A 115,343-nucleotide genomic window follows, 5' to 3' on the forward strand; every position below is an offset into this window, starting at 1 on the left:
TCCAATTTTATATCCCATATGTGTTAGTCTTTCATCTGCATTATCTTGACGTAACAACATTCTATATTCAGCTCTTGAAGTAAACATTCTATAAGGTTCTTCTGTTCCTTTTATAGTTAAATCATCTATTAAAACACCTATATAAGCTTCATTTCTTTTAAGAAAAAAAGGATTTTTTTTATTAATTTTTAGATGAGCGTTAATTCCTGCAATTAGTCCTTGAGCAGCCGCTTCTTCATATCCTGTTGTTCCATTAATTTGTCCAGCAAAAAATAGATTATGAATCAATTTACTTTCTAAAGTAAGTTTTAATTGAGTAGGAGGAAAATAATCATATTCAATAGCATATCCAGGTCTTAACATTTTTACTTTTTCAAATCCAGGAATTTTTTTTATAGCTTGATGTTGTACCTTTTCTGGTAAAGAAGTGGAAAAACCATTTAGATAGACTTCTACAGTTTTCCATCCTTCTGGTTCAACAAAAATTTGATGTTCTTTTTTATCAGAAAATCTATAAATTTTCTCTTCAATAGAAGGACAATATCTAGGACTTACGCCTTTAATATTTCCTGTAAAAATTGGAGATTCATTAAAATTATTACTAATAAAACTATGTATTTCTTGATTTGTATAAGTAATATGACATTCACGTTGTTTTTTTAATTTTTTTGTTTTATAATAAAAAGAGAATTTTTTTGGATTTATATCTCCTTTCTGAGATTCCATTTTTTTGTAATTTAAAGAACGTCCATCTACTCTTGGAGAAGTTCCTGTTTTCATTCTTCCATATTTTAATCCAAAATTTTTAATTAATTGTTCCGTGATTCCTTTAACTTTTGGTTCAGATATTCTTCCTCCATCAATTCTTTTTTTTCCAATAAAAATTTTCCCATTTAAAAATGTCCCATTTGTTAGTATTACTGATTTTCCCTTAATTTTTGTACCTAAAGAAGTAATTATTCCTTCAATTTTATTTTTTTTTATCACCAAAGATGTAACTGTTTCTTGATATAGATCTAACTTTGTATTTTTTTCTAAAAAAAATCTCCAATTATCTGAAAATAATTTTCTATCACATTGTGCTCTAGGACTCCACATAGCAGGACCTTTTGATTTATTTAACATTCTAAATTGTATCATACTATAATCTGTAATTATTCCTGAATAACCACCTAAAGCATCTATTTCTCTAATTATTTGTCCTTTGGCTATTCCTCCTATAGCTGGATTACATGACATTTGACCTATTGTTTGTAAATTGGTTGTAATCAGCAAAGTTTTTGATCCCATATTAGATGCTGCAGAAGCTGCTTCTGCTCCAGCATGTCCTCCTCCAACAACAATAACATCATATGTATTTAAAAACATGACTTTTTTTTCAAAATTGAAATAAATTTAAATAAAACTCTTCTTTTTTTTTCATCAATTTTCTATTGATTTTATCTTGATCGTCATATCCTAAAAAGTGTAATATAGCATGGATCATTACTCGTTTTAATTCTACCTGAAAAAGTTGATTCCATCGTTTGGAGTTAGAGAATATTCTATCTATACTGATAAATATATCTCCTGAAATAGAAGAATAAGTTTTTGTAAAATTATTGTTTTTTTTTTTCTTATTGTGTATCATAGAATGATTAAAAGAAATGACATCTGTATAATAATCTTTATTAAGATATTTTTTGTTCATATTTAAAATAAAATTGTCATCACAAAAAATATAATTAATATTTCCAGCATATTTTCCTTCATTTTTTAATATCATGCAAATTTTTTTACTAAAAAAAGATTCATTTTTAATAGAAAAATTAGAAACCTCATAAAAGAAATTAATCATAATGAAATAAAATAATAATGATCATTATAATGAATGATTTTGTATTTTTTATGAAAAAAATAAATAATTTTATTTTCAATGAAAAAAATAATCAAAAAAATTCCAAATACTTTGACTTTATTCAATTTATTTTTTGGATGTATTTCGCTCACTTTTTTACAATCAAAACATTTTGAATGTTCCGCTTTTTTCACTATGCTTTCATTAATTGTTGATTTATTAGATGGATTTTTTTCTAGATTTCTAAATATAGAAAATGAATTTGGAAAAGAATTAGATTCTTTAGCCGATATGGTTTCTTTTGGAATTGTTCCATCTATGATAGTTTTTTTTCTATTAAAAAATGAAAAAATACCGTTTATCGAATGGAGTGCTTTTTTTATTTCCATATTTTCTGCATGGCGTTTAGCTCAATTCAATATTTTTTTTTCTAAAAAAAATGAAAAAAAAAGAAATTATTATGGATTATCCACTCCAATTAATACCTTATTTTTTTCATCTTTATCTATGATAAAGGATCACATTCTATTATCTCCTATTATAATACTTATGATGGTTTTTCTATCTTGTTATTTTTTAATATCTAAAATTCCTATGTTTTCTTTCTACTTTGATGGATTTTCTTGGAAAAAAAATAAAATACGTTATTTATTTTTATTGATGAGTATATTTCTTTTATTAACTTTACACATGTTTTCTTTACCATGCATTATCATTTTTTATATTATAACTTCAATTTCAATTTATTATAATAAGTTGAATAGAAAAAATTCACACTAAATGAAACTCCAACTTCATCGTCCTATTTGTTTTTTTGACATAGAAGCTACAGGAATCAACATTGGAAAAGATAGAATTATTGAAATATCTATATTAAAAATATTTCCAAATGGAGAGAAGGAAGATAAAACTTGGTTGATTTATCCTGGAATTCCGATACCTCCACAATCAACAGCTATTCACGGAATTAAAGATGAGGATGTTTCAGGAAAATCCCCATTTAAAGATGTAGCTATACATATTTTTAATATGATTGAAAATTCGGATTTAGCAGGATATAATTCTAATAGATTCGACATTCCAATTTTAGCTGAAGAAATGCTTCGTGCAGGAATATCTTTTGATATAAAAAAACATAAGACAATAGATGTTCAAGTAATTTTTCACAAAATGGAACCTAGAACTCTTTCTGCTGCTTATAAATATTTTTGTAAAAAAAATTTAATGAAAGCTCATAGTTCCAAAGCAGATACATATGCTACATATGAAATTCTACTAGCACAATTAGAAAAATATGAAGACTTAAAAAAAGACGTCAAAAGTTTAAATCAGTTTTCAAAACAAAAAAATATAGCAGATCTTGCAGGGTTTATAAAAATAGATGAAGAAGGAAATGAAATATTTAACTTCGGAAAATATAAAGGAGAAAAAGTTTGCGAAATCTTTGATAAAGATCCTAATTATTATGGATGGATGCAAAATTCTGATTTTCCTCTATATACTAAAAAAATATTAACGAATGTTAAACTAAAGAAATTTAATAATAAATAATTCTTTTAATTCTTTTGAATAAGATCTTCTAATTTTTTTTCTACAAAAAGGGTCAAATTTTTTCCTTTTAATAAGTTTTTTGATAAAAAAGTTAAATTTAAAGCTTCTTGAAGAAGATTGTTTCTTTTTTCTTCAAATGGAGTATCTAATATTTTTTTTATTATAACATGATTTGTATTGACAACCAATTCATAAAATTTTTCTTTATTATTTTTTTTAATATCACTTTTTACAAAAAAATTCATTTCTTTCATTCTACGTAAAAATTCCGGTATAATAATTAAAAAAGGAGAATCTTTTTTGGATAAATTTTCCAATTTAATAGTAGAAAATCTATATTCATTTAATTCATTTTTTAAATAAGTATTTATCATTTTTTTCAAATTTTCTTTCTCTCTGTAAGAAAGTTCTGAATCAGATTTCTCTTCTTTCTCTTCTTGAGGGATTAATTTATTAATATGATCTGAATCTATACGAACAAAAGAAATATCTTTATGGAAAAATTCTAGTTTTTGTATCAAATGAACTGTGAGAGGACTGTCTAAAATTAAAACTTCATAAGATTTATTTTCTGCATCTTTAATGTAACTATATTGTTTTTCTATATCAGAAGTATAAAGAAAAATTATTTTTCCTTCTTTATTTTTTTGAAAATCTTTAATTTTTTCCTTAAATTCATCAAGTGTAAAATAAATATTTTTTATAGTAGAATATAAAAAGAATTTATTGGCTCTTTCAAAGAAATTTTCCGCACTAATCATTCCATATTCTACAAAAATTTTGATATATTTCCATTTTTTTTGAAAATTTTCTCTATCTGTTTTAAACATAGAATCAAGTTTATCAGATACTTTTCTAGTTATATATTTTGAAATATTTTTTACAGATGTATCTGATTGTAAATGAGAACGTGATACATTAAGAGGAATATCTGGAGAATCGATAACTCCTCTTAATAAACTTAAAAAATCTGGAACAATTCTCTCTAAGTTATCTGTAATATAAACTTGATTTTGATACAAGTGAATTTTATCTCTTTGAAAATCAATTTTATTATCTATTTCTGGAAAATATAAAATTCCCGTCAAACGAAATGGATGATCTATATTTAAATGAATCCAAAATAAAGGATCTTCCATTTGTTTTGGATATAATTCATGATAAAAATTTAAATAATCTTTTTCCTTTAAATGAAAAGGATTTTTTCTCCAAGCAGGATCAACATTATTGATAATAATTTCTTTTTCTTTTTCTGAAGAGAAAGAAATCATTACAGGCATAAATTTACAATATTTATGAAGTAATTCTAAAATACGATCGTGTTCTAAAAATTCTTTGCTTTCCTCATTAATAAATAAAATAATTTCTGTTCCTCTGTTTCTTCTTTCTGTTTCCTTCATAGAAAATTTTGGAGATCCTTCGCAAGACCAAAAGACAGAAGGAGAATCTTTCTTGTAAGATTGAGTTAATATTATCACTTTTTCTGAGACCATAAAAGAAGAATAAAATCCTAATCCAAAATGACCAATAATAGAAGAAGACAGATTTTTTTTATCTTCGTATTTTTTTATAAATTCTTCAGCACCAGAAAAAGCAATTTGATTAATATATTTTTCTACTTCTTCTTTTGTCATTCCTATTCCATTATCAATAATATGAATAGTTTTCTTTTTCTTATCTATTTTGATGATTATCTTAAAATCATTTCCAAAATCTTCATCTATTTCTCCTGATTTTGCTATAGTTTTTAATTTTAAAATAGCATCAGTTGCATTGGAAACGAGTTCTCTTAAAAAAATTTCTTGATCCGAGTAAAGAAATCTTTTAATAATAGGAAAAATATTGTCAGAAGTAACGCTAATTTGATCATTTTTCATATTCAGAATAAAAAAAAATGTGAATAATAAAATAAAACAAAGATTATACCATTTTTAATGGATAAGACATTCTGTCAGTTTCAAATCAAACTTTTTTTTGGAAAAAAAGAGTCTACAAATTTTTTTCCATCAAATTCTTTTAAATCTTGTATTTTTTCCCCTATTCCAATATACTTAATTGGTATTTTAAATTGATCCATTATTCCTATAACCACTCCTCCTTTAGCTGTTCCTTCTAATTTTGTTAGAATTAGAGAAGAAACTTTTACAAAAGTAGTGAATTTCTTAACTTGTTCAAAAGCATTTTGTCCCGTGGAACTATCTAAAACAAGTATAATTTCATGAGGAGATTCAGGGATAATCTTTTTCATTACTCTGCTTATTTTAGAAAGTTCTTCCATAAGATTTATGCGATTTTGCAATCTTCCAGCTGTATCAATTAATACAACATCTATGTTTTTAGATATCGCAGATTTCAAAGTATCGTATGCAACAGATGCTGGATCTGCATGTATATGTTGTTTTATTAATGGAACATTAGCTCTATTTGCCCATATTTCAAGTTGGGTTACAGCAGCAGCACGAAATGTATCTGAAGCTCCTATCATCACATTAAATTTTTTATTTTTTAAAAAAAATGCTAATTTTCCAATTGTCGTTGTTTTTCCTACACCATTGACTCCAACCATCATAATAACATATGGTTTTTTTTCATATTTTATTTTTTTTTCTAAACATTCATTTTGAATATCTACAAAAAGAACTTCTATTTCCTCTTTAAGAAGTTTATATAGACCTTGAATAGGAATATCTTCATATTTTTCTTTTTTAATCTTTTTTTCAAGACTATTGATAATTTTTATAGTTGTTTTTGTTCCTATATCTGAAGATAATAATATATCTTCTATATGATCAATAAAATTGATATCTAATTTAGATTTTCTAAAAAAAAGATTTTTTATTTTAGAAAAGAAAGATTCTCTAGTTTTATTTAATTCAGGATCAAATGTTTTTTCTTTTTCTTTTTTTAAAAACATAAAAATTATTAATAATAATGATTTAAAATAATAAATTAGTCATTTTTTTCTAAAAAATCTTTAACTTCACTATCAATTAACATTTTCTCCTCAAAAATATAAGATCCAGATTTTTTTTTAGATTTTATAATTTTAATGGCTAGAGTCATTTTTTTTGATATTTTTTTTTTGTTTTCTATAATAATCTTTTTAGGACTATTTTTATTACTATTACTACTAGTAGAAGTAGGCATAAAACTAATTTTATTTTATTTCTTTATGAAGAGTATATCTTTTTAAGATGGGATTATATTTTTTTAATTCGATTCTATCAGGTGTATTTTTTTTATTTTTTGTAGTTATATATCTGGAACACCCAGGTTTTCCACTTTTTTTTTGTTCAGTACATTCCAATATGACTTGGATTCTATTTCCTTTTTTTCCCATTATGTTCTAATTTTTTTTATTTTCTTCTTTAATTTAAATTTAAAACGTTTTAATGCATTTTCAATTCCAATTTTATTAATTAGTTTAATAGCGGAAGCACAAATTTTTAAGGTAATCCATTTCTTTTCTTCTATTAAAAAAAAACGTTTTTTACACAAATTAATATGAAAACGACGTTTTTTTTTGTTGTTTGCATGAGAAACTTTATTTCCCACCATAGCCTTTTTCCCCGTTAATTCACAAACTTTTGACATAATTATTTTTTTTTTATAAATTGTTTTTTTACATTCTTACACAAGAAAGAATCTAAGATAGAAAAAATCTTTTTTTTCAATTTAACGAAAAAGTTAAAACCGTTATTATTTTATTTCATATTATTTTATTAATAATAAAATGTCAGGACATAGCAAATGGTCAAATATACAGCATAGAAAATCTAATCAGGATTTTAGAAGATCTAAAAAGTTTTCTAAAATCATTAAAGAAATTTCTACTGCCGTTAAAGAAACAGGAAAAAATAAAACTTCATTTCGTTTAAGAAATGCAATACTCAATGCAAAGTCAGTTAATATTCCTAAACAAACTATAGAAAGAGCAATACAAAAAGCTTTACACAATAATAAGAAAAATAATAATTATAAAAATATAAATTTAGAAGGAAAAGTTCACGGAATCAGTTTGATTATAGAGTGTACAACAGATAATAGTATTAGAACAATTTCCAATATAAGAACTTTCTTTAATAAAAGAAGAGGAAGATTATGTAATAATGGAGAGCTTATTCATTTATTTAATAGAATAGGAATTTTTTCTATAAAAAAAAATGATATTATCAATTTTTCTATGGAAGATTTTGAACTTATGTTAATAGATTTTGGGGCTAAAGATATTGTAAAAGAAAAAAACATAATATTTGTTTCCACAAATTTTGAATATTTTGGTTTTATGAAAAATAATTTAGAAAAATTGAAAATATTTCATAATTATGAAATTAAACGGATTGCTACACATAGCAAAACTATTTCAGGGAAAAATGAAAAAAAAATATTAAATTTAATTGAAGAACTTAAAAAAAATGAAGATGTAAAAAATATTTACTCTAATTTACTAATTAGAAATAAAAAGATAAATCAAAACCAATGAAAGCAAAACGTCCTATCGCGTTTTTATTAAAAAAAATGAGGAAAGTCCGGACACCATAGAGCAGTACAATGGGTAACCCCCATCCACCGAAAGGTGAGGAATAGTGCAACAGAAAGAAAGTACAGTTTAGCTGTAGTGAAATCATGTAAACTCTGTACGGTGAAATGCCATGTACACCGGAAAACTGGCTCGGTTGATTACCGGGGGGTAGGCAGATAGAGATTGTGGGTAACCTATATCCTAGATAAATGATAGGAATAAAAACAGAATCCGGCTTATAGTTTTGCTTTTTTTTTATGTAGATATGTTGTGTAGATTTGGAGAGATGGCCGAGAGGCTTAAGGCGCACGTCTGGAAAGCGTGTTCACAAAAGAAAGTGTCAAGGGTTCGAATCCCTTTCTCTCCGCTAACTAATCCTAGTTAAGAATAGTTTTCTATATCTCTTAATTTTTTTTCAATCAAATTTTTCCTTACTCCAATCACTTTATCTATATCCTGAGAGGCTGCTTGTAATTTATCTTGTGCTTGAGAAAGCAATAATCCAAATTTTGTAAATTCTTTTTTTACAATTTCTAAAACTTTCCATACTTCAGAAGTTCTTTTTTGAATAGCTAAAGTGCGAAATCCTATCTGTAAACTATTTAACATAGCTGCTAATGTAGAGGGACCTGTAATGACTATTTTATATTTTCTTTGTATTTCTTCTAATAAACTTGAATTTTTTACAATTTCTGCGTATATCCCTTCAAATGGTAAAAAAAGGATGGCAAAATCAGTAGTATGTGGAGGATCTATATATTTATCTTTAATTTCTCTAGACATTTTTTTAAGAACGGATTCCATATTTTTTTTAGCTGTTTCTATATTTTTTTTCTCCCCTTTATTATAAGCATCTTGTATTTTTTCATAAGTTTCTTTCGGAAATTTAACATCAATTGGCAACCATATAACATTTCCATCTCCAAGTCCTGGAAGTTTAATTGCAAATTCCACTACACAATTTGTACTAGATTTTGTAATCACATTACATGCATATTGATCTGGAGAAAGAATTTGTTGCAACAACATTGAAAGTTGCATTTCGCTAAAACTACCACATATTTTTACGTGATTCAAAGTTTTTTTTAGAGAACTAACATCTTGTGCTAAGTTTTTCATTTTTACTAATCCTTCCTGTAAAGAAAATAATTGGGTTCCAATAATTTCAAATGATTTTCCTAAATGTAAATTCAAAGATTTTTGTAATTTTTCATTTACAATATCTTTGATTTCTTCTAATTTTTTTTCTGTTATTTCAATAAATTTTTCTTGTTTTTTATGAAAAAAATTCAAATTATTTATTTGATTTTCAATAATAAAAGAATTTTTTTTCTCTATAAATTCTTGAAAATCTCTTATATATTGTATGAGTTCTTTTTTTACTTCTTTTAAAGAATTTAGAAATTCTATTCTATCATATTGATATGCTTTTTGTATTTCATTTTTATGATTCCTTAATTCTTCTCTTAAAAAAAATTCTAATTTTTTAAAAAAATAAAAAGATATGAAAAAGAAAATAAAAGTACATAAACATAAAAAACACAAAGTATAATAATACAACATATTTGTCTAATTACTTTTTTATTCTCTATATAGAATTAAATCAAGTAAATAAAAATCATAAGAATGAGGAGAGATAACGAAAATTAGTTTTTTTTTTACATAACTATTTTCATGAACAAAAATAGCGGGAATAGGACTCGAACCTATGACCTTCGGGTTATGAGCCCGACGAGCTACCAACTGCTCCATCCCGCGATTTGGAATAATATAATATTTTTCATCAAAAAAATCAAATATTCAATATAAAAATTTATCTATTCTATTATCCTATCCTATCCATTCATGGATATTAAAAATTCTTCATTATTTTGAGTTCTAGCTATACGTGATCTTAGAAATTCCATAGCTTCTACTGGATTCATATCGGAAAGATGCTTTCTTAAAATCCACATTCTTTGTAATGTATTATGATCTAATAGTAAATCATCTTTTCTAGTACTGGAAGAAACAAGATCAATAGCAGGATAAATTCGTTTATTAGAAATTCTTCTATCTAATTGAAGTTCTTTATTTCCTGTTCCCTTAAATTCTTCAAAAATAACTTCATCCATTTTTGATCCTGTATCAATCATTGCTGTCGCAATAATTGATAAGGAACCCCCGTTTTCTATATTTCTAGCTGCTCCGAAAAATCTTTTGGGTCTATGCAAGGCATTTGCATCTACACCTCCTGATAACACTTTTCCAGATGTAGGAGCTACAGTATTATATGCTCTTGCTAAACGAGTTATAGAATCTAATAAAATAACAACATCGTGAGAACATTCTACCATTCTTTTAGCTTTTTGTAATACTATATTAGCGACTTTTACATGTCTATCTGCTGGTTCATCAAAAGTAGAAGCAATCACTTCTCCTTTAACATTCCTTTGCATATCAGTTACTTCTTCTGGACGTTCATCAATAAGTAATATAATCAAATATACTTCTGGATGATTTGCCGCAATAGCGTTAGCTATTTCTTTCAGCAAAGTCGTTTTTCCTGTTTTTGGAGGAGCAACAATCATTCCTCTTTGTCCTTTCCCTATAGGAGTGAAAAGATCCACTATTCTTGTGGAAAGAGTCGCATTTTTTTCAGCTAATTTAAATTTTTCATTAGGAAAAAGAGGAGTCAAATGTTCAAAAGAATCTCTTTCTCTTACAAAAAAAGGAGGTCTTCCATTAATTTCAAGAATTTTTATTAAAGGAAAATATTTTTCTCCATCTTTGGGAGGACGAACTTCTCCTCTTATTGTATCTCCTGTCTTCATTCCAAATAATCTAATTTGAGATTGAGATACGTATATATCATCAGGAGATGATAAATAATTAAAATCAGAAGATCTCAAGAAACCATAATTTTCTGGCATAATCTCTAGAACCCCTTCACTAATAATAATTCCTTCAAATTCATATTCAGGAGTACGATATTTATTTATATTTTTTTTCGTTAAAGTACTACTACTTTCTCTTTCTGTTCCAGAAAAAGAATTTTTTTGAAAGTGTTGATTTTCTTTCTGGTATTGGTATTTTTTGACAGTTTCTTCTTGAGTTTTTGTTTTGGAAGAACTTTTAAAACGTTCTTGAGAAGTTAATTTTTTTTTTTCATTTCCATTTTTTAATAATGTCTTGGATTCAATATTTTTTTTGCCTTTAAATCCTTTTTTAAAAAGATTTTCTGACGAAGTTGTTGTTGTTTTTTTTTTATTAAAAATAGAAATAATTTTTTCTAGGAGTTCGTTTTTTCGCAATTGGGTACATTTTTTTAATCCTGAAGAACGAGCAATCTCCTGTAATTCAAAAAGTTTTTTACTTTTTAATTCAGTAATATCAAACATAAAGTAAAGTAATTGGGTTTTTTGTGTATTATAGCCATTTTTTTTTACTTCCTAAAATTTTTTGGCTGAATTTGATTTCATTTATTGAAATGCATTACATCCTTTTTCTTTTTTCTCTTTTTTTTCTGATTTTGTTTTTTTTGTGAATAATAAAGCAGTTCAACAAATGCAATTATACATATTAATTTTAACTTCGAAAATTTTTAATTAAAATTATATTATTATTCCATGTTATATCATTAACTCCAAACTATTGATTTATTTTACGTTACGATAGAATCAAGAATAAGACTTATTTGTTTTCATATAAATTGTGCTGAAAGAATTTTCATATACAAAAAAAATCTTTTTTATATATTTGATTATGTATTTTTTCCTATGATTTTTCAAATATGAAAGATATTAATAAGGAAAAATTTGAAATAAAAAAAATGAAAAAAACTTCATTGATTAAAAAGTTTGAAGTTTTTGAAAAAGAATTTCATGAAATTTCAAATTCTATTATAGAAACAAACATATATAATAATCATAATCAATATAAAACATTATTAAAGAAGTATAAGAGACTAGAAAAAATAGTTCATATTTATGATGAATACAAAAAAAAATTAAGTTCTCTTCAAGAAGCAAATTCTCTTTTGAAAACAGACTCTGATCCTGAAATGAAGGAAATAGCTTTTTTGGAAAAAAAAAAAATTTTAGAAGATTTATCCTTTATTGAAAAAAAATCCCATCATCTTTTTTTTTCTAATAAAAAAGAAAAAAAAACAGAAGATTATAGAAACGCAATTATGGAATTACGATCCGGAACAGGAGGAAATGAAGCATGTCTTTTTGTAGAAGATGTATTACGAATGTACGTTCTTTATTTTAAACAAGTAGGTTGGAAATATGAAATCATACATGCTCAAAAAGGAGGTTCTAATAAAGGATACAAAGAAATCATTTTAGATGTAAGAAATAATAGTAGGAGTACTTCTCCTACTGTAAACAATGAAAAAAAAGAAGTTTATGGAAATCTAAAATTTGAATCTGGAGTCCATAGAGTACAAAGAATTCCAGAAACAGAATCTCAAGGAAGAGTTCATACATCTGCTATTACAGTAGCAGTTTTACCTGAAGTAGAAGATATAGATGTCAATATCAATTTGTCCGATATAAAAAAAGAAACATTTCGATCAAGTGGAGCTGGTGGTCAGCATGTTAATAAAACAGAATCTGCTGTAAGACTAACTCATATTCCAAGTAAAATAACAGTAGAATGTCAAGAAGGACGTTCACAACACAAAAATTTTGAAAAAGCAATGAATGTTTTACGATCACGTATTTATCAAAATGAAAAGGAGAAAAGATTAAAAGAACGATCCATAAAAAGAAAATGTTTGATTTCTACAGGAGACCGTTCTGTGAAAATACGTACTTATAATTATCCTAAAAGTAGAGTAACAGATCATAGAATTCATAAATCAATTTATGATCTTATAGGATTTATGAACGGAAATATTCAAAAAATGATTGATCTTTTGAAATCATTCGAAAATAAATCTTAAAAAATTTATTTTATTTGAATTTGGAATCTAAATGAAATGTATTTAATAAATTTGTATGATATTTTCCTTTCAAAAAATCATCATTTTGCATAAGCTGTTTATGAAAAGGAATCGTTGTACAAATTCCTTCTATAATAAATTCATCTAATGAACGACGCATTTTTCCAATAGTTTCTTTTCTATTTTTTGCTGTAGTAATAACTTTTGCAATCATGGAATCATAATAAGGTGGGACCTGGTATCCAGCATAAATATGCGTATCCACACGAACTCCTTTTCCTCCTGGTAAATGCATTTGAGTTATTTCTCCAGGCATAGGACGAAAATTATTATAAGGTTCTTCGGCATTAATTCTACATTCTATTGAATGCATTTTTGGATAACAATTTTTTTTTACAGAAAGTTTTCTTCCACAAGCTAAAAAAATTTGTTCTTGGACAAGATCCAATCCGATTACTTCTTCCGTAATAGGATGTTCTACTTGAATTCTAGGATTCATCTCCATAAAATAAAAATTTTTATTCTTATCCATTAAAAATTCTATCGTCCCTACTCCTTCATAATGAATAAATTCAGCTGCTTTTACTGCGACTTCTCCCATTTTTTTTCTTAAAGATGGAGTTAAAAATGGAGAAGGAGATTCTTCCACAAGTTTTTGATTTCTTCTTTGAATAGAACAATCTCTTTCTGATAAATGACACACTTTTCCATATTGATCTCCAACTATTTGAATTTCTATATGTCTTGGATTCAAAATTAATTTCTCTATATACAGATCCTTTTTTCCAAAACATGCTAAAGCTTCTTTTTTAGCTTCTTCCCAGGATTTTTTTAAATAATTTTTATCTAAAACAGATCGTATTCCTTTTCCTCCACCTCCAGAAACAGCTTTAATTATAATAGGATATCCTATTCTTTCTGCAATATTTTCTATTTCCTTATAAGAAGATTCAACAAAACAACCAGATCCAGGTAAGCAAGAAATTCCAGCTTTTTTCATGGTATTCTTAGCTGAAATTTTATTTCCTATTTGAATCATATGATTTGGAAGTGGTCCTATAAACTTCATTCCATGTTTTTTGCACATAGATGAGAAATATGGATTCTCAGATAAGAAACCATATCCAGGGTGAATAGCATCTGCATTCGTTATTTCAGCTGCGGATATTAAATTTGGAACATTTAAATACGATTGAGATGGAGAAGGTGGACCTATGCATACTGCTTCATCCGCAAAATAAACATGAAGACTATTTTTATCTGCTGTAGAATAAACTGCTACTGTTTTTATTCCCATTTCTTTAGCAGTTCGTATAATACGTAAAGCTATTTCTCCCCTGTTAGCAATTAATATTTTTTTAAACATAACACCAATTGTTTCATTGTTTATTAATTTTATGTTTAGATATTAGATAGGGGCCAATAAAAATAAAGGTTGATCATAATCAACTGGAGAAGCGTTTTCAACAAGAATTTTAACAATTTTTCCATCCACTTCAGATTCAATATCATTGAATAATTTCATTGCTTCTATAACACAAACTTTTGTTCCTTTTTTTATTTTATCTCCTACCTGAACAAAAGACTCTTGATCTGGATGAGGCTTACGATAAAATGTTCCAATCATAGGGGATTTAATTGTTAAATACTCGCTTTCTTTTTCTTTATGATTTAATTCCTTTTTATTTTTTTTTTGATTATAAAATCTGTCATAAAAATCACAAGATTTATTTTTCTCATTTTTCGATGAGTCATTAAATTTTTTTTTCTTTTTTTTGAAAATTTTATTTTTTACATAAATTTTAGTATTTTCTATTTGTATTTCTATTTCATGAATATCAGATTTTGAAATAAATTCAATCAGAAATTGAATATCTTTTAAGTCCATAAACAATGATAATGATATGATTTATTTTTTTAATAGAATTTTTCCTCTATAACAAAGTTCATTTTTATTATTCCAATAAGCATAATGATATAAATGTTTTTGATTGGTTAAAGAACATTTCATTAACGAAGGTTCTTTTATTTTCAAATGAGTCCTTCTTTTATTTCTTCTGGATTTAGATTGTCTTCTTTTAGGATGTGCCATGTGGTTATTTTTTTATTAACTAATAAAGTAAATCAAATTCCAAAAATAATTTTTTTATCTTTATTTTATTTTTTTTGTCGATTTCATATTGATATGAGTCATCAGTTAACTCAACGGAACAAAAATTATTCTAAGTGGTATAACGAAATTATCATTAAATCTGGTTTAGCAGAATTTTCTGGAATTCGTGGGTTTATGATTATTAAACCATATGGAATTTCTATATGGGAAATCATAAAAAAAAAATTGGATCAAATGTTTAAAAAAACGGGTCATCAAAATGTTTATTTTCCTTTATTAATTCCTAAATCTTTTTTTTCAAAAGAAAAACAACATATTAAAAGTTTTTCCAAAGAATGTGCAATAGTGACGCATTATAAATTGAAAAAAGAAAAAAATGAAAAAGAATTGATAATTGATCCACAATCGAAATTACAAGAGGAACTAATTATACGACCTACTTCTGAAAGTATCATATGGAAAACTTATAAACGTTGGATTCAGTCTTATAGAGATCTTCCTATTCTTTTAAATCAATGGGGAAATGCTATTAGATGGGAAATGAGAACTCGTCTTTTTTTAAGAACTTCTGAATTTTTATGGCAAGAAGGACATACGGCTCATTCTACTAAAAAAGAAGCTATAGAAGAAACAAAAAAAATATTAAATATTTATACGAATTTTTCTGAAAATTTTATGGCCGTTCCTGTATTACAGGGAATTAAACCTTATATGGATAAATTTTCTGGATCTGAAACTACATATTGTATTGAAGCTCTTATGCAAGATGGAAAAGCTTTGCAAATAGGAACTTCTCATTTTCTTGGACAAAATTTTTCGAAAGCTTTCGATGTAAAATTCACTAATTTCAATGGAAAAAAAGAATATGTGTGGGCTACATCTTGGGGAATTTCCACAAGATTGATAGGAGGATTAATTATGTCTCATTCGGACGATAATGGATTAATTCTTCCTCCAAAAATAGCTCCCATTCAAACTGTTATAATTCCTATATATAAAAATAAAAGAGAATTAAATCAAATTAACGAAATTACAGAAAAAATAAGAAATGTACTTGAAAAAAAAGGAATCAGTGTTAAATATGATGACAGAGATATTTTTACTCCTGGTTGGAAATTTAATGAATACGAAATGAAAGGAATTCCTATAAGAATTAGTATTGGATCATATGAAATAAAACAAGAAAAAGCAGAAGTTTTTAGAAGAGATACATACGAAAAAATGTATGTTTCTTGGAATTGTTTAAAAAACTTTATTCCAGAACTCCTTGAGAAAATACAAAAAAATCTTTATGAAAAAGCTTTACAAAGAACAAAAAAATATACAATAATGTTAGATAACTATAATGATTTTAAAAAAAGAATAAATGATACGGGAGGTTTTATTCTTGCTCATTGGGATGGAACAATAAATACAGGAAAAAAAATTCAAGAAGAAACAGAAGCAACTATACGTTGTATTCCAATTTATAATAAAAAAAACGATGTAAAAAAAATAGGAAAATGTATCTATTCTGGAAAAACTTCTAATCAACGTGTGATTTTTGCAAAATCTTACTAATAACTAAACTTAAAAAAATTTTAAATTACGTTTAGTTTTCCTTTGAATTCTTCTATGGAAGAATAGTTTTTTTCTTTTAAAATGGAAATGAATTCGTTTTTCAATCTGTCAAATACTCTAATTCCTTCTTTAAAAAATTGTGTTCCTACTTGAACAGCAGAAGCTCCACACAATATATGTTCAAAAATATCTTTTCCATAACAAATCCCTCCGCATCCAATTATAGAAATATCTTTTCTAAGAGAAACGTAAAACTTACGAATATTAGCTAATGAAAATGGTTTTATAACACGTCCTCCTATTCCTCCAAATCCTTTCTTTGGATGAAGAACTGTTGTTTCTTTATTTGTATCAACAAAAAGACCATTGGGTAAACTATTAATGCAAGTGACAAAACAAATAGGAAATTGATTTAAAATCAAAGCCATTTTTTCAAAATGGAAATCTTCAAAATAAGGAGGTAATTTGACTCCTAAAGGTTTATTATAAAATTTAAATATATTTTTTAGAAAATCATAAATTTTCTCAAAATCGTATCCCAATGATACTTGATTTTTTTTTTCAACAAGATTTGGACAAGATAAATTTAATTCAATTGCATTAATATTTGGAGAAATATTTGCTTTACTGATAAGTTGATAATTTTCTTCTATAGAAAGTCCTGATATAGACAAGAAAAAAGGTTTTTTAGGTTTTTTTCTATCTAAAAAGTTTAAGTAAAAATCTATGCCAAGATTTGGTAACCCCATAGAATTAATACTTCCTATATTCCATTCAAAATATCTTGGTTCCAAATTTCCTTTTCTTGGAACCATTGTACAGCTTTTTGTTACTACTGCTCCAGAAGAACTCATTAAAATTTCAGAAAGTTCTTTTTCCGTACAACAAAGAACTCCTGACGCATTCATGATACATGATGAAAGTTTAATTCCGTTTATGCTAGAAGAAATATCTATTTTTTTCATTCTTAAATAGAAATTGTTAATAAATATACAAATTTTAAAAGGATAAAATTTTTAACTTTACATTTACATTCTTAGGTAGGTTTTTTTATGATTTTATGGAAGAAAAAGAACAATTTTTTTTTAAAATTTACAATTTAGGAATTATTAAGTTTGGTTCCTTTACTTTAAAAAGTGGAATGACTTCTCCTATTTATATAGATTTTCGTCCAATTGCTTCTAGACCAGACTTATTAAAGAAATTATCTGATTTACTTCTTAATGAAATTCCATCTCATACATTTGAACTAATTTGTGGAGTTCCATATGCCGCTTTACCTATAGCTACGACTTTGTCGTTAAGATCAAATATTCCTTTGATTATTAAAAGAAAAGAAAATAAAGGTTATGGGACAAAACGAATGATAGAAGGCATTTATAAAAAAGGACAAAATTGTCTTCTTATAGAAGACGTAATTACTAGTGGAGACAGTTTGTTAAAAACTATTATAGATATTGAAAAAGAAGGATTGATCATAAAAAATATTCTATCTATTCTTGATCGTGAACAAGGTGGGATAGAAAATATAAAAAAAAGAGGATATAACATACGAACTCTATTTTGTATAGGAGAAGTTTTAAAAATGCTAGAAAAAAAACATCTTTTAAAAAAAAAAGAAATCCATATCATTCAATTTTTTTTTCAAAAAAAAAATTCAAAAGAATTACAAGAAAAACGTCTTTCTTATGAAAAAAAGAAAGAAAAAATATCTCATCCCATAGGAAAAAAACTTATTGATATAACATTAAAAAAAAAAACGAACTTAATCGTTTCAGCAGATTTAATCTATGCTGAATCCATTTTAAAATTGGTGAATTCTATTGGAGATTTAATTTGTGGATTAAAACTTCATGTAGATATTATTAATGATTTTTCTCTTTCATTTATAACATTTCTTAAAGATATTTCTATAAAAAAGAAATTTTTCTTATTTGAAGATAGAAAATTATGTGATGTTGGTCCTACAAATTTTCTTCAACTACATCATGGTATACATAAAATTTCTTCATGGGCGGACATTATTACTGTCCATGTTATTGCGGGAAGTGAAAGCATACAAAATTTGAATATTCCTTCTAATATGGGATTAATTACTGTATCTGAAATGTCTTCTTATGGGAAATTATCAGATGATAATTATATCAGAAAAGCATTAAATATTTCTTTGAAAAATCCAAAAGTAATTGGAACAGTAGCGCAAAGAAAAGTAGATGATAGATTATTATTGTTTACTCCTGGAATACATTTTTCTGAATCAAAAAATGATAAAGGAAATATATACGTTCATCCTATTCAAGCTTTTGAAAAAAATAAAAGCGATTTTATCATAGTTGGAAAAGCAATCTATCAATCAAAAAACCCAAAAATAATAGCAGAAAAATATAGAAATGCAGGATGGAAAGCCTATGAAAAAGGACTTTAAAAAAAATACAATGGTTCTGTAAAAGAAAGTCCATATTAAAAAATATAAATCTTTAGAAAAAAAAAATTAATGATACTGATCATATTTTTGTTTAATTTGTAGTGTAATAGAATAGTTTGAATATGGAATGGATAAATTCATTAATCAGTTGTTTTATGATTCTTTTTAGCATTATCGATATATTAGGAAATGCTCCTATAATTATGGGATTTAAATCCAAAGGAAATATCATAGATACTAAAAAAGTAATAGTGACTTCTCTTGTAATTTTTTTATCTTTTCTATTTTTAGGACAACCTATGCTAAAAATTATTGGAGTTGATATAAACTCTTTTTCTGTCGCAGGATCTATAGTATTATTTTTAATAGGTTTAGAAATGATTTTGGGAATAGACATTCATAAAGTAACAGAAAATGCACAAACTTCCATTGTTCCAATAGCCTTTCCATTGATAGCTGGACCAGGATCTTTAACAACTTTAATCTCATTAAGAACAACTTATGATGTTTATATCATTCTTCTATCTCTTCTTCTCAACATGATCGTTGTTTATTTTGTAATAGATAGATGTGATTTCATAGCCAAAAAAATAGGAAATAACGGTTTAGATGTGTTAAAAAAAATATTTGGAATTGTTTTATTGGCATTTGCCGTAAAAATTTTTGGAGCCAATGCAGGTCAATTATTTCAACAAGGACTCTAAGAATCTAAAAAGTTTAGGTTGTTTTTTCATTTCATAATAGAAAATATTTTTTTTATAGACTGATTTATCTCTTTAAATTTTGGTAAATGAATTCCTATATAAATAAAAATAATCTGATAAATTGTATCACTACATTTTATTTTTTTTTCTAAAGTCAATTTGTTCAAAAAAAATGAAGCTCTTAATAAACGTTTTATTCTATTTCTATGAACGGCTTTCTGAAACTTTTTTTTTTACTAAAGTTCCAATTAAATTTATTGTTTTTATTTTTTTTAAACTCTTTTCTTTTTCAGATATCAGGACAAAAACAAGAACAGGAAATACTGAAAAAGATCTTCCGTATCTTATTATTGCATAATGTAAATTTTTTTTCTTTTTCATTGTTAATTGAACAATAAGTTTTTTTCAATCATAATTTCTAATAAATTCTTCTAATTTAGATACCATTTTCATAGGACCACAAATAAATGGAGTTCTTTGATGCAAATTCATGGGTTGAATATCTAAAATACGTTTTTTTCCATCAGACGCTTTTCCACCAGCTTGTTCTGTTAAAAATGCCATAGGATTACATTCGTAAAGTAACCTCAATTTTCCACAAGGAAAATAAACTGTTTTAGGATAAATGTATATGCCGCCTTGTATCATATTTCTATGAAAATCTCCTACTAAAGATCCAATATATCGTGCTGTATAAGGACGATTTTCTTTTTTTTCTTGACAGTACTTTATAAAATTTTTAATTCCATCAGGAAATATAGCATAATTTCCTTCGTTGATAGAATAAATTTTTTCCCCTTTAGGAAAATGAAGATTAGGATGAGATAAATAAAAAGTTCCCAAAGAAGGATCCAAAGTAAATCCATGAACTCCATTTCCTGTAGTAAATACTAAAATTGTAGAAGATCCATAAATAATATATCCTGCAAGGATTTGTTTATTTCCTTTCTGCAAAAAATCTTCTATTGTTAAATCCATTTGAATAGAAGTATTTCTTCTTATATAAACTGAAAATATTGTTCCTATAGGAATATTCACATCTATATTAGAAGATCCATCAAGTGGATCTATTAAAACAATATATTTGTTTTGAAATAGATTCTCTTTTTCTTTTTCTATAATTATAAAATCTTTACTTTCTTCTGACGCAATTCCGCAAACTACATTTCTGCTTTTGAATGATTCTATAAAAGCTTTATGTGCAAATTGATCCAATTTTTGTTGTGTTTCTCCTTGTATATTAGTAAAACCAGAACTTCCTATAATTTCTTCTGTTAATCCTGCTTTATTCACTTCCTTATTAATAGCTTTAGCAGCCAACTTAATAGAACTAAATAATCGTAATAAAGCCTCTGTAGAATAGAAAAATTTCTCTCTATTTTCTATAATAAATTCTCCTAATGTATACATAATGATGTCAAAAAATAATAATACAAATTTGATGAAATCATATTTAATCAAGATTTTTTTCTTCTAAAAAGATAGAAATATTCTGATTAAGTCAAATCACTTTTTTTTTAAAACATTAAAAAAAAAGTTATAAATTTTTCTTTTTTGAAAAAAGAAAGAAAATTTTTTTTGTGTAATCAAAAAAAACTAAATCAATCATACATGATGTATTTTATTAGTAATTTTATTATCATCTTGTAAGATGAAAATCATACAAATATTATTAATATTATTATGGAGATCATGGTTTTTTATAATAAATATTTTTTTAATTCCTCTATGGGCTGGTGCATCTATTCCATTTCTTTTTAAAGAAAAATATTATCCAATAGCATATTGGTTTCATCAAATGTGGGCTAGAAGTAATCTCTTTCTCATGGGATTCTGGTATGTATTAGAAAAAGATGAAGAAGTATTAGATAAAAATAAACAATACGTAATTATTAGCAATCATACTTCTATTATGGATATAATGTTGATTTACTCTTTAATGAGAAAACATCCTTTAGTTTTTGTAGGAAAAGCAGAATTAGCCAAACTTCCTTTTTTTGGATTTGTTTATAAAAAAAGTAACATCTTAATAGATAGAAATAGTTTATCCAGTTGTATTAAAGTATTTAAAAAAATACAGGAAAAGGTAGATTCTGGAAAAAGTGTTTGTATTTTTCCAGAAGGCGGTGTTCCAAAACCATCTATTTTTCTAGGTCGTTTTAAGAGTGGAGCATTTTTCATTGCTATAAAAAAGAAAATATCTATTATTCCATTTACTATAGCTGATATAAAAACAAAATTCCCTAGTTTTTCCTTTACGAAAGGATCCCCAGGAAAAATAAGAGTTAAACAACATTTTTCTATTTCAACAAAAAACTTATCTTTAAAAGATAGAAATCTTTTAAGAGAAAAATGTTTTAATTTAATAAAAAATCAATTAAAAAAATTTGAACGTGAAAAAATGAATAAATAAATGATTTCTTATAAAAAAACAATTCATATTTATACTGATGGATCTTCTAAAGGAAACCCTGGTCCTGGAGGATATGCCATTTTTATAGAAATAGTTGGAACTCCTTATAAAAAAATAATTTCTGAAGGATTTAGATATACTACGAACAATAGAATGGAACTATTAGCAGTAATAGTTGGATTAGAAAAAATTACAAAAAAAAAACAAAACATAATTGTATTTACAGACTCTAAATATATAGTCAATCCCATTCAAAATAATTGGATTTCCAAATGGAAAAAAAATAATTTTTACAAAAAAAAAAATGTAGATTTATGGATTAGATTTTTAGAAATATTTGACAAACATTTTATTATATTTCAATGGATAAAATCTCACAAAAATCATTATTTTAATGATTTTTGTGACAGGTTATCTGGAAAGGCTTCCAAAAATAAAAACCTAAAAATAGATTATGTTTATGAAAAAGAACAACAAAATCTCAAAAAGAGTTAGTAGTATTTAGTATTAGTAGTAGTAGTATGTTCTTTGTCTAATGACTTCATAAATAATAATAGACATGGCATGACTAACATTTAGAGAATCTATAGAACCGAACATAGGAATAGTTATAATTTTGTGAGCTTCTTTTAACCAAAAATCAGATACTCCTTTATTTTCTGAACCTAAAACAATTGCCAATTGTGAAGAAAATCTATTTTCATATAATTTAATAGATTTTTTTTTATGAAATCCTGCAACAATAACTTCTACTTTTCTTTTTTTTAACCAAGAGAGAATTGATTTTGGTTTTTCTATAAAAATTCTTGTTGTAAAAATACTTCCTAAACTAGATCTAATGACATTTGCATTAAAAATGTATGTTTTTATATTACATAATATAATAAAATGAACTCCTGCAGCATCTGCGATTCTTAAGATCGCTCCTAAATTTCCAGGTTTTTCTATTCCATCTAATATAAGAATAAATGGATTTTCAGGAATTTTTATTGTATTATTTAGTTTTTTTTCAATAGAATTATTTCTGAATAAAGCAACAATTCCACCTGTATTTTTTCTATATACTAATTTTTGAAATATTTTTTTACTAATAGAAATAACAACATCTTTAAACGATTTTATCATTTCATATTGATGAAATATTTTTTTATATATGAATATCCTGACAGGAAGATATTTTCCTTTTACAGCCATTTCAAATTCTTTGACTCCTTCCACAAGAAACATTTCCATAGAATTTTTTTTATAAACTTTTATTAAATTCTTAATTGTTATATTTCGTAAACTATATATTTTTTTCATTTTTAATGAAAATATTTGATGTGATGAATTATAAGAAAATTTATAAAAATGATAGAGATTGTATGAACACAGCTATTGAATGGTCTCAATTGTCTTATTGTAAAAAAAAAAAAGTAGGAGCTGTTATAGTTAAAAATCATAGAATTATATCTAATGGATATAACAGAACTCCAAACGGATTTGATGATAATATATGCGAAGATAAAAATGGAGAAACAAAATGGTATGTTTTACATGCAGAAGCAGATGCTATATTAAAAATGGCATCATCTTCAAAGTCTTGCAAAGAGGCTTCGTTATATATAACACATGCTCCATGTAAAGAATGTAGTAAATTAATTCATCAATCTAAAATTAAAAGAGTTGTATATTTACATAGTAAATGTTCCCCAATAAGAAATGATGTATTAAATTTTTTTGAAAAATCTAAAATAGTTATAGAACAATTTTCTTTTTAAGCAAAAATATCTTTTCATTCTATATGAATAAAAAAAAATCCAGATGGCGAAATAGGTATACGCGCTGAACTCAAAATTCAGTGATTTTATATCATGCGGGTTCGAATCCCGCTCTGGGTATGTATTTAAAATAAAAAATATCTTTGAGAAAGTGGCAAAATATCTGACGGATTAGAGAAGATTTTTTCTCCATTTATAGAAACACTATAGTTTTTTGGATCCACTTTTAAACATGGAGTTTCTCCATTTAATATCATATCTTTTTTAGATAAAGAACGACATCCTTTTATGATTTTAATTTTCTTTTTTATTTCATTTTTTTCAGCAAATCCATTATGAATAGAATTCATAGAAACAAAAATACTACTCAATTTAGGATCAAAAAAACCAAACATTTTACGATACATAAATGGTTGAGGTGTCGGAATTGTAGCATTGGGATCCCCTACTCCTGCACATACAATCATCCCACTTTTTATTACTAATTCTGGTTTGACTCCAAAAAAAGAGGGTTTCCATAACACTAAATCCGCCATTTTTCCATGTTGAATAGAGCCAACATATTCTGAAATCCCATGAGTAATAGCTGGATTGATTGTATATTTAGAAATATATCTTTTAACTCTAAAATTATCGTGATGATAATGATCTTTGTTCAAAGAACCTCTTTGTTTTTTCATTTTATCAGCTGTTTGCCAAGTTCTTTTAACAACTTCTCCAATCCTTCCCATCGCTTGAGAATCTGAACTCGTCATACTAATAGCTCCTATATCATGTAAAACTCCTTCTGCACTAATAGTTTCAGATCTGATACGTGATTTAGCAAAAGCAATATCTTCTGGAAGGTTAGAATCTAAATGATGACATATCATTAACATATCTAAATGTTCATCGATAGTGTTACAAGTATAAGGTAAAGTGGGACTTGTTGAAGATGGTAATACATTTGAAAAGGAAATTACTTTCAGCAAGTCAGGAGTATGCCCTCCACCTGCTCCTTCTGTATGGTAAGTGTGAATTGTACGTTCTTTAAATACTTTTAAAGTATCTTCTATATATCCTGATTCATTCAACGAATCAGTATGAATGTTCACTTGAATGTCGTATTTTTCTGATACGTTTAAACACTTATCTATAACATATGGAGTGCTTCCCCAATCTTCGTGAATTTTTAAGCCACCTGCACCAGCTTCTATTTGTTCAATTAATGCTTCAGTATGAGAACTATTTCCACTGGCAAGAAAAATAAAATTTATAGGAATATGATCTGTACTTTTTAACATTTTTTTAAGATTCCATACACCTGAAGTACAATTAGTTGCTATTGTTCCTGTTGCTGGTCCTGATCCTCCTCCAATGATAGTAGTTGTTCCATTTTCTAATGCCACTTCAAACAATTGAGGACATATATAATGAACATGACTATCTACAGTTCCAGTTGTAACAATCATATTTTCTGAAGAAATGACCTCAGTTCCAGCTCCAATATACATATTGGGTGTAACTCCATCCATAAAATATGGATTTCCCGCCTTTCCAATTCCAACAATGATTCCATTTTTTATTCCAATATCTGCTTTCACAATTCCCCAATAATCAATAATTATTGCGTTAGTTAATACCAAATCTAATCCTCCTTTTTTACTTGTTGCAAATGGATATTGTCCCATTCCATCACGGATCACTTTTCCACCTCCAAAAACACATTCATCTCCATAAATAGTATAATCTTTTTCAATTTCAATCCACAAAGATGTATCTCCTAAACGTATTTTATCCCCTTTTGTAGGACCATACATTTTTGCATAAGATTCTCTATCGATTCTTTTCATATCATATTTTCTTTTCCTGAAAATCCATAAATTTTTTGACTTCCTCCTATCTTTACTAAGGTGACTTCTTTTGTTTCTCCTGGTTCAAAACGAACAGATCTTCCTGAAGGAATATCTAATCTATATCCTTTAGTTCCACTCCTATCAAAATGAAGTGCAATATTGGTTTCATAAAAATGAAAATGAGATCCAATTTGTATAGGACGACTTCCAGAATTGAAAACCACTCTTTCTATACGAGATCTTCCAGGAGACAAAACAATATCTTCTTGAATCAAATCATATTCTCCTGGAATTATATTAGAATTTTTATTTGTTTTAATAGGATTATGGATAGTTACTAGTTTTGTTCCATCAGGAAAAGTTGCTTCTACTTGAACATTATTAAGCAATTCATAAACTCCATCCATCACTTGATCTTCCTTTAAAATATCTCTTGCTTCATTCATAAGCTCTTTAACTGTTTTTCCATCACGTGCTCCTTCCATAACATAATGCGTGATTAAAGCTACAGATTCAGGATAGTTTAATTTTAATCCTCTTTTTAGACGTTTTTTTGCTAACTCTCCAGCCATATGCAGAAGAATTTTTTCCTTTTCATAAAAAGTTAAGTGCATAATATTTCTTAATAGATTATTTATTATATATTGAATGAAATTTATATTGTACACCATACTCTCTGAAATATAAAAGTCAGTATAATCTCATTCCTATTAAATGAAATAAATTTCAATATTGTAATAAATACATTTAAAGTTATGAAATATTGCAATAAATATTTTAATTTTTTTTCAAAAAAAAATTTGAAATTCATATCTATTATCATAATAGAATCATTATTATGATGTTTTTATCGTGTTATAGTATTATAATAAATTTTTTCAGAATATGACTATTATTTATGCGTTGTGAGGTTATCCAATTCTTTTTTCAAAAGATTACAATAAAAAAATTCATTATACTACATAAAATATTGAATACAAAAAGTGGGCCTCACACTCCTCACTCTTAATAGAAGTATAAGGGGATAAGGAGAAAAGATAAATGTTTATTCATAACAAGGATATAAATATTTTTTTGATGCAAAAAAAAACTAAAAAAATCAAAAAAAAACTAAAAAACTTTATCTTAAAATCAAATACACAAATACATTTTAAATAAAAAATTCTTCTGTAGAAATAGACAGATAAATAATCTAATAGAAAAATACTTTTTTTATAAGAAATAAAATATATTGTTCATTATATAATAAAAAACATAATAAAAAGAATTATTCCTCTATAAATTATCATTATTTTTGTCATCGTCTATCTTTAATGTTGGGAAAATTTTTTGAATAATTTTAATCATTGAAAAATGCAAGTGCAAGTTTTAAAATTTGGAGGAAGTTCCGTAGCTCATTCTAATGCCATAAAACGTATTTGTTCTTTATTAGAAAAAAAACCAAAAGGAAAATATGCAATTGTTGTATCTGCATTAGGGAATATTACCGATCAATTAATACAATGTGGTCAATTAGCTTCTGAAAGAAGAAATATTTACAAAAATATTTTAGAAAAAATAGAAATTCGTCATCTTAATCTCATAAGAGAATTATTTCCAATAACTGATCAAAGTCATTTAATCAGTTGGATTAAAAAAAATATTAATGATTTAGAAAGTTTATGTGATGGTATTTTTCAAGTAGAGGAACTTTCCAAACGTTCTTTAGATAAAATAATGAGCTTTGGAGAACTTAGTTCTTCTTTTCTTATTTCAGAAAAATTAAAACAATCTGGATTAGATGCTATTTGTAAAGACAGTAGAGAATTAATTATAACAGATTCTCAATTTGGATGTGCTCAAGTCGATTTTATTACTAGCAATCATCATATTATTCAATTTTTTAGTGAAAAAACATCAGAATATATTGTTTTACCGGGATTCATAGGCTCTACTTTAGAAAATGAAACAACTACTCTTGGAAGAGGGGGATCTGATTATACTGCATCCATTTTAGCTGCTGCAATATCTGCTAGTTTACTTGAAATATGGACAGATGTAAGTGGAATGATGACAGCTAACCCAAAAATAGTCAATCAAGCTTTTCCTATAAAAGAGATTTCTTATGAGGAAGCAATGGAATTATCACATTTTGGAGCAAAAGTTATTTATCCACCAACAATACAACCTGCGATGAAGAAACACATTCCCATACAAATTAAAAATACTTTTTCTCCTTCAGATCCTGGAACTTTGATTTATATCAGAAAGGAAAAAAACATCAGTCAACCTGTTACAGGTATTTCTGGAATTCAGAATTTAGCTTTATTAACTCTTGAAGGAAGTGGAATGGTAGGAGTTCCGGGTTATTCCAAACGTTTATTTGAAGCTTTATCACGTGAAAAAATAAATGTCATTTTCATCACACAAAGTTCTTCAGAACATTCAATTACTACAGGAATACATGAAATGGACATCATTAAAGCAAAAGCTGTAATAGATAGTGAGTTTGCTCAAGAAATCCATCAAAAATGTATTGATCCATTAAAAATAGAAAAAGATCTTTGTATTATTGCCGTAGTAGGAGATAACATGAAAAATCTTCACGGAACAAGTGGAAAAATGTTTTCTTCTTTGGGAAGAAATAGTATTAATGTTAGAGCTATAGCGCAAGGGTCTACAGAAAAGAATATATCAGCAGTTATTCAAAAAACTGATTTTAAAAAAGCTTTAAATACTTTGCATGAAGCTTTTTTTGAAAGTCCTCCAAAACAAATTAATCTTTTTATTTGTGGAGTTGGAAAAGTAGGAAGTAAATTACTTGAACAAATTGATCAACAAAAAAATTATCTGCTTAAAGAATTAAAACTTCAAGTAAGAGTTATTGGATTAGCTAATAGTAAAAAAATGTATTTCAATAACAATGGAATCAATAATTTATGTAAATGTACTGATTTTTTAAATAAAAACGGACATAAAATGAATGTTTACTCTTTTATAAAAAAAGTGTGGAAACTTAATCTAAGAAATAGTTTATTTGTAGATAATACAGCTAGTGAAGAAATGGCGATGACTTATGAAAAATTCTTGAAAAATGGAATTGGAGTTATCACTTGTAATAAAATAGCTTGTTCTTCTGATTATGATCATTATAAAAAATTAAAAACTCTTTCCAGACACTTTAAAGCACCGTTTTTATTTGAAACAAATGTAGGAGCAAGTCTTCCTGTGATTAGTACTTTAAATGATCTTATCAATAGTGGAGATAAAATTAATAAAATAGAAGCTGTCTTATCTGGAAGTTTAAATTTTATTTTTAATCATTTTATTGGAGAAAAATCTTTTTTAGAAGCGGTACAAGAAGCACAATCTAAAGGATATACGGAACCGGATCCTAGAATAGATTTGATTGGATTAGATGTGATGCGAAAAATACTTATTTTAGCAAGAGAATGTGGATCTCCTTTAGAACTATTTGATATTCAAAAAAAATCATTCCTTCCTAAAAGTTGTTCGAATGCTATTTCTGTAAATAGTTTTTATAAAGAATTACATCAACATAGAGATTATTTTTCCAATATAAGAAAAAAAGCAGAAAAAGAAGAAAAACGTTTACGTTTCATAGCTCGTTATGAAAACGGAATTGCTTCTGTAGGATTAGAATCTGTTAAACAAAGTCATCCTTTTTATCAATTGGAAGGAAAAGATAATATGGTTTTGTATAATACATATCGTTATGATGAACAACCTCTGATCATAAAAGGTGCTGGAGCAGGAGCAGAAGTGACTGCATCGGGAGTTTTTTCTGATATTATTAAAGCTACTAAGTAAAAATCATGAAGGGGATTAAAATTTTTTCACCAGCCACTGTGGCTAATTTAGCTTGTGGATTTGATGTCATCGGATTAGCTTTAGAGATTCCAGGAGACGAAATTTTTCTATATAAATCAAATAATCCAGGGATACGAATCAATAAAATAATACATGGAACTTCTTTTTCATTACCTAGTGATCCTAAAAAAAATGTTGTTTTTGTTGCTTTGCAATCTTTTTTAAAAAAGTATCAACAACAAAAATTTGACAAAGAAAGAAGAATAGGATTTGAAATAGAATTAATTAAAAATATACATCCAGGTAGTGGAATTGGATCTAGTGCTGCTAGTGCTGCTGGTGTTGTTTTCGGAGCAAATATATTATTAGGAAAACCATTTAATACAATGCAATTGATTCGTTTTGCTATGGAAGGAGAACGTTTAGCAAGTGGAACTGCTCATGCAGACAATGTCGCTCCTGCTATTATGGGTGGAGTAACTTTAGTAAGAAGTTATAAACCATTAGATATTACGAAATTACATACTCCTAATGAATTATGGGTCAGTATTATACATCCTCAAATTGAAATAAAAACATCAGATGCTAGAGAAATATTAAAACAAAAAATATTGATGACAGATGCAATACGACAGTGGGGAAATATTGGAGCATTAGTTGCAGGATTATATCAAGAAGATTATGAACTGATTAGTAGATCTCTAGAAGATGTTATTGTAGAACCTATCCGTGCTATGTTGATTCCAGCTTTTTATGAATTAAAAATAAGATGTAAAGAAATAGGAGCTTTAGGTGGAGGAATATCTGGATCAGGTCCTTCTGTTTTTATGTTAAGTAAAGGAAATCACACTGCAAAAGCAGTTACTAAGATTATGAATTGTGTTTATTCTTCATTAAAAGTTGATTATAAAACTTATACTTCCCCTATCAATAAACAAGGAGTAAAATGGTCTGAAATTTTTTAAAAAAAAATAAAAAAAAGATATTCTTCAAAAAATTTTTTCTTATGTTCTATTATAGTTTAGAAAATCATAAAAAACTTGTTTCTTTTGAACATGCTGTTTTAAGAGGATTGGCTCCAGATGGGAGTTTATATTTTCCAGAAAAAATTCCTATACTAAAACGTCAATTTATTCAAAATTTATCAAAATATGATATATATACTCTTGCAATGGAAATTATCACTCCTTATATTGGAAAAGAAATTTCTGAAGAATCTATTTATAGTATCATTCATAACACTTTAAATTTTCCTTTTCCATTACAAAGAATTCATGACAATATCTATGTATTAGAACTTTTTCATGGACCTACTTTAGCATTCAAAGACGTAGGAGCAAAATTTATGGCAGAATGTTTAAGTTATTTTTATAAAAAAATAGGAAAATTAGTAACTGTTTTGGTTGCAACCTCTGGAGATACTGGAGGAGCTGTAGCAAAAGGATTTCACAAAATGTCTGGAATAGAAGTTATTATTTTATATCCATATAAAGGAGTTAGTTCTCTACAAGAAAAACAAATGACTTCTTTAGGAAAAAATATATACGCTTTAGAAATAAAAGGGGATTTCGATGATTGCCAAAATATGGTGAAAAAAGCTTTTCTAGACAAAGAGATTCTAGAAAAATATAGACTTACTTCTGCAAATTCTATTAACATAGCAAGATGGCTTCCTCAAATGTTTTATTATTTTTTAGCTTATAGGCAAATAAAAGAGGAAAATAAAGAATTAATATTTTCAGTTCCCAGTGGAAATTTTGGAAATATTTGTGCAGGAATGATGTCTGAAAAAATGGGATTACCTATAAAATATTTTATAGCTTCTACAAATATAAATGATACAATTCCTAGATTTTTAAAAACAAAAAAATATCATCCGACTTCAGTTAAAAAAACAATATCAAATGCAATGGATATATCTAATCCAAGTAATTTTTCTCGTATATGGTATTTATATAAAAAAAATATGACTCAATTATGTCAAAAATTATCTTCTTATAGATTTACAGATGAGGAAACACTCGCTATTATAGAAATGGTTTGGAAAGAACATAAATACATGTTAGAACCGCATGGAGCTATCGGATACTTAGGTTTGAGACAGTATTTACAAAATATAAAGAGCCCCTTAGCTCCTGCTGTATTTTTAGAAACAGCTCATCCTATTAAGTTTATAGATTCTATTCCGCTTTCTTTACGAAAAAAGATTTCTGTCCCTGAACAATTGAAAATTATTTTCAGTTCTAATTCAGAAAAATTAAAAACAATTCAAATTCCAAATGATTACAATATTTTTAAAAACTGGTTAATAGAAAGACACAAGTAACATTGATTTTAAATCGCAACATCTCCTTTGAGATGAGGAAAAGGATTATAATTTTTTAATTGAAAATCTTTAAAACGAAATTCAAAAATATTCTTTATTGAAGGATTTAAAATCATCTGAGGTAAAGATCTTGGAATCCGTTCAATTTGCAATTTGACTTGTTTTACGTGATTATTATAGATATGTGCATCTCCTATGGTATGAATTAATTCTTTTGCTTTCAAGTTAAGAACTTGAGACGTCATTATAAGTAATAAAGCATAAGAAGCAATATTAAAAGGTAATCCAAGGAAAATATCTGCACTTCTTTGATACAATTGTAACGATAATTGTTTTTTTTCAAATACATAAAATTGAAAAAGCAAATGACAAGGTGGTAATTTCATATATTGAATCATTCCTACATTCCAAGAGGAGACGATTAAACGTCTTGAATGTGGATTGAATTTGATTTCTTTTATAACATTTTCTATTTGATCTATAAAATCCCCATTATAAGTGGGCCATTTTCTCCATTGAAGTCCATAGATAGGTCCAAGATCTCCATTTTCATTTGCCCATTCATTCCAAATAGATACTCTATTTTTGTTTAAATAACGTATATTCGTATTTCCTTGTAAAAACCATAATAATTCATGAATAATAGATCTAATACTTAGTTTTTTTGTGGTTAAAAGGGGAAATCCTTTTTCCAAATCAAATCTCATTTGATATCCAAATATACTTTTCGTTCCTACTCCAGTACGATCCATTTTTTCTATTCCATTTTTTAATACATATTTTAAAAGGGTTAAATATTGTATCATAATAAATATGAATTCTTTAATAAAAAAATGATTTCTTTTTTTAGAAGTATTTTTGTATACAAAAAATAAATAAAAACTATGAAAAAAGTACTCTTCTTTTCTACAAGAAGTGGATTTAAACTCTCAAAGAGGATAGCTGATCATTATGGCAATTTTCTAGGAAAAATTCGTTTTTTGGAATTTAGTGATGGAGAATATACTCCTTATTTTGAACAATCTGTTCGTGGATCACGAGTCTTTTTGATTGGATCTACTTTTCCTCCAGTAGACAATTTAATGGAATTACTTTTAATGTGTGATGCAGCTCGTAGAGCTTCTGCTCATAATATTACACTTGTAATCCCATATTTTGGATGGGCAAGACAGGATCATAAGGATAAACCTAGAACTCCTATTGCAGCAAAATTGATAGCGAATCTTATGGTTGCATCAGGTGCAACTAGAGTGATGACTATGGATTTACATGCAGATCAAATTCAAGGATTTTTTGATATTCCTGTAGATCATTTGTATGCTTCTAGAATATTTATTGACTACATAAAAAAATTGAAGATAGATCAATTGACTATTGCCTCTCCAGACATGGGAGGAGCAAAAAGAGCTAGGAGTTATGCCGGTTATTTAGGAACAGATGTTGTCATTTGTTACAAGGAGAGAAAAAAAGCAAATGAAATAGAGTTTATGAATCTTATTGGAAATGTAGAAGGAAAAAATATCATACTTATAGATGATATGGTAGATACAGCTGGAACTTTAACGGAAGCAGCTCATTTAATAAAAAAAAAAGGAGCTAAAAGTATACGTGCAATAGCGACCCATCCAGTATTATCTGGTAATTCATATGAAAAAATAAAAAAATCAGTTATTGAAGAATTGGTTGTGACTGATACTATTCCTATAAAAAAAACTTCTAATAAGAAAATTAAAGTTTTATCTTGTGCCCCTCTTTTTGCAGAAGTCATGCAATCTGTCCACAATGATGAATCAATAAGTAGTAAATTTTTAATTTAAATTACATCATGCAATATGTCAATATATACGGGAGAAAAAGAAATGTAGGAAAAAAAGCTATACGCTCTATTAGGCTTTCTGGAGGAATTCCTTGTATTTTATATGGAAAAAATATAAATATCCCATTTTGGACTTTTTTAGAAGAAAATCTAAAAAAATTAGTATCTGAATCAAAAATTTATTGGGTTTCTCTTCAAATAGAAGGAGATGGTAAAAAAAATATCAATGCAGTTAAAAAAGAAATTCAGTTGGACCCTATCAGTGAAAAAATATTACACATTGATTTTTGTAAAATAGAAGAATCCAAACCAATTACATTAGAAATTCCTATAAAAACTTTTGGAAGACCTATTGGTGTTTCTAAAGGAGGGGAATATTCTTCTTTTATTAGAAAACTAAAAGTTAAAGCTCTTCCTTCTTATTTTCCAGAAAATATTGAATTGGATATTAATAAATTAGATATAGGAGATAAAATAACAGTTAAAGACTTAACTACAAAAAAGTATACTATTTTGCATCCTTTAAATACTCTTTTAGCAAGAGTTAAACCATCTCGTGTTACTCTTAAAGATAAAGAAACTCAAGAAGATAATAAGGAAGATAAAAAAACAAATAAATAATGAATGAAAAATCCGATTTCTTTGGGAGAAGATCTAAATTTTATGAAAATAGCTTTGGAAGAAGCTTTTACAGCTTTTCATAAAGATGAAGTTCCTATAGGAGCTGCTATCATTTATAAAAAGACAGTCATAGCTAGAGCTCATAATTTAACTGAAACTTTTGGGGATATAACTGCACATGCAGAAATGTTGGTTATCCATTTAGCATCTCATTTTTTAGGAAAAAAATATATAAGAGAATGCACTTTATATGTTACTGTAGAACCATGTATAATGTGTGCAGGAGCATTGTTTTGGGCTCAAATTGGAAGAGTTGTATGTGGGACAAATAGTTCTAAAAGAGGATTTTTATGTACGGGAATAAAATTACACCCTAGAACTCAATTTAAGTCTGGAATTATGAAAAACAAATGTAGAAATATTCTGCAAAAGTTTTTTCTTTTAAAAAGAAAAATTTAACAGAACAAATAATTACTATATTATATATAATTAAGGTTTTTTGCTAATTTTCAATTTAATGAGAATAGGAAAAGTTGTCGTCAATACGATCAGTAAAATTATCCATTCCAGATGATTTTTTAATTTGGGAAAAGTTTTATCTAGATAATGTCCAGCCAACATGATAGAAAAAGTCCAAAACAATGCTCCGATAACATTATAAATCATAAATTTTTTAAAATCAATACGAATAGCTCCTGCGACTATAGGAGCAAAAGTTCTGAACATTGGAAGAAAACGACTTATAATAAGGGCAGTGGTTTTATATTTATTATAAAATAATTTTGCAATAGTAAGATGTTTTTTTTTAAAAAAAAAGGAATCTTTTTTTCTATATAATAAATTTCCAGATTTGTATCCTAACCAATACCCTTGCATGTTTCCAAGAATAGCAACACATGCTACAATTAAAATAATTACAAAAAATGGAACATTATAAAAGTTTTTGCATAAATCTTTTCCGAAGATTCCAGCAGTGAATAATAAGGAATCCCCTGGTAAGAAAAAACCTATAAAAAAACCTGTTTCTGCAAAAACAATTGCTAAAAGAATAAACAACGCTGTATTCCCAAAATACAAAAAAATCCATCTAGGATTAAACAAATGCTGAAAAAAATCCCAAAAATCTGACATTTTATTATATTGTGTCCGAATATAATCTTATATTACAACGAAAGATAAAGTTAAATATTTACATTTTTTATTATCTGTTGATAATTAGTAAAATAAATGTTTAAAATATTTATTTTTACATATTATTAAACATGCTTATCATATGGAATATCTTTTCAAATTTATTAATATTTTAGGATGGAATGCTAATATATTCTTTCTAATAATATTTTTCTTTATTTTAATTTTTTTATTGTATCAAATATTTTATTTCACTGATTAATGTTAATGATTTATTTTGTTATTTTTTCTTAAGCTTAAGTAAGTATGGAGGATCATCTTAGAAAAATTCTCTTTTTTAATAAAGAGGCTTACAAAAAACTTGAAATTTATTTATTTGAAAAGAAAATAGATATAAATAACATATTCATTTTAGTAGATGATTGTACCAATAAATATTGTCTCCCAATTCTTTTATATCATTTGAATTTTTTAGAAAAATCTAACATTATAAAAATTCAATCAGGAGAAAAAGAAAAAAACATTTATACATGCATTCAAATATGGAAAAATTTGGAAATTTTAAAGGCAAATAGAAAAAGTTTAATTATTAATTTGGGAGGAGGAGTCATTACAGATATTGGTGGATTTATCTCTTCTGTTTTTAAAAGAGGAGTTCGTTTTATAAATATTCCTACAACATTATTGGGAATGGTGGATGCTTCTATAGGAGGAAAAACAGGAGTCAATTTGGAGTCTATTAAAAATGAAATAGGTTCATTTTATTGTCCAGATCTTTTGATTATAGACCCGAATTATCTAAAAACTCTTCCTGAGAAAGAGATTCTTTCAGGAATGGCAGAAATGTTTAAACATGGATTGATAGCGGATAAGAATTTTTGGAAAGACATGAAAAAATATAAAATGGATGATATAAATAAAAATCAATGGAATAATTTAATCTATCAATCTATATTGATAAAAAATAAAATTGTGAAAAAAGATCCAAAAGAAAAAGGATTAAGGAAAATTCTTAATTTTGGACACACTATAGGTCATGCTTTAGAAAGTTATTTTATGAATCATTATGAAAAACTTTTACATGGATTAGCTGTGTCTATAGGAATGATATGCGAATCTTGGATTTCATATAAAATAAATGGATTATCAATAGATGATTATGAAGAAATAAAATCTATTCTTTTTGAATATTGTTATACGAAAATTCCAAAAACTTTTAAAGAAATTGATATAAATCAAATATTTTTAATTATGGAACATGATAAAAAAAACGAAAAAAATAAAATTCAATTTTCCTTGTTAGAGAAAATAGGAATTTGTTCTTACAATTGTCAAGTTCCTTATTCCTTAATAAAGGAAAGTCTTTTTCAAATTCAAATAAGAGAATAAAATTTGTATTTTGTATTGATTCCTTTTTTTTAATTCTTAAAAAGAAAAATGTATTTTCAAATACTATTATTTTTTTTATTTCACATTATCTGTAATTCAATAAAAATAAAATGAATGAAGGAAAAAGGAGAAAAATTAATTCCAATTAATATTGAAGATGAAATGAAATCATCTTACATAGATTATTCTATGTCTGTTATTGTCTCCAGAGCTCTTCCTGATGCTAGAGACGGATTAAAACCTGTACACAGAAGAGTTTTGTATGGAATGTATCAATTAGGAATTTTTTCTAATAATTCTTATAAAAAGTCAGCTCGTATTGTTGGAGAAGTGTTGGGAAAATATCATCCCCATGGAGATATTTCTGTTTATGAGACGATGGTTCGTATGGCGCAAAAATGGACGCTTCGTTATCCATTAATAGATGGACAAGGAAATTTTGGTTCTTTAGATTCAGATCCTCCTGCTGCAATGCGTTATACAGAAGTTAGAATGAAAAAAATATCTGAAGAAATGTTATTGGATCTAAAGAAAGAAACGGTAGATATACAACTTAATTTTGATGATTCTTTAAAAGAACCTACTGTATTGCCTACACGTATTCCTAATTTGTTAATCAATGGTTCTTCAGGGATTGCAGTGGGAATGGCGACAAATATTCCTCCTCATAATTTAAAAGAAACCATTACAGCGATTTGTGCTTATATCGACAACAACAATATTTCTGTAGAAAAAATAATGGAATTTATTAAAGCACCAGATTTTCCTACAGGAGGAATTATTTACGGTTACGATGGAGTTAGAAAAGCATTTCATACAGGAAGAGGACGAATTATATTACGTGCAAAAGTTCATTTTGAAGAAATTCAGGGAAGACAATGTATTGTTGTAGATGAAATTCCTTATCAAGTGAATAAATCAGAAATGATTACTAAAACAGTTGGATTAATGAAAGAAGGAAAAATGGAAGGGATTTATCAAATTCGTGATGAATCGGATAGAAAAGGATTACGCATAGTCTATGCTCTTAAACAGAATACCAATACAAATATTTTGCTAAATAATTTATTTAAATATACTTCTTTACAAACTTATTTTAATGTTAATAGTATAGCTTTAGTTAAAGGGAAACCCGTTTTATTAAATATAAAAGATCTCATTCAACATTTTGTCTCTCATAGACACGATGTCGTTATTCGTAGAACAAAACACGAATTGAAAAAATACAAAAATCGTGTTCATACTTTAATAGGATTTTTAACAATATTAGATCATATAGAGAAAATGATTGAATTAATAAAAAAATCTAAAAACCATAATGAAGCTTGTGATAGGTTAATTGAAAGATTTCAATTATCTAAAATACAATCTAAATCTATTTTAGACATGCGATTGCAAAGTCTTACATCTTTAGAGCTTAATAAAGTAAAAAAAGAATATGAAGAATTAGTTAAAAAAATAGAATTTTTAAAAAATGTTTTAATACATCATTCTACAAGAATGAAAATTATTAAGAAAGAACTTTTATCTATTAAAGAGAAATATCAAGATGAACGTCGTACAAAAATAGATTACATAGGACATGAAGTAAACATAGAAGATCTTATTGAAAATGAACAAGTTGTTCTCACTATTTCTCATGCAGGATATATCAAGAGAACTTCTTTATCTGAATACAAACGTCAAGGAAGAGGGGGAATAGGAAATAGAGGAGCTAGTACTAGAGAATCCGATTGTTTAAAACATCTCCTCATAGCTACAAATCACCAATATTTACTTTTCTTTACAGAAAAAGGAAAATGTTTTTGGTTAAGAGTTTATGAAATTCCAGAAGGATCAAAAATTTCCAAAGGAAGGGCTATTCAAAATATGATTCATCTTCAACAAGATGATAAAGTCAATGCTTATATACTTTCTGGAGATCTTACAAATAAAAATTATGTTAGAGATCATTATGTTATGATGGTGACTCAAAAAGGCATTATTAAAAAAACATCTTTAGAAAACTATTCACGTCCCAGAAAGGATGGAATTAATGCTATCGTTATTCGTAAAGGAGATTCCTTATTAGAAGCAATTTTAACTAAAGGGGATAGTGATGTTTTTATCGCTTTAAAAAGCGGAAGAATCATTCGTTTTTCAGAAAAAAAAGTTCGTTCTACAGGAAGAAATTCTTCTGGGGTAATAGGAATCAGTTTTACTGATACAAAAGATACTGCAATTGGAATGATTTGTGTTGAAGAAGATGAAAAAGGACATTTATTGGTAGTTTCTGAAAAAGGATTTGGAAAAAGATCCAATCTTGAAGATTACCGTATTACTAATCGTGGAGGGAAAGGAATAAAAACAATCAATATCACTATAAAAACAGGAAATCTAATTTCTATTCAACATGTGACGGATCAAGATGATCTTATGATTATTAAAAAATCAGGAATAATCATTCGTATATCTGTATCAGATATACGAGTGATGGGAAGGACGACTCAAGGAGTTAGATTAATTAATCTAAAAAAACATGATGAAATAGCTGATGTTGCAAAAGTTTATAAACCTATTGAAATTCATCATGAACCTTAACCATTAAAGTCTCGTAAAATATTTACACTTTCTGCTATATGAAAATCTTTTAATAAACTTTTTTTCCATTCTTTATCTTCCAAACTACTATCAATAATTTCGTAGGAAGGATGAATCATTCGCGATCTATATTTAGAGAAATAATTTTTCAAAAATACAATATTTTTGTTTCTCTTTTTTACTTTTAAATTTTCATAAAAAAATTCTTTCCAATTGAGAGAAACAGATTTTTTATCTGAAAATTGTTTTTCTATTAGTTCTAAAATTTTATCAATATTTATTAATAATTTTTTTTTCTGTTTCAAACGGTTTATGCTTTTTAACTTTATTTTTTCCAAGTTTACTTTTTCTTTCCAAATTTTGGAATAAGAAATAGGAGAGACATGATCCCATAACATAGGATTTTTTTGATTTTTTTCCATTTTTTTATTTCCATTATTACTTGGAATAACTATGTCTGAATTAACTCCCTTTAATTGAGTAGAACTTCCATTAATGCGATAAAATTTATTTATCGTCAATTTTAATGTTCCCAATTCTTCCTGATTAAAAAAGGGAAATTTTTTTATTGGAAATAAAGTTTGAACAGTTCCTTTTCCATATGTTTGAAAACTTCCAACAATAATTCCTCTTTTATAATCAGATATAGCAGCCGCAAGAATTTCTGAAGCAGAAGCAGATAATTCATTGACAAGGATAACAAGTGGTCCTTCCCAAAGGACTGGATGAATATTATTTTTTAATATTTTTATTTTTCCATAAAGTCTATTATTCCCTATTTGTACAATAGGAACTTTTCCTAAAAAAAAACCAGAAATTTCTACTGCTGATTCTAAAGACCCTCCTCCATTATTTCTTATATCTAGAATAATTCCTTGAATATTTTTTTTTTTTAGTTCTTGAATTATTTTTTTCATGTCTTGAACTGCATTTCTTCCTTTTTTATTCTCAGGATCAAAGTAAAATTCTGGTAAATAGATCAATCCATATTTTTGGCTCTTATTATCTAATATTGTCACGCTTTTTGCAAAAATTTCTTTCTTTTCAATTACATCTCTAATGAGAATAACATCTTCTGTTGATCCATTTTTTTTTTGAATTGTTAATTTTACTTTACTTCCTTTTTTTCCTCTTATAAGACGAATAGAATTTTCCAACAACATTCCTATAATATTATAAGATTCTGAATTGGGATATTTTGCGACTTTAATAATTTTATCTCCTCTTTCTATTTTATTACTTTTCCATGCGGGACCGCCTACTATGAGTTTAACAATTGTAACATATCCTTTATGATCTTGCTTCAATTCTACTCCTATTCCTTCTATTTTTCCAGATAGAGATAAATCAAAATTTTCCTTTTCCTTAGAAGAAAAATAATTAGTATGAGGATCATATTGTGAAATGATGGTATTTACATACATAGAAAACCAATCTGATTTTTTTTTCATTTTTAATCTTCTAAAAGATTCCAGAATAGTTTCTTCAACTTTTTTTCTAGATTCTTGTTCTTTTTTTATAAAAAAGTTTTTCCAAATATTTAAATTTTTAAAAACATTTTTTTGTTTATTTTGATTTATTATTTTCTCTTCTAGAAATAGAAGAGTTAAATATTTTAGAAATATTCTCCATTTTTCAGTCCATTCTTTTTTATTTTTAGGATAAAAATGCTTTAGTTCTCCAGGAATAAATATTTCTTTTTTATTAAAATCAAAAGGTTTCTTTAGTATTGTCAAACATAAATCTTCTCCTTCTTTGATTCTTTTATAAAAACATTTCATTGTGATGTGAAAAAAAGTTGGATCTCCATTAATCCAATCATCATCTAGTTTTTCTTTAAAGGAAGAAAGATCATTCATATCTTCTTGTAAGAAAAAATGTTTTTGAAGATCTAAATTATCTAAATATTTTCTATATACTTTTTTAGAAAAATCATTATTTATTTGAACAGGATTAGGATGTAAAAAATAAAGTGTTTTATATATTGTTTTTAATATAACACGGTGTGTTTTTTCTTCATTGCTGTTTTGGGAACAAAAACTCAATAAAAAAACAAGAATAAAACCAATTATTATATACTTAAAATTTCTAAATTTTAAATATGAATTCATATTCTTTTTTTTTATGCTTTATGCTAAAAATATAATTTTTATTATTTAATTCTTATAGAAAGAAACAAATGAAAAAAAAACCAATTATTTTAGTCACAAACGATGATGGAATAAGAGCTCCTGGTATTAGAGCTCTTATTCAGACAATGAATTCTTTAGGAGATGTATATGTAGTTGCTCCAAATAAACCTCAATCTGGAATAGGACATGCCATAACTATGGACACGATCTTATATTGTGATTCCATAAAAATTGATCATGGAGTTCAAAAAGAATGGAAATGTTCAGGAACTCCTGTAGATTGTGTAAAACTAGCTATTAGTCAAATTCTTCCAAAAAAACCTGATATTTGTGTATCAGGAATTAATCACGGATCAAATTCTTCTATAAATATTATGTATTCTGGAACAATTTCTGCTGTAATAGAAGCTGGAATAGAAGGAATTCCATCTGTTGGATTTTCCCTTTTAGATTTTGATTGGAATGCGGATTTTGAACCTTCAAAAGAATATGTACATCAAATTGTAAAAAAAATACTTCAAAACCCTATTCCAAAAAAAATTATTAGTCTTAATGTTAATATTCCAAAATTGAAAAAAAAACAAATAAAGGGAATTAAAATATGTAGACAAGCAGAAGCAAAATGGAAAGAAAACTTTGATCATCGTTATGATCCAAAAGGAAGATCTTATTATTGGTTATTAGGTGATTTTGTTAATTTTGATAAAAAATTAGATACTGATGAATGGGCATTAAAAAATGGATACATCTCTGTTGTTCCTATTAAATTTGATTTAACAGATTATACTCTTTTAAATATTTTAAGATCATGGAATTTTATATTGTTCATTTCTTTTTGTATCAGAAAAATTATTATATGAAGACAACTTTTATTTCTTTAACTTTAAAAGAGTTACAAGAGTCTAGTCTTAGAACAAAAAATTACTACTACAACATGGTTGTGAATTTATTTTATGATAAAAAAAAATAATCAATAACAGTTTATTGTGTCATCTTTAGAAGAAGATACTTTGAATCCAAAAAAATTTAAAGATTTTTTTGGACAACATGACGTTTTAGACAACTTAAAAATTTTTATTCAGGCTACTAAAAAAAGGAAAGAAGCTTTAGATCATATTTTATTTCATGGACCTCCTGGTTTGGGAAAAACAACTTTGGCTCATGTTGTAGCTAATGAATTATGTGTTAATATTACTGTAACTTCTGGTTCGGTTTTGGATAAACCTGGAGATTTAGCAGGACTACTCATTCATATGAGTTCAAATGATGTTTTATTTATTGATGAAATACATCGTCTTTCTCCAATAGTTGAAGAATATCTATATTCAGCAATGGAAAATTATAAGATAGATATTATAATAGATTCTGGATCTAATGCTCGATCTGTCCAAATTGATCTATCTCCTTTCACTTTAATAGGCTCCACAACAAGATCTGGATTATTAACAGCTCCTATGCGTTCCAGATTTGGAATAAATTTTCGTCTTACTTATTATCAAAAAGAATTACTAAAAAATATTGTACATAGAAGTGCTAAAATATTAAAAATTCCAATAACGGAAGAAGCTTCTTATGAAATCGCTAATAGAAGTCGTGGAACTCCACGTATTGCGAATTTTCTACTTCGTAGAATTCGTGATTTTGCTCAAATAAAAGGAAACGGAACTATAGATATTAATATTTGTAATTTAGGATTAAAAGCTTTGAATGTGGATAAACATGGATTAGATGAAATGGATAATAGAATTCTTACATATATTATTGATCATTTTAAAGGAGGCCCTGTAGGAATAAATACTATAGCTACAGCTGTAAATGAAAATTCAGAAACTATAGAAGAAGTTTATGAACCTTTTCTTATTCAAGAAGGATATTTGATAAGAACTCCTAGAGGAAGAAAAACAACAATGTTAGCTTATAAACATGTAAAAAAAAATTTTTCAAAAAAAAAATGTAAATAATAAAAAAATATCATTTATATTATTTATTAATAAATAAAAAAAATATCATGCCTTCAAATGTAATTGTAGGTCTCCAATGGGGTGACGAGGGAAAAGGAAAAATTACAGATTTACTTGCTAAAAATTCTGATTATGTTGTCCGTTATCAGGGTGGAAATAATTCGGGTCATTCGATTCATATTAATAAAAAGCATTTGATTCTTCATTTAATTCCATCTGGAGTTGTCTATCCGGATAATAAATGTATTATTGGTTCTGGAGTTGTAGTGGATCCTCAATCTTTACTTCAAGAAATAAAAAAAATAGAATCTATAGGAATAAATACATCTAAAGTCTTCTTGGAAAAACGTGCACATATAACTCTACCTTATCATCGTTTGTTAGATAAATACAAAGAAGAAGCTTTAGGAGATAAACCTATTGGAACAACACATCGCGGAATTGGTCCGACTTATGAAGATAAAATAGCAAGGGTTGGAATCCGTGTATTAGATTTATTAAATCTAAAAAATTTTCATAAAAAATTAAAAGATAATCTTGATTACAAAAATCAAATTATAACAAAAATATATAAAAGAAAACCTCTTTCTTTTCAATCTATATATGAAGAATATATAGAATATGCTAAATTTCTTTTACCTAGAATTATTGATTCTGTTTATGAGCTTCATGATGCTTTCAAAAAAAAGAAAAAAATTCTATTTGAAGGAGCTCAAGCAATGCTTTTAGATATAAATTATGGAACATATCCATATGTTACTCCTTCTTCTACTTCTACAGGAGGAGTATGTATAGGATCCGGAATTCCTCCTATTTTTTTGAAAAATTTTATTGGGATAGCAAAATCGTATTGTACGCGTGTGGGATATGGGCCATTTCCTACAGAGATTAGGAGTCCTGTAAATGAGATCATACGTGAAAAAGGAAATGAATATGGAGTGACTACAAAACGTCCAAGAAGATGTGGATGGTTAGATCTCTTCGCTTTAAAATATTCTTGTATGATTAATGGAATTAATTTTTTAATTATCACAAAATTGGATGTATTAAGCGAATTAGATTTTATAAAAGTTGGTATAGAATATAGAAGTCATGGAAAGAAAATACAACATTTTCCAGCAAATATAGATGAAAAAAATATAGAAATAATTTATATAGATTTTCCAGGTTGGAAAAAAGATATTTCTCATATTAAAGAATATGATGATTTACCAATCAATTGCAAAAAATATATTACCTTTATTGAAGATTATCTAAATCTAGAAATTTTATTAATTTCTATTGGATCTGAAAGAAATCAAAATATTATAAAAAATAAATCTTCTTTTTTTAAAATTTTTTCATAAAAAAATATTTCCTTATGAAAGAATATAAAAATCCTTTAGTAGAAAGATATAGTAGTAAAGAAATGTTATACAATTTTTCTTCTAAAAAAAAATTTTCTACTTGGAGAAAACTTTGGTTGTCTTTAGCAGAAGGACAAAAAGAATTAGGGTTAAATATTAATGAAGAACAAATCGATGATTTGAAAAAACATTTGGATGATATAGATTGGAAGAGAGTTGCTTTTTATGAAAAAAAATTTCGTCATGATGTCATGGCACATTTATATGCTTTTGGAGAAAAAGCCATCTTAGCTAAACCTATTCTTCATCTAGGAGCAACAAGTGCTTTTATAGTGGATAATACAGATCTTATTCTAATTCGTGATGGACTAGAGATTATACTGAACAAATTGATTAATGTTTTATTTCGTCTTAGAAACTTCACTTTAGAATATCATAATACTCCTACATTAGCTTACACTCATTATCAACCAGCTCAATTAACTACTGTAGGAAAACGTTCTACTTTATGGATGAACAGTTTACTTCTAGATATAGAAGAATTAGAATTTAGATTGAAAAATCTTTGTTTTAGAGGAGTGAAAGGAACTGTAGGAACAGCTGCTAGTTTTAAAGAATTATTTAATGGAGATTTACAAAAAGTAAAAAATTTAGAGAGAAAAATATCCAATCGATTTGGATTTAAAAATATTTTTTCTGTTACAGGACAAACTTATGACAGAAAAGTAGATACACAAATATTAAACCTATTATCAAATGTTTCTCAATCTTCTCATAAATTTAGTAATGATTTACGTCTTCTACAAAATTTAAAAGAAATAGAAGAACCGTTTGAAACGGAACAAATTGGATCCAGTGCAATGGCTTATAAACGAAATCCAATTCGTAGTGAACGTATAGCGTCTTTAGCAAAATATGTGATTTCATTATCAAATAGTTCAGCAATGGTTGCAGCAACTCAATGGTTAGAACGAACTCTAGATGATTCCGCAAATAGAAGATTAGTTATTCCACAGTCTTTTTTAGCAACAGACGCTATATTATTAATTTGGAATAATATAATAGAAAATATTATTGTGTATCCTAAAATGATTGAAAAACATATTAATCAAGAACTTCCGTTTTTAGTTACGGAATCAATTATTGTAGAAAGCGTAAAAAAAGGATCTAATAGACAAGAAATTCATGAAAGAATACGAATTCATTCTATGAATACAAATGAAAAAATAAAACTGAAAGGAAAAGAAAATGATTTTATTCAACGGATTTTAAACGACAATAAAATACCAATTGATGAAGAAAAAATGAATCAAATACTTGATCATAAAAAATTTATAGGATTTTCTTCAGAACAAACTTTAGAATTTGTTGATAAACAAGTAAATCCAGTGTTAAATAAATTTTATCATTTTATTAATGATTCTAATATGGATCTTAAAATTTAGGAAAGTTTAGGAAAAAAAAGATTTCTATTATTCAGATTCATACATGTCATATTTATATCAAAAAGATAGATAATAATTAATGAATTTAAGGATTTATATAAAGAAAAGAATTCCTTTTGATATTTATTCTAGAAAACTATCTAGAGAATTAAAAGAAATGGATATTTCATTATCTAAAGTAGTTGTTTATTATACATATGATATTTTTCACATAAAAAAAGAAATTTTTTTAGATAGTTTATATAAAATATTTGTAGATCCTGTTACAGATATTTTATGTAGAAAAATACATCTAAAAAATCCATATTTTTTTATCGAATTCCTTCCAGGAAAATATGACAGACGCGCGGATGCTGCTATGCAATGTCTAAAAATGATAGATCCTTTATCTACCGTTTTTATAAAAACAGGTCAGCTAATAAAATTGATAGGATTGACTTCTTCTTCTCATGAGGATTTTTATAAAATAAAAAGATATTGCATTAATCCTGCTTTTTGGAAAGAGAAAAATATTCATGAAAAAATAATTTATTATCCTTTTTTTATTAGGAGTGTTTGCAATATTCCTAATAATATCCATAGAAAAAAAAAGAATGATAGACTTCATAAGAATGATAAAAAGAAAAACCATTCTATTCTAGATGGTTTTATTCATTCTACTCATGAGAAAATAAAAAATATTCATAATACATGGGGTTTTTCTATGGAATTGAGTGATTTACTTTTCATCAAAAAATACTTTATTCAAGAAAATCGTAATCCAACGGAAATGGAATTACGTATTTTGGATGCTTATTGGTCTGATCATTGTCGTCATACTACATTTCTTACTACATTAATAGATATAACTTTTGATGGAAAATTTAAAGAAATATATCAGAATATTTTTAATGAATATTTAAAAGATAGAGATTTAATAGGAAAATCAAAAGATCCTATCAATCTAATGGATTTATCGAGTCTCCCATCTAAAATTCTTTATAAAAAAGGAATTTTGGAAAAAAATTATGTGTTTTCTAAAGAACATAATGCTTGTGTTATCATGGTGGATGTGGATATTATTCATAATAATAACAAAAAAAAGGAAAAATGGTATTTATTATTCAAAAATGAAACACATAATCATCCTACAGAAATTGATCCTTTTGAAGGAGCTTATACTTGTATAGGTGGAGCTATTAGAGATCCTTTATCTGGAAGAGCTTTCGTTTATCAATCTATTAGATTAAGCGGAGCAGCAGATCCAACTTTTACAAAAACTTTGAATGGAAAATTACCACAACGGAAAATATGCCGTGAAGCAGCTTATGGATATAGTTCTTATGGAAATCAAGTAGGAGTAGCAACAACTCACATTCATGAAATATATCACGAAGGATACAGAGCTAAAAGAATGGAAGTAGGAATGGTAATTGGAGCTGTTCCAGTTGATGCTGTGAAACAAAAAAATCCAAAAAAAGGAGATGTTATTTTATTAGTTGGGGGATTAACAGGAAGAGATGGAATAGGAGGAGCCACATCCTCCTCTAAAGAATATCAATGTAAAAATCATCATCATCATAACAATATTCAACAAATACAACAAGGAAATCCAATTATAGAAAGACAACTCCAAAGATTTTTTAGAAAAAAAGAAGTCGTCTCCTTAATAAAAAAATGCAATGATTTTGGTGCAGGGGGGGCTGCAATAGCTATTGGAGAATTGAGTAATAGTTCAATTATTCATTTGGATAAAATTCCAATTAAACAAAATGATTTAGAAGCTATAGAAATAGCACTATCAGAATCTCAAGAACGTATGTCTGTTGTATTAAACCCTTCTAATGTAAAAACATTTATCAATTTAGCTCGTGAAGAAAATCTTATATCCGTTCCCATAGCTAAAGTAACTGATAATAAAAGAATAATATTGTATCATAAGAAAAAAGAACTTTTTAATTTAAAAAGTTCTTTTTTAAACACAGGAGGATCTGATAAGAAAAAGGTTGTTCACGTTAGTTCCCCTGATTCCATTTCTCCTTTTGAAAAATCAAAAAATATTACTTTCAGTAAAAAAACATTTTTTAATACTCTTTCTTTATTAAATATTGCATCTCAAAAAAGTCTCGTAGAAATGTTTGATAGTACTGTAGGGGGGACCACAGTACTAATGCCATTTGGGGGAAAGTATCAGATGACCCCTTCCGAAGGAAGTGCTCAAAAAATTCCTGTGTTATATGGAAAAACAACAACAGTCAGTTTAGCTTCTTGGGGATTTCATCCAGAAATATCTATTTGGAGTCCTCTTCATGGAGGCATTTATGCGATTGTAGAATGTATTTCTAAAATTGTTTCTATGGGAGGTTATTATAAAAATACTTATTTGAGTTTTCAAGAATATTATCAAAAATTAGGAAATGATCCAAAAAATTGGGGAAAACCATTTTCTGCTTTATTAGGGGCTTATCATGCACAAATGTCATTTGGAATCGCATCTATTGGAGGAAAAGATAGTATGTCCGGTACATATAAAAACATTCATGTTCCTCCAACATTAATAGCTTTTGGAGTCTCAACTAATTCATGTTCCAATGTGATATCTCCTGAATTGAAAAAAATAGGAAATAAAATCTACTTTTATCATCATCGTCTTTTGAAAAAAGATATGCCAGATTTTGATTCTATGAAAAAAGCATATCTTCAAATTTATGAAGGAATTCGTTCTGGAAAAATTGTTTCTGTAAAAACTATAAAAGATGGAGGAATCTCCATTGCCATTGCAAAAATGTCTTTTGGAAATCGTTTGGGAGTTTCTATTAATTGTAAAAATCATTTATTTGAAATGAATATAGGATCATTAATAATAGAATCCTCATCTTCTCTTTCAAAAGATTTTATTTTAATAGGAGAAATTGTTTCAAATAAATATTTGAATTTTAATGGAATCCATATAGATATAGATGAAGCTATAGAAATTTGGATGAAACCTTTATCTTCTATTTTTTCAAAAAAAATAAAAAAATATCGTAAAAATCATAAAAAAATAATTTTTCAAAAGAATAAAAAAGGAAAAAAATTAGTTTCTTCACAAAAAAAAATCCTATGGAAAAAAAAAGGAGTCCCACGTGTATTTATTCCAATATTTCCTGGAACAAATAGTGAATTTGAATCTATTTATGCATTTGAAAAAGAAAAAGCAATAGTAAAAACTTATGTATTTAGAAATCTAAATAGTAAAGAAATTGTTGAATCTATATATCAAATGGAAAAGCAGATAAAATCTGCACAAATATTTATGTTATGTGGAGGATTTAGTGCTGGAGATGAACCTGATGGTTCGGCCAAATTTATTACGTCTGTATTACAAAATAAAAACATAAAAAATGCTATTTCTCAATTCTTAGATCATGACGGATTAATTTTAGGAATTTGTAACGGATTTCAGGGGTTAATTAAATCAGGGCTGTTACCTAATGGTAAAATAACATTAAGGAATTATAAGTCTCCTACACTTACTTATAATGAAATAGAAAAACACATATCACAATGTGTTCATATCAAAATTATTTCAGATCAATCTCCATGGTTAAATGGGATGAAAAATAAAATATATATACTTCCAGTATCTCATGGGGAAGGAAGATTTTATGCTAATGAAGAAACAATTAATGTTTTATTTAATAAAAGGCAAGTAGCATCACAATATGTTGATTTTCAAGGAAATCCTTCTTTAGAAATTCCGTATAATCCTAATGGATCTGTTAGGGCAATAGAAGGATTATTAAGTGAAGATGGAAGAATTTATGGAAGAATGACTCATCCAGAACGATGCTACGATCACGGATTATTAAAAAATATACCTAAGATTAAAGAACATTCTATTTTTAGAAATGCTGTACAATATTTTTTATAAATAAATTATTTTTAATAAAAAAAATATTATGAAAATAGCCATATTTTGTGGAAGCATATCAGATAAAATAATTATGAAATCAGCAGATAAAATATTAAATAAATTTAATATAAGTTATAAAACTTATGTAATTTCAGCACATAGATTACCAGATGTTTTATCAGAAAAAATAAAAAAAATAGAAATAGAAGAAGGAGTAGAATTAATTATTGCAGGTGCTGGTTTATCCGCTCATTTACCAGGGTTTATCGCTTCAAAAACTGTTTTACCAGTTATAGGAGTTCCAATTTATCATGATCATAATAAAAATGGATCTTTAGGTGGGATAGATGCTCTTTTTTCTATGGTACAAATGCCTAAATATATTCCTGTTGCTACAGTGGGGATAAACAATGCATATAATGCTGCTTTATTAGCAATTCATATTTTATCCATAAAATATAAAGATATCAAAGAATCATTACTAAAATTTAGAATGGATGCAAAAGAAAAATTAATCAATGAAATAGAGTAAGTCATATTGATTATGAGAAATAAAATAATGAAAAAAAAGTTTTTATCAGAAGGAAAAACAAAAAAAATCTATTCTACAGAGAATCCACATGAAATTATTCTTCACTATAAAGATAGTATAACGGCTTTAGATGGAGAAAAAACAGAATTTATACAGGACAAAGGGATTTTAATTAATGAAATCACAACATTTATTTTCAAGTTTCTTAATTCTTATGGAATAAAAACTCATTTCATTCGTAGAATAAATAATAGAGAACAATTGTGTGTAAAAATGGATATGATTCCATTAGAGTTTGTCGTTCGTAATATTATTTCTGGAAGTTTGTCTAAGCGTTTGGGAGTAAAAGAAGGAACTCATTCTAAGAATGTGATTTTTGAAATTTTTTACAAAAATGATGCATTAAATGATCCATTTATTAATGATCATCATGCAGTTTTTTTAGAAATTATTTCCTATGAAGAATTAAAAGAAATTTATAAAATTATACTAAATGTTAATAATATTTTGAAAAAATATTTTTTTGAAAAAAATATTTTATTAGTAGATTTTAAAATAGAATTTGGAAAAAATGAAAACAATCAAATTTTACTTTCTGATGAAATCAGTCCTGATACTTGTCGTTTTTGGGATAAAAAAACAATGAAAAAACTTGATAAAGATTTATTTAGAATAGGTCTTAGCAAGAATAAGAATAAAGAATTTGTTTTTGATGCTTATATGGAAGTATTAAAACGATTAAATATTGATTGTCTCCATTAATTGATTTTTAATTATGGTAAAAAGATATTCTTTTTACAGAAAAAAAAGATGATATCTCAATTGTTCTCTCCTGTTTTCAAAGGAAACAATCATCGGAATGATTCTGATGATAAATTTCATGAGGAGTGCGGTGTTTTTGGTATTTATTCTCCTCATAAAGTAGATACATTTTCTTTAATTCAATTTGGGTTATTTTCATTACAACACCGGGGGCAGGAAGCTTGTGGATTTTCTGTTTTACGAGATGGATTTATTTTATCTCATAAGAGTGAAGGTCTTGTTTTAGATTCTTTTCTAGAAATTGCAAATTCTAAATGTTATCATGGAAATGCTGTGATTGGACATACACGTTATTCTACAGAAGGAGGACAAAGTAAAAAAAATATTCAACCATTTTTTGGAGAAGATTCTCAAGGAAAAAGTACTATTTCTATAGTTCATAATGGAAATCTAGTCAATGCTAAAAAAATTCGTAAAAATCTAGAATCAAAAGGAATCACTTTTTTATCCGAATATTCGGATTCCGAAGTGATTTTACGTTTGATACAGAGATATTTACATAAATATGATAATAATTTAGAAACTGCTATTCAAAAAACTACTCTTGATATTCAAGGAGCTTATTCTGTTATTGTTCTTACAAAGAATAAGATGGCTGCATTTAGAGATCCAAATGGAATTCGTCCTTTATGTTATGGAATGCTCAATGAAAAAACTTACATATTTAGTTCAGAAACTTGTGGAATAGATTCTGTAGGGGGTTATTATATAAGAGATCTTTTTCCAGGAGAAATGGCTATAGTAGATCAAAAATCTATACGATTTTCTCTACTTACAAAAAAAAAATATACAAAAAGAAGAACATGTTCTTTTGAATATATTTATTTTTCTCGTCCTGATTCTTTAATTGAAAATATAAATGTTTATGAAATACGTGAAAAAAGTGGAGAAAAACTTTATGAACAATATCCAGTAGAAGCGGATGTCGTTATTGGAGTTCCAGATTCCGGAGTTCCAGCATCTATTGGATTTTCCAAAGCATCTGGAATCCCTTTTAAACCAATCTTGGTAAAAAATAAATATATTGGGAGATCTTTTATTCTTCCTAAACAAGAAATACGTGAACGTATTGTTAATCTAAAACTAAATCCTATATTAGATGAAATTAAAGGGAAACGAATTGTTATTGTTGATGATTCCATTGTTCGTGGGACGACTAGTCGTAGATTAGTTTCTATCTTAAGAAAAGCAGGAGCTAGAGAAATTCATTTCAGAAGCGCTTCTCCACCTATTATAGGTCCATGTTTTTTAGGAGTGGATACACCAAGTAAAAAAGATTTGATTTCACATAATCTAAATAAAGATGAAATAGCTAAAATTTTAGATGTAGATAGTTTAGAATTTTTAAGTATAAAAAATCTAATAAAAATACTTGGAAGTAGAAATTACTGTTTTGGTTGTTTTACTGGAAATTATCCAGTTCATATTCATAAAAAATGATTGTATCTTTTTGTCAATTCATCTTACAACAAGGAAATGAAAGAAAATCATCTTACTAAAATTAACAATATTTTAAAAAAAACTTATAATCATAAAGTAATTAGTTCATTGGATCATTTTTCTGCTTTTTACAAATTCTCTGAATGTAGAGAATATAAAGAGCCTATTTTGGTTTCTGGGGTGGATGGTGTAGGAACTAAACTTCGTTTAGCTATTAATTATAAAAAATATGATATAATTGGAAAAGATTGTTTTGCCATGTGTGCGAATGATATTTTGTGTCATGGAGCGAAACCTTTATTTTTTTTAGATTATTTGGCTTGCGGAAAACTTGATTCTAATATTGCAGAAAAAATTTTACAAGGAATTTCTTCATTTTGTAAAAAAACAAAAACATGTCTTATTGGAGGAGAAACAGCGGAAATGCCTGGTATTTATCAATTTAATGACTATGATGTTGCCGGATTTTGTGTAGGAATTGTAGAGAAAGAGAATATTATAGATGGAAAAAAGAGAATTAAGGAAGGTGATGTTTTAATTGGACTTCCTTCTTCAGGAATCCATAGTAATGGATTTTCTTTAATTAGAAATATTTTTTCTGAAGAAGATTTTGTAAAAAATTTCCAAAAAAAACCATTTTATGAAACTCTTTTAATTCCAACGAAAATTTATCATTTTCCTATTCATATTTTATTAAAAGAATTTTTTATACATGGATTAGCTCATATAACAGGAGGAGGAATCAACGAAAATTTATTCCGTATTCTTCCGGAAAATTTATCAGCTGTCGTCTATAGAAACAAGATACCGATTCATCCTGTTTTTAATTTTATTCAGAAAATAGGATCTGTGTCAGATAGAGTCATGTGGAAGACTTTTAACATGGGAGTTGGAATGATTATAATAGTTTCTGTTCAAGATCAATGTTCTGTATTGAAAAAATTATGTGTTTTAGGAGAAGATCCTTTTGTATTGGGGAATATTGTAAAAGGAAATAAAAAAGTATTCTTGACATAAAAATATTTTCAATTTCATGAAAAAACTAGCTATTTTAGTTTCTGGAAGAGGGACAAATATGCAGCATATTTGTCAAGCTATTTCCAATGGAAAACTTTCTAATTTTAAAGTAGATTTAGTCATTTCTGATAGAAACTGCATGGCCATTCAATATGCATTAAAAGAAAATATTCAGACTGTTTCTTTAGAAAAAGTGGAAAAAAGATTTCTATCAAAAGAAATTGATCATTTACTAATGAAACATATTCCAGACATTATAATTCTTTCAGGATTTCTCTCTATCCTTGATGCAAAATTGTGTGAAAAATGGAATGGAAAAATCATAAATATTCATCCTTCTCTTTTACCTAAATATGGAGGGAAAGGGATGTATGGAATGAGAGTGCATCAAGAAGTTCTTAATAAGAAAGAAAAAATATCCGGAGCAACAGTTCATTATGTAACAAAATCTATTGATTCAGGAAAGATCATTTTAAAAAAATCGTGTAGGATTTCTTCAAAAGAAACTCCTATTTCTTTGTCTAAAAAAATATCTCTTATAGAAGAGGAGATTCTCATTCAATCTATAAATTCTCTTTAACAGTTTTTTTTCTATTATTTAGTAAATAGTTTTTTATTTCTACAGAATTTTTTTATATATCAATTTATTATTTTTTTTTATTATGACGAAAAGAGCATTGATTAGTGTTTATGAAAAAGATGAAAAACTATTTGATTTTGTCCGTTTTTTGAATGAAAAAGGGTATCAAATAATTTCTACTGGTGGAACTTTTCAATATTTGAAAAAACATGGAATAGATCATGTTATAAACATATCAGAAATAACATCTTTTCCTGAGATTCTAGATGGAAGAATAAAAACTATTCATCCTAATATTTATGGAGGAGTCTTGGCTAATCGTTCTGTTGAAGAACATATGAATTCTATTCTATTCCACAATATTTTTCTTATTGATATTGTATTAGTTAATTTTTATCCTTTTTTTGAAAAAATACATTTAAAATCTAGTTCATTGATTGAATTTATAGATATAGGGGGACCTTCTATACTTCGTGCAGCTGCGAAAAATTTTTTATATGTTACGGCAATTACAGATAAAGATGATTATTTTTTAGTAAAAAATGAAATAGAACATAATGGAATTACTTCATTAAAGTTGAGAAAAAAACTAGCTGGAAAAGTATTTAATATTACTTCCGCCTATGATTCTGTCATTTCTCAATATCTTCTTGAAGAAGATTTTCCTCCTTATTTACATTTTTCTTATAAAAAGAAAATGAATCTCCGTTATGGAGAAAATCCTCATCAAAAAGCAGCATATTATATTAATACGATTCATAAAGGTGCAATGCGAAATTTTCAACAATTGCATGGAAGAGAACTCTCATTTAATAATTTAAGAGATATGGATATTGCTTGGAAAATTGTATCACAATTTTCTGAATCTGAACCAGCTTGTTGTACAGTGAAACATTCTACTCCTTGTGGAGTTGCATTAGGAAAAAATATAATTGAAGCATTCCAAAAAACTTATTATGCCGATGATATTTCTTTTTTTGGAGGAATAATGGCCGTGAATGTTCCAATAACAAAAGAATTAGCAAATGAAATAAAAAACATATTTTTAGAAGTGATTTTATCTCCTAGTTATGAAATAGATGTTTTAAATATTTTAAAAATAAAAAAAAATCTAAGAATTATTCAAATAAATGAACCAATTTCAGATACATTAGAATCTGTTCAAATAGATGGAGGTGTTTTAATACAACAAATTGATCGTTTTTTATCTAAAAATTATAAAATAGTTACAAAAAAAAAATTTTCTGATAAAGAACTTGTGTCTTTATTTTTTTCTCAAAAAGTCGTTAAATATGTAAAATCCAATGCGATTGTTGTCTCAAAAGGAACACAAACTTTAGGAATTTCTGGAGGGCAAACAAATAGAATATGGGCAGCTAGACAAGCCATAGAGAGAGCTTTAGAAAAAAGTAAAAAAGATTTAGTGCTTGTTTCTGATGCCTTTTTTCCTTTTAGAGATGTAGTTGACGAAGCGGCTCGTTCTGGTGGAATTCGTGCAATTATTCAACCAGGAGGTTCTATCCGTGATAAAGAATCTATAAAAGCTTGTAATGAATATGGAATCGCTATGGCTTTCACAGGAGAAAGACATTTTAAACATTAATTATTTAGAATATGAAAATTTTAATTCTTGGAAGCGGAGGACGTGAACACGCTATTGGTAAAAAATTATTAAAAGATTCGGTTGATCTTTATTTTTATCCTGGAAATGGGGGAACAGATCAAATAGGAAAAAATATAAAAAATATTCATTCCCCATCAGAATTATGTTTTTTTGCAAAAAAAAACGCAATAGATATAACTATTGTAGGTTCTGAAACTTTTTTATTGGAAAAAATTGTAGATATTTTCCAAAAAGTTGGATTAAAAATAATTGGACCACATTACCTTGCAGCTAGACTTGAAGGAGACCGTATTTTTTCCAAATATTTTATGAAAAAATATGGAATACCTACTCCTAAATATAAAACTTTTGATTGCTATCAAAAAGCTATGGATTTTTTAGAAGAAACTACTTATTCCGTAGCTATTAAAACTAGAGGAATTGCTTCAGGGAAAGGAGTTCTGTTAGTAAAAAATAAAGCTGAAGCAAAAAAAGCTTTAAATTCTATCATGAGAGATAAAAAATTTGGAGAATCTGGAAATAAAGTAATCATAGAAGAATTTTTACAAGGAAATGAAGCCTCTATTTTATCTATATTTAATGGAAAAAATATTATTCCTTTTTTATCCGCTAAGGATTATAAAAAAATAGGAGAAAAAGAAACAGGATTAAATACAGGAGGAATGGGAACTATTGTTCCTAATCCACATATGACAAATGATGTTTGGATAGATTTTAAAAAAAATATATTAGAACCAACTTTAGAAGGATTATTTTTGGAAAAATTAACTTTTTTTGGATTCATTTATTTTGGATTAATGATTACTTCAAATGGGGTTTATTTATTAGAGTACAATACTCGTTTAGGAGATCCTGAAATTCAAACTTTATTTCCACTAATGAAAAGTAGTTTTCTTCATATAATACAATCTTCTCTTTTTCAACAAAAGAATATTAAGATTCACTGGGAAAAAAAATTGTATTCTTGTTGTATTGTTTTGTCTTCAAAAGGATACCCAGAAAAATACGAAAGTGGAAAAGTTATCAAAGGACTGAATTCTTTAAAAGAACCTTTTTATATTGCTGGAGCAAAAAAGGAAAAAGAAAAATGGATAACATCAAGTGGTCGTGTTTTGAATGTAATAGGAATAGGAAAATCTATTCATGAAGCAATAAAAACGGCTTATGATAAAGTAAATAAAATTCATTTTGAAAATTTGTATTTTAGACAAGATATTGGTTTGTAATTAGTTTAGTAATATTTAGAATAGAAATAAAAAAATTGTAAAAATTTTAATGAAAAAAGATTCTATTATCATATTAGATTTTGGTTCTCAATACAGCCAAATGATAGTTAGAAGAATTAGAGAAATAGGTGTATATGCAATATTATGTCCTTATGATATTTCGATTCATAATATTTTATCCAAAAAACCAAAAGGAATTCTTTTATCAGGAAGTCCCTTTTCTGTTTATGACCAAGATTCTCCTTTAATCTCTAAAGAGATATTTCAATTAAATATTCCTATACTTGGGATTTGTTATGGAATGCAACTAATTTCTTTCCTTTTCGGAGGGAAAATAGAAAAATCAAAATCCAAAGAATATGGAAAATCCTATTTTATTATAGATTCTTTTTTAAAGAAAAAGAATTTATTCTTTGGAATTCCTAAAAAATCAATTGTTTGGATGAGTCATTTTGATGAGATAAAAAACTTACCAAAAGAATTTAAAAAAATAGGTCATACTTCATCTTGTTCTATTGCCGCTATAATTCATAAGACTAAAAATATTTATGCAGTTCAATTTCATCCTGAAGTAGATAATACAGAATTTGGAATCTCTATATTAAAGAATTTTATCCTACACATTTGTAAATGCGATCAAAATTGGGAACTAAATCAATTTGTACAAAATACTATAAAAAAAATAAAGAAACGTGTAGCTGATAAAAAAGTTATATTAGGTTTTTCAGGTGGAGTAGACTCTTTTGTATCAGCTTCTATCATTCATAATGCTATTGGAAATGCTTTGAATTGTATTTTCGTTGATACGGGATTTCTTTTAAGAAAAGAAAAAGAAAAAATCTTTTCCTTTTGTAAAAGAATGAATTTTCCTATTAAAATAATAGATGCGAAAAAACGTTTTTTATCTATTTTAACTGGAATTGTAGATCCTGAAAAGAAAAGAAAAATTATAGGAAATGAATTTGCATCCATTTTTCAAAAAGAATCAGAAAAAATTGATAACGTAGAATTTTTAGCACAAGGAACTATATATTCAGATGTGATTGAGTCTTCAATTTCTTCAAAATTAAGAAAAAATTTTTTTATTAAATCTCATCATAATGTAGGAGGATTACCTCAATTGAAAAAATTAAAACTTATTGAGCCTTTAAGAAAATTATTTAAAGATGAAGTCAGAAAAATAGGAATAGAATTGGGGATTCCAAGAGAAATTTTACACAGTCATCCATTTCCTGGACCTGGATTAAGTATTCGTATTCTTGGAAAAATCAACAAAAAAAAGATCTCCATACTGAAAAAATCTGAAAATATTCTTTCACAAGAATTAACAAATTCAAATCTTTATGATTTTGTCAGTCAAGCGTTTATAATATTATTACCAGTAAAATCTGTAGGAGTAAAAGGAGATAAACGAACATACGAATATACAGCTGTATTACGTGTTATAAAAACAGAAGATTTCATGACTGCTACTTTTTCACGTTTACCTTACGATTTTTTAGAAAAAATTTCTAATAGAATTATTAATGAAGTTGATGGAATTAACCGTTTAGTATATGACATCACATCCAAACCTCCAGCTACTATTGAATGGGAATAATTTCTATTCTATCATCATAGAAATAAGATTAGATATGTTTTTTTTTAATTCCATTCTAGAAGAAATTAAGTCTATAAACCCATGTTCCAAAAGAAATTCTGCAGTTTGAAATCCCTTAGGAAGATCTTTTCCTATAATTTCTCTAATAACTCTAGGACCAGCAAATCCTATAAGAGCACCTGGTTCTGCTATGTTAATATCTCCAAGTAAAGCATAAGAAGCTGTTACTCCTCCTGTAGTTGGATCTGTAAGAACAGAAATGTAAGGAATTTTTGTCTCACGTAATTGAGTCAGTCTAGCTATTGTTTTTGCCATTTGCATTAAAGAAAATGCAGATTCCATAATTCTAGCTCCACCAGATTTAGATATCAATACATATGGGAATCTTTTTTCAATACAATATTTTATTGCTCTAGATATTTTTTCACCAACTACAGATCCCATAGATCCTCCTATAAATGAAAAATCCATACAGGAAATGACTAAGTCTAATCCTTTCATTTTTCCCACTCCTGTTCTAATCGCATCATATAAATTAGTTCTTTTTCTTGCTTCTTTAATTCTATCTGTATATTTCTTGCAATCTATCCATTTAACAGGATCTTGACTCGTCATTTTAACATTGATTTCTAAAAATTTTCCATTATCAAAAAGAATTTCAAAATATTCTTTGCTATGAATTCTTACATGATATCCATCTTCTGGACTAACATAAGCATTTTTTTTTAATTCTTCTGTATCTATAATTTTTCCACTAGGAGTTCTATACCAAAGCCCTTTGGGGAAATTTTTTCTATCCTCTATAGGAGTCAAAATATTTTTTTTCTTTCTTAAAAACCAAGCCATGATTGTTTCTTCATAAAGTGTTAATGTTATTCATTAATTCAAAATACTTTCTAAGAAAAATCTTAAATGATTTTTCTCCTTCTCGTAGCCATACTCTAGGATCATAATATTTTTTGTTTGGAAGAGATTCTCCTTCTGGATTTCCTATTTGTTTTTCTAAATATTTTTTATATTTACTCATATAATCCCTCACACCGCATGTAAAAGCATATTGTAAATCGGTATCTACATTCATTTTAATGACCCCATAATTAATAGCTTCTTGAATCTCTTTTTGAGAGGATCCTGATCCACCATGAAAAACCAAAAAAACTGGTTTTTCTATGGTATGAAATTTATTTTTTATATATTTTTGAGTTTTTTTTAATATTTCAGGACGTAAAATCACATTTCCTGGTTTATAAACTCCGTGAACGTTTCCAAATGAAGCCGCAATAATGAAATTATTATTGATTTTTTTTAATTTTTCATAAGCATATGAAACTTCTTCTGGCTGAGTATAAAGTTTATTATTCTCTATTTTAGAATTGTCTATTCCGTCTTCTTCTCCTCCTGTAACCCCAAGTTCTATTTCAATAGTCATTTGAATCTTATTCATTCTTTCAAAATACTTTTCACAAATGCTAATATTTTCTTCTAAAGGTTCTTGAGATAAATCTAACATATGTGAACTGAACAATGTTTTCCCAAAATGTTTATAATGTATTTCGTTAATATTTAATAAACCATCTATCCATGGTAAATTTTCCTTAGGACAATGATCTGTATGAAGAATGACAGTTGCTTTATAGGCTTCCGCTAGTTCATGAACATGTTTAGCACAAGCTATAGAACCTTTTATTGCGGCTTTTTGTTCATGGTTTTTTAAACCTTTTCCTGCAAAAAATATCGCCCCTCCATTGGATAATTGAATAATAACAGGAGAATTAACTTCTGAAGCGACTTCCATTACTGCATTTATAGTATTAGATCCAGTAACATTTACAGCAGGTATGGAAAAAACATTTTCCTTAGCATATTCAAATATTTCTTTTACAAGATTACCAGTTGCTACTCCATAAGGGAATTTTTGAGACATGTGTTTTTTTATGTTTTTTTAAAAAAAAAATATGAACAGAAACAGATGTAAAAAATAAAGAATTTTTTTATATCTATGAAAATTTACTAATAGTTTTTTTCTTAAAATTTGACGTTTATATTTGTGCATTTATAAAATTTATTTTTATGCTGACTCCAGCAACTTTAAAAATATACAATGCATCAGCCGGTTCTGGTAAAACTTCTTTTTTGGTAAAGAATTACCTTTATCTTTTGTTTAAAAGTGTTCATAATGATGAATTTAAACGTATTCTCGCCTTGACCTTTACTAATAAGGCTTCTGAAGAAATGAGGAAACGCATATTACAATGTATAAAAGAATTTTCTGATCTAAAAGTTAGTGAAGAATATCATGATTTCTTTTCTTATCTTTCAAAAGATTTAAATATAACAAAATATCAATTATCCAAACGTGCTAAAAGAATATTATCTGCAATTTTACATGATTTTTCTTCTTTTTCTATAAGGACTATAGACAAATTTACTTATAGGACTATTCTATCTTTTTTTTCAAAAAAAAATATAGATTTAGAAATGGATACCAATAGTTTTTTATTGAAAATAGTAGATAATCTATTATCTAAACTAAAAAATTCAGAAAAATGGTCGAATATTTTGGTCCAATTTTTTTTGGAAAAATTAAAAGAAGGAAAACATTGGGATGTTAGAAATGAACTGTTAAAAATTGCTTCCCTTATAGTAGAGGAGAATAGTTTTTTTCCTATGAGGAAGATTAAAATGTATTCTTTTAATGATTTGATTCAATTAAAAGAAACTTTATTAAAAAGAACTCAAAATTTTGAAATAAAATGCAGAAAACAAGGAGAGAAATTTTTTGAATTTTTGAAAGAAACATCCATTAAAAAACATTCATTTCCTCACTCGGATTTGCCTAAATTTTTCAAAAAACTATGTAAAGGGAATATCTTTTTAAATCCTTTTCATAAAAGACTTGAAAAATCCATTCATATGGAAAGATTATATTGTAAATGGATAGGAATGGATCAAAAAATCTTTATTTCTAAAAATAAAGAAAAAATACTTTTCTTATATCGAGAAACAAAATCTTTATATGAGAAATATATTTCTTCTTATCTTTTAGATAAGCTTTTTTTAAAAAATTTGAGTCTTTTATCAATAATCTACGAGATAGAAAAAGAATTTCATTTTTTAAAAGAAGAAAGAAAAATTATTTTAAATGCAGAATTAAATCAAATTCTTTATGAAAGAATTACTCAAGAAACATTCCCCCATATTTATGAAAAAATGGGAATACAATATAAACATTATTTTTTAGATGAATTTCAAGATACTTCATTTTTACAATGGTATAATATTCGAATTTTAGTTGAAAATGCTTTATCAGAAAACGGTTCAGCTATGATCGTAGGAGACCCGAAACAGTCTATATACAGATGGAGAGGAGGAGACCATAAGCAATTCCTTCATCTCATTTCTTCTTCCTCCCAATCTTATCATAAACAAATTCTTACTATAGAAACGAATTTTCGTAGTTACGAAGAAATTGTAAAATTGAATAATTCACTTTATCAATCTGTATCTAAAATCTTTCATTCTCCCATTTACAAAGATATTTATAAGAATTCCAAACAAAAAATCTTCAAAAAAAATGGAGGATATGTTGAATTAAATTTTTTAGAAAAAAAAAATTATAAACAATATATTTATTTGAACATAAAAAAAAGAATAAAAAAATTGTTAAAACAAAAGTACAAATTATCGGATATCGCTCTTTTAGTTAGAAGAAACGAAGAAGGAAATTTTTTATCTGAAAAACTTATAGAAGATGGATTTATTGTAAATACTTCCGCATCTCTTCTCATAAAAAATCATTTAGAAATAGAAATAATTATTCATTTTTTTTATATTCTTATTAAACCTCATTGTTATCAAAAAAGAGCTTTTTTTATTTTGTTATTATTGCAAAATAAATTAATTTGTCCTATAGAAAAAGATCATGATTTTTTGATGAAAATTATTTTTTTACCATTAAATATTTTTTTGAAAAAAATTCTTTTTAAAACAAAATCATTAGACTTCTTAAATAATTTATATCGTCAATCTCTCTATGAGATAGCAGAACAAGTGATTCAATCATTAGGGTTAATGAATAATAATAAAAATACTTCATCAATTTATTCTTTTTTAGATTTGATTCATAGATCAATGAAAAATATTGGAAATTCTATTGTAGATTTTTTGGATTATTGGGAATTAAAAAAAAAAAAAGAAAGTATCATTGTTTCTGAGAATATAGATGCTATTCGGATTATGACTATTCATCAATCTAAAGGATTACAATTTCCTGTTGTCCTTATTCCTTTCACAGACTGGAATGCTTGTTCAAAAAAAAAAGAAGGATCATGGATGAATGTCTCTCCTCATTTATATCATGGACTAAATGCGCTTTATTTAGAAATAGAATCCTATTTTCAATATATAGAAGATAATTACATAAAAAATTTTTATGAAGATTATTTATCTAATATAAAATTTGATAACCTCAATTTATTATATGTTGCTACAACTCGTCCTATAGAACAATTATTTATTTTTTCTAAAAATGAAAATGATCAATCTGTATCTTTTTATATTAAAAATTTTTTAATTGAAAAAAAATTATGGAATGAAAAAAAATTTCAATATTCTTTTGGAAGAGAAAAAAAATTTTCATAAAATTATGAATTTATTATTGAACATGTTTTTCCGCATGATAAGAAGATCTTACTAAAGGTCCGCTTTCTACATATTTAAACCCCATTTTCAATCCTATCTCTTTATATTCTTGAAATTGTTCTGGTAAAACAAAAGAATAAACAGGAAAATGTTTTAAAGAAGGTTGTAAATACTGTCCCAATGTTAAAATATCTACTTTAGAACTTTTTATATCTCTCATAGTTTCTAATATTTCTTTCTTTGTTTCTCCTAATCCCAACATAATTCCTGTTTTTGTACGAATATTCTTGTTTATTTCTTTAATGTATTGTAGGACTTCAAGACTACGATTATATTTTGCTTGAATACGAACTTTTTTTGTGAGTCTGTAAACTGTTTCTAAATTATGAGAAATAACTTCCGGTTTCATATTTATGATTTGATCTATTATTTTTTTTTCTCCTTTAAAATCAGGTATTAATGTTTCTATTGTAACAGATGGATTAAGAACACGAGTTCTTTTTATCGTTTTTACCCATATAGAAACACCCATATCTTTTAAATCATCTCTATTTACAGAAGTAATAACAGCATGTTTAATTTTCAATATTTGAATAGATTTAGCCACTTTTTCTGGTTCTTTCCAATCTACTTTTTCAGGGAGTCCTGTTTTAACTCCACAAAATCTACAAGATCTTGTACAAATATTTCCTAGTATCATAAAAGTAGCGACTCCTTTTCCCCAACATTCTCCTATATTAGGACAACTCCCACTTTGACAAATCGTATTCAATTTGTGTAAAGAAACTAATTTCTGTAATTCATTATAATTTTTTCCCATTGGAAGTTTTACTTTTATCCAAGCAGGTTTTTTTTGAATGAGATTCATATTATTCTTATTTTATTTATATTATAATTTTGAAAAATTCACTGATTAGAATCAAATCTATTATTTTTATAAATTTGTTCGTTTTTTTGTGTTTTTTTTATGATGAAAATCTTAGTTAAAGATATTACCTCTCAATTAGAGGATTTAGCTCCTATAGAATATGCAGAATCTTATGATAATATAGGGTTAATAGTAGGATCATATGATCAAAGAATTCAAAATATTTTGATCACTTTAGATCTTACTGAAGAAATAATTATTGAATCTATAAATAAAAAATGTAATTTAATTATATCATTTCATCCTATCCTTTTTAAACCCATAAAAAGTTTGACTGAAAATTCTTTTTCAGAAAGAGTAATCATTTCTGCAATAAAAAATAATATAGCAATTTATGTAATTCATACAAATTTAGATTTTATATGGGAAGGAACTCATTCTTATTTATCCAAACTTTTGCAGTTTAACAGAGAAAAAGTTCTCTTTCCTAAAGAAGGAATTATGAAAAAATTAACAACATATGTTCCTATCTCTTATGCTGAAAGAGTAAGAAATTCTTTATTTGAGGCAGGAGCTGGAAATATTTCTAATTATAGTCATTGTAGTTATAATTTTGATGGTTTTGGAAGTTTTATGGGAAACGAAAAAACAAAACCTTTTTCCGGAAAAAAAGGTGTTTTTCATATGGAAAAAGAAACTTGTATTAATGTCATTTTTCCATCTCATAAATTAAATATAATTAAAAAAGCACTTTTTACAAGTCATCCTTACGAAGAAATAGCTTACGAAATTTATAGTATTGAAAATATAAATCCTTATTTAGGAATTGGAATAATAGGGGATCTTACAGAAGAAATGAATGAATACGATTTTCTTATTTACTTAAAAAATAGAATGAATTTGCCATGTATTCGACATTCTCCATTTACAGGAAAAAAAATTAAAAAATTAACAATGATAGCAGGTTCAGGAAGTTTTGGAATTGAAACTGCGATAAAAGAAAAAGCCAATGTATTCATTTCATCTGACTTAAAATATCATGATTTTTTTAAATCAGAAAAAAAAATTTTGATTGTAGATATAGGACATTATGAATCTGAAAAATGCACGAAGCATTTACTAAAATCTTTTTTAAAGAAAAAATTTTTTTGTGTTTCTATTTATGAATCAGAAACAGATACTAATCCAGTAAAATATTTCTATTAAAAAAAATATTATGGAAAATAACAAAAAATCAGCTGTAACTGTAGTAGATAAATTAAGAATTTTATATAATATTCAATTGATAGATTCTCGTGTAGATGAAATTAGAAATTTCAGAATGAATATTCCCATAGAAATAAAAAGTTTGGAAGAAGAACTTGAAAAAATGAAAAAAAAATTAGAAGATATTTCTAATGATATTCTTTCTCTCAAAGAAAACATAGATAAACAAAATAAACTCATAAAATCATCAAATATATTAATAAATAAATATGAAAAACAAAAGGATAATATAAAAAATAACAAAGAATTCTATTCTATAGAAAAAGAAATTGATTATCAAAAACTAGAAATACAATTATCTAAAAAAAGAATCAAAGAAATTAATCTAAATATTCAGAAAAAAAAAGAAATTTTAGAAAAAAAAGAAGAAACATTTAAAAATAAAAAAGAGCATCTTCTCCATAAGAAAAAAGAATTAAATCAGATTCTTTTGGAAAATGAAAAAGAAGAAAAAATTTTACTAGAAAAATCTGTTTTTTTTTCTAAAAAATTAGATAACAGTTTGTTAAAAACTTATAAAAAAATAAGAAATGGAGTAAAAAATGGAATAGCTGTTGCTCCAGTACAAAGAGGAGCTCCTTTAGGATCTTATTTAGCAATCACTCCTCAAAAATATTCAGAACTCATGCAACGTAATAAATTGTTAATAGATGAACATAGTGGAAGAATATTAATAGATGCTGAGTTAGCTGAAGAAGAAAAGAAAAAATCTTTTATTTTTTGTTCAAAAAAACATAAAAAATAAATATATTTAAAAAAAAACAAATAAAATTATGGTACGGACTTCCTCTTCCAATGAAGAAAGAAAAATAAAAATAAAAAATTTTGAATTATTGGAATCAAATTCTGGTAAGAAAAAATTTATTAAAGATTTTTTTTCAGATAAGGCAACTGTAATTATGTTTATTTGCAATCATTGTCCGTATGTAAAACATATTAATACAGAATTAGTTCGTTTAACGAATGATTATATAAAAAAAGGAGTTTCTTTTTTAGCTATCAATTCTAATGATATAGAAAAATATCCAGAAGATTCTCCTGAAAAAATGAAGGAAATATCTCATAAATTACGTTATCCATTTCCTTATTTTTTTGACGAAACACAAGAAGTAGCCAAATATTATGGAGCTAAATGTACTCCTGAATTTTTCATATTTAATGGGAAAGGATATTTATGTTACCATGGCCAATTAGATGATTCTAGACCAAAAAATGGAATACCAGTTACAGGATCTGATGTGAGAAACATATTAAAAGAACTTCTTAACGGAAGAGAAATAAAACAAACTACAAAACCTAGTTGTGGTTGTAACATTAAATGGAAAACATAAGATTTTTATAATAATTAGGAATTATATTTAAAAAATATTCAATAGATTCTGAAAGACTTTTTTCTAAAGTTCCTCCTGCAGCATTTTTGTGCCCACCTCCCCCAAAATGTTTTCTAGCAAATTGATTGACATCAAAATGTCCTCTTGAACGAAAAGAAATTCTAATTGGATATTGTTTTTTTTCTTCAAAAAAGAAAACAGAAAAAACAATGTTTTTTATTCCTAATCCATAAGTAATAATTCCTTCTGTATCTCCTTGCTTATAGGAATATAAATTAATATCTGATGCATTAATACTTGTATAAGCTGTGCGATATTTTTCTATGACTTTCAATTTTTTTAATGCTTTAGACAAAAGTTTTAATCTATTTTCGTTGTACCTTTCTTGTAAATGATTATAGATTTGATCTATATCAATTCCTTTTTCTATTAATTTTCCTGCAATAAAATGAGTTTCAGATGTCACAGAAGGAAAACGAAAAAAACCCGTATCAGTTATTATTCCAACATATAAACACGTTGCTATCTCTTTATCTATTTTATCTAAATGATTCATTTTAGATATCAATCTAAATACTAAAATACTGGTAGATGAAGCCGTTGGATCTGAAAACATAAAATCAAAAGAAAATGGATATGGATGATGATCTATTAATATTTTTTTTGCTTTAGAAATTAAAAAAAATTGATTCAATGTATTTATTCTGGAATAATTGTTAAAATCTATAAAAAAAATGTAGTCGGAATCTATAATTTTTTTTTTTACTAAAGATTGAGTGTTTTTTGAAAAAACAAGAATATCCTTACTTCCAGGAAGCCATTTAAAAAATTCAGAATATTCTGTAGGAGATATTAAATCTACATCATGTTTAAGTTTTCTTAAATAAAACAAAAGAGCTAAAGAAGAACCTAAAGCATCTCCATCTGGATTAATATGTGGTAATAATACAATTTTTTTCCTTTTCTTTCCGTTGTTGCTAATGTTATAAAAAAACATATATCTTAAATTATTTTTTTTTAAAACCTAAATCTTCTCCTTTTTTTAACATCATGAAATAAGCAGAATGAAATTCATTGGATATTTTTCCTTCTAAAATAGATTCTTTAATAAAATTTTTTATGATTCCGATTTCTTTACATGGGTTAATATGGAAAGCTTTCATAATATCGTTTCCTGATATAGGAGATTTCCAGTTTTTTAGACGATCTTTTTTCTCTAATTTTTGAATTCTTTTCATTAAAAGACAAAAATTTCTTTTATATTTTTTCTTTTTTTCTATATTACTAGTTGTAATATCTGCTATACATAATTTTATTAAATCTCCGATATCTTCTCCCATATCAAATAATAATCTACGTATAGCAGAATCACTTGTATTCATTTCTATTAATGCAATAGGCCTGTAACTATGCTGTATTATTTTTTTTACATACTTCATATGTATTCCTTTTGGTAACTTTAAACGTTGAAAAATGTTTGGAACCATTTTGGATCCTACAAATTCATGTGAATGAAAAGACCAACCTCTTTGAGGGGAAAATTTTTTAGTATAAGACTTTCCTATATCATGAAGTAAAGCGGCCCATCTTAACCAAAGAGAATTGGTTTCTTCTTTACTGATATTATCTACCACTTGTAAAGTATGATAAAAATTATCCTTGTGTTTATATCCATTTTTTTCCTCTATTCCTTGCAATAGAGTTAGTTCTGGTAATATAATTGATAACAATCCAGATTTATATAATAAAAATAATCCTATAGAAGGATTTCTGGATAAAAGAATCTTATTAAATTCTTCTGTAATTCTTTCTTTAGAAACAATATTTATTCTATTTTTATTTTTTTTAATAGATAAAAATGAAGATTCTTCAATAAAAAATTGAAGTTGAGTGGCAAAACGAATTGCTCTCATCATTCGTAATGGATCATCAGAATAAGTAATATCTGAATTTAATGGAGTTTTTAAAATTTTACTTTTTAAATCTAACAACCCTCCAAATGGATCTATCAATTCTCCATAATTATTTTCATTTAAGCTAATAGCTAAGGTATTAATTGTAAAATCTCTTCTATTTTGATCATCTTGCAATGATCCAAATTCTATAATAGGATTACGACTATGAAAACAATACGATTCTTTTCTAGATCCTACAAATTCTATTTTTTGATGATTATACTCTAACATAGCCGTTCCAAAACGTTTAAATATATTGATTTTAGGAGAAGGATTTATATATTTAGAAACTTCTTTAGCTAATCGAATTCCTTCTCCTATAGTTAAAATATCTAAATCTTTGGAATCCTTTTTTCCTAATAAAAAATCACGAACATAACCACCTACAACGTAACAATCTTGTTGTATTTTTCTAGCTGAAGAACTAACAATACGAAATATCTTCTTCTGAAGAGCAGAAACTAATTTCATGTGAATTACATCCGTAATATTTTAATTTTATTATTTGAAACAATTTTTAGAATAGAAGAACCATTGTACTTAGATTTTTCTTTTCTACGAAAATTCACAGCATAATCAACTTGATTTAAAATAGAAGGATGAATTTCATAAAAAGATTGAGGAGTGGGCTCTCCTGAAAGATTAGCAGAAGTAGATATTATTGGTCTATCTAATTTTCTAATCAAATGAACACAAAATGGATCGTTTGTTAAACGGATAGCCAAAGTCTTACTTTTTTTATTATTTATACTAAATAAATTTGTAATTGTTTTACGAATATTTTCATATACAATAGTAATAGGTTTTTTTCTTTTATGAAGATTGTCATTTATTAATTTTACAACTAAATCAGGAATTCCTTCTACTAATTCATATAACCGATCCATATTTTCCACTAATATGATCATAGATTTATAAAGATTTCTATTTTTTATTTTATATATTTTTTCTACAGCATGTAGATTAAAAGCATCACATCCCAATCCCCACACAGTATCTGTAGGATATAACAAACATTTACCTTTTTTTAAAAGAGTTGTACTTCTTTCTATTTCCTCAAAAAAAAACATGACATTTTTTTTTATATTAATTCTTAACAAGATTATGCATTCTTAATGCTTCATTTAAAGAAGTTTTTTTGTTTGTACTCTCTTTTCTTTTCCCTATAATTAGTGCACATGGAATAGGATATATTCCTGAAGGAAATTTTTTTGGATAAGATCCAGGGATAACTACAGAAGATTTAGGAATAACCCCTTTCATCTCAACAGGATCTTCATTTGTCACATCCAAAATTTTAGTAGATGAAGTTAAAACAACGTTTGCCCCTAATACGGCTTCTTTTTCTATAAGGACTCCTTCTACTAAAATGCATCTAGATCCAACAAAAACATCATCTTCTATAATAACTGGAGAAGATTGTATTGGTTCTAAAACTCCTCCTATTCCTACTCCACCGCTTATATGAACACGACTTCCAATTTGAGCACAACTTCCTACTGTTGCCCATGTATCTATCATTGTATTTTCTCCTATATATGATCCTATATTGACATAAGAAGGCATAAGAATCACTCCAGGAGAAATATAAGAACCATAACGAGCTACAGCATGAGGGACAACACGAATTCCTTTTTCTTTAAATTTATTTTTTATAGGAATTTTATCATGAAACTCTAATGGTCCTAATTCTAGGACATTCATTTTTCTAACAGAAAAATACATAATTATAGCTTTTTTTATCCATTCATTAACTATCCACTTTCCATTTAAAAATTCAGAAACTCTTATGTTTCCTTGTTCTATATGATCTATAACTTCAATTACCACATTTTGTATCTTTCTATCTGAATTCCACATTTTTTTTTTATTCCAAGCTTTTTCTATTTCTAATTTAAGATTATCTTTTTTAAGGGTATTCACTTGACACAAATCTTTAAAAGAAACAAAAGTAGTAAAAAATAAAACAAGTATATCTAATGACAAAAAAAATATTGGGAATAGATTATGGAAATGTAATCACTGGTTTATCTATAACAGATTCTAAACAAATATTTGCATTTGGACTAAATGCAATTCCCACTAAAAAATTAATGAGTTTTTTATCTCTGGTTATAGATCATGAAAAAATAGAAAAAATTGTTATAGGATTACCAAAAACATTAAAAAATAAAAATGCTTTCATAGAAAAGTCTATTCAAAAATTTATTTATGAATTTCATAAAAAATATCCTAAAATTCTTATAGAAAGATTAGATGAACGATTTACATCTAAAATGGCTTTTGATACTATGATTGAATTAGGATTCAAAAAAAAAAAGAGAAAAAAAAAAATAATTTTGAACGAAATTAGTGCTATTATTATTCTACAATCTTATCTTACTTATCTTAAAAAAAAAGGAGAGAATAAAAAAAAATAAATTATGGTTTTACCTATAATCATTTATGGAAATCCTATTCTTAGAAAAAAATGTCTAGATGTAGACATTCTTTCTTGTAGTAGTAGAAAAAATATAAATCAATTGATAAAAGATATGTTCGAGACGATACATACAGCCAAAGGAATAGGATTAGCCGCTCCTCAAATTGGAAAAAATATAAGACTTTTTATACTAAAAGTAGAGGAAACTACATTAGTAGCAAAGAATGCTAAAAAAAAAATAAATAATTCTTATAAAGAGGTTTTTATTAATGCAAGAATATTAAAACACTATGGAGAAGAATGTAAATTTTATGAAGGTTGTCTTAGCATTCCTGGAATCATGGGATTTGTGAATAGAAAATCTCATGTGTTAATAGAATATTATGATCACAATTGGAGAAAAAAGAAACAAATTTTTAAAGGAATATGTGCGAGAGTAATTCAACATGAATATGATCATCTTAATGGAAAACTTTTTATAGATTCTTTTTCTTCTTATAAGAAAAAATTAGTAAAAGAAAAATTAATTCATTTATTAAAAAAATAAAAAAAATTATTATGAAATAATGTAATCAACTATTTTTTTGAAAGTTTTTGGATCATTCATAGAAAAATCGGAAAGAAATTTTCTATTAAGTTTAATTTTTTTATCGGATAATTTTTTCATAAAAACAGAATAAGACATCTTTCCTGATTTACGGATTCCAGCGTTAATACGTTGAATCCAAAGAGATTTAAAATCTCTTTTCCTTCTTTTTCTTCCTGAAAAAGCATAACTGAAAGATTTTTCTACAGCATTTTTTGCCACTGTATAAACTTTACTTCTTGCTCCATAAAAACCTTTTGCTGATTTAAGTATTTTTTTTCTTCTTCTTCTAGAGGAAACTGCATTTGTAGATCTAGGCATTTAAATAACAATTAAAGTTGTTTTTTTATATTTTTTTTATCTGAATTTTTCAATATAGAAAACCGAGAAAGATTTCTTTTTCTCCTTTTCGATTTTTTGGTTAAAAGATGATTTTTGAACGCATGTTTCTTTTTTATAGATCCACTAGATGTTTTTTTAAATCTTTTTTTTGATCCTGATTTTGTTTTTAATTTTGGCATATTCATATTATTATGAAAATTTTTTGGGAGCTAATATCATATACATTCTTTTACCTTCCATAATTGGCATTTGTTCTACTCTTCCATATTCTTCAATTTCTTCTGCAAATTTTAACAATTTTATTTTTCCTTGATCTTTATACACGATAGAACGTCCTTTAAAAAAAACAAATACTTTTACTTTATCTCCACGCATTAAGAATTTTTCAGCACTTTTTATTTTCACTTTTCCATCATGATCTCCTATTTGTGGTCCAAATCTGATTTCTTTAGTATTAACTTTTACTTGTTTTGCTTTAAATTGCTTTTTTTTCTTTTTTTGTTCATACAAAAATTTCTTATAATCCAATATTTTGCATACTGGAGGATCTAATTTAGGATTCATTTCAACCAAATCTAATTCTTTAGATTGAGCAATCTGAAGAGCTTCTTGTATAGAGTAAATTCCATTCTTTAGAGAAGAATCTCCACCTATACCTATACCTACTAAACGAACTTTACTGGAATCAATGTTTGTATTAATCCTATGTTTCTCTTTTTTTCTAGGGAGTGGACGAAAAATTTTTTTCTTTCCTCTTGAAAATTTATTTTTTATAATGTATAAAATTTTTTATTAGTTTCTTTTTCTTTAAAAATGGTTTGTATTCCATTAGAAATAGTGAAGACTCCTATATGACCTATTCCATGACGTCTAAGTGAAATCATCTCGTTTCTTTCTTCTTTTTCTCCTAAAATCACCATATAAGGAATTTTAGAATCTTCTGAATCTTTTATTTTTTTATGAATCTTCTCATTCCTACTATCAATAAAAACACGAATATCGTTATTTAACATCAAATTTAAAATTTTTTTTGCATACACTATATATTTATCACTTATAGGAAGTATAACGACCTGATTAGGAGCTAACCATAAAGGAAGATTTCCTTTTGTATGTTCTATAATAATAGCTATAAGACGTTCTAAAGAACCAAAAGGAGCACGGTGAATCATTACGGGACGATGTTTTTCATTATTTTTTCCTTTATAATATAAATTAAACCTTTCAGGTAAATTATAATCTATCTGAATTGTTCCTAGTTGCCAATTTCTCCCCAAAGAATCTTTTATAAGAAAATCTAATTTTGGTCCATAAAAAGCTGCTTCTCCATAATTTATAGATGCTTTTATTCTTTCTTCTTTAACTATTCTTAAAATAATTTTTTCAGCTTTGTTCCAATTTGTTTCTGATCCAATATAGTTATTGGTTTTTTTTGGGTCTCTAAGAGAGATTCTTACTGTATATTCTAAAAAACCTAAACGACGAAAAACGTAAATAACTAAACTTATTACTTTTTTAAATTCTTCTAATAATTGATCATACGTGCAAAAAATATGAGCATCATCTTGTGTAAAACATCTGACTCTTGTCAGACCATGAAGTTCTCCAGTTTTTTCATAACGATAGACTGTTCCAAATTCTGCAAAACGTTTAGGAAGATCACGATAAGACCATTCTTGTGAACGGTAAACTTCACAATGATGAGGACAGTTCATTGGTTTTAGAAGAAATTCTTCTTTTTGACGAGGAGTTTGAATTGGTTGAAAACTATCTTTTCCATATTTATTCCAATGACCACTTCTAATATATAATTTTTTATGTCCAATATGAGGAGTCACAATCATTTCATATCCTGATTCTTTTTGAATATTAGTTAAAAATTCTTCTAAATTTTTTCTAAAAATTGTTCCTCTAGGTAACCACAATGGTAATCCTGTTCCTACTTCGTCAGAAAAAATAAAAAATTTTAATTTTTTACCTATTTTTCTATGATCTATATTTGTATCTTCTTTTTTTTTTGAAATTGAAGACAATTTATCTACTGACATACACTACGGAACTAAACTAACTACTCTAAATTACCTGAAAAAATCATATGAAATAAGTTACAAGTTTTTTTTTTATCATGATAAAAAAAATAAATACAATGCAGAAGCAATTATACTTCCTACAATAGGGCCTAATACAGGAATAAAAGCGTAATTCCAATTACTTTTTCCTTTTCCAGGGATTGGGATGATAGAATGAATAATTCTTGGTCCTAGATCTCTAGCGGGGTTCATAGCATATCCAGTTGTTCCTCCTAAAGATAATCCAATTCCTAATACAATTAAAGATGATGAAAAAGCCCCTAATCCTAATTCTACAATAGAATATTTTGTTTCATGAAAAACAATGAATTTTTCTGTAAGAAAGAAAGAAACAAATATAAAAATAAAAGTAGCGAGTACTTCACTTAAAAAATTTGAAAAAAAATTTTTTATAGAAGGAATCGTCGTAAAAACAGATAATTTATACTGTTCATTTTTAGTTTCTAAAAAATGATCCTTATATAAAATACAGACTAATAAAGATCCTAACATTGCTCCTATGAATTGAGAAATAATATAATAAGGAACAAGGATCCAATCAAATTTACCAATTATAGCTAACCCTATTGTAACAGATGGATTTAAATGTGCTCCGCTATAAGGATAAGAAACTAAAATTCCCATGAAAACAGCTAAAGACCATCCAACAGAAATAGTTAGCCATCCACCATCTCCATGTCCATGTCCTTTGGTTTTAGATAAAAAAACATTAGCTACAACTCCATTTCCTAAAAAAACTAGAATCATAGTTCCTATTATTTCTGCATATATTTTTGTCATATTTTTTTTAAATTTTAGACAGACAAAACCTTTATTTCTTTTTCAGATTTATTTTTCTTTATTTGTTTGTGTGGGAAGACCAAGAACGAGTTGTTTTTACTGCTCTTTTCCAACCTTGAATTCGTTCCCAACGATTTGACATTCCTTTTGGTTCAAAAATTTGTTCTAATTGCCATTTGTCTTGAATTTCTTCAAGACTTGTCCAATAATTTACAGCTAATCCTGCTAAATAAGCTGCTCCAGCTGCTGTAAGTTCAGATATTTTGGATTTAACAACTTTTACATTCAAAATTTCAGATTGAAATTGCATTAATAATTTATTTACTGTTGCTCCTCCATCTACACGTAGTTCTTTGATAGAAATACCGGAATCTGCTTCCATAGCTTTAAGAACATCCATATTTTGAAAAGCAATACTTTCCAAAGCAGCTCTCACAAAATGAGCAGAAGAAGTTCCTCTCGTAATTCCAACGATAGTTCCTCTTGCTTGTTGATCCCAATAAGGAGCTCCCAATCCAGAAAAAGCTGGTACCATATAAATACCTTCTGTATTTTCTACAGAAGAAGCGAGTGTTTCAGCTTCACTAGAAGATAAAAGCAACCCTAATCCATCTCTTAGCCATTGAACAACAGCTCCTGCAATAAATACACTTCCTTCTAAAGCGTATTGAACTTGATCCTTTATTTTCCAAGCAATGGTAGTAATTAAATTATTTTGAGAAAAAACAGGTGTTTCTCCTACATTCATTAACATAAAACAACCTGTCCCATAAGTGTTTTTTACCATTCCAATTTTAGTACACATTTGACCGAAAAGAGAAGCTTGTTGATCTCCTGCAATTCCAGATATGGGAATTTTATGAGAAAGAATGTGTCCAGTAGTGTATCCAAAAATCTCACTAGAAGATTTCACTTCTGGAAGCATTGTTTTCGGAATATCAAATAAGTTGATTAACTCTTGGTCCCAACTAAGTGTATGAATGTTAAAAAGCATGGTACGAGATGCATTAGTAACATCTGTCACATGAATTTTTTTTCCGGTTAAATTCCAAATTAACCATGAATCTATAGTTCCAAAGGCTAATGTTCCAGAATAAGCTTTTTTTCTAGCTCCTGGAACATTATCTAAAATCCATTTAATTTTAGTGGCAGAAAAATATGGATCTATAATAAGTCCCGTTTTTTTTCTAATCATTTCAGTTAACCCGTCACATTTAATTTGATCACAATAATCTGATGTACGTCTGTCTTGCCAAACGATAGCATTGAAAATAGGTTCTCCTGTTTTTCTATCCCAGACAACAGTAGTTTCTCTTTGATTAGTGATTCCTATTGAAACAATATTCTCTCCTTCTAAATTTGCCTTTAAAATCGCTTCCAAAGCAACTGAAGCTTGTGTAGACCATATTTCTTCTGCATTATGTTCTACCCATCCAGGGGAAGGATAAATTTGTGTAAATTCTCTTTGAGCTACAGAAATAATGTTTCCAATTTTATCAAAAATAATAGCTCTAGAACTAGTGGTTCCCTGATCTAATGATAGCACATATTTTTTCATAAGTATATTAGTGAATGATGATAATAATGGTGTTTCCAACTTTTGAATTAACGATTAACGATATCAAACTACTGGATAATAATATTGCATAGCTAACTCTTTGAAAGCAGCTACCTGTGATTTTTCCCATTCTTCATCTTTAGAAAGTTCTTGAGCCATTAATGCTGCTACTCTTGGGGCTATATCTATTGCTTTTTTGGCATTTAAAAATAATAAACGAAATCTTCTTGCTAAAACATCTTCAATTGTTCTAGCCATTTCATGACGTACCATCCATATAACTTCTGCCTTAGTACAATAATAAGAAGTGTTTTGTGTTTGTGAAATAAGTGAATCTCCTAATAAAGGATTCTCCTCAATTAATTTTTTAATATGATATTCATCTTCTCCATATTTTTTCCAATAAGAATTTGGATTCTTGCATTCGTAAGAAAAAGCTCCATAAATTTTTATATTTTTTGTTGAAGAAGGAACTTTATTTAAATTTCCTATTTCAATAGCTTTATTAACAGTTTCCTCAGCCATTTTTCTATATGTGGTCCATTTTCCACCTATAATTGTAACCAGTCCAGAAGGACTTATCATAAGTTTATGAGATCTAGAAATATCTTTAGCGGAAGTAGTAGAAGATAAATGGTGAGGAACAACAAGAGGTCGTAATCCTGAAAAAGCACTTAATATATCAGATTTTCTAGGAGAATGGATAAAATATTTTTTGAAAGTTTGCAAAATAAAGTCTATTTCTTTTTCTAAAGGTTTGGGGTCAAGAATACATTTATCCAAAAAAGTATCTGTAGTTCCTACTAAAACATGATCATACCATGGAACACTAAACAAAATTCTTCCATCAGAAGTTTTTGGTATTACTATAGCATTAGAACTACTAAAAAAAGATCTTTTTAACACAATATGTGTTCCTTGACTAGGTTTTATCAAAATGGGACATGTACATTGATCCATTTTTGAAATGGAATCAGAAAATACTCCAGTTGCATTAATAACTATTTTGGAATAAATAGAATATTTTTTTTTCGTTTCAAGATCATCCGCTACAACTCCAGATATTTTATTTCCAACTTTCTTGATAAGATTTTTTACTTGAAAATAGTTTAACAAGACGCCTCCTTTTTTAACGCAAGTTTGTGCTAAATTAATAGCTAAACGAGAATCATCAAATTGACCATCATAATATAAAATTCCTCCTTTTAACTTATCAGGTTTCATTTCAGGAAAAATATTTAATATTTCCTTTTTGGATAAAAATTTGGATTTTCCAAAACTTAGTGAACCCGCTAACCATTCGTAAAGTTTTAAACCACTCCAATACAAAAAACCCATTCTCCAACTAAAAATTGGAATAACAAATCGTTGTATCTTAACTAAATGAGGAGCATTTTGCAACAAAAGACCTCTTTCTTGTAATGCTTCATAAACTAATTTAATATTTCCTTGAGCTAAATACCGTATTCCTCCGTGAACTAATTTAGTACTTCTACTAGAAGTTCCTTTGGAAAAATCAGATTGTTCCAAAAGAAGAGTTTTATATCCCCTAGAAGCTGAATCCAAAGCAATTCCTAATCCTGTGGCTCCTCCTCCAATAATGATAACATCCCAAACATTTATATCATCTAAAATCTTCAAAAATCTATCTCTATTTAATAAAAAACCTTTCATCATGGGTTCCTCATTCAATTCATATAATAATTTAAAAACGACAAATAATATAAAAAAATTTTAAATATTAAATGGACAAAATTAAAAATATTTTCAATAGTAGACAATTATTATCAAAATTGATTAAATATTTTATAATTATAAGTAAATTTATCTTTTTATTTTTGATAAAAAATTTTTTATCATTTGTTGTCCAGAATTAGAATTCATATTAATAGTTTTCATCATTTTGCTTATAATATCAAATTGTTTTAAAAAAAGATCAATTTCTTTTAATGAAACTCCGGACCCTTTTGATATTCTTTTTTTTCTTATAACATCATCAAGTTTTTTAGGATTATTTCTTTCATAGGGAGTCATGGATAAAATGATAGATTCTATTCTTTTAAAAGAATCTTTTTTAGTAGTTGTTTTTCCAAAAAAACTTTCTATTCCAGGAATCATAGATATAATATTTCTTATGTTTCCTATTTTTTTTAGATGTTGAATTTGCTCTAAAAGATCCTCAAAATTAAAACGGTTTTTTGAAATTTTATTATAAATTTTTTGAGTTCTTTCCTTATCAAATTGTTCCTTAACTTTTTCTACAAAAGAAACAATATCTCCCATTCCTAAAATTCTATTAGCTATTCTATCTGGATAAAAAATTTCTATATCTTCTATTTTCTCTCCATTGCTAATAAATTTAATGGGTTTTCCCACAATCTTAGACATAGTAATAGCTGCTCCACCTCTGCTATCTCCATCTAACTTTGTCATAACTATTCCGTCAAAATTCAAAACTTGAGAAAAAATTTGAACGGTATTTATAGCATCTTGTCCCGTCATTCCATCTACAACAAACAAAGTTTCATTTGGATGACAGGATAAATAAATTTCTTGAATTTCATCCATCATTGTTTTATTAATAGCCAATCTTCCAGCAGTATCAATGAGAATCACATCATGATCTTTTTTTTTAGCATAAAAAATAGATTCTTTAACAATTTCTATTACATTTTGACTGTTTTTAGAAAAAACAGGAAGATTTGCTTTTTCTGCAATAATTTTCAATTGATCTATAGCTGCAGGACGGTAAATATCTGCAGCTACTAACAAAGGGGATTTTGATTTATTTTTTTTTTTCAAAAAAAAAGCTAATTTGGAAGAAAAAGAAGTTTTTCCACTTCCCTGTAATCCACATATTAAAATAATGGAAGGTTTTTTGTCTAAATTTATTTCTGTACTTTCCCCCCCCATAAGGGATACAAGTTCATCGTATACTATTTTGATAATTAATTGTTTTGGATTTAAAGAAGTAAGAACTTTTTTTCCAATAGATTTTTCTTTTACATTTTGAATAAATGTTTTAGCAATTTTATAATTCACATCTGCATCTATAAGAGCTATCCGTATTTCTTTTAATGTGTTTGCAATGTTTTTTTCAGTGATTCTATTCTTTCCCTTCAAAACATGAAGAGCTTTTTCCAATTTTTTTTGTAATTGTTCAAACATAATTGAATTATTTTTTTTTAGGACGACTTTCTTTTGCTCCTACATACGATCAAGCATTTTTATTCCTAATAATTTCATTCCATCTTTTAAAATATTTCCTGTTACATGAATAACATTCATTCTAATATTACTATGAATAATATCTAGAGGATCTATTATTTTTTTGTTTTGATAAAAATGATTAAAAACCTGAGAAACTTCATAAATATAATTAGCGACTAAAGAAGGATTCAACTTCTCTGCGGATTTCCTTAATACTAATGGATACTTTTGAAGAATTTTAATCATGTTTCTTTCATATGGATCAAATTTCGCATTATTCCAATATTCATTAGTTAATGAACATAAATCAAAAAATTTTCGTTCTAAAGAACGAATTCTAGAATAAGTATATTGAATATATGTTCCTGTATTTCCCTTAAAATCTATAGATTTTTCAGGATAAAAAATAATTCTTTTTTTTGGATCTACTTTAAGAAAATAATATTTTAGAGCTCCTATTCCTATTATTTTAGAATATTCTTTTTGTTCTTTTTTTGAAAAATCTTTTAATAAATTTTTTTTAGCAATGGAATACATTTTTAATATTAGACTATCCGCATCTATAATGTTTCCTTCTCTGGATTTCATTTTACCACTTGGTAAATCAACCATTCCATAAGAAAAATGAGATAATTTATTGACCCATTTATATCCTAAACGGTTTAATATTATAAAAAGAACTTGAAAATGATAATCTTGTTCTTTTCCTACAATATAGATTAATTTATCTATCTTGTATTTCCTAAAACGTTCTACAGCGGTTCCTATATCTTGAGTAATATATACAGAAGTTTTATCTGATCGTAAAAGAAGTTTTTGATCAAAACCTTCTTTGATTAAATCTATCCAAATTGATCCATCTTTTTTTTGGAAAAAAATTCTTCTTTTGAGACCTTCTTTTAGAATATTTTTTCCAATTTCATAAAGATTACTTTCATATTCTATTTTATCAAAAGTTATCCCTAGTTTTTCATAAGTCTCTTTAAATCCACTATAAACCCATTTATTCATCTTTTTCCAAAGCTTTATAGTTTCTTTATCTCCAGATTCCCATTTTTTTAATAAATCCCTAGACTTTTGTAGAATTGAAACTTTTTCCTTCTGTTTTTTATGTTTGTTGTAATGATTATCATTATTTTTAGTTTCTTCACGATGAATTTTATCAAATAAACAATAATATTTTCCTACAAAATGGTCTCCTTTCATTTTTACGCTATCTGGAGTTTCTCCTTTTCCAAACTCTTTCCAAGCTATCATAGACTTGCATATATGGATTCCCCTATCATTAATTATTTGAATTCTTATTATTTTATGTCCAACTGTTTTCAATATTTCTGATACGGAAGAACCAATTAGACTGTTTCTAATGTGTCCCAAGTGAAGAGGTTTATTCGCATTAGGAGAAGAATATTCTACCATGATATTTTCAGATGGTAATTTGAAATCATGAAAATCATTAATTAACATTTTTTTTAAAAGATGAAGATAATACTTATCCTCATAAATAAAATTTAAAAAACCTCCAATAATAGAAAAAGATATAAATCCCATTAATTTGTTATGGACATAATTTCCAATATGTTTTCCAATTTTTTCTACAGGTTCTTTTAATTTTCCGGACAAAGGAAACAAAATTAAAGTAATATCTCCTGGATATTCTTTTTTGGTGTATTGATATTGAAAATCTAATTTTGGACAAGGATTTAACCCATATAAAATAGAAATACCCTGTTCTATCACTTCCTCTATGGATTTAAAATCATTATTACTACTACTATTCATAAAAAAAATAAATTAGATCAATATCTACTACTCTTCCTACTACAAATATTTCTTTAATTGAAATCTCCATCCAAAAGGATCTTCCGATAAATTATGTTGTATGTCTAATAAACTTTTTTTTAATTTAAGAGAAATTCTTTCTTTTTCTGTAAGATCCGGTAAAAAAAAATTATCTCCTTGATAACTAATTGTTTTAAAATAATTCACCACTACTGCGGTTCCACATCCAAAAGCTTCTTTTAAGACTCCTTTTTTTAAACCATCTATGATTTCTGAAACTTTTAAATCTCTTTCTTGTACATCGATCCCTTCTTTTTTTGCTAAAGAAAGAATACTCTTACAAGTAATTCCACTTAATATATTATCATTTGCTTTTGGAGTAATGAGTTTGTTTTTTAACCAAAAGAAAACATTCATTGTTCCAGACTCTTCTACTAATGTATGAGTAGATGAATCAGTCCATAAAACCTGATCAAATCCTTCTTCTTTCGCTAATCTAGTGGGATAAAAAGAAGATGCATAATTTCCCGCAGCTTTAGTAAACCCTACTCCTCCTGATGCAGAACGACTATATTTTTCTTCTATTTTTATTTTTAAAGGAGATTTATAATAAGACCCCGCAGGAGTAGATATAATCATAAATAAATAATCATTAGATGGTTTAGCAGATAAAACTCCATCTATTGCAATTAAAAAAGGACGAATATACAAAGATTGTCCATAATTTTTAGGAATCCAATCTCTATCTATATCTATTAATTTTTTTAATCCATTCATAAAAATAGATTCTGGAATAGGAGGCATTTCTAAACGAATAGCAGATCGATTTATTCTTTTAAAATTTTCTTCTGGACGAAATAAAAATACTTCTTCATTTTTATCTTTATAAGCTTTCATTCCTTCAAAGACAGCTTGTCCGTAATGAAAAACGAGAGAGATAGGAGAAACCCATATATTTCCAAATGGTTTAATAATAGAATTCTTCCATTTTCCATTTCTAAATTCTGAAAAAAACATGTGATCAGAATAATGATTTCCAAAAGAAATATCATTGAAATTCATTTCCTTTATCCTTGAATGCAAGATTTTTTCTATTTTCATAAAACAATAAACAATAAAAAAAAACTTAATTTTAATTTTTGTTCAATTTTAATCAAAGATAATAATAAATATTTTTTTTTTTTTATAGTTTTTATGAACTATCATGCATAATTTGCAAAACTTTCTCCACAATATTTTCGACAGAGGGTTTTGAAAAATAATCTCCATCAGATCCATAAGGAGGTCTATGTTCTTTAGCTGTAATTGTAATAGGAGGACTATCTAAATAATAATATCCATTTTGTTCTTCCAATATTTTTTGTAGTAGATAAGCAGATGCACCTCCAGGAACGTCTTCGTCTATAATTAATAAACGATTTGTTTTTTTTAAACTTTTTACAACATCCTTTTTAATATCAAAAGGTAATAAAGATTGAATATCAATAATTTCAGTATCTACATGAATTTTAGACAATTCTTCTGCCGCTTCATTCACAATTCTCCATGTAGAACCATAAGTCACAATGGTAATATCTTTTCCTATTCTTGTAATTTCCACTATTCCTATTGGAGTTCTAAAATACCCCAAATTCTCTGGTAATTTTTCTTTGATTCTATATCCATTAAGACATTCAACCACTAAAGCTGGATCATCCCCAGATAACAAAGTATTATAAAATCCAGCTGCTTTTACCATATTCCTAGGAACAAGAACTAAAATCCCTCTTAAATAATTAACGAGCCCCCCCATTGGAGATCCAGAATGCCATATTCCCTCTAAACGATGTCCCCTAGTTCTAATAATAACAGGAGCTTTTTGCCCTCCTCTTGTTCTATATTGTAAACAAGCAAGGTCATCACTCATGATTTGCAAAGCATATAATATATAATCTATATATTGAATTTCCACTATAGGACGAAGTCCACGCATTGCAAGACCTATTCCTTGTCCAAGGATAGTTGATTCTCGTATTCCAGTATCAAAAACACGTGTTTCTCCATATTTTTTTTGAAGGCCTTCTAATCCTTGATTAACGTCTCCTATTTTCCCTACATCTTCTCCGAAAATTAAAAGATCAGGATATAATTCTAATAATTTATCAAAATTATCTCTTAAAACAATTCTTCCATCTACTTCAAAAGAAGTTTTCCTATTATATACAGGAAGAACTTCTGTTATTTTTACCGATGCTTTTTCAGAAAGACTATACAAGTGTGAAGAATAATTTTCTTGTTCTTTATTATATTTTTTTTTTATCCATTTTTTCAAAATATCTTTACAAGAAGATTTTTTATTTTCCAGAAAATATAAAGATTTTCGTACTACACGAAAAATGGATTTTTTTAAAAAATGTTTCTCCTTATTAAAAGAAAAAGAATGTAATTCTTTAACAAATTTTTGAATCCATTTCTCATTAGGAAATGAGTATTGTAATTTTTTTAGAAAAAAAACAGCTTCATCCTTTATTTTTTCAATAGGATTTTGAAAAGCTTCCCAAGCCATCTCTTGTTCTTTTTTAACATATTCTTTAGCTTCTATATCTATTTGATTTAAAGAATGAACATTAGCAATGTTACGAAAAACTCCTTTATCTGTTTGAACTTTAAAATTCAAAATCCAATCTCTGAATTTTTTTATTCCATCATTTTTCATTTCCCATTCTAAACGTTCTTTGGATTTATATCTTTCATGTGATGAAGATGTAGAATGTCCTTGAGGCTGAGTTAAATCAGTAACATGAATAATTACTGGAATATGTTCATTACGAGCTATTTTTTCTGCTTGAACATATCTTTTTGTAAGATCCATATAATTAGATCCATTTACACGAATAATTTCTATTCCATTTTCTTTTTTTCTTCTCTGAAATCCAGATAAAAGATCACTGATGTTTTTTTTTGAAAATTGGTATTTATTAGGAACTGAAATTCCATATTCATCATCCCAAATAGAAAGAATAATAGGTATTTGCAAAACGGATGCCGCGTTCACAGTTTCCCAAAATAATCCTTCAGAAATACTTGCATTTCCAATAGTTCCAAATGCTACTTCATTTCCATTATTGGAAAATATTTTATGTGTTTTTCTTAAATTTTTTAATTCTTTATAAATTTTAGAAGCTTGAGCTAAACCTAATAGTCTTGGCATTTGAGCTGCTGTAGAAGAAATATCCGCAATAGAATTTTTTTGATCTACAAGATTTTTCCAACTCCCATTATGATTATTTAATAAACGTGTCCCAAAATGTGCAGTCATCATTCTTCCAGATGAAACAGGTTCGGCATCTAAATCAGAATGTGCATATAACTGAGAAAAAAAATTTCTAACATTCAAAACTCCAATAGCCATCATAAAAGTTTGATCTCTATAATATCCAGACCGAAAATCTCCATTTTTAAAAACTTTTGCCATAGCCAATTGAGGAATCTCTTTTCCATCTCCAAATATTCCAAATTTAGCTTTCCCATTTAAGACTTCTTTTCTTCCTAAAAGACTTGTTTCACGACTAATACGTGCTAATTTATAATCATTTAAAATTCTTTTTTGAAAGGAATCAAAAGATGAAATTTCATTTTCATTATTCTTATTCTTTTTATTCATGATCATTGATAGACAAAAATTTTATTTTTGTAAAATACAGTAATTTTCATTATATGAAATAAAGAAAAAAAAATACATTTATGATTTCCCATTTAAATGGAAAAATTACATGTGCCATTATAAAACCTGATGCAGTAAAAAAAGGATATACAGGAGATATCCTATATAGGATAACAAACGCAGGGTTTCATATTAGAGCGCTGAAAATGATGGAACTTTCAAAAAAGTCAGCAAAAAAATTTTATTCAGAACATGAAAAAAGTTCATTTTTTGATTCTTTAATAGAATTTATATCCTCTGGTCCTATTGTTTCTGTTCTTCTAGAAAAAGAAAATGCAGTAAAAGATTTCAGAATTTTAATAGGAAATACCAATCCAATTTACGCAGCAGAAGGAACCATACGAAAACTATATGCAAGTTCTTTAGAAAAAAACGCTATTCATGGATCAGATAGCAATAAAAATGCTTTTAAAGAATGTCAATTTTATTTTTCTAATATAGAAATTTTTCTTAAATAAGAAATTTTTGGTCAAAAATTAAAAAAAAAATGAAAAAAGTTTTTTTAATTACAATTTCCACTATTTTGATATTTCTATTTGTAATAGGAATGTGGATCACTGGAACATACAATCAATTGGTTAAATTAAATGAAAATATAAAAACACAATGGGGACAAGTAGAAACTGTTTATCAACGTAGAGCAGATCTCATTCCAAATTTAGTGAATACAGTCAAAGGATCTGCTAATTTTGAGAGAAAAACACTCCATAAAATAATAGAAGAAAGAGCAAAAGCAACTTCTACTAATATAAATTCAAATGATTTAAGTCAAAATCAAATCAACAAGTTTCAAAAAGTACAAGAAGAGTTTAACAATTCTGTTAACAGATTCTTATTAATTGTAGAAAATTATCCAGATATTAAATCCACACAAAATTTTTATGAATTACAAAACCAATTAGAAGGAACAGAAAATCGTATTAATGTAGAAAGAAATCGTTTTAATGATAAAGTAAATAACTTTAACATTTATAGAAATCAATTTCCTAAATTTATAATTGCAAATTTTTTTCCTCAATTTAAAGAAAAAGGTTATTTTCAATCTCAAATAGGATCAAAAAAAGCTCCTGATGTATATTTTCATAATAATGAATAAAACATTAATTTTCATAAAAAAAAAGAATGAAAAAATGATTAATTTTTAATTATATTTAAGTTTATGTTATGTCATATTATGAATATGAACAAAAAGTATTAAGTTTGTATGTTATGAAAAACGAAAAAAAATTTGTAATGATAAAAAAAAATTACATAATAAAAACTATAAATTTTTTATTCTTTTTATTTATTTGCACAACTAATCTGGTGCAAGGAAAATTTAATATCCCTGAACCGACACCTGGAATTAAAAAAATATATCCTGTTCAAGACTATGCAGGAATATTGTCAAAAACTCATAGAAATACTTTAAATAAAAAACTTTTTTCATATTCTAAAATAACATCTACAGAAATTGTAGTTTGTATAATACAAAATCTTCATGGAGAAGATCCAAATCTTTTGGCTTGCAAATGGGGGGACCAATGGAAGATTGGAAAAAAACATAAAGATAATGGAGTTATGATATTATTATCTATTCAAGATAAAAAAATGTCCATCCAAAATGGATATGGAATAGAACCATATATTACCGATTTTTCTAGTAAAAGAATCATACAAAAAACAAAACCTCTATTGAGAAGAAATCTTTTTTATAAAGCTTTAGATTTTAGTACCAACGAAATTTTTGTTCTTTTGAAGAAGAAATTTTTTAATGAAAAAGAAAAGAAAAAACTCTATTTAAATATCCATAACGAAAAAAAATATAAAAATCATTATTTCTCGCTATATTTCCTTTTGTTTCCTATCAGTGTTTTATTGATGACATTTTTCCTATCTATATCTAAAAAAAATAAAATAGAAATAGAATTTTATTCATTATTCATGAATACAATTTTAACAGACTTTTTATTAAAAAATCAACATTTACAAAATCACAATGAAAATGAAGATAATTTTGATGGATTTGATGGATTTGGGGGAGGAGGATTATTTGGAGGTGGTGGATCTAGTGATAAGTGGTGAGAAATTTTATTTATAATTTTTTAAATATTCTTTTAAATTCGCTATTTTTTCAATAGTATCATTTTCTTTCTTTTTTTCCTTTAAAAGAATTTTTTTTGGGACGGACATGACATATTTTTTGTTTGATAAATTCTTCCGTATCATGGATAATAAATTAGAAAAATATTGAATTTTTTTTTCAATTTGAATCACATCCATTTTTTTATATAAATCATCATTTTCGTCTTTTATGAAAGATAAAAAATATTTTTCTTTTCCTGAAAAAAAAGGAAACAATTGACCTTGTTTTGGTTTTTTCAAACCCATAATAATTTGAGATAAGTTGGCTAATTTTAAAATAACTGAATCACATTTTTTTTTATGATGATTTATTGAAAATAGCACAAGTTTTTTTTTGTAAGGAATCCCTCTTATATTCCTTATATGTCGTATTTGAGATACAATTTGTATAGCTTTTTCAAAAGAAACTAATATCTCATGGTTATATGATTTTTTTTTAGGCCAAGGAGAAATAATTAACGCTTCTTCTAAAGTTCTTTTTTTAAGAAGATTCCATATTTTTTCTGTAATAAAAGGCATATAAGGATGCAGTAACTTTAACAAGTTTTCAAAATATTTGATAGTGTTCAAATACACAGTTTTTGATATAAAATTATCAGAAGAAATAGGTTTAATAATTTCAAGAAAATAAGAACAAAAATCATTCCAAATAAATTTGTATAAAATCATTAACGATTCATCCAATTTATATTCTTTAAAATATTTTTCTAAAATTTCTAGAACATAATAAAAACGATTTTCAAACCATATTAAAGCAATCTTAGATGACTCGGAAATATTTGTTTTTTTATTGGATATTTTCCAATTTTGGATCAAACGAAAAGCGTTCCATATTTTGTTAGAAAAATTTCTTCCTTGTAAACATATTTTTTCTTCAAAATGAAAATCTTTTCCTGCACTTGCTCTAAGCATGATTCCCATACGTACAGCATCTGCTCCATATTCTTCAATCAAATCCATAGGATTTGGAGAATTGTTTAATGATTTAGACATTTTTCTATTGAGAGAATCTCTCACTATTCCTGTAAAATAAACATTTTTAAATGGTCTTTCTTTTTGGAAGAAAAATCCTGCTATAATCATACGTGCTACCCAAAAAAATAAAATATCAGAACCTGTAACTAAATCTTCAGTAGGATAATAATAAGATATTTCCTGATTATTAGGATTATAAATTCCGTCAAATACAGATATAGGTAAAATCCAAGAGGAAAACCAAGTATCTAAAACATCTGTTTCCATCCAAATTTGATCGGATCTCAATTTTTTATTTTTGCTTTTTTTTCTAGCCTTTTTTAAGGCTTCTTCCAAATTTTCTGCTACAACAAAATCATCATTGTTTTTTCCATAAAAATAAACAGGAATACGATGCCCCCACCATAATTGTCTAGATATATTCCAATCGCGAATTTTATTCATCCATTGAAAATAAATTTTTTCAAATTTACTTGGATGAAATTTAATTTTCCCCTTTTTGACTGCTTCTACAGCAGGAAGAGATATTTTTTTCATTTTTAAAAACCATTGTAAAGATAATTTTTGTTCAATTATAGATTGAGTTCTTTCTGAAAAACCTATTTTATGGTTATAATTTTCTTCTATATTAACTAAACTTTTCAAGTGAGATAATTCTTCAATAATTTTTTTTCTAACTTCAAAACGATCCATTCCTCTGTAATGAAGTCCTTTTTCATTGAGAGTTGCATCTTCATTAAAAATATTTATAACATCTAAGTGGTATTTATCAGCAATATTTTTATCGTTAATATCATGAGCTGGAGTTATTTTTAAACATCCTGTTCCAAAATTTGGGTCTACAGATAAATCTTGAATAACAGGAATTTCTCTATTTATTATTGGAACTATAACCTTTTTTTTTATTAAATGAGAATAACGCAAATCGTTTGGATGAAAACAAACAGCAGTATCTCCAAATATTGTTTCAGGACGAGTTGTGGCAACAGTGATATAATTATTTCTTTCTCCTTTTATTTTATATTTTATATAAAAAAGTTTTCCTTTCTTTTCTTTATAAATCACCTCTTCATCAGAAAGAGTGGTTCTTGCTTCCGGATCCCAATTCACGACATGATAACCCCTGTATATATATCCTCTTTCATACAAGTCTATAAAAATTTTTGTAATAGATTGAGATAAATTTTTATTCATAGTAAATTGAGTTCTGTTCCAATCACAAGAACACCCCAATTTTCTTAGCTGATTAAAAATAATATCTTTATGTTTTTTATACCATTCTAAAACATGATATAAAAATTTTTCTCTTCCTATAATAATTTTTGATAATCCTTGTTTTTTTAATACATTTTCAACTTTTGCTTCTGTGGCAATAGAAGCATGATCCGTTCCAGGTATCCAACAGGAATTATACCCTTTCATTCTAGCATGTCTAATCAATACATCTTGTATAGTATTATTCAAAATATGTCCTATATGAAGGATTCCAGTAATATTGGGTGGAGGCATTAAAATTGTATAAGGGATTCTATTGTCTGGATAAGAAACAAAGTAATTTCCCTTCATCCAACGATGATATATTTTTTCTTCTACAAATTTTGGATCATATTTAATAGAAATATCCATGAATTAAATATAAAAAAAAATAATAAATGATGATTATCTTGATTGCTTCTGTTTCTAAAAATGGATTTATAGGAAAAAAGAATAAATTAATGTGGCATTTACCTAATGATTTAAAACGGTTTCAAAAACTTACTTTTGGAGAAGTAGTTCTTATGGGAAGAAAAACTTTTGAATCTATTGGAAAAATTCTTCCAAAAAGAAAAAACATTATTTTAACAAAAAATAAAATACATTTTTTATCTAATCATTTAAATATAATAAAAAATAATAATAATGTTAAAATACTTTCTTCTTTGGAAGAGATATATCATTTAAACTACGATAGAATATTCGTTATAGGAGGAGAGAAAATCTATAATTCTACAATCAAAAAAGCAAACATTATAGAACTAACTATTGTTCACGAAAAATTTAATGGAGACACACGATTCCCAAAAATCGATTTAAAAAAGTGGAAAAAAATATATGAATTTTTTAATGAAAAAGATAGACATCATTTGTATAATTATAGTTTCATAAGATATGAAAAAAAAAATGCTTTACTCTCTTCTATCTAATTCTTTTTTAATACGTGCCGCAAGTTCATAACATTCATTAATGACTGCATGATTTAATAAAACATTAAGATCTTTTTCAGTCATTTTTTCTAACTCTTGTTGAGTTCTTTCTTTAAAGAAAATAGGAATAGTTTTTTCAAAACTTCCTTCATAATTCTCATTTTCCTCTTGAGAAAGAGGAAATCCATTTTCAAAATAGATGCCAGCTTTATCAAATATTTCTTTCGTAGTATAAATAGGAGCTTGGAATCGTACAGCTAAAGCTACTGCATCAGATGTTTTTGAATCTATTTTATGTTCTTTTTTTTCTTTCTCTTTCTTTAATAAAATATAAGAAAAAAATATTCCATTGACTAATTTATATATTACAACTGCTTTTATATTAATGTAATATATTTTAGAAAAAGTAAAAAATAGATCATGAGTAAAAGATCTGGATGGATCTCTTTTTCCTAAAGCGGAAGCAATAGATTGAGCCTGTAAACTTTCTATGATAATGGGGAGTTTTATTCTTCCAGCTCCTTCTTCTTCTAACAATAAAACATATATTCCGGATTGTATTTGACTCAAGGATATTCCACGTATAGCTAATTTGATGAGTTTTTTTTCCATAGAAAAAATATATCAAAAATATTGATTAAATATACTAAATTTGAAAGTAACTTTTTATTTTTACATTTTTATTTTGGTTCATAAACCAAGTTATAAATCAAGCTAAATAAAGAAAAAATCCTAATAAAAATTTATTGTCGTTATATTGTTGTTCTATATAATAGAAGAATATTTTTATATATTAGCATAAAGTCAGTGCAAGTGAAAACAAGAATGAATCTAATTCAATTAGAGTGAATTTTCAATAAAAATTATTATTATGAATACTACTAGATTTATAATTTCAACAATTTTTTCTATAATGTTAGGAACCTTTTTGGCATCTTGTCATGATGAAATTTCTTTTACTGAAAAAAATGAAAAGGAACAAGATCCTCTTTCTTATTATAGACCTATTCCACCTGTTCAAATGCTAGATTCTCAATTTCCATTATCCTATTCTTATTTATCTGATCCTCCTTCAAATTTTAACTATTATCATGAAGAAAATGATGAAAATGACGATCTTATTTTGGAAAAAAAAAATTTTTCAAATAGTGATTTAAAAATGATAGAAGAGAAAATCAAAAAAACGGAAAAAACAATAGGAAGATTAGAAAAAGAGGGGGATTTCCATGAAAAAGAGTATGTAAATATGATTATAGTTCATAAAAGATTTTTAGATAAAGTGAAAGGAAGAAGAAAAAAAATGAAGACTTCTCCCAACGGATCTGAAGAACAATTGAAAGCTAGAAAAGAATATGAAATTTATAAAGATATGAGAGTAGGAAGATTAGATGGTCTTCAAAGCAAAAAAAATCTTTTAAGTGACATTATCAAAACAATAGAAAGAGCAAAAAACAAACGATTAAATCTTCTCAAGATACAAGAAAAAATACAAAAGACTATTTCTTCTACTCCTCCTACTCCCACTCCTACAACAAATCCAGAACAAAAAAAACAATAATTAATTTTTTTTAACTGAATGATTTTTTTTATTATGAAAGAGATGACCTTTAGAGAAGTAATAGCTGAAGCTATGAGTGAAGAAATGAGAAGAGATAGTTCCATATATCTTATGGGAGAAGAAGTCGCTCAATACAATGGAGCCTATAAAGCTTCTAAAGGAATGCTAGATGAATTTGGTCCCAAAAGAGTTATTGACACTCCTATATCGGAATTAGGATTTTCTGGAATAGGAGTGGGTTCTGCTATGAATGGATGTAGACCTATTATTGAATTTATGACATTTAACTTTTCTTTAATAGCAATGGATCAAATTATTAATAATGCAGCCAAAATACGTTATATGAGTGGAGGGCAATGGAATATTCCTATTGTTTTTAGAGGTCCAACTGGTTTTGCTGGTCAACTAGGAGCTACACATTCTCAATCCTTTGAGAGTTGGTATGCAAGTTGTCCTGGATTAAAAGTTGTTATTCCATGTAATCCATATGATGCAAAAGGACTTTTAAAATCTGCAATAAGAGATAATAATCCTGTAATTTTCATGGAATCTGAACAAATGTATGGAGATACAATGATGATTCCAGAAGAAGAATATCTTCTTCCTATTGGAAAAGCGGATATCAAAAAAGAAGGAACTGATATAAGTTTAGTTACCTTTGGTAAAATTATGAAAATGGCTTTAACCATAGCAAAAGAATTAGATAAAGAAAATATTAGTGTAGAAATAATAGATATTCAAACTATTCGTCCATTAGATTACGAATCTATACTTTTCTCTGTGAAAAAAACCAATCGTTTAGTAATTTTAGAAGAATCATGGCCATTTTCTTCAATAGCATCTGAAGTTTCGTATATCGTACAAAAAAAAGCATTTGATTATTTAGATGCTCCTATCAATAGAATCACAATTCTAGATACACCTGCTCCTTATGCTTCCAATTTAATTAAAGATTGGTTTCCTAATAAAGAAAAAATAATAAAAGCTATCAAAGAAACTCTTTACTATACTTTTTAAATTATTAATAAATTGCTTGAACTATTTTATAAATATTTTCTGGTTTATCCATAGTATAATAATGAATTACTTCTACTCCAGAGTTTTTTAACTCTTTGGATTGATGTATTGCCCATTCTATTCCAATAGAAGAAACTATCTTTTTATCTTGAGCTTTTTCAATTTCTTTTACTAACTCATTGGGAATGTTTAAATAAAAACAAGAAGGAAGACTTTTCAATTGTTTTTTAGAAGAAATAGGTTTAATTCCAGGAATTATAGGAACAGAAATTCCTTCTGATCTGCATCTTTTAACAAAAGAAAAAAATTTTTTATTATCAAAAAACATTTGAGTAACAATATAATTTGCACCAGCTTCTATTTTTTTTTTCAAAAAAAAGAGATCACTTTCAATATTAGGAGCTTCTAAATGTTTTTCTGGATATCCGGCTACTCCAATACAAAAATCAAATAATGGTACATTTTTTTGTTCAAAAGTCTTATCAAGATACTTTCCTCTATTCAAATCTTGAACTTGTCTTACTAATTCTACTGCATATTGATGTCCATCTTTTTTAGCAAAAAAACTCTTTTCAGATTTAAGAGGATCTCCTCTAAGAACTAAAACATTATCTATTCCTAAAAAATTGAGATCTATTAAAGCGTTTTCTGTCATTTGTTTATTAAAACCACCACAAATAAGATGTGGAACTGCATCTACTCCGTATTTATTCATAATTGCAGCACAAATCCCTACAGTTCCTGGACGTCTTGAAATAGTTTTTTTTTGTAAAAGTCCATTTTCTTTTTCCACATAAATAAATTCTTCACGATGATATGTCACATCAATAAAAGGAGGGTTAAATTCCATTAAAGGATCCAAAGTATAAAAAATGTCTTTAATATCATGTCCTCTTAAAGGAGGTAAGATTTCAAAAGAAAACAAACTTTTTTTTTTAGCTTTAGCTATATGATCAATTACTTTCATACATAATGAATTCTTCTAGAGAGAAATAATCAATATTAATATTTTTTTATATATTCAATTATTTTATGATTCTATTGAATCAAATCCTGTATAAGGAATTAAAACTTTAGGAATAATGATTTTATTTTCCGTTTGATTATTTTCTAATAAAGCGGACATAAGACGTGGTAAAGCCAAAGCGCTTCCATTTAAAGTATGACATAATTCCATTTTTCCTTTTCCTGTAGTAGTTTTACATCGAAGATGTAATCTATTGGATTGAAAATTCGTACAATTTGAAACAGAACTTACTTCTAACCATTTTTTTTGTCCTATAGAATAAACTTCAAAATCATAAGTCATTGCAGAAGAAAAACCCAAATCTGTTCCGTTTAAACGAATTAGTCTAAACGGTAATTCTAAAGATTTTAAAATTTTTTTAATATGAAAAATCATTTCATTTAAGTAATAGTAAGAAGTGTTAGGTGTAGTAATCTGAATAATTTCAACTTTTTCAAATTGATGTAATCTATTTAATCCTCGTACTTTAGATCCATAAGATCCAGCTTCTCTCCTAAAACAAGAAGTATAAGTTGTGGCTTTTACAGGCAGATCTTTCTCTAGAAAAGTATTATCTCTAAAACAATTCATAAGAGGGACTTCTCCAGTTGGAATAAGATAAAGATTATCTTTTTCTATCAAATACATTTGATCTTCTTTATCTGGTATTTGTCCTGTGGAATATCCAGACATTTCATTAATAAGATAAGGTAAACTATATTCTATATATGAAGCACGTATATTTTGATCTAAAAAATATTGGATTAAACTCCTTTGTAAGGAAGCCCCTTTTCCAATAAAAACAGAAAATCCAGATCCACTTATTTTTGTTCCTAAATCAGAACTAAATAAATGAAACTTATTAGACAGTTCCCAATGGGGAAGAATTTTTTTAATAGAATTACAAATAGGATTTTCTTGAAAATATTGAAAAAGAATATCTTTTTCTGTATTTTTTTTTATTTTTTCATCAGGAATATTAGGAATTTGATTTAATTTTTCTTCTAAATTACTAACAATATTTTTGAATTCTATATTCAAGTTTTTTTTTTGTTTTTTTAAACAAATAGATTCTTCTTTCAAAGAATTTATTTGATTTAAACAATTTTCTTTCTTCTTAAGAAAAAGACTTATTTTTTTAGATATTAAATTTTCTTTTTCTGATATACCATTTAGAATATATTGTATTTTCTTTTTTTTCTTATCTAAAATTAATATATCATCGATCAGACCGACCTTATAAAAGTTTCTTTTACTTAATCCTAATAAAACTTTTTTTCTATTTTTCTTTATAAAAGATGCTTGAAGCATAAAAGAAATTTAAATCATGTATAAAAAAATACAAGATACAAAAAATGCATTTTTATTATTTGTATATTTGTGTGATGAGAAGTTTTTTTTATAAAAAAAAATTAGATCAACATTTTTTAAAAGATAAAAATATAGCTAAAAAAATTGTAAAAAATCTTTCTTTTCAGGACTATAATACAGTTGTTGAAATAGGACCAGGATTAGGGATATTAACTACTTATTTGTTAAGTATATGTTCTAAAGTTTTTTTAATAGAAATAGATGAAGAACTAATTTTCTTTTTAAGGAAAAATTTTTCTATTTCCAATAATCAAATAATCCATAAAGATTTTTTAAAATGGAACCCTGAAGAAATTAACCTTAAAAACTTTGCATTGATTGGAAATTTTCCTTATAGTATTTCTTCTCAAATATTGTTTCATCTACTAAAATACAATCAATACATTCCAGAATGTATTGGAATGTTTCAAAAAGAAGTAGCAGAACGTATAATTTCTCATGAAGGAAAAAAGACTTATGGAATTTTATCTGTTCTTATACAAACATTTTATGATGTGAAATATCTTTTTACTGTTAAAAAACACGTTTTTTTTCCTGTTCCAAATGTACAATCAGCAGTTCTTCTCTTGAAAAGAAAAAAAAAAATAAAGGCTTTTAATAAAAATATTTTGTTCAAATGCGTAAAGATGTCCTTTAATCAGAGAAGAAAAATATTGAAAAATTCTTTAAAATCTTTTATAAAAAAAATACCAAATTTTTATAATCTTCCATTTTTGAATAAAAGAGCAGAACAATTATCCATAAGAGAATTTATTCAATTAACAAATGAAATAGAAATTAGAAAATGACTCAACTATTAAATGGGAATCAACTAGCAACAGAGATAAGAAAAGAAATTTCTAAAGAAATAGATCAAAAGATACGAAAGAAAAAAAAACGTCTTCCTCATCTTGGAATTATTTTATCAGGAAATAATAGTTCTAGTTTGACATATGTCAATAGAAAGATACAAGAATGTAAAGATATAGGAATTAAATCTACTTTAATTCATTTACCAAAATGGATTTTAGAACATGAAATATTAGAAGAAATTAAAAAAATGAATGAAAATCCATTAATAGATGGGATTATTGTCCAACTTCCTCTTCCAAAACATATCAATGAAGAAAATATAATTTTATCTATTAATCCAAAAAAAGATGTAGATGGATTTCATCCTGAAAATTTTGGAAAAATGTCTTTAAATATGAATGCTTTTTTTCCTGCTACTGCATTAGGAATATTAACTATTTTAGAAAAAAACCAAATTAAAATATATGGAAAACATACTGTAGTTATTGGAAGAAGCAGAATTGTAGGAAGACCAATCAGTATTTTACTAAGCAGTAGAAAAAATACTGGAAATAGTACTGTGACTCTTACTCATAGTCGAACTTCTAATATAGAATACTATACAAAACAAGCAGATATAATTATTATAGCAATAGGAGTTCCAGGTTTTTTAAAAGGAGAAATGATAAAAAAAGGAGTTGTCATTGTAGATGTAGGAATCACTAGAATTCAAGATGGAAATAAATCCTTTTTAAAAGGAGATGTTGATTTTAATAGTGTTTATGGAAAAGCCTCTTATCTGACACCTGTTCCAGGTGGAATAGGACCTATGACACGTATTATGCTTATGAAAAATACTTTAATAGCTGCATTAAAAAATAATTGTTAATAATAAAAACAAAACACAAAATTTATGTGTTTTTAAACAATTAATGATTTCTTTTATTGTGTCTTTTTTCTAAAACATCTACAACATCTTGAATAGTACACTCTTTACTCTGTAAAAGTAACAAATAATGAAACAACAAATCTGCAGATTCATTTAAAAATAAGTTTTTGTTATCTTCTCCTTTGACAGATTCAATAAGAACTTCCACAGCTTCTTCTCCAAATTTTTGGGATATTCTATTAATTCCTTTTTTGAAAAGTTGAAATACATAAGAATTTTTTTTATCTTTGTTTCTTATCCTATTAGAAATTAGATTTTCTAAAAAAAATAGAAAATTGATTCTATTTAATTCTTTCCAGCAAGTATCCGTTCCTTTATGACAAATAGGACCTGTTGGATTTGCTTTAATCAATAATGTATCTTTGTCACAATCAATTAATATATCTTGAATCAAAAGATAATTTTGACTAATTTCTCCCTTTGTCCATAATCTTTTTTTGGATCTACTATAAAAAGTTACTTTTTTTTCTTCAATGCTTTTTCTATATGCTTCTTTATTCATATAACCTAACATTAAAACTTTATCAGTTTTTGAATCTTGAACAATAACAGGAATTAATCCATCTTTAAAATTTATTTCTTCTTCTTGAATAAATTTCATTTTTTATAAAAATTATGAAAATATTTGATTTTGATTATCAATCATTCTCCCCCTATCATCTACAAATCGAATGGGGATGTTCTGATTGATTAGATAATATTTTAGTTCAGGTATTTTTATTTCTTTATAATGAAAAATACTAGCAGCTAAAGCTGCATCTGCTTTTCCATTTTTAAAAACTTTATAAAAATCTTCTAATTTTCCAGCTCCTCCTGAAGCAATAACAGGTATGGAAAGTTTTTCAGATATTTCTTTAGTTATGTCTAAAGCAAATCCACTTTTTGTTCCATCATGATTCATTGAAGTTAATAGTATTTCTCCTACTCCTCTATCATAAGCTTCCTTTGCCCAATCTAAAGTTTTTCTTTTAGTAGAAACCCTTCCTCCATTTAAATAAACCCTCCATTCATTCTTTTCGTATTTTGTGTCAATTGCCAAAACAATGCATTGACTTCCAAATCGACTAGAAAGAATTTCTAAAAGCTTTGGATTTTCAAAAGCTGCAGTATTAATAGATATTTTATCCGCACCTGCATTTAATAATAATTCAACATCTTTTTCTTCTCTAATTCCTCCCCCCACAGTAAAAGGAATATTAATATGACGAGCTACTTCTCTTACTAAACTTAATAAAGTTTTACGTTTTTCATTTGTAGCTGTAATATCTAAAAATATTAATTCATCTGCTCCTTCTTTCGTATACCAACTTCCTAATTCAATTGGATTTCCAGCATCCTTTAAATGTTTAAAATTTACCCCTTTTACAGTTCTTCCATTTTTTATGTCTAAACAAGGAATAATACGTTTAGTTAATAACATCTTTTTTGATTATTTTTTTTCCAATTCATAAGTTCTGATAAGAATATTTTCTTTTCATATATAGCTTTTCCAATAATTGCTCCATAGCATCCCAAATCATATAATTGATTGATATCCTCTATATTTCTAATTCCACCACTTGCAATAAGTTCAAGATTTGGAAATTTTTTTCTAATTTTTTTATATAAAGAAAAAGAAGGGCCAGAAAGAACTCCGTCTTTAGAGATGTCTGTACAAAAAATTTTTTTTACTCCATGAGTCTCTTTTTCTTTTAAAAAATCCCAAAAAGAAATATTCGAAAATTTTGTCCATCCATTAATTGCTATTCTATTGTCTTTAATATCTACTCCAAGTAAAATTTTATTTTTTCCATAAATATGAACCCATTTTTTTAGAAGCAAAGGGTTTCGTACAGCAATACTTCCAATAGTTGCCATATATCCTCCATTTTCAAAAACAAGACGAACATCCTCATCTGTATGAATCCCCCCCCCAAAATCAATAATAAGATGTGTATACATCGCAATTTTTTCTAATATTTTCCAATGAACCACTTTTCCTTTTCTTGCTCCATCTAAATCTACTAGATGTAATCTAGATATTCCATGATCTTCTAATAAAAATGCAACATCTAATGGATCATTATTATAAATTTTTTTTTGATGAAAATCTCCTTGTATTAAACGAACACATTTTCCATCTATAATATCTATAGCCGCAATAATATTCATTTTTTTTATTATATGATTATAATCGAATAAAATTTTCTAATATTTTATGTCCTACATAAGAAGATTTTTCAGGATGAAATTGAACTGCATAAAAGTTTTTTTTTTGTAAAGCAGCACTATAAGAAACTATGTACTTTGTTTCAGCCACAGTGTATTTTCCTAAAGGAACATAATAACTATGTACAAAATATTGATAACTTCCATCTGGAATATTTTCAAATAAAGGACCTTTTAAATTGTGAATTGTATTCCATCCTATTTGAGGAATTTTCTCATTCTTATTTTCTGATTGAAACTTTTTTACAGAAAAATCGAAAACTCCTATACATGGAGTACTTCTCTCTTCCGAATGTTTACAAAGCAATTGCATTCCTAAACAAATTCCTAATACAGGTTGTTTTAGTTCAGAAAGAAGAACATCTAATTTATTTTTTTTCAAATATTTCATAGCAAAATGAGCTTCTCCTACACCAGGAAGAATAACTTTTTCAGCTGTTCGAATAGATTCTTGTGAATCTGTTACAATTGCTTCTACTCCTATTCTTTCCAAAGAAAAAAGAACAGATTGCACATTCCCAACAGGATATTTTATAATAATTGTTTTCATAATTTTCTCATTAAAAAATTCTTACAAAAGACCTTTAGAACTGGGTAAATGGAATTCCCTATTAGGATTCTTTTGTATAGCCATCTTTATAGATCTGGCAAAAGCTTTAAAAATAGATTCTATTTTATGATGTTCATTATTTCCTATAGCATGTATATGTATATTACATTTTGCAGATGAAGAAAAAGATTGAAAAAAATGAAAAAACATTTCTGTAGGAATTCCTCCTATTTTTTCTCTATAAAATTGAACTTTCCAATATAATAGACTTCTTCCTCCAAGATCCAATGAAACTGTAGCTAAACAATCATCCATAGGAAGTGAAAAAAAACCATAACGTTCTATCCCCCGTTTATCTCCAATAGCTTTATAAAATGCTTCTCCTAAGGTAATTCCAGTATCTTCTATTGAATGATGCTCATCTACATGAAGATCCCCTCTTGTATGAATATTTAAATCGATAAAACTATGAAACGAAATTTGTTGTAAAAGATGATCAAAAAATCCAATTCCTGTTTGTATATGAGATTTTCCTTTTCCATAAAGTCGAATAGTTACTTTTACATTTGTTTCTAATGTAGTTCTTTGATGTATGAATTTCTTGGAAAGATCTTTAAGTTTTAAATATTCATAAATATCTTTCCAGTTATCAGTTTGTAACACAACTACATTTTTTATTAGAATCTCCTTATTTTCTTTTGTATTAGTATTAGAAAAATAAAATTCTTCTTCTTTAAAAAATTGATTATCATTATGATGATTATTTATCCATATGGATTTACATCCTAAATTTTTAGCAAGTAAAACATCTGTAATCCTATCTCCAATAACAAAAGATTCTGATAAATTGTAATTAGAATTTTTTAAAAAAAAAGTTAACATTCCTGTTCCAGGTTTTCTATTAGGAGATTTTTCTTCTGGAAAACTTTTATCTATATGAACAGAAAAAAAATGAATTCCTTCCGTTTTCAAAATTTTTAATATGTGATTATGTATGGGCCAAAAATACTTTTCTGGAAATTTTTCAGTTCCTAATCCATCTTGATTAGATACCATAACTAAATCATAGTTCAATTCCTGAACAATTTTTGATAAAAAAAATAGAACCTTTGGATAAAAATTTATCTTACTAAAGGCATCAATTTGATAAGTAGGAGGAACTTCTCTAATAATGGTTCCATCTCTATCTATAAATAATATTTTTTTCATTTTTTATCAATTAATTATTGATTTTTTTTGGATGATCCCCAAAATATTTTTTAGAATATTTTTTAATTTGGTTTATTAAATATTTGTTTTCATCATGAGTTCCTACTGTGATTCTTAAACATTCATTGCATAAAATAATTTTTGAACGATCTCTAACGATTATATTATTTTCAATCAAATATTTATAAAGATTCCTTGAAGAATTTGTTATTTTTACTAATAGAAAATTAGAAGAACTAGGATAGACTTTCTCTATTATGGGAATCTCCTTTAAAGATTTTTTCATATATTTTCTTTCTAAAAGAATATTTTTTAAATGAAAAAAAAATAAATCTTTATTGTCCAATGCTTGGATAGCTATTTCTTGCGAAATTTGATTCACATTATATGGATATTTTACTTTGTTCATCCATTGAATAATTTCTTCAGAAGCAATAGCCATTCCTATTCTCAATCCAGCTAATCCCCAAGATTTAGAAAGTGTTTGTATAAGAATTAAATTAGGATATTTCTCTATTTCTAGAGAGAAAGATTCTTGATCTGAAAAATCAATATAAGCTTCATCCAAAACAACTATTCCTGAAAATTTTTTTATAACTTTTTGAATATCTTCTCTTTTTATATCATTTCCAGTAGGATTATTTGGAGAACAAATAAAAATTATCTTACTATACTGGTTGATCACATTTTCTATTTTTTTTAAATTTAATTGATATTTTTCTTTTGTAAGATGAATTTTTATAACATCCACTTCATGAATTTTTCCGCTAATTTCATACATTCCATAAGTAGGAGGAAAAATAATAGAATGATCAATTTTTGGACGCGAAAAAATACGATAAATTAAATCAATAATTTCATTACTTCCATTTCCTAAAAATATTTTAGATGAAGGGATATTCTTTATTTTTGAGATTTTTTCTTTTAATTCCATTTGTAATGGATCTGGATATCTATTATAAGAATTAGAAAAAGATAAAGGAGATCCAAAAGAATTTTCATTAGCATCTAAAAAAATAAAATCTTTTTCTTGAAATTCCTCTCTAGCTGAGAGATAAGGATCCATATTAAGAATATTATCTCTTATTAATGAATTTAAATCAAAATTTGAAAAGAAGATTGTTTTGGATTGATTCATAATTATTCATTTTTTAATCGAATATTAATAGATTTTTTATGTGCTATTAATCCTTCTTCAGAAGACAAAATATCTATACAATTTGATAAATTTCGTAATCCTTTTTTGGAAATTTTTTGAAAAGTAACTTTTTTAAGGAAACTCTCTACAGAGATTCCACTATAAGATTTTGCATATCCATATGTAGGAAGAACATGATTTGTTCCAGAAGCATAATCTCCAACACTAACTGGGGAATAATTTCCTAAAAAAACAGATCCAGCATTTTTTATCTTATTTCCCCAATAAGAAGCGTTATTGCAATTAACAATAAGATGTTCTGGAGCAATTTGATTAATTAAATCAATACATTCTTCCATGGAAGAAAGAATAATTATTTTACTATTTTCTAAAGATTTCTTAATGATATGTTGTCTATCATACAGATGAAAAAATTGTTTTTTTAATTCTTCTTTTACTTCTTTAATCCAATAATCATTAGATATAGTAATTAAAATAATATAACTTTCTGGATCATGTTCTGATTGAGAAAGTAAATCAGAAGCAACATATTCTGTATTAGCAGTTTCATCTGTTAATATCACAATTTCTGAAGGTCCTGCAGGCATATCTATAGATACAATTTCTTTTTGAGAAACAATTTGTTTAGCTATTGTAACATAGGAGTTTCCTGGTCCAAATATTTTATAAACGGAAGGAACACTTTCAGTTCCATAAGCCATAGCTGCAATAGCTTGAGCACCTCCAATTTTATATATTTTTTTAATTCCTACATACTTAGCAGTATATAAAATAGAAGGATTAATTTTCCCATTTTTATTAGGAGGAGTACATAAAACAATATCTTCGCATCCTGCTAATTTGCTAGGAATTCCTAACATCAAAATCGTGGATAATAAAGGAGCAGATCCTCCAGGAATATACAACCCTATTTTTTCTATTGGAATAGATTTTCTCCAACAGATGACTCCTGGAGAGACTTCTATTTTTGATTCCTCATGTATTTGTTCTTTGTGAAAACGTAAAATATTTTCATATGCTATATGAATCGATTTTTTTAAACAATTTGAAATTTTTAAATTGGATTTATCAATATCTTCTTCTGTTACTTGAATACATTTTAAATTAAAATGATCATATTTTTTCGTATAAGTTTTTAAAGCAACATCTCCATATAATTTTACATTATTTATAATAGATAGGACAATCTCCGTCAATTGATCTACGTTTCTTGCAGGTCTTTTTATGATATTTCTCCATTTTTTTTTTGAAGGGTAAGAATATACTTGAATATTATTATCCATATTCATCTTATTTTTTTTTGTAATTTCACAGTATAATTTTTTCTATTGGAAGAACTAATATATCTTGTGCTCCAAGTGCTTTTAAATTTTCTATTATCCCCCAAAAATCGTTTTCATTTACTACAGAATGGACAGAACTGCATTCTGAATTCGCTAAAGGAAGAATTACTGGACTTTTAATTCCGGGAAGATAAGAAATTATTTTTTCTAATCGCTCATTAGGAACGTTTAAAAGAATATATTTATTATTTTTAGCTTTTTTTACGGCTCGTATTCTAAATAATAACTTATCCATTATGATTTTTTGCGGATCTTCTAAATGAAGATGAGAAGCCAAAACGGCTTCAGATTGAAGAATCGTTTCTACTTCTTTTAATCCATTCATAAATAATGTAGATCCACTACTCACTAAATCACAAATGCAATCAGCTAATCCAATTCCAGGTGCGATTTCAACGGCTCCAGAAATTTCGTGAATTTCTGCTTGTATATATTTTTTTTCGAAAAATTCTCTAACTAAAAAAGGATAACTTGTTGCAATACGTTTTCCATTTAAATCATTTAAATCATTATATCTAATGGATTTAGGAACAGCTATAGAAAGACGACATTTTCCAAAACCCAAAGTTTCTTTTATTTGTATTTTTTTTCTTTTTTCTAAAAGAACATTTTTTCCCACTATTCCTATATCAGCAACTCCATCTTCTAAATATTGAGGAATATCATCATCTCGCAAAAAAAGGATTTCCAATGGAAAATTAAGGGCTGTAGTTTTCAATTTATCTATACCAATATTAACCTCAATGCTGCAATCTTTAAGCAACTTAATGGAGTCTTCATAAAGACGTCCTGATTTTTGAATAGCTATTTTAAGTTTATCCATGATAGATAGGAAAAAAATAACAAAAGCTTACTATTTTTTATCTTTTGTAAGCTTTTTATTTGATTAGTAAAGTAATCTTTATAGATTAAGAAAAAATATTATGATGCATTTATTTATTGCATGATGTATTACAGCAAATATAAAAAACTATTTTGAATATTATTATTGAACCTTTTTGAAACTCTATTTTTTTTATTCATGATTATTTTTAACCAAAAAATTTTTTATGAAAATTGTTAGTTATAATATCAATGGAATCAGATCTGGGATTAATAAAGGATTACTCCATTGGATTGAAAAATGTTCTCCAGATATCTTGTGTTTTCAAGAAATAAAAGCTTTTCCAGAACAAATTAACACAAGTCTCTTTGATTATTTGGGGTATTATCATTATTGGTTCCCTTCAGAAAGAAAGGGATATAGTGGAGTAGGAATTTTATGTAAAAAAAAACCAATCCATGTAGAATATGGAATAGGATTAAATTCTCTTGATAAAGAAGGACGAATTATACGTATAGACTTAAAAAACAATATATCTGTCATAAGTCTTTATATTCCCTCTGGAAAAAACATGGAAAATAGATTGAATTTTAAATTTTATTTTCTTAATCAGTTTTTTCATTACATAAAAAAAATGAAAAAAGAATTTCCAAATCTTATTATTTGTGGAGATTACAATATCTCTCATAAAGAAATAGATATTCATGATCCTATAAGAAATAAGGAAATTTCTGGTTTTTTACCAGAAGAAAGAAAATGGATGACGCATTTCTTAAATTTAGGATTCATAGATAGTTTTAGAAACTATATTAAAGAAGCCCACCATTATAGTTGGTGGAGTTATAGTTATAATGCTAGAAAAAACAATAAAGGTTGGAGAATTGATTATTCCATGGTCAGTACATCTTTGAAAAAAGAAATGAAAAATGCTTATTTACTCCCTGAAATACGATATTCAGATCATTGTCCTATTGTATTAGAATTATATAAAAAAATGAAATAATGACCTGACTGGGATTCGAACCCAGGACCCTTACATTAAAAGTGTAATGCTCTACCAGCTGAGCTACCAGGTCTATCTCCTATTTTTTTTGAGTAAAAAAAACTGTTTTTTTATTGTTATAATGAACAAATATACTACTAATTTTATATATTATTTTTTTTGTATTGTATGTTTTATGAAAGTGACTTTAATTGGATATATGGGAAGTGGAAAAACTTCTATAGGAAAAATGTTATCTAAACAATTGAAATTTGACTTTTATGATTTAGATGATCTTCTTGTTACAGATCAGCATGATTCTATTTACAATATTTTTAAAAAAGAAGGAGAAAACTCTTTTAGAAAAAGAGAGCATTTAATGCTTAAAAAAGTTTTAAAAAAAAACAAAAAATATATTTTATCTGTTGGAGGTGGAACTCCTTGTTATTATAATAACATTGACTTATTAAATAAATTTTCAAAAACTTTTTATCTAAAAACTAATTTTTACACTTTGTGTAAAAGATTATATTTAGAAAAAAAAACGAGACCATTAATCGCGCATTTTTCCAAGAAAGAATTATTTCAATTTATTAGGAAACATTTTTCAAAAAGAATTTTTTTTTATGAAAAATGTTTCCTAAAAATAGATACTACTGGAAAATCCAAAAAAGACATTGTTCAAGAAATTACACAATTCATCATTTCATGATATTATGAATAAATTATTATTTAACAAATATGATCATTTTTTTTTAGAAAAAATTATAAAAAATTTTCCAATAGAAAAAAAAAAAATATGTGTTGCTGTCAGTGGAGGATTAGATAGTATGGTTCTTTTAAATTTATTACTTCATATTCCTAGTATTACAGCATTAGGAGTTGCGCATTGTAATTTTACATTAAGAAACAGAGAATCTAATAAAGACGAATGCTTCGTAAAAAACTTTTGTTTAAAAAATCATATAACATATCATATTAAACGATTTAATACTTTTGATTTTTCTAAAAAACATAAATTATCTATACAAATGGCATCTAGAACACTTAGATACAATTGGTTTAATGAATTATTGTTAAACAATTCGTATGAGTTAATAGCATTAGGACATCATTTAAATGATTCCATAGAAACTTTCTTTATAAATTTAATGAGAGGAACAGGAACAAAAGGATTATTAGGAATCCCTAAACAAAATGGAAAATTCATTCGCCCTCTTTCTAATTTTACAAAAAAAGAAATTTTTTTTTATGCGAAAAAAAGAAATATAAATTGGAGATTAGATAAAAGTAATTTAGATACTAAAAAATATTTAAGAAATAAAATACGTTCTATAATGTCCGTTTTTTCTATAAAAGGTATAAAAAAAAGTATAGATTACCTTCATCAAGAAAATTTTTTAATAGAAAAACAGATTGAAAAAATTAATCAAGAAATAACAATAGAAAAAAAAAATAATCCATTTTTATGGAAAATCTCATGTCATAAAATGATGAATTTAAAACCTTTATCTTTTTATTTATTTAAATTATTTTTTTCTTATGGATTTTCTAAAAACATAAAAAATTTAAAAGATCTTCTTTATGCACAATCAGGTAAACAATTGATATCTAAAAAATATCGTATTATTAAAAATAGAAATTTTTGGATATTAATATCAAATTCATTTTTATTTGAAAATAAAAATAAAGTTTTTTTAATTCCCAATATAAGTAGTAATAATGATCATAAAAAAATGTCATTGCCTATAAATGTAAAATTTTCTTTTCACAAAAAAATAGAAAAGAATAAAAAAATAGTATTTATAGATTTTGATAAAATTCAATTTCCATTAAAATTAAGAACATGGAAAAAAGGAGATTATTTTTATCCTATAAATATGAAAGGAAAGAAAAAATTAAGTAAATATTATAAAGAAAAAAAATTTTCTCTTTTAGAAAAAGAACAAACATGGTTATTAGTAAACGGAAATAAAGATATTATTTTAGTTTTAGGAAATCGTTTAGATAATAGATTTAAAGTTACAGTAAAAACAAAAAAAATATTAGGAATTAAAATATGATTATAATATCATTAATATTAAAATACAATTTTACTTATTGAAGTAAATATATTATTATATAATACAATTTGAATTAGTATTTTTTTTAATTTTGATAGAAAGAATTAGTAAGTTCTATTTATGATAATACATAATTTCAATGCAGGCCCCTCTATTTTACCAAAACAAGTAATTAGAAAATCAGCTCAATCTGTTATTTCTTTTAATAAAAGTGGATTATCCATACTTGAAATTTCACACAGAAGTAAAGATTTTATGGAAATAATAGAGAAAACAACAGAATTAGTTAAACGTATTATGAATTTAAATGATGATTATTCCATTTTATTTCTTCAAGGAGGAGCGACTTTGCAATTTACAATGATTCCATATAATTTAATGAATAAAGAAGCCGCTTATTTAGATACAGGAATATGGGCAAATAATGCTATTAAAGAGGCAGAAAAATTTGGTAAAGTAAGAATTCTTTTTTCAGGAAAAGAAAAAAACTATACATATATATCTAAAAATTATGAAATTCCAAATGAAGTAGATTATTTTCATTGTACTTCCAATAACACGATTGTTGGAACACAAATGAAAACATTTCCTAATACTTCTTCTATTCCAATAGTTTGTGATATGTCTTCTGATATATTTAGTAGAAAATTAAATTTTTGTCAATTCAGTTTGATCTATGCTTCTGCACAAAAAAATGTAAGTTCTGCAGGAATGACTCTTGTTATAGTAAAAAAAGAAATTTTAGGAAAAATTAAAAGAAATATTCCCTCTTATTTAGATTACATAATTCATATTAAAAATAATCGTATTTTAAACACTCCAAATGTATTTTCTATTTATACTTCTATGTTAACATTAGAATGGATAGAAAAAAAAGGTGGTCTTTCCATTATAGAAAAAGAAAACAAACATAAAGCTCAATTGTTGTATAATGAAATAGACAAAAATAATCTCTTTGAAAACAAAATTCATAAAGAAGATCGTTCTAATATGAATGTTACTTTTTTTTTAAAAAGAAAAAATCTAGAAAAAGAATTCAATAAAATGTGGAAAAAAGAAAACATTGTTGGATTAGATGGACATAGATATTTAGGAGGATATCGTGCAAGTGTTTATAATGCTTTGTCATTAGATAGTGTTCGATTTTTAATACATCTCATGAAAGAATTTGAAAAAAAATTTTCATAATGCATCATAATGAATAATCATCCGATTCAAAATCGTTTTTTTTTTGTAAAGAGATTCATTCCAAAAAATATCAAAATTTTAGTAGTCTCTAAAAATCAAGAAGTTTCTCGTATAAAAAAATTATACGAAATAGGACATAGAGACTTTGGAGAAAATTATGTACAAGAAATGATCAAAAAATATAAAAAGTTGCCAAAAGACATTCGTTGGCATATGATCGGAAGAATTCAAAGTAATAAATTAAAATACATAATTCCTTTTATTCATTTAATCCATAGTGTTCAAAAATTTAAACATATTCAAATCATAAATAAAGAAGCATCAAAACAGAATCGTGTTATAAATTGTCTACTACAAATAAAAATTTGTAATGAAAAAAACAAATCAGGCATAACATATCAAAAAGCCAATCACATATTAGAAGATAAAAGATATCAGAAAGACATGAAAAATGTAAAAATTATTGGACTTATGGGAATGGCGTCTTTCCAAAAAAAAATTCAAGAAATACGTTATGAATTTGATTATTTAAAAAATATATATAATGATTTAAATAAGAATCACAAACATTTTTGTATTCTTTCTATGGGAATGAGTAGAGATTACCCTATAGCTATAGAATATGGAACTACTTTGATTCGTTTAGGAACATTGATTTTTGGAGATAGAAAATAGAAAAAATTTTTAATTAATTATTTTTTTTATATATTTTTTAATACTATATTCCAGTTTTTTTTCATTTAATGATTGAATAAAAGAACTCCCAATAATTCCTCCATTTGCATATTGACATGATAATTCAAATGTTTTTTTATTTTGAATTCCAAAACCAATCAGTTTTGGAATTTTTGTTGATAATTTGTTAACTCTTTCAAAAAAAGATGTTTGTTCTTTCTTAAAAGAAATATTTTTTCCTGTTATGGAGTTAGAAGAAACTAAATATAAAAAACCATCTGTAATACTACTTAAGAAAGATATTCTTTGTGAGTTAGTTTTTGGAGTAATTAAAAAAATCATGGACAATAGATATTTTTTAAATAAATTTTGATATTTTTTGATAAAAAAATCAACAGGTAAATCAGGAAAAATCACCCCGGATATTCCTAATTCATTGCATTTTTTTAAAAAATGTTCTTCTCCGAATTTATAAAATTGATTATAATATCCCATAAGAAGAATAGGAATTTTTGTTTCATTTCTAATTTTTTTTATTTGTGAAAATAATAAAGAAACATTCATTCCGTTTTTTAATGCAATTTTATGACTATTTTGTATCACTACTCCATCTGCCAAGGGATCAGAATAAGGAATTCCTATTTCAATTAGATCTACAGGAAGTGTTTGCAATGTTTTTATTATGATTTCTGTACTATTTAAATAAGGATAACCTGCAGTAAAATATATACATAATATATTTTTATCTTTTATTTGAAATAATTTATGAATTTTATTCATTATTTTTATTTAAATTAAAAAAAAAGCGATTATAAACATCTATATCTTTATCTCCTCTTCCTGATAAATTGATAACGACAATATCATCCGTTTTAAATTGTATTTTCCTTAATACAGCTAATGCATGAGAACTTTCCAAAGCAGGAATAATTCCTTCTAGTTGAATTAATTCATATCCTGCTTTTAAAGCTTCTTTATCTGTAGAATGTAAAAAATTTACACGTTTTTTTACAAAAAGATTCGCATGCATTGGTCCGATTCCTGGATAATCTAATCCGGCAGATATGGAATATGCAGGAGTTACTTGACCATATTGATCCTGTAAAACAATCGTCATACTTCCGTGTAATACTCCTTTAGTTCCACAATGTATTGAAGCGGCTGTTTTTTTTGTATTTATCCCTAATCCTGCAGCTTCAACTGCTATGAGATTCACAGATTCATTTTCTAAAAAATGATAAAAAACTCCTGCAGCATTACTTCCACCTCCTATACAAGCAATAACATAATTTGGAAAAGAATTTCCTTCTTTTTCTTCTAATTGTGTTTTTATTTCTTCACTAATAATAGATTGAAAATCTGCTACCATTTGAGGATATGGATGTGGACCTACAGTTGATCCTATCAAATAATAACTTTCTGGATTATTAATCCAATAACGAATAGCCTCATTTACCGCATCTTTAAGAGTTTTTTCTCCACTACATACCGGAATTACTTCTGCTCCAAGTATTTTCATTCTAATAACATTAGATAATTGACGTTGCATATCTATTTCTCCCATAAAAATAATACATTCTAAATTCATTAAAGCACAAGTAGTTGCAGTAGCAACTCCATGTTGACCTGCTCCCGTTTCAGCAATGATTTTTCTTTTTCCTAATTCTTTGGCTAATAATGTTTGTCCTACAGTGTTATTGATTTTATGCGATCCTGTATGATTTAAATCTTCTCTTTTCAGATAAATTTTAGCTCCATATTTATCAGAAAATTTTTTACAAAAAAATAAAGGACTAGGTCTACCCACATAATTATGAAGTACTTTTTTATAAAATTTTTGAAATTTTTGACTTTTTATTATTTTTTTATATTTATCTTGCAGTTCTTTTATGTTATTATGTAACATTTCAGGAATAAAAGCTCCTCCAAATTCATCATAATAACCATTTTCATCAACTAAGTATTTCATCGTTTTCTTATTTCTTTTATAAAATTATTAATGGAAGTTTTATCTTTATTTCCCGGTGAAATTTCAAATCTACTATTAATATCAATTCCAAACATTTTAGGATGTGAAAAGTTTTTAATATTTTCAATATCTTCTATTCCAATTCCTCCACTTAAAAAAAATGGAGTATCAAAATGATATTCATATAATTTATTCCAAGTAAATTTTTTCCCACTCCCTCCATAGAATGGAGTTTGACTATCAAATAAAAAATAAGAACAAGAATAAATATAATTTTTAATTTTTTTAAAAGAAAAAGAATCATCAATTCTAAAAGATTTTATTAATTTTAATCCATTTTTTTGAGTAAGATCTTCACAATAAGAAGGACTTTCTGTTCCATGTAATTGAACAAAATCTAATTTTTTCCCTATTTTTAGGATATTTTCTTTTGATTCATTTACAAAAACTCCAGTTTTTAATATTCCTTTTTTTAATTTTGGAGGAAAAAAATTTTTTCCTACAAATCTAGGAGAATAAGGATAAAATATAAAACCTATAAAATCAGGAAATAAATTGGAAATTTTTTCAATATTTAATTTAACTCCACATATTTTTATTTTTAATAATTTGAATTCCATTTATTGTTCTTGTATAACTTTTAATGCTTCTATCATATTTTTACAGCTTTTTCCAGGATCATTTGTTTTCATAAAATGTTCTCCAATTAAAAATCCTTTAAATCCTTGTTTTTGTAAAAAAACAATTTTTTGAATATTATCAGATATTCCACTTTCCGCTATTTTAATATGATGATTAGAAATTTTTGATGATAATTTTAAACAATGTTCAGGATTTACAATAAAAGTTCGTAAATTACGGTTATTAATTCCTACTATAATATTTTTGTTTCCTGTTATTTTATCAATTTCATTTTCTTTGTGAATTTCTATTATTACTTCTAAATCAATGCTTTCTGCTAGTGAAGCAAAATTTTTTATTTGTTTTTTAGAAAGAATTTCTGCAATTAATAAAATAACATCAGCTCCCATAGATTTAGATTCTATAATTTGATACTCATCAAGTATAAAATCTTTTCTAAGTAATGGAGTAGAGACAATGGAACGTGATTTGATGAAATCTTCATTTTTTCCATAAAAAAAATAACGTTCTGTAAGAATAGATATCCCACTTGCTCCAGCACTTTCATAATCTTTAACGACTTTTTCTACTAAAACATTTTTATTAATAATTCCTTTAGAAGGTGATTTACACTTAAATTCTGCAATAATTCCAGTTTTTGTTTTTTTAATTTTTTTGATTAAAGAAATGCATTTTCTTTCAAAAAAAAGAAATTTTTCCAATTTCTTTATTGGATAGAACTCTTTATTTATAAAAATTTCTTTTTGTTTTAGGAATAAAATTTTATCAAGAATATTCATAAGGTTAATAATTTTTTAAGAATATTCTTTGCTTTTCCACTTTCTAAAGAATTTTTTGCTTTTTCATAATTACTTTCAAGACTCTCTTGATTTAACAAACTTAATGCAAATGTTGCATTGATCAAAACAACTTCTTTTTGAGCTAATGTTCCACTTCCAGATAAAATGCTAATGAATATACGAGCATTTTCTTCTGTATTTTTTCCTCCTTTTAATTCATCAGGATTAAATTTAGTTTTTCCTAACTCTTTTAAAGAATAAAATCGTTCTCCATTTGGAGTATAACATTTAATATCACTCGTTAAAGAAATTTCATCATATCCATCTAAACTATGAATTATAGCATAATTTTTTTTTGTATTTTGATACATATAATGATATATTCTTGCTAATTCTAAATTATTTACTCCTAATAATTGATTTTTTGGATTTCCTGGATTTAATAATGGACCAAGCATATTGAAAATAGTTTTTATTCCCAACTCTTTTCTAACTGAAGAAAGAAAATTTAATATAGGATGAAATATAGGAGCATGTAAATAGCAAATTCCTACTTTTTCTAATTGTTTTTTCAAATTTTCTTCTTTATTAGTAAAGTTATATCCTAATTGTTTTAAAATATTTGAAGATCCAGTAATAGAAGAAGAACCAAAACTTCCATGTTTAATAACTTTCTCACCTGCGCCTGCAACTATAAAACACGCTAAAGTAGAAATATTGAAAGTATTTTTTTCATCTCCTCCTGTTCCAACAATATCAATGGCATTAAATTCTGTTAAATTAATTTGTATACATGATTCCATTAAAGCTTGACAAAAACCTCTTATTTCCTCTAAAGTAGGACTTCTCATATTATATACAGTAGTTAAAGCTACTGCTTGATTTTTATTGATTTTTCCTTTAGAAAAATTGAGAAAAACATTTCTAGCTTCTTCTTTTGTAAGAGTATTTTCCAAAAAAAGATGGTTTAATATATTTTTCATAATCATTTTTTTATATTCAGCCAATTTTCTATAATTTTTTCTCCGAATGGAGTTAAAATAGATTCTGGATGAAATTGAACCCCACAAACATCATAAAATTTATGACGTAAAGCCATTATTTCTCCTTTATCTCCAACAGCAGTAATTTTTAACAAGTCACTAGGAAAATTATGAGAAGAAATAATCCAAGAATGATAACGTCCAACTTTTATTTTTCTAGGAATTTTTTGAAAAAGGACTTCTAGAGGATCTATAATTTTTATGAAACTAGTAATTCCATGAGAAACTTCCTTTGTATTAAGAAGTGTTGCTCCAAAAACTTCTCCTATAGCTTGTTGTCCTAAACAAACACCTAAAATACTTTTAGTAGAAGCAAATGTTTTTATTAAGGGTTTTAAAATATGAGATTCATCAGGAATACCAGGGCCTGGAGATAAAATAATTTTACTATATTTTTCTACATCAGAAAGTTTTATTTCATTGTTTCTAGATACTTTTACAGGATTTTTTGTTATTTTTTTTACGACGTGAACAAGATTATATGTAAAAGAATCATAATTATCCAGTATCAATATTTTTTTATTTTTCATCATCAATATCTATTCACTAAATAGTTTCAGCTAATTCTATAGCTTTAAATAGAGCCATGAGTTTATTATTCACTTCTTCTAATTCTTTTTCTTCTTTAGAATCAGAAACTATTCCAGCACCAGCTTGAAAAAAAAGAGTATTTTTTTTACTTATAAAAGAACGAATAACAATAGCTGTATTAATGTAGCAATTATTTAATCCAAAAAACCCAATAGCTCCTCCATATACTCCTCTATGTTGGTTTTCTATTTGATCTATTAATTCCATAGCTTTATATTTAGGAGCTCCGGAAAGAGTTCCTGCAGGAAATGTATCTCCAAATACTTTCATAAGAGAAATATTATCTTCTAATTTTCCGGAAACTTTAGAGACCATATGTAACACATGAGAGTAACTTTGTATTTCTTTAAAATATTCTATTTTAACATTAGATGAATTTTTGCTCAAATCATTTCTTGCTAAATCTACTAGCATAACATGCTCTGCATTTTCTTTGGAATTTTTTATAAGATCTTCAGATAATTTTTTGTCTTCATCATCATTCTCTGATCTTCGTATAGTTCCTGCTATAGGATTAATAGAAGCAATTTTATTATTAATAATTAGTTGTGATTCAGGGGAAGCTCCAAATAATTTATAACTTCCATAATCAAAATAAAATAAGTATGGAGAAGGATTAATAAATCGTAAAGCACGGTATACATTAAATTCATCTCCTTTAAATTTTTGTTGAAATTGACGAGATAATACTATTTGAAAAACATCTCCA

At 26.4% G+C, this 115,343-nt stretch carries 109 protein-coding genes, 4 tRNA genes and 1 other RNA gene (2 of these 114 running past the window's edge); 53 read left to right on the forward strand and 61 right to left on the reverse strand.

The genetic code is table 11. The features are described from left to right. Positions 1–1,368: the 5' portion of a tRNA uridine-5-carboxymethylaminomethyl(34) synthesis enzyme MnmG gene (gene mnmG, locus H0H77_RS00520; RefSeq protein ID WP_185851664.1), read on the reverse strand. It extends 507 nt beyond the left edge of the window; only the first 1,368 of its 1,875 coding nucleotides appear in the window; its start codon is at positions 1,366–1,368; its stop codon lies beyond the left edge, outside the window. 10 nt (positions 1,369–1,378) lie between these two features. Continuing rightward, positions 1,379–1,837: an rRNA maturation RNase YbeY gene (ybeY, locus tag H0H77_RS00525; RefSeq protein ID WP_185851665.1), complete on the reverse strand. Its 459-nt coding sequence runs from the start codon at positions 1,835–1,837 to the stop codon at positions 1,379–1,381. A 78-nt stretch (positions 1,838–1,915) separates the two neighbouring features. Between ybeY and H0H77_RS00530 the strand changes: the two genes are divergently transcribed. Together H0H77_RS00530 and H0H77_RS00535 are read left to right on the forward strand one after the other, a co-directional pair. Next, positions 1,916–2,617: a CDP-alcohol phosphatidyltransferase family protein gene (locus H0H77_RS00530; RefSeq protein ID WP_185851666.1), complete on the forward strand. Its 702-nt coding sequence runs from the start codon at positions 1,916–1,918 to the stop codon at positions 2,615–2,617. Next, positions 2,618–3,388, forward strand: coding sequence for a 3'-5' exonuclease (locus H0H77_RS00535; RefSeq protein WP_185851667.1), 771 nt, complete (start codon positions 2,618–2,620; stop codon positions 3,386–3,388). 5 nt (positions 3,389–3,393) lie between these two features. Here the strand turns inward: H0H77_RS00535 and htpG are convergent, their stop codons facing one another. The 5 genes from htpG to rpmB all read right to left on the reverse strand — a co-directional run bounded on the left by htpG (position 3,394) and on the right by rpmB (position 6,982). Next, positions 3,394–5,265 (reverse strand): molecular chaperone HtpG, encoded by a 1,872-nt coding sequence (htpG, locus tag H0H77_RS00540; RefSeq protein WP_185851668.1) that lies wholly within the window; start codon positions 5,263–5,265, stop codon positions 3,394–3,396. 80 nt (positions 5,266–5,345) lie between these two features. Next, on the reverse strand, positions 5,346–6,302 hold the full coding sequence (gene ftsY, locus H0H77_RS00545) for a signal recognition particle-docking protein FtsY (RefSeq protein ID WP_185851669.1): 957 nt from the start codon (positions 6,300–6,302) through the stop codon (positions 5,346–5,348). 35 nt (positions 6,303–6,337) lie between these two features. Then, on the reverse strand, positions 6,338–6,535 hold the full coding sequence (locus H0H77_RS03105; protein WP_185851670.1) for a DUF4295 family protein: 198 nt from the start codon (positions 6,533–6,535) through the stop codon (positions 6,338–6,340). 10 nt (positions 6,536–6,545) lie between these two features. Further along, on the reverse strand, positions 6,546–6,728 hold the full coding sequence (gene rpmG / locus H0H77_RS00555) for a 50S ribosomal protein L33 (RefSeq protein ID WP_185851671.1): 183 nt from the start codon (positions 6,726–6,728) through the stop codon (positions 6,546–6,548). Beyond that, complete coding sequence (rpmB, locus tag H0H77_RS00560) at positions 6,728–6,982, reverse strand: 50S ribosomal protein L28 (RefSeq protein ID WP_185851672.1); 255 nt, start codon at positions 6,980–6,982, stop codon at positions 6,728–6,730. Before rpmB ends, rpmG begins: the two co-directional genes overlap by 1 nt. Positions 6,983–7,121: 139 nt before the next feature. Here rpmB and H0H77_RS00565 point away from each other — a divergent pair, with 139 nt between their 5' ends. From H0H77_RS00565 to H0H77_RS00575, 3 genes are all read left to right on the forward strand, one after another. Continuing rightward, complete coding sequence (locus tag H0H77_RS00565) at positions 7,122–7,871, forward strand: YebC/PmpR family DNA-binding transcriptional regulator (protein ID WP_185851673.1); 750 nt, start codon at positions 7,122–7,124, stop codon at positions 7,869–7,871. Beyond that, positions 7,871–8,165, forward strand: an RNA gene (gene rnpB / locus H0H77_RS00570) — RNase P RNA component class A. The genes H0H77_RS00565 and rnpB overlap by 1 nt, the downstream gene beginning before the upstream one ends. Before the next feature lie 25 nt (positions 8,166–8,190). Beyond that, positions 8,191–8,277 (forward strand) — tRNA-Ser (locus H0H77_RS00575). 14 nt (positions 8,278–8,291) lie between these two features. On the opposite strand, the gene H0H77_RS00580 is transcribed toward H0H77_RS00575, so the two are convergent. From H0H77_RS00580 to rho, 3 genes are all read right to left on the reverse strand, one after another. After that, positions 8,292–9,473, reverse strand: coding sequence for a DNA recombination protein RmuC (locus H0H77_RS00580; RefSeq protein WP_185851674.1), 1,182 nt, complete (start codon positions 9,471–9,473; stop codon positions 8,292–8,294). Positions 9,474–9,595: 122 nt separating this feature from the next. After that, positions 9,596–9,668, reverse strand: a tRNA-Met gene (locus tag H0H77_RS00585). Positions 9,669–9,745: 77 nt separating this feature from the next. Then, positions 9,746–11,290: a transcription termination factor Rho gene (gene rho / locus H0H77_RS00590; protein WP_185851675.1), complete on the reverse strand. Its 1,545-nt coding sequence runs from the start codon at positions 11,288–11,290 to the stop codon at positions 9,746–9,748. Positions 11,291–11,721: 431 nt separating this feature from the next. Between rho and prfA the strand changes: the two genes are divergently transcribed. Beyond that, positions 11,722–12,840 (forward strand): peptide chain release factor 1, encoded by a 1,119-nt coding sequence (prfA, locus tag H0H77_RS00595; protein WP_185851835.1) that lies wholly within the window; start codon positions 11,722–11,724, stop codon positions 12,838–12,840. Between the two features lie 10 nt (positions 12,841–12,850). Here the strand turns inward: prfA and accC are convergent, their stop codons facing one another. Genes accC through rpmF form a run of 3 tightly spaced genes read right to left on the reverse strand, consistent with a single transcriptional unit; the run spans position 12,851 to position 14,932 of the window. Then, positions 12,851–14,206 (reverse strand): acetyl-CoA carboxylase biotin carboxylase subunit, encoded by a 1,356-nt coding sequence (gene accC / locus H0H77_RS00600; RefSeq protein ID WP_185851676.1) that lies wholly within the window; start codon positions 14,204–14,206, stop codon positions 12,851–12,853. A gap of 42 nt (positions 14,207–14,248) precedes the next feature. Next, entirely contained in the window at positions 14,249–14,728 is a 480-nt protein-coding gene (gene accB / locus H0H77_RS00605; protein WP_185851677.1) for an acetyl-CoA carboxylase biotin carboxyl carrier protein, read from the reverse strand. A gap of 21 nt (positions 14,729–14,749) precedes the next feature. Next, positions 14,750–14,932, reverse strand: a complete 183-nt coding sequence (rpmF, locus tag H0H77_RS00610) for a 50S ribosomal protein L32 (protein WP_185851678.1) — start codon at positions 14,930–14,932, stop codon at positions 14,750–14,752. A gap of 93 nt (positions 14,933–15,025) precedes the next feature. On the opposite strand from rpmF, the gene proS reads away from it, so the two are divergent. After that, the gene (proS, locus tag H0H77_RS00615) at positions 15,026–16,513 is read left to right on the forward strand and encodes a proline--tRNA ligase (protein ID WP_185851679.1); all 1,488 of its coding nucleotides are present in this window, start codon (positions 15,026–15,028) and stop codon (positions 16,511–16,513) included. 20 nt (positions 16,514–16,533) lie between these two features. On the opposite strand, the gene H0H77_RS00620 is transcribed toward proS, so the two are convergent. After that, positions 16,534–17,478 (reverse strand): dihydroorotate oxidase, encoded by a 945-nt coding sequence (locus H0H77_RS00620; protein ID WP_185851680.1) that lies wholly within the window; start codon positions 17,476–17,478, stop codon positions 16,534–16,536. Between the two features lie 95 nt (positions 17,479–17,573). On the opposite strand from H0H77_RS00620, the gene pyrF reads away from it, so the two are divergent. Beyond that, the gene (gene pyrF, locus H0H77_RS00625) at positions 17,574–18,938 is read left to right on the forward strand and encodes an orotidine-5'-phosphate decarboxylase (protein ID WP_185851681.1); all 1,365 of its coding nucleotides are present in this window, start codon (positions 17,574–17,576) and stop codon (positions 18,936–18,938) included. Between the two features lie 122 nt (positions 18,939–19,060). After that, complete coding sequence (locus H0H77_RS00630; protein ID WP_185851682.1) at positions 19,061–19,642, forward strand: MarC family protein; 582 nt, start codon at positions 19,061–19,063, stop codon at positions 19,640–19,642. 26 nt (positions 19,643–19,668) lie between these two features. On the opposite strand, the gene H0H77_RS03115 is transcribed toward H0H77_RS00630, so the two are convergent. From H0H77_RS03115 to fbp, 3 genes are read right to left on the reverse strand one after another with little or no spacing between them, the layout of a single operon-like run. Continuing rightward, a complete protein-coding gene (locus tag H0H77_RS03115; RefSeq protein WP_185851836.1) occupies positions 19,669–19,839 on the reverse strand; it encodes a hypothetical protein in 171 nt (56 codons plus the stop codon). A gap of 7 nt (positions 19,840–19,846) precedes the next feature. Then, positions 19,847–20,023, reverse strand: a complete 177-nt coding sequence (locus tag H0H77_RS00640; RefSeq protein WP_185851683.1) for a hypothetical protein — start codon at positions 20,021–20,023, stop codon at positions 19,847–19,849. Positions 20,024–20,047: 24 nt separating this feature from the next. Continuing rightward, complete coding sequence (gene fbp, locus H0H77_RS00645) at positions 20,048–21,052, reverse strand: class 1 fructose-bisphosphatase (RefSeq protein ID WP_185851684.1); 1,005 nt, start codon at positions 21,050–21,052, stop codon at positions 20,048–20,050. Positions 21,053–21,293: 241 nt separating this feature from the next. Between fbp and H0H77_RS00650 the strand changes: the two genes are divergently transcribed. Together H0H77_RS00650 and H0H77_RS00655 are read left to right on the forward strand one after the other, a co-directional pair. Next, positions 21,294–22,055: a lysophospholipid acyltransferase family protein gene (locus H0H77_RS00650; RefSeq protein WP_185851685.1), complete on the forward strand. Its 762-nt coding sequence runs from the start codon at positions 21,294–21,296 to the stop codon at positions 22,053–22,055. After that, on the forward strand, positions 22,056–22,550 hold the full coding sequence (locus H0H77_RS00655; protein WP_185851686.1) for a ribonuclease HI: 495 nt from the start codon (positions 22,056–22,058) through the stop codon (positions 22,548–22,550). Between the two features lie 12 nt (positions 22,551–22,562). Here the strand turns inward: H0H77_RS00655 and H0H77_RS00660 are convergent, their stop codons facing one another. Then, positions 22,563–23,357: an RNA methyltransferase gene (locus H0H77_RS00660; protein WP_185851687.1), complete on the reverse strand. Its 795-nt coding sequence runs from the start codon at positions 23,355–23,357 to the stop codon at positions 22,563–22,565. A 23-nt stretch (positions 23,358–23,380) separates the two neighbouring features. On the opposite strand from H0H77_RS00660, the gene H0H77_RS00665 reads away from it, so the two are divergent. After that, positions 23,381–23,815: a deoxycytidylate deaminase gene (locus H0H77_RS00665; protein WP_185851837.1), complete on the forward strand. Its 435-nt coding sequence runs from the start codon at positions 23,381–23,383 to the stop codon at positions 23,813–23,815. A 37-nt stretch (positions 23,816–23,852) separates the two neighbouring features. Beyond that, positions 23,853–23,935: transfer RNA gene (locus tag H0H77_RS00670), tRNA-Leu, on the forward strand. A 5-nt stretch (positions 23,936–23,940) separates the two neighbouring features. Here H0H77_RS00670 and ureC read toward each other — a convergent pair. Together ureC and H0H77_RS00680 are read right to left on the reverse strand one after the other, a co-directional pair. Next, positions 23,941–25,647 carry an urease subunit alpha gene (gene ureC / locus H0H77_RS00675; RefSeq protein ID WP_185851688.1) on the reverse strand — a complete coding sequence of 569 codons (1,707 nt, stop codon included), beginning with the start codon at positions 25,645–25,647 and terminating at the stop codon, positions 23,941–23,943. After that, a complete protein-coding gene (locus H0H77_RS00680; RefSeq protein WP_185851689.1) occupies positions 25,644–26,264 on the reverse strand; it encodes an urease subunit gamma in 621 nt (206 codons plus the stop codon). Before H0H77_RS00680 ends, ureC begins: the two co-directional genes overlap by 4 nt. A 745-nt stretch (positions 26,265–27,009) precedes the next feature. Here H0H77_RS00680 and thrA point away from each other — a divergent pair. From thrA to thrC, 3 genes are read left to right on the forward strand one after another with little or no spacing between them, the layout of a single operon-like run. Then, positions 27,010–29,460, forward strand: a complete 2,451-nt coding sequence (thrA, locus tag H0H77_RS00685) for a bifunctional aspartate kinase/homoserine dehydrogenase I (protein ID WP_185851838.1) — start codon at positions 27,010–27,012, stop codon at positions 29,458–29,460. Between the two features lie 5 nt (positions 29,461–29,465). After that, positions 29,466–30,425, forward strand: coding sequence for a homoserine kinase (locus H0H77_RS00690; RefSeq protein WP_185851690.1), 960 nt, complete (start codon positions 29,466–29,468; stop codon positions 30,423–30,425). Between the two features lie 41 nt (positions 30,426–30,466). Further along, on the forward strand, positions 30,467–31,786 hold the full coding sequence (thrC, locus tag H0H77_RS00695) for a threonine synthase (protein WP_185851691.1): 1,320 nt from the start codon (positions 30,467–30,469) through the stop codon (positions 31,784–31,786). Positions 31,787–31,794: 8 nt separating this feature from the next. Here the strand turns inward: thrC and H0H77_RS00700 are convergent, their stop codons facing one another. After that, positions 31,795–32,592 carry a thymidylate synthase gene (locus H0H77_RS00700; protein WP_185851692.1) on the reverse strand — a complete coding sequence of 266 codons (798 nt, stop codon included), beginning with the start codon at positions 32,590–32,592 and terminating at the stop codon, positions 31,795–31,797. Between the two features lie 78 nt (positions 32,593–32,670). On the opposite strand from H0H77_RS00700, the gene H0H77_RS00705 reads away from it, so the two are divergent. From H0H77_RS00705 to H0H77_RS00715, 3 genes are read left to right on the forward strand one after another with little or no spacing between them, the layout of a single operon-like run. After that, positions 32,671–33,603, forward strand: a complete 933-nt coding sequence (locus H0H77_RS00705) for a ribose-phosphate diphosphokinase (RefSeq protein ID WP_185851693.1) — start codon at positions 32,671–32,673, stop codon at positions 33,601–33,603. Positions 33,604–33,611: 8 nt separating this feature from the next. After that, positions 33,612–34,223 (forward strand): 50S ribosomal protein L25, encoded by a 612-nt coding sequence (locus tag H0H77_RS00710; protein WP_185851694.1) that lies wholly within the window; start codon positions 33,612–33,614, stop codon positions 34,221–34,223. A gap of 42 nt (positions 34,224–34,265) precedes the next feature. Further along, positions 34,266–34,682 (forward strand): nucleoside deaminase, encoded by a 417-nt coding sequence (locus tag H0H77_RS00715; protein WP_185851839.1) that lies wholly within the window; start codon positions 34,266–34,268, stop codon positions 34,680–34,682. Between the two features lie 30 nt (positions 34,683–34,712). Here the strand turns inward: H0H77_RS00715 and H0H77_RS00720 are convergent, their stop codons facing one another. Further along, the gene (locus tag H0H77_RS00720) at positions 34,713–35,354 is read right to left on the reverse strand and encodes a DedA family protein (protein ID WP_185851695.1); all 642 of its coding nucleotides are present in this window, start codon (positions 35,352–35,354) and stop codon (positions 34,713–34,715) included. 306 nt (positions 35,355–35,660) lie between these two features. Between H0H77_RS00720 and aroB the strand changes: the two genes are divergently transcribed. Together aroB and gyrA are read left to right on the forward strand one after the other, a co-directional pair. Next, a complete protein-coding gene (gene aroB / locus H0H77_RS00725) occupies positions 35,661–36,743 on the forward strand; it encodes a 3-dehydroquinate synthase (protein WP_185851696.1) in 1,083 nt (360 codons plus the stop codon). 114 nt (positions 36,744–36,857) lie between these two features. Beyond that, positions 36,858–39,323, forward strand: coding sequence for a DNA gyrase subunit A (gene gyrA / locus H0H77_RS00730; protein WP_185851697.1), 2,466 nt, complete (start codon positions 36,858–36,860; stop codon positions 39,321–39,323). On the opposite strand, the gene H0H77_RS00735 is transcribed toward gyrA, so the two are convergent. Continuing rightward, positions 39,320–41,434 carry a carboxy terminal-processing peptidase gene (locus H0H77_RS00735; protein ID WP_185851698.1) on the reverse strand — a complete coding sequence of 705 codons (2,115 nt, stop codon included), beginning with the start codon at positions 41,432–41,434 and terminating at the stop codon, positions 39,320–39,322. The genes gyrA and H0H77_RS00735 overlap by 4 nt on opposite strands. Positions 41,435–41,502: 68 nt before the next feature. On the opposite strand from H0H77_RS00735, the gene surE reads away from it, so the two are divergent. From surE to guaA, 13 genes are all read left to right on the forward strand, one after another. Beyond that, on the forward strand, positions 41,503–42,315 hold the full coding sequence (gene surE, locus H0H77_RS00740) for a 5'/3'-nucleotidase SurE (RefSeq protein ID WP_185851699.1): 813 nt from the start codon (positions 41,503–41,505) through the stop codon (positions 42,313–42,315). Between the two features lie 126 nt (positions 42,316–42,441). Further along, positions 42,442–43,416 carry a Holliday junction branch migration DNA helicase RuvB gene (gene ruvB, locus H0H77_RS00745; RefSeq protein ID WP_185851700.1) on the forward strand — a complete coding sequence of 325 codons (975 nt, stop codon included), beginning with the start codon at positions 42,442–42,444 and terminating at the stop codon, positions 43,414–43,416. Between the two features lie 47 nt (positions 43,417–43,463). Further along, complete coding sequence (locus tag H0H77_RS00750) at positions 43,464–44,762, forward strand: adenylosuccinate synthase (protein ID WP_185851701.1); 1,299 nt, start codon at positions 43,464–43,466, stop codon at positions 44,760–44,762. A gap of 14 nt (positions 44,763–44,776) precedes the next feature. After that, a complete protein-coding gene (gene purB / locus H0H77_RS00755) occupies positions 44,777–46,207 on the forward strand; it encodes an adenylosuccinate lyase (RefSeq protein WP_185851702.1) in 1,431 nt (476 codons plus the stop codon). Positions 46,208–46,286: 79 nt separating this feature from the next. Then, positions 46,287–50,099 (forward strand): phosphoribosylformylglycinamidine synthase, encoded by a 3,813-nt coding sequence (locus tag H0H77_RS00760; RefSeq protein ID WP_185851703.1) that lies wholly within the window; start codon positions 46,287–46,289, stop codon positions 50,097–50,099. Positions 50,100–50,127: 28 nt separating this feature from the next. After that, positions 50,128–50,613 (forward strand): 5-(carboxyamino)imidazole ribonucleotide mutase, encoded by a 486-nt coding sequence (purE, locus tag H0H77_RS00765; protein WP_185851704.1) that lies wholly within the window; start codon positions 50,128–50,130, stop codon positions 50,611–50,613. A gap of 27 nt (positions 50,614–50,640) precedes the next feature. Continuing rightward, on the forward strand, positions 50,641–51,375 hold the full coding sequence (gene purC / locus H0H77_RS00770; RefSeq protein ID WP_238783806.1) for a phosphoribosylaminoimidazolesuccinocarboxamide synthase: 735 nt from the start codon (positions 50,641–50,643) through the stop codon (positions 51,373–51,375). A 48-nt stretch (positions 51,376–51,423) separates the two neighbouring features. Continuing rightward, positions 51,424–52,875: an amidophosphoribosyltransferase gene (gene purF / locus H0H77_RS00775; RefSeq protein WP_185851706.1), complete on the forward strand. Its 1,452-nt coding sequence runs from the start codon at positions 51,424–51,426 to the stop codon at positions 52,873–52,875. 36 nt (positions 52,876–52,911) lie between these two features. Further along, complete coding sequence (purM, locus tag H0H77_RS00780) at positions 52,912–53,892, forward strand: phosphoribosylformylglycinamidine cyclo-ligase (protein ID WP_185851707.1); 981 nt, start codon at positions 52,912–52,914, stop codon at positions 53,890–53,892. A 16-nt stretch (positions 53,893–53,908) separates the two neighbouring features. Continuing rightward, complete coding sequence (gene purN, locus H0H77_RS00785; RefSeq protein WP_185851708.1) at positions 53,909–54,472, forward strand: phosphoribosylglycinamide formyltransferase; 564 nt, start codon at positions 53,909–53,911, stop codon at positions 54,470–54,472. A gap of 82 nt (positions 54,473–54,554) precedes the next feature. Continuing rightward, positions 54,555–56,075, forward strand: a complete 1,521-nt coding sequence (gene purH / locus H0H77_RS00790) for a bifunctional phosphoribosylaminoimidazolecarboxamide formyltransferase/IMP cyclohydrolase (protein WP_185851709.1) — start codon at positions 54,555–54,557, stop codon at positions 56,073–56,075. 11 nt (positions 56,076–56,086) lie between these two features. After that, the gene (purD, locus tag H0H77_RS00795) at positions 56,087–57,322 is read left to right on the forward strand and encodes a phosphoribosylamine--glycine ligase (RefSeq protein ID WP_185851710.1); all 1,236 of its coding nucleotides are present in this window, start codon (positions 56,087–56,089) and stop codon (positions 57,320–57,322) included. Between the two features lie 49 nt (positions 57,323–57,371). Continuing rightward, positions 57,372–58,922: a glutamine-hydrolyzing GMP synthase gene (gene guaA, locus H0H77_RS00800; RefSeq protein WP_185851711.1), complete on the forward strand. Its 1,551-nt coding sequence runs from the start codon at positions 57,372–57,374 to the stop codon at positions 58,920–58,922. Between the two features lie 3 nt (positions 58,923–58,925). Here the strand turns inward: guaA and accD are convergent, their stop codons facing one another. Both accD and fbaA read right to left on the reverse strand, forming a co-directional pair. After that, positions 58,926–59,768 carry an acetyl-CoA carboxylase, carboxyltransferase subunit beta gene (gene accD / locus H0H77_RS00805; RefSeq protein WP_185851712.1) on the reverse strand — a complete coding sequence of 281 codons (843 nt, stop codon included), beginning with the start codon at positions 59,766–59,768 and terminating at the stop codon, positions 58,926–58,928. Positions 59,769–59,778: 10 nt separating this feature from the next. Further along, the gene (gene fbaA, locus H0H77_RS00810) at positions 59,779–60,846 is read right to left on the reverse strand and encodes a class II fructose-bisphosphate aldolase (protein ID WP_185851713.1); all 1,068 of its coding nucleotides are present in this window, start codon (positions 60,844–60,846) and stop codon (positions 59,779–59,781) included. A 146-nt stretch (positions 60,847–60,992) separates the two neighbouring features. Between fbaA and H0H77_RS00815 the strand changes: the two genes are divergently transcribed. After that, positions 60,993–63,563 carry a UvrD-helicase domain-containing protein gene (locus H0H77_RS00815; RefSeq protein WP_185851714.1) on the forward strand — a complete coding sequence of 857 codons (2,571 nt, stop codon included), beginning with the start codon at positions 60,993–60,995 and terminating at the stop codon, positions 63,561–63,563. A 13-nt stretch (positions 63,564–63,576) separates the two neighbouring features. Here H0H77_RS00815 and lipA read toward each other — a convergent pair whose 3' ends face one another. Continuing rightward, positions 63,577–64,431, reverse strand: coding sequence for a lipoyl synthase (gene lipA, locus H0H77_RS00820; protein ID WP_185851715.1), 855 nt, complete (start codon positions 64,429–64,431; stop codon positions 63,577–63,579). 102 nt (positions 64,432–64,533) lie between these two features. On the opposite strand from lipA, the gene H0H77_RS00825 reads away from it, so the two are divergent. Genes H0H77_RS00825 through H0H77_RS00835 form a run of 3 tightly spaced genes read left to right on the forward strand, consistent with a single transcriptional unit; the run spans position 64,534 to position 67,028 of the window. Further along, complete coding sequence (locus H0H77_RS00825) at positions 64,534–65,637, forward strand: Nif3-like dinuclear metal center hexameric protein (protein ID WP_185851840.1); 1,104 nt, start codon at positions 64,534–64,536, stop codon at positions 65,635–65,637. 10 nt (positions 65,638–65,647) lie between these two features. After that, positions 65,648–66,442 (forward strand): zinc ribbon domain-containing protein, encoded by a 795-nt coding sequence (locus H0H77_RS00830; RefSeq protein WP_185851716.1) that lies wholly within the window; start codon positions 65,648–65,650, stop codon positions 66,440–66,442. 28 nt (positions 66,443–66,470) lie between these two features. Continuing rightward, entirely contained in the window at positions 66,471–67,028 is a 558-nt protein-coding gene (locus H0H77_RS00835) for a thioredoxin family protein (protein WP_185851717.1), read from the forward strand. Here the strand turns inward: H0H77_RS00835 and H0H77_RS00840 are convergent. The 4 genes from H0H77_RS00840 to H0H77_RS00855 are packed head-to-tail and all read right to left on the reverse strand — an operon-like array spanning position 67,012 to position 70,843. Next, entirely contained in the window at positions 67,012–68,025 is a 1,014-nt protein-coding gene (locus H0H77_RS00840) for a DHH family phosphoesterase (protein ID WP_185851718.1), read from the reverse strand. The two genes, H0H77_RS00835 and H0H77_RS00840, sit on opposite strands and share 17 nt — an antisense overlap. 10 nt (positions 68,026–68,035) lie before the next feature. Next, complete coding sequence (locus tag H0H77_RS00845; RefSeq protein ID WP_185851719.1) at positions 68,036–69,454, reverse strand: CCA tRNA nucleotidyltransferase; 1,419 nt, start codon at positions 69,452–69,454, stop codon at positions 68,036–68,038. A 5-nt stretch (positions 69,455–69,459) separates the two neighbouring features. After that, entirely contained in the window at positions 69,460–70,053 is a 594-nt protein-coding gene (locus tag H0H77_RS00850; RefSeq protein ID WP_185851720.1) for an L-threonylcarbamoyladenylate synthase, read from the reverse strand. Between the two features lie 16 nt (positions 70,054–70,069). Next, complete coding sequence (locus H0H77_RS00855) at positions 70,070–70,843, reverse strand: 2,3,4,5-tetrahydropyridine-2,6-dicarboxylate N-succinyltransferase (RefSeq protein WP_238783816.1); 774 nt, start codon at positions 70,841–70,843, stop codon at positions 70,070–70,072. A 119-nt stretch (positions 70,844–70,962) separates the two neighbouring features. On the opposite strand from H0H77_RS00855, the gene ruvX reads away from it, so the two are divergent. Together ruvX and def are read left to right on the forward strand one after the other, a co-directional pair. Continuing rightward, positions 70,963–71,403 (forward strand): Holliday junction resolvase RuvX, encoded by a 441-nt coding sequence (gene ruvX / locus H0H77_RS00860; protein ID WP_185851721.1) that lies wholly within the window; start codon positions 70,963–70,965, stop codon positions 71,401–71,403. 3 nt (positions 71,404–71,406) lie between these two features. Beyond that, positions 71,407–71,952, forward strand: coding sequence for a peptide deformylase (def, locus tag H0H77_RS00865; protein WP_185851722.1), 546 nt, complete (start codon positions 71,407–71,409; stop codon positions 71,950–71,952). 9 nt (positions 71,953–71,961) lie between these two features. Here the strand turns inward: def and rplT are convergent, their stop codons facing one another. The 11 genes from rplT to H0H77_RS00920 all read right to left on the reverse strand — a co-directional run bounded on the left by rplT (position 71,962) and on the right by H0H77_RS00920 (position 85,396). Further along, a complete protein-coding gene (gene rplT, locus H0H77_RS00870) occupies positions 71,962–72,312 on the reverse strand; it encodes a 50S ribosomal protein L20 (protein ID WP_185851723.1) in 351 nt (116 codons plus the stop codon). Between the two features lie 11 nt (positions 72,313–72,323). Beyond that, positions 72,324–72,512 carry a 50S ribosomal protein L35 gene (gene rpmI / locus H0H77_RS00875; RefSeq protein WP_185851843.1) on the reverse strand — a complete coding sequence of 63 codons (189 nt, stop codon included), beginning with the start codon at positions 72,510–72,512 and terminating at the stop codon, positions 72,324–72,326. 10 nt (positions 72,513–72,522) lie between these two features. Further along, positions 72,523–73,074 (reverse strand): translation initiation factor IF-3, encoded by a 552-nt coding sequence (infC, locus tag H0H77_RS00880; protein ID WP_185851842.1) that lies wholly within the window; start codon positions 73,072–73,074, stop codon positions 72,523–72,525. Positions 73,075–73,103: 29 nt separating this feature from the next. Further along, positions 73,104–74,381, reverse strand: coding sequence for a threonine--tRNA ligase (gene thrS, locus H0H77_RS00885; protein WP_185851724.1), 1,278 nt, complete (start codon positions 74,379–74,381; stop codon positions 73,104–73,106). Between the two features lie 75 nt (positions 74,382–74,456). Further along, a complete protein-coding gene (locus tag H0H77_RS00890; RefSeq protein WP_185851725.1) occupies positions 74,457–75,203 on the reverse strand; it encodes an MIP/aquaporin family protein in 747 nt (248 codons plus the stop codon). A 58-nt stretch (positions 75,204–75,261) separates the two neighbouring features. Next, positions 75,262–76,761: a glycerol kinase GlpK gene (gene glpK / locus H0H77_RS00895; RefSeq protein WP_185851726.1), complete on the reverse strand. Its 1,500-nt coding sequence runs from the start codon at positions 76,759–76,761 to the stop codon at positions 75,262–75,264. A gap of 63 nt (positions 76,762–76,824) precedes the next feature. Beyond that, positions 76,825–78,438, reverse strand: coding sequence for a glycerol-3-phosphate dehydrogenase/oxidase (locus tag H0H77_RS00900; RefSeq protein WP_185851844.1), 1,614 nt, complete (start codon positions 78,436–78,438; stop codon positions 76,825–76,827). A gap of 147 nt (positions 78,439–78,585) precedes the next feature. Further along, a complete protein-coding gene (ffh, locus tag H0H77_RS00905) occupies positions 78,586–79,929 on the reverse strand; it encodes a signal recognition particle protein (protein WP_185851727.1) in 1,344 nt (447 codons plus the stop codon). A gap of 39 nt (positions 79,930–79,968) precedes the next feature. After that, the gene (argS, locus tag H0H77_RS00910) at positions 79,969–81,753 is read right to left on the reverse strand and encodes an arginine--tRNA ligase (RefSeq protein WP_185851728.1); all 1,785 of its coding nucleotides are present in this window, start codon (positions 81,751–81,753) and stop codon (positions 79,969–79,971) included. A 39-nt stretch (positions 81,754–81,792) separates the two neighbouring features. After that, complete coding sequence (locus H0H77_RS00915; protein WP_185851729.1) at positions 81,793–82,854, reverse strand: branched-chain amino acid aminotransferase; 1,062 nt, start codon at positions 82,852–82,854, stop codon at positions 81,793–81,795. 91 nt (positions 82,855–82,945) lie between these two features. Beyond that, a complete protein-coding gene (locus H0H77_RS00920; RefSeq protein ID WP_185851730.1) occupies positions 82,946–85,396 on the reverse strand; it encodes an alpha-ketoacid dehydrogenase subunit alpha/beta in 2,451 nt (816 codons plus the stop codon). An 80-nt stretch (positions 85,397–85,476) separates the two neighbouring features. Here H0H77_RS00920 and ndk point away from each other — a divergent pair, with 80 nt between their 5' ends. The 3 genes from ndk (at position 85,477) to H0H77_RS00935 (ending at position 87,520) form a co-directional block, all read left to right on the forward strand. Next, positions 85,477–85,914 (forward strand): nucleoside-diphosphate kinase, encoded by a 438-nt coding sequence (gene ndk, locus H0H77_RS00925; RefSeq protein ID WP_185851731.1) that lies wholly within the window; start codon positions 85,477–85,479, stop codon positions 85,912–85,914. A 29-nt stretch (positions 85,915–85,943) separates the two neighbouring features. Further along, complete coding sequence (locus H0H77_RS00930; RefSeq protein ID WP_185851732.1) at positions 85,944–86,552, forward strand: LemA family protein; 609 nt, start codon at positions 85,944–85,946, stop codon at positions 86,550–86,552. 68 nt (positions 86,553–86,620) lie between these two features. Then, positions 86,621–87,520, forward strand: a complete 900-nt coding sequence (locus H0H77_RS00935; protein WP_238783807.1) for a TPM domain-containing protein — start codon at positions 86,621–86,623, stop codon at positions 87,518–87,520. Positions 87,521–87,526: 6 nt separating this feature from the next. Here the strand turns inward: H0H77_RS00935 and H0H77_RS00940 are convergent, their stop codons facing one another. Further along, positions 87,527–90,181, reverse strand: coding sequence for a valine--tRNA ligase (locus H0H77_RS00940; RefSeq protein WP_185851733.1), 2,655 nt, complete (start codon positions 90,179–90,181; stop codon positions 87,527–87,529). 26 nt (positions 90,182–90,207) lie between these two features. Between H0H77_RS00940 and H0H77_RS00945 the strand changes: the two genes are divergently transcribed. Further along, on the forward strand, positions 90,208–90,738 hold the full coding sequence (locus H0H77_RS00945; protein WP_185851734.1) for a dihydrofolate reductase: 531 nt from the start codon (positions 90,208–90,210) through the stop codon (positions 90,736–90,738). Here H0H77_RS00945 and H0H77_RS00950 read toward each other — a convergent pair. Next, positions 90,721–91,350 carry a bifunctional nuclease family protein gene (locus tag H0H77_RS00950; RefSeq protein ID WP_185851735.1) on the reverse strand — a complete coding sequence of 210 codons (630 nt, stop codon included), beginning with the start codon at positions 91,348–91,350 and terminating at the stop codon, positions 90,721–90,723. The genes H0H77_RS00945 and H0H77_RS00950 overlap by 18 nt on opposite strands. Before the next feature lie 259 nt (positions 91,351–91,609). Here H0H77_RS00950 and H0H77_RS00955 point away from each other — a divergent pair, with 259 nt between their 5' ends. Both H0H77_RS00955 and H0H77_RS00960 read left to right on the forward strand, forming a co-directional pair. Beyond that, on the forward strand, positions 91,610–92,296 hold the full coding sequence (locus tag H0H77_RS00955; protein ID WP_185851736.1) for a hypothetical protein: 687 nt from the start codon (positions 91,610–91,612) through the stop codon (positions 92,294–92,296). Between the two features lie 33 nt (positions 92,297–92,329). Further along, the gene (locus H0H77_RS00960) at positions 92,330–93,313 is read left to right on the forward strand and encodes a pyruvate dehydrogenase complex E1 component subunit beta (RefSeq protein ID WP_185851737.1); all 984 of its coding nucleotides are present in this window, start codon (positions 92,330–92,332) and stop codon (positions 93,311–93,313) included. Between the two features lie 4 nt (positions 93,314–93,317). On the opposite strand, the gene metF is transcribed toward H0H77_RS00960, so the two are convergent. Together metF and serS are read right to left on the reverse strand one after the other, a co-directional pair. Further along, complete coding sequence (metF, locus tag H0H77_RS00965; protein ID WP_185851738.1) at positions 93,318–94,280, reverse strand: methylenetetrahydrofolate reductase [NAD(P)H]; 963 nt, start codon at positions 94,278–94,280, stop codon at positions 93,318–93,320. Positions 94,281–94,343: 63 nt separating this feature from the next. Next, positions 94,344–95,630, reverse strand: coding sequence for a serine--tRNA ligase (serS, locus tag H0H77_RS00970; RefSeq protein ID WP_185851739.1), 1,287 nt, complete (start codon positions 95,628–95,630; stop codon positions 94,344–94,346). A gap of 74 nt (positions 95,631–95,704) precedes the next feature. Here serS and rsmA point away from each other — a divergent pair, with 74 nt between their 5' ends. Both rsmA and H0H77_RS00980 read left to right on the forward strand, forming a co-directional pair. Continuing rightward, entirely contained in the window at positions 95,705–96,478 is a 774-nt protein-coding gene (rsmA, locus tag H0H77_RS00975; protein ID WP_185851846.1) for a 16S rRNA (adenine(1518)-N(6)/adenine(1519)-N(6))-dimethyltransferase RsmA, read from the forward strand. Then, positions 96,475–97,350: a bifunctional 5,10-methylenetetrahydrofolate dehydrogenase/5,10-methenyltetrahydrofolate cyclohydrolase gene (locus tag H0H77_RS00980; RefSeq protein ID WP_185851740.1), complete on the forward strand. Its 876-nt coding sequence runs from the start codon at positions 96,475–96,477 to the stop codon at positions 97,348–97,350. Before rsmA ends, H0H77_RS00980 begins: the two co-directional genes overlap by 4 nt. Before the next feature lie 40 nt (positions 97,351–97,390). Here the strand turns inward: H0H77_RS00980 and hisIE are convergent, their stop codons facing one another. Genes hisIE through hisG form a run of 8 tightly spaced genes read right to left on the reverse strand, consistent with a single transcriptional unit; the run spans position 97,391 to position 104,702 of the window. Next, positions 97,391–98,011 carry a bifunctional phosphoribosyl-AMP cyclohydrolase/phosphoribosyl-ATP diphosphatase HisIE gene (gene hisIE / locus H0H77_RS00985; protein WP_185851741.1) on the reverse strand — a complete coding sequence of 207 codons (621 nt, stop codon included), beginning with the start codon at positions 98,009–98,011 and terminating at the stop codon, positions 97,391–97,393. A gap of 12 nt (positions 98,012–98,023) precedes the next feature. Beyond that, a complete protein-coding gene (gene hisF / locus H0H77_RS00990; RefSeq protein ID WP_185851742.1) occupies positions 98,024–98,830 on the reverse strand; it encodes an imidazole glycerol phosphate synthase subunit HisF in 807 nt (268 codons plus the stop codon). Next, positions 98,821–99,561: a 1-(5-phosphoribosyl)-5-[(5-phosphoribosylamino)methylideneamino]imidazole-4-carboxamide isomerase gene (gene hisA / locus H0H77_RS00995; RefSeq protein WP_185851743.1), complete on the reverse strand. Its 741-nt coding sequence runs from the start codon at positions 99,559–99,561 to the stop codon at positions 98,821–98,823. The genes hisF and hisA overlap by 10 nt, the downstream gene beginning before the upstream one ends. A gap of 16 nt (positions 99,562–99,577) precedes the next feature. Next, positions 99,578–100,168 (reverse strand): imidazole glycerol phosphate synthase subunit HisH, encoded by a 591-nt coding sequence (gene hisH / locus H0H77_RS01000; RefSeq protein WP_185851744.1) that lies wholly within the window; start codon positions 100,166–100,168, stop codon positions 99,578–99,580. 21 nt (positions 100,169–100,189) lie between these two features. Continuing rightward, complete coding sequence (gene hisB, locus H0H77_RS01005) at positions 100,190–101,377, reverse strand: bifunctional histidinol-phosphatase/imidazoleglycerol-phosphate dehydratase HisB (RefSeq protein WP_185851745.1); 1,188 nt, start codon at positions 101,375–101,377, stop codon at positions 100,190–100,192. Between the two features lie 10 nt (positions 101,378–101,387). Beyond that, positions 101,388–102,515, reverse strand: a complete 1,128-nt coding sequence (gene hisC / locus H0H77_RS01010) for a histidinol-phosphate transaminase (protein ID WP_185851746.1) — start codon at positions 102,513–102,515, stop codon at positions 101,388–101,390. 2 nt (positions 102,516–102,517) lie between these two features. Then, positions 102,518–103,819: a histidinol dehydrogenase gene (hisD, locus tag H0H77_RS01015; protein ID WP_185851747.1), complete on the reverse strand. Its 1,302-nt coding sequence runs from the start codon at positions 103,817–103,819 to the stop codon at positions 102,518–102,520. Between the two features lie 25 nt (positions 103,820–103,844). Then, positions 103,845–104,702: an ATP phosphoribosyltransferase gene (hisG, locus tag H0H77_RS01020; protein ID WP_185851748.1), complete on the reverse strand. Its 858-nt coding sequence runs from the start codon at positions 104,700–104,702 to the stop codon at positions 103,845–103,847. Positions 104,703–104,928: 226 nt separating this feature from the next. On the opposite strand from hisG, the gene H0H77_RS01025 reads away from it, so the two are divergent. Further along, complete coding sequence (locus tag H0H77_RS01025) at positions 104,929–105,705, forward strand: exodeoxyribonuclease III (RefSeq protein ID WP_185851749.1); 777 nt, start codon at positions 104,929–104,931, stop codon at positions 105,703–105,705. On the opposite strand, the gene H0H77_RS01030 is transcribed toward H0H77_RS01025, so the two are convergent. Continuing rightward, positions 105,706–105,778 (reverse strand) — tRNA-Lys (locus tag H0H77_RS01030). Between the two features lie 102 nt (positions 105,779–105,880). Between H0H77_RS01030 and H0H77_RS01035 the strand changes: the two genes are divergently transcribed. The 4 genes from H0H77_RS01035 to H0H77_RS01050 all read left to right on the forward strand — a co-directional run bounded on the left by H0H77_RS01035 (position 105,881) and on the right by H0H77_RS01050 (position 109,610). Continuing rightward, positions 105,881–106,396 carry a shikimate kinase gene (locus H0H77_RS01035; RefSeq protein ID WP_185851750.1) on the forward strand — a complete coding sequence of 172 codons (516 nt, stop codon included), beginning with the start codon at positions 105,881–105,883 and terminating at the stop codon, positions 106,394–106,396. A gap of 4 nt (positions 106,397–106,400) precedes the next feature. After that, positions 106,401–107,747, forward strand: coding sequence for a tRNA lysidine(34) synthetase TilS (gene tilS / locus H0H77_RS01040; RefSeq protein WP_185851751.1), 1,347 nt, complete (start codon positions 106,401–106,403; stop codon positions 107,745–107,747). Between the two features lie 120 nt (positions 107,748–107,867). Then, entirely contained in the window at positions 107,868–108,935 is a 1,068-nt protein-coding gene (serC, locus tag H0H77_RS01045; protein ID WP_185851752.1) for a 3-phosphoserine/phosphohydroxythreonine transaminase, read from the forward strand. A gap of 9 nt (positions 108,936–108,944) precedes the next feature. Next, positions 108,945–109,610, forward strand: coding sequence for a YggS family pyridoxal phosphate-dependent enzyme (locus H0H77_RS01050; protein ID WP_185851753.1), 666 nt, complete (start codon positions 108,945–108,947; stop codon positions 109,608–109,610). A 9-nt stretch (positions 109,611–109,619) separates the two neighbouring features. Here the strand turns inward: H0H77_RS01050 and trpA are convergent, their stop codons facing one another. The 7 genes in view from trpA to H0H77_RS01085 are tightly spaced (at most 13 nt apart) and all read right to left on the reverse strand, a layout consistent with a single transcriptional unit that may run on beyond the window. Continuing rightward, positions 109,620–110,390: a tryptophan synthase subunit alpha gene (gene trpA, locus H0H77_RS01055; protein WP_185851754.1), complete on the reverse strand. Its 771-nt coding sequence runs from the start codon at positions 110,388–110,390 to the stop codon at positions 109,620–109,622. Next, positions 110,383–111,579: a tryptophan synthase subunit beta gene (trpB, locus tag H0H77_RS01060; RefSeq protein ID WP_185851755.1), complete on the reverse strand. Its 1,197-nt coding sequence runs from the start codon at positions 111,577–111,579 to the stop codon at positions 110,383–110,385. Before trpB ends, trpA begins: the two co-directional genes overlap by 8 nt. Then, positions 111,576–112,199: a phosphoribosylanthranilate isomerase gene (gene trpF, locus H0H77_RS01065; protein ID WP_185851756.1), complete on the reverse strand. Its 624-nt coding sequence runs from the start codon at positions 112,197–112,199 to the stop codon at positions 111,576–111,578. Before trpF ends, trpB begins: the two co-directional genes overlap by 4 nt. Then, on the reverse strand, positions 112,200–113,000 hold the full coding sequence (locus tag H0H77_RS01070) for an indole-3-glycerol phosphate synthase TrpC (RefSeq protein WP_185851757.1): 801 nt from the start codon (positions 112,998–113,000) through the stop codon (positions 112,200–112,202). Next, positions 112,997–113,983, reverse strand: coding sequence for an anthranilate phosphoribosyltransferase (gene trpD, locus H0H77_RS01075; RefSeq protein WP_185851758.1), 987 nt, complete (start codon positions 113,981–113,983; stop codon positions 112,997–112,999). Before trpD ends, H0H77_RS01070 begins: the two co-directional genes overlap by 4 nt. A gap of 2 nt (positions 113,984–113,985) precedes the next feature. Next, positions 113,986–114,576 carry an anthranilate synthase component II gene (locus tag H0H77_RS01080; protein WP_238783808.1) on the reverse strand — a complete coding sequence of 197 codons (591 nt, stop codon included), beginning with the start codon at positions 114,574–114,576 and terminating at the stop codon, positions 113,986–113,988. A 13-nt stretch (positions 114,577–114,589) separates the two neighbouring features. Further along, positions 114,590–115,343: the 3' portion of an anthranilate synthase component I family protein gene (locus tag H0H77_RS01085; RefSeq protein ID WP_185851759.1), read on the reverse strand. The gene runs 653 nt beyond the window's last position; 754 of the gene's 1,407 nt are visible here — the last part of the coding sequence; its start codon lies off the right edge, out of view; the stop codon is at positions 114,590–114,592.

It is taken from the genome of Blattabacterium cuenoti, from assembly GCF_014251255.1.
GTDB lineage: Bacteria > Bacteroidota > Bacteroidia > Flavobacteriales > Blattabacteriaceae > Blattabacterium > Blattabacterium cuenoti_W.

Coding starts and splice junctions, on each gene's coding strand:
- ybeY (WP_185851665.1), bottom strand. CDS start 1,837: ATGATTAATTTCTTTTATGAGGTTTCTAATTTTTCTATTAAAAATGAA.
- H0H77_RS00530 (WP_185851666.1), top strand. CDS start 1,916: ATGAAAAAAATAATCAAAAAAATTCCAAATACTTTGACTTTATTCAAT.
- H0H77_RS00535 (WP_185851667.1), top strand. CDS start 2,618: ATGAAACTCCAACTTCATCGTCCTATTTGTTTTTTTGACATAGAAGCT.
- htpG (WP_185851668.1), bottom strand. CDS start 5,265: ATGAAAAATGATCAAATTAGCGTTACTTCTGACAATATTTTTCCTATT.
- ftsY (WP_185851669.1), bottom strand. CDS start 6,302: ATGTTTTTAAAAAAAGAAAAAGAAAAAACATTTGATCCTGAATTAAAT.
- H0H77_RS03105 (WP_185851670.1), bottom strand. CDS start 6,535: ATGCCTACTTCTACTAGTAGTAATAGTAATAAAAATAGTCCTAAAAAG.
- rpmG (WP_185851671.1), bottom strand. CDS start 6,728: ATGGGAAAAAAAGGAAATAGAATCCAAGTCATATTGGAATGTACTGAA.
- rpmB (WP_185851672.1), bottom strand. CDS start 6,982: ATGTCAAAAGTTTGTGAATTAACGGGGAAAAAGGCTATGGTGGGAAAT.
- H0H77_RS00565 (WP_185851673.1), top strand. CDS start 7,122: ATGTCAGGACATAGCAAATGGTCAAATATACAGCATAGAAAATCTAAT.
- H0H77_RS00580 (WP_185851674.1), bottom strand. CDS start 9,473: ATGTTGTATTATTATACTTTGTGTTTTTTATGTTTATGTACTTTTATT.
- rho (WP_185851675.1), bottom strand. CDS start 11,290: ATGTTTGATATTACTGAATTAAAAAGTAAAAAACTTTTTGAATTACAG.
- prfA (WP_185851835.1), top strand. CDS start 11,722: ATGAAAAAAACTTCATTGATTAAAAAGTTTGAAGTTTTTGAAAAAGAA.
- accC (WP_185851676.1), bottom strand. CDS start 14,206: ATGTTTAAAAAAATATTAATTGCTAACAGGGGAGAAATAGCTTTACGT.
- accB (WP_185851677.1), bottom strand. CDS start 14,728: ATGGACTTAAAAGATATTCAATTTCTGATTGAATTTATTTCAAAATCT.
- rpmF (WP_185851678.1), bottom strand. CDS start 14,932: ATGGCACATCCTAAAAGAAGACAATCTAAATCCAGAAGAAATAAAAGA.
- proS (WP_185851679.1), top strand. CDS start 15,026: ATGAGTCATCAGTTAACTCAACGGAACAAAAATTATTCTAAGTGGTAT.
- H0H77_RS00620 (WP_185851680.1), bottom strand. CDS start 17,478: ATGAAAAAAATAGATATTTCTTCTAGCATAAACGGAATTAAACTTTCA.
- pyrF (WP_185851681.1), top strand. CDS start 17,574: ATGGAAGAAAAAGAACAATTTTTTTTTAAAATTTACAATTTAGGAATT.
- H0H77_RS00630 (WP_185851682.1), top strand. CDS start 19,061: ATGGAATGGATAAATTCATTAATCAGTTGTTTTATGATTCTTTTTAGC.
- H0H77_RS00640 (WP_185851683.1), bottom strand. CDS start 20,023: ATGAAAAAGAAAAAAAATTTACATTATGCAATAATAAGATACGGAAGA.
- fbp (WP_185851684.1), bottom strand. CDS start 21,052: ATGTATACATTAGGAGAATTTATTATAGAAAATAGAGAGAAATTTTTC.
- H0H77_RS00650 (WP_185851685.1), top strand. CDS start 21,294: ATGAAAATCATACAAATATTATTAATATTATTATGGAGATCATGGTTT.
- H0H77_RS00655 (WP_185851686.1), top strand. CDS start 22,056: ATGATTTCTTATAAAAAAACAATTCATATTTATACTGATGGATCTTCT.
- H0H77_RS00660 (WP_185851687.1), bottom strand. CDS start 23,357: ATGAAAAAAATATATAGTTTACGAAATATAACAATTAAGAATTTAATA.
- H0H77_RS00665 (WP_185851837.1), top strand. CDS start 23,381: ATGAATTATAAGAAAATTTATAAAAATGATAGAGATTGTATGAACACA.
- ureC (WP_185851688.1), bottom strand. CDS start 25,647: ATGAAAAGAATCGATAGAGAATCTTATGCAAAAATGTATGGTCCTACA.
- H0H77_RS00680 (WP_185851689.1), bottom strand. CDS start 26,264: ATGCACTTAACTTTTTATGAAAAGGAAAAAATTCTTCTGCATATGGCT.
- H0H77_RS00690 (WP_185851690.1), top strand. CDS start 29,466: ATGAAGGGGATTAAAATTTTTTCACCAGCCACTGTGGCTAATTTAGCT.
- thrC (WP_185851691.1), top strand. CDS start 30,467: ATGTTCTATTATAGTTTAGAAAATCATAAAAAACTTGTTTCTTTTGAA.
- H0H77_RS00700 (WP_185851692.1), bottom strand. CDS start 32,592: ATGATACAATATTTAACCCTTTTAAAATATGTATTAAAAAATGGAATA.
- H0H77_RS00705 (WP_185851693.1), top strand. CDS start 32,671: ATGAAAAAAGTACTCTTCTTTTCTACAAGAAGTGGATTTAAACTCTCA.
- H0H77_RS00710 (WP_185851694.1), top strand. CDS start 33,612: ATGCAATATGTCAATATATACGGGAGAAAAAGAAATGTAGGAAAAAAA.
- H0H77_RS00715 (WP_185851839.1), top strand. CDS start 34,266: ATGAAAATAGCTTTGGAAGAAGCTTTTACAGCTTTTCATAAAGATGAA.
- H0H77_RS00720 (WP_185851695.1), bottom strand. CDS start 35,354: ATGTCAGATTTTTGGGATTTTTTTCAGCATTTGTTTAATCCTAGATGG.
- aroB (WP_185851696.1), top strand. CDS start 35,661: ATGGAGGATCATCTTAGAAAAATTCTCTTTTTTAATAAAGAGGCTTAC.
- gyrA (WP_185851697.1), top strand. CDS start 36,858: ATGAAGGAAAAAGGAGAAAAATTAATTCCAATTAATATTGAAGATGAA.
- H0H77_RS00735 (WP_185851698.1), bottom strand. CDS start 41,434: ATGAATTCATATTTAAAATTTAGAAATTTTAAGTATATAATAATTGGT.
- surE (WP_185851699.1), top strand. CDS start 41,503: ATGAAAAAAAAACCAATTATTTTAGTCACAAACGATGATGGAATAAGA.
- H0H77_RS00750 (WP_185851701.1), top strand. CDS start 43,464: ATGCCTTCAAATGTAATTGTAGGTCTCCAATGGGGTGACGAGGGAAAA.
- purB (WP_185851702.1), top strand. CDS start 44,777: ATGAAAGAATATAAAAATCCTTTAGTAGAAAGATATAGTAGTAAAGAA.
- H0H77_RS00760 (WP_185851703.1), top strand. CDS start 46,287: ATGAATTTAAGGATTTATATAAAGAAAAGAATTCCTTTTGATATTTAT.
- purE (WP_185851704.1), top strand. CDS start 50,128: ATGAAAATAGCCATATTTTGTGGAAGCATATCAGATAAAATAATTATG.
- purC (WP_238783806.1), top strand. CDS start 50,641: ATGAAAAAAAAGTTTTTATCAGAAGGAAAAACAAAAAAAATCTATTCT.
- purF (WP_185851706.1), top strand. CDS start 51,424: ATGATATCTCAATTGTTCTCTCCTGTTTTCAAAGGAAACAATCATCGG.
- purM (WP_185851707.1), top strand. CDS start 52,912: ATGAAAGAAAATCATCTTACTAAAATTAACAATATTTTAAAAAAAACT.
- purN (WP_185851708.1), top strand. CDS start 53,909: ATGAAAAAACTAGCTATTTTAGTTTCTGGAAGAGGGACAAATATGCAG.
- purH (WP_185851709.1), top strand. CDS start 54,555: ATGACGAAAAGAGCATTGATTAGTGTTTATGAAAAAGATGAAAAACTA.
- purD (WP_185851710.1), top strand. CDS start 56,087: ATGAAAATTTTAATTCTTGGAAGCGGAGGACGTGAACACGCTATTGGT.
- guaA (WP_185851711.1), top strand. CDS start 57,372: ATGAAAAAAGATTCTATTATCATATTAGATTTTGGTTCTCAATACAGC.
- accD (WP_185851712.1), bottom strand. CDS start 59,768: ATGGCTTGGTTTTTAAGAAAGAAAAAAAATATTTTGACTCCTATAGAG.
- fbaA (WP_185851713.1), bottom strand. CDS start 60,846: ATGTCTCAAAAATTCCCTTATGGAGTAGCAACTGGTAATCTTGTAAAA.
- H0H77_RS00815 (WP_185851714.1), top strand. CDS start 60,993: ATGCTGACTCCAGCAACTTTAAAAATATACAATGCATCAGCCGGTTCT.
- lipA (WP_185851715.1), bottom strand. CDS start 64,431: ATGAATCTCATTCAAAAAAAACCTGCTTGGATAAAAGTAAAACTTCCA.
- H0H77_RS00825 (WP_185851840.1), top strand. CDS start 64,534: ATGAAAATCTTAGTTAAAGATATTACCTCTCAATTAGAGGATTTAGCT.
- H0H77_RS00830 (WP_185851716.1), top strand. CDS start 65,648: ATGGAAAATAACAAAAAATCAGCTGTAACTGTAGTAGATAAATTAAGA.
- H0H77_RS00835 (WP_185851717.1), top strand. CDS start 66,471: ATGGTACGGACTTCCTCTTCCAATGAAGAAAGAAAAATAAAAATAAAA.
- H0H77_RS00840 (WP_185851718.1), bottom strand. CDS start 68,025: ATGTTTTTTTATAACATTAGCAACAACGGAAAGAAAAGGAAAAAAATT.
- H0H77_RS00845 (WP_185851719.1), bottom strand. CDS start 69,454: ATGAAATTAGTTTCTGCTCTTCAGAAGAAGATATTTCGTATTGTTAGT.
- H0H77_RS00850 (WP_185851720.1), bottom strand. CDS start 70,053: ATGTTTTTTTTTGAGGAAATAGAAAGAAGTACAACTCTTTTAAAAAAA.
- H0H77_RS00855 (WP_238783816.1), bottom strand. CDS start 70,843: ATGTGGAATTCAGATAGAAAGATACAAAATGTGGTAATTGAAGTTATA.
- ruvX (WP_185851721.1), top strand. CDS start 70,963: ATGACAAAAAAAATATTGGGAATAGATTATGGAAATGTAATCACTGGT.
- def (WP_185851722.1), top strand. CDS start 71,407: ATGGTTTTACCTATAATCATTTATGGAAATCCTATTCTTAGAAAAAAA.
- rplT (WP_185851723.1), bottom strand. CDS start 72,312: ATGCCTAGATCTACAAATGCAGTTTCCTCTAGAAGAAGAAGAAAAAAA.
- rpmI (WP_185851843.1), bottom strand. CDS start 72,512: ATGCCAAAATTAAAAACAAAATCAGGATCAAAAAAAAGATTTAAAAAA.
- thrS (WP_185851724.1), bottom strand. CDS start 74,381: ATGTCAGTAGATAAATTGTCTTCAATTTCAAAAAAAAAAGAAGATACA.
- H0H77_RS00890 (WP_185851725.1), bottom strand. CDS start 75,203: ATGACAAAAATATATGCAGAAATAATAGGAACTATGATTCTAGTTTTT.
- glpK (WP_185851726.1), bottom strand. CDS start 76,761: ATGAAAAAATATGTGCTATCATTAGATCAGGGAACCACTAGTTCTAGA.
- H0H77_RS00900 (WP_185851844.1), bottom strand. CDS start 78,438: ATGATGAAAGGTTTTTTATTAAATAGAGATAGATTTTTGAAGATTTTA.
- ffh (WP_185851727.1), bottom strand. CDS start 79,929: ATGTTTGAACAATTACAAAAAAAATTGGAAAAAGCTCTTCATGTTTTG.
- argS (WP_185851728.1), bottom strand. CDS start 81,753: ATGAATAGTAGTAGTAATAATGATTTTAAATCCATAGAGGAAGTGATA.
- H0H77_RS00915 (WP_185851729.1), bottom strand. CDS start 82,854: ATGAAAATAGAAAAAATCTTGCATTCAAGGATAAAGGAAATGAATTTC.
- H0H77_RS00920 (WP_185851730.1), bottom strand. CDS start 85,396: ATGAATAAAAAGAATAAGAATAATGAAAATGAAATTTCATCTTTTGAT.
- ndk (WP_185851731.1), top strand. CDS start 85,477: ATGATTTCCCATTTAAATGGAAAAATTACATGTGCCATTATAAAACCT.
- H0H77_RS00930 (WP_185851732.1), top strand. CDS start 85,944: ATGAAAAAAGTTTTTTTAATTACAATTTCCACTATTTTGATATTTCTA.
- H0H77_RS00935 (WP_238783807.1), top strand. CDS start 86,621: ATGTCATATTATGAATATGAACAAAAAGTATTAAGTTTGTATGTTATG.
- H0H77_RS00940 (WP_185851733.1), bottom strand. CDS start 90,181: ATGGATATTTCTATTAAATATGATCCAAAATTTGTAGAAGAAAAAATA.
- H0H77_RS00945 (WP_185851734.1), top strand. CDS start 90,208: ATGATGATTATCTTGATTGCTTCTGTTTCTAAAAATGGATTTATAGGA.
- H0H77_RS00950 (WP_185851735.1), bottom strand. CDS start 91,350: ATGGAAAAAAAACTCATCAAATTAGCTATACGTGGAATATCCTTGAGT.
- H0H77_RS00955 (WP_185851736.1), top strand. CDS start 91,610: ATGAATACTACTAGATTTATAATTTCAACAATTTTTTCTATAATGTTA.
- H0H77_RS00960 (WP_185851737.1), top strand. CDS start 92,330: ATGAAAGAGATGACCTTTAGAGAAGTAATAGCTGAAGCTATGAGTGAA.
- metF (WP_185851738.1), bottom strand. CDS start 94,280: ATGAAAGTAATTGATCATATAGCTAAAGCTAAAAAAAAAAGTTTGTTT.
- serS (WP_185851739.1), bottom strand. CDS start 95,630: ATGCTTCAAGCATCTTTTATAAAGAAAAATAGAAAAAAAGTTTTATTA.
- rsmA (WP_185851846.1), top strand. CDS start 95,705: ATGAGAAGTTTTTTTTATAAAAAAAAATTAGATCAACATTTTTTAAAA.
- H0H77_RS00980 (WP_185851740.1), top strand. CDS start 96,475: ATGACTCAACTATTAAATGGGAATCAACTAGCAACAGAGATAAGAAAA.
- hisIE (WP_185851741.1), bottom strand. CDS start 98,011: ATGAAATTTATTCAAGAAGAAGAAATAAATTTTAAAGATGGATTAATT.
- hisF (WP_185851742.1), bottom strand. CDS start 98,830: ATGTTATTAACTAAACGTATTATTCCTTGTTTAGACATAAAAAATGGA.
- hisA (WP_185851743.1), bottom strand. CDS start 99,561: ATGAATATTATTGCGGCTATAGATATTATAGATGGAAAATGTGTTCGT.
- hisH (WP_185851744.1), bottom strand. CDS start 100,168: ATGAAAACAATTATTATAAAATATCCTGTTGGGAATGTGCAATCTGTT.
- hisB (WP_185851745.1), bottom strand. CDS start 101,377: ATGAAAAAAATATTATTTATAGATAGAGATGGAACCATTATTAGAGAA.
- hisC (WP_185851746.1), bottom strand. CDS start 102,515: ATGAATCAATCCAAAACAATCTTCTTTTCAAATTTTGATTTAAATTCA.
- hisD (WP_185851747.1), bottom strand. CDS start 103,819: ATGGATAATAATATTCAAGTATATTCTTACCCTTCAAAAAAAAAATGG.
- hisG (WP_185851748.1), bottom strand. CDS start 104,702: ATGGATAAACTTAAAATAGCTATTCAAAAATCAGGACGTCTTTATGAA.
- H0H77_RS01025 (WP_185851749.1), top strand. CDS start 104,929: ATGAAAATTGTTAGTTATAATATCAATGGAATCAGATCTGGGATTAAT.
- H0H77_RS01035 (WP_185851750.1), top strand. CDS start 105,881: ATGAAAGTGACTTTAATTGGATATATGGGAAGTGGAAAAACTTCTATA.
- tilS (WP_185851751.1), top strand. CDS start 106,401: ATGAATAAATTATTATTTAACAAATATGATCATTTTTTTTTAGAAAAA.
- serC (WP_185851752.1), top strand. CDS start 107,868: ATGATAATACATAATTTCAATGCAGGCCCCTCTATTTTACCAAAACAA.
- H0H77_RS01050 (WP_185851753.1), top strand. CDS start 108,945: ATGAATAATCATCCGATTCAAAATCGTTTTTTTTTTGTAAAGAGATTC.
- trpA (WP_185851754.1), bottom strand. CDS start 110,390: ATGAATAAAATTCATAAATTATTTCAAATAAAAGATAAAAATATATTA.
- trpB (WP_185851755.1), bottom strand. CDS start 111,579: ATGAAATACTTAGTTGATGAAAATGGTTATTATGATGAATTTGGAGGA.
- trpF (WP_185851756.1), bottom strand. CDS start 112,199: ATGGAATTCAAATTATTAAAAATAAAAATATGTGGAGTTAAATTAAAT.
- H0H77_RS01070 (WP_185851757.1), bottom strand. CDS start 113,000: ATGAATATTCTTGATAAAATTTTATTCCTAAAACAAAAAGAAATTTTT.
- trpD (WP_185851758.1), bottom strand. CDS start 113,983: ATGAAAAATATATTAAACCATCTTTTTTTGGAAAATACTCTTACAAAA.
- H0H77_RS01080 (WP_238783808.1), bottom strand. CDS start 114,576: ATGATGAAAAATAAAAAAATATTGATACTGGATAATTATGATTCTTTT.